This is a genomic window from Alteromonas halophila (assembly GCF_014651815.1).
Taxonomy (GTDB): Bacteria; Pseudomonadota; Gammaproteobacteria; order Enterobacterales; family Alteromonadaceae; genus Alteromonas; species Alteromonas halophila.
Genome location: NZ_BMXP01000003.1, coordinates 230,686 through 346,028 on the forward strand (window position 1 = coordinate 230,686; position 115,343 = coordinate 346,028).

Consider the following 115,343-nt stretch of genomic DNA (forward strand, 5'->3'; position numbering starts at 1 on the left):
CGGAGACAGCAGCGTGTCACTGACCACCATCGGCAATATGCTGGAGCATTATAAGTCAAAGGTCTCCGCTGACCTGCAAGACATTGCCGCTAACCTGAACGCGCCGGTTGCTTTTGAGAGGCAGGATGACCGCTGGGTAGTCACGCAGCCTGAAGGACAGCGCGAGGATAAGACTCTGTCTCGTATGCAGCAGTATCTGGATAAAGATACGCGTCTGACACAACGATTAAGTCAGATTAACCAGCTGGCAGAAATGCATGAGCTGGGGCAGGCCAGAGAGCACGCCAATACCCTAAAAGCGCAGGGTGTTGAGGATGACGCAATTGTGGATTTTCTTAGCAACGCCCGCCAGCAAATCTTCGCTGAGGACAGCCTGACGTTCACCGGTAACACACTAACAGCAAACGCCGAACAAACCGCACAAACCCTGTTTGATGCGATTAGTACGTCGTCCTGACAATGAGGCCCTCTATCTTCTCACGGCTTACGTTATGTGACCGCCACGACCCGCTCATCATATAGCATATAACACTGACGCTGACGTTCGGGGGCAAGGGCGAGCAACGCCTCATCATTGACATCGAGCCCCCCGGTGTACTGGCCGAAGGCGGGCATAATCAGCATATGCGGCGTCACCACAAAACACTTGCCACGGTAGCGGCGCCGCGAGACCACCTGCCGGCATTTCGGATGGTAATGGCCAATCACCTGATACGTGGCCGTGTCGTCGGGTTCGTGGGTGAATGTAACGGTCTTGTGGGTGACGGTTGTCACAGCCTCGCCTGGCAACTCAGTCGGAATATCGGGATCGTGGTTTCCTTCCACCCAATACCACTGACGCACGGTGGCCACCAGTGTCGCCAGCGCCTGCTGATCATCGGTCGTCATGCGGGGCAGGCTTTGCGCGTCATGAAAGCTGTCACCCAGGCTTATTACGGTCGCGGGCCGGTACGCATCAATTACTTCATCTAACCGTGACAGTGTTGCCCGGGTGTCCAGTGCAGGCAAAGGATTTCCCTTGCTATGCAGGTAGCTGCCTTTCTCAAAGTGCAGATCAGAGACCACCAGCGCGTCTTTTTCGGGCAGGTAGGCAACACCGCGGGCATCGAGCAGCCAGGCCATGCCGGCGAAGCGCACCAGTGTTCCCTGGCGGTTGCGTAATACGTTGGATATCCACTGTTCAGTCACCGCCACTTAAGTATGCCCTCACCTCATCCAGCATGGATTCTGCCTCTTCATAAAGGGTTGCCTGCTCAAGCAGAGCATGCGCCCCCGCCCCTTTTACCTGTTCACTGCGCACATCAAGTACAATGGGAATGGCCATCGGCGAGACTTTCTTCAGGCTGACAAGATGCGCCTTGTCGACAAAACGAATCAGCAGATCAGCCAGCCGCCGCAAATCCAGTAATTCGCGCTCGGCGTCAGCACGCGCCACTGCCAGTAGCACATGGTCCGGATCGTGCTCGCGCAGCGTATCGTAAATTAAGTCAGTGGAGAAGGTCACCTGCTTCATGGTTTTCTGACTGCTGTGATAGCGCTGTTCGGTCAGCCCGCTGACAACCGCGACCTGCCGAAAGGAGCGCTTTAGCATGGGCGCCTGCAGCATCCAGTCTTCCAGTTCATCACCAAGAATATCAGGCTGGAACAGCGCAGCCAGCTGGCTATCGTTAATGCTGTTCACGGCGCAAACCGACAAGCCGTAGTCGGTAACACTGAAACTGAGCGGTTTGATCCCCATTTTTTCCATGCGCCGGGTTAGCAGCATGCCCAAAGTCTGATTCGCCTTTCGCCCTTCAAACGTGTAATACAGGGTATGGTAGGCCTTGCGGTACGGAAACTGTTCCACCAGCACTTCGCCGGGCTGGGGGATACGTGAAAACGCTGCCTGCAAGTCCAGCCACTCCTGCACCTGCGCAGGCAAGGCCTGCCAGCGCTGGGGCGCGGCCAGCATATCGCGTACCCCATCGGCCAGAAAAGTAGACAGCGGCATCTGGCCGCCCACATAACTGGGGATTTTAGGCTCTTTGCCTTTGCCCGGACGGGCATGTAGCTGCATATCCCGGATGGCATCGAAAACGAGTACCTCTCCGGCAAACAGAAACGAGTCACCGGGGGTGAGCTGACTGGCAAAGTATTCTTCGACCTCGCCAATAATCTTGCCCTGATTGCCACGCCGGATCCGCTTTACCTTCAGCCTGCCGGCTTCCACGATGGTACCGATATTCTGACGATGACGCTGAATGACCCGGCGATCGGCCGGCTTAAAGGTGCCGTCCGGTTTTTTACTCAGTCGCTGATAACGATCATAGGCCGCCAGCGCATTACCACCGTTTGCGGTGAACGTCCACAGCTTGTTGAAATCAGCGCGGTCTGTGCCCTGATACGGCGCGGCATCCAGCACTTGCTGGTAAATCGCCTCCGGTGAGGCGGCGGCGCTGCACAGACAGTTAAGAATAAACTGAGGCAGAATATCCAGCGCGCCAGGCATTGGCTTGTCACCATCCAGTGAACCGGCCGCTATAGCATCGATAGCGGCCTGACATTCTAAGGCTTCGAATCGGTTTGCCGGTACCAGCAGCGCATCGCTGGGCTCGTCAAAGCGGTGATTGGCCCGGCCAATACGCTGTAACAGCCGACTCACGCCTTTAGGCGCACCTACCTGTATCACCTTGTCCACACTGCCCCAGTCAATACCAAGTTCCAGCGCTGACGTGCACACAATGGCCCGCAGCAGACCACTGGCCATCATGTCCTCAGTCTTGCGGCGCTGCTCTTTACTCAGTGAGCCGTGATACAGCGCGATGGGAAGCCCTTCGCGGTTTGCTTCCCACAGCATCTGAAACATCAGCTCAGACTGAGCCCGGGTGTTAACAAACACCAGCGTGGTTCTGGCCTGACAGATGACCTGATAGATCTCGTCGATAGCATAACGCGCCATAAAACCGCCAAACGGCATGCGATTGTCAGACTTCAGCATGGTTATCTGCGGTTTCACTGCCTCCGGCACATGGCAGATGTCAGCAGGCTGTCCGCTTCTGCCAAGCCAGGCAGCAACGCTGTCGGGGTGGGCTACCGTCGCCGATAAACCAATTCGCTGATGGGCCGGCGCTAAGTGCTTCAGTCTGGCCATTGCCAGGGTCAGGAAATCCCCGCGCTTGCTGGCAATCAGGCTGTGCGTTTCATCCACAATTACCCGTTTTACCCTGCCGAAAATTGCCGGGGCATCGGCATAACTTAGCATCAGCATCAGCGATTCCGGGGTGGTCAGCAGCAGGTTGGGCGGTTTTTTACGCTGTCGCTGACGTTTGTGTGAGGGCGTATCACCGGTGCGGGTTTCAGCCGTTATATCAAGCTGCATTTGCGCAATAGGCTCAAGCAGATTGCGGTGAATGTCCTGGGTCAACGCTTTTAGCGGGGAAATATACAGCGTATGCAGACCATCCTGCGGCGCCTCATGAAGATCCAGCAACGAGGGTAAGAAGCCCGACAGGGTTTTACCGGCCCCGGTCGGCGCAATCAGCAAAATATCCTTATCCTCTGCGGCTCGCGCCAGCATATCAAACTGATAATCGCGTACCTGCCAGCCTTTTTCTTCAAACCAGTTCGCGAACGTCGCTGGCAGTTTTACGTGAGAAGCCGTCGTCATACATTACAGATCGTTAATAAAGAAGTGCCGGGTAACGGCAACCATTCCTGATATTACCCCGTATACCCGCTACGAAGCATTACGAATGCTGCACTGTGGCGGTGTAGTTACAGAGTTAGTGATAAACATTGTCAAAGACAGGAGAGATTACGTTGCATCCCCGTCAGTGGATGACTGTCCACCAAAAAGGCCTTTATTGTGCACCTGCCGACTGCTACATCGACCCCATGGAAAAGGTCGATACGGCCATCATCACGCATGGTCATGCCGACCATGCGCGGCCGGGCCACAAGCGGGTTATCGCCAGCGCGCCAACGCTGGATATTATGCGCACCCGCTATGGCAATGATATGGCAAGGCAGACGATTGCGCTGGCCAGCGGCCATGTTAAGGCGCTGGGGGATGCTGGCGATCCGGTTTACCTTAGTCTGGTGCCTGCCGGCCATATATTAGGCTCCTGTCAGGCGGTGCTAAGTTATCGCGATCAGCGACTGGTGATTTCGGGCGACTACAAACGCCGTCCCGATCCAACCTGCCCGCCTTTTGAAGTGACGCCCTGCGACGTGTTTATCACCGAGGCCACCTTTGGCTTGCCGGTATTTAAGCACCCGCCAATTGAGCGCGAAATTGCCAAACTGCTTAACTCGCTTGCCGTGTTCCCCCATCGCTGCCATCTGGTGGGCACCTATGCATTGGGCAAGTGTCAGCGTGTGCTCCTGGCATTACGGGAAGCCGGTTATACCAAGCCTGTCTACCTGCACGGCGCCCTGCTGCGGTTATGCAGTCTGTATCAGCGGTATGGCATTGAGCTTGGCGAACTGGTAGCCGTCAGTGATGTAGACGATAAGTCGACACTGGCCGGGGAGATCGTGCTTGCCCCACCTTCCGCGCTGGCCGATCGCTGGTCACGCTCACTACCAGAGGTACGCACGGTGATGGCGTCGGGCTGGATGCAGATCCGGGCCCGGGCCCGGCAGCGCAAAGCGGAGCTACCGCTGATCATCTCTGATCACTGCGACTGGCCGGAACTGATCAGTACCTTGCGTGACGTGTCACCCCAGGAAGTCTGGGTGACCCACGGACGTGAAGACGCGCTGGTCTACCAGGCACGGACAATGGGATTTAAAGCACAGGCATTGTCGCTGATTGGCTATGAGAACGAAGATGAGAGCGGTTAATGAACGCATTCAGTGACCTGCTTGAACAACTGTATTTTACCGGCAGCACCAATACCAAGGCAGCCATCCTAAAGCATTACATCGCCACCACGCCCGACCCGGACCGCGGCTGGGCCATCGCCGCGATTGCCGGCACACTTCGCTTCGACTTTTTTAAGCGCAATACTGTGAAAAAGCTGATGCTGGAACGGGTCGACGAGGCCTTGTTCGCCATGAGTTATGACTACGTAGGAGAGATGAGTGAGACCGTCGCCCATCTTTGGCCTGAACCGGCAACAGCACAGTCTGCCGCTTTGCCAAGCCTGAGCGAGGTGGTGGAGACCTTTCGTAGTGCAAAACGCAACGAAGTAAGCGGTCACTTACAACGTTACCTCGATATGATGACGGCTGCCCAGCGCTGGGCGCTGATAAAGCTTGGCACACGGGGCCTTCGCATTGGTATGTCGGCGCGCTCGGTGAAACAGGTGCTGGCCGAGTACGGGGACAAAGACATCCAGGAAATTGAAGCATTATGGCACGCCATGATGCCGCCCTATACGACGTTGCTGGCCTACCTGGAGGGGCGGGCCGATAAGCCGGATATTTCAGACAGTGTCACCTTTCATCCGGTTATGCTGGCGCATCCCATTGACGACCGTGTGCTGGATAACTGGCAACCGGCCGACTGGCAGGTAGAGCACAAGTTTGACGGGATCCGTGTGCAACTGGTAGTCACCGCCAAAGGCAAGGCGCTGTTTTCGCGCACCGGCGATGATATCAGCCACGCCTTTCCTGATTTAACCGACAGCGTTGACCGTCACATGGTCGTAGACGGCGAATTGCTTGTCATTCACGGCGACAAACAGGGTATGCCGCAGGTGGATACCTTCAACGCATTGCAACAGCGCCTGAATAAGAAAAAACCGGCGCCATCGCTAATAAAGTCACTGCCGGCCGGCATGATCGTCTATGACGCCATGAGCCTGGATGGGCAGTCCCTCACTGAGCTGCCCTTAAGTCAGCGGCGCACCAGGCTCGAAAAGTGGTTTTCCAGCGTCGCACTTCCGCGCCTGTACTTATCCCGTACGTTACAGGCAGACAGCACGGCAGCGCTGCGTCAGTTACATGAGCATGCCTCACAGGATCTGGCGGTAGAAGGGTTGATGATAAAACGCAAAGCCGGGCAGTACATCCCTGGCAGACCTAAGGGCGAATGGTATAAGTGGAAACGCGACCCGTTGTATGTGGATGCGGTGGTAATGTATGCGCAGCGTGGTCACGGCAACCGCTCCAGTTATTATTCTGACTTTACCTTTGGTGCCTGGCAGGGCGATACACTGCTGCCCATTGGCAAGGCCTACTCCGGGTTTACAGATGAAGAACTGAAAAAGCTGGATAACTGGGTCCGGCGCCATGCTATTGGCCGCTTTGGGCCAGTACGGGAAGTCGAAAAAGCGCTGGTGGTGGAAGTCGCCTTTGATGCCGTGCACCCGTCAAAGCGCCATAAATCAGGCGTTGCGCTGCGCTTCCCGCGCATTCACAGGATCCGCTGGGATAAGCCAGCGGCCGAGGCCGATACCCTCGATATTGTGAAGTCACTGATTGAACGCGCTGAATAGCCTGTTTACGCCAGTGACGTGGATTGCGCACTGTGCGCATTACGGTAGGCGCCAGGCGAACACCCCTCAGCGGCTTTAAACGCGCGGTTAAAAGACGACAACGAGGAGAAGCCACTTTCCAGTCCAGTCACCAGGATTGACCAGTGCGCACTCTGCGTCGAGGTTAACAGACGTTTCGCATGTGCGATCCGATACTGATTCACCAGCTGACTAAAGTTATCCGCATCAAACGAATAGCGGATAGCGCGGCTCACCTTATATTCAGATACCCCCAGCGCGTTGGCAATATCAATCATTTTCAGGTTCGCTGTCAGGTAAAGCTGGCGGGCCTCAAACAGCATTTTCATGTCGCTGGCAAGTGCTGCTTCAGCCTCACCTGCTGTTTTATTGCCTGACGAAGCCTGTGGTTCGGTAAGCTTGTTTTGCTGAGACATGGCACGCCGCTTAAGTATAAGCAACGCCTGTGTGGTAAACAGGATAAGTAGCGCAGAAAAGGCCACAAAATAAGGGTAGGCGGCAGCGCGAACTGTCAGATCGCTGAACAGACTAATCACCACGCTGCACAGAACTACACCTGACATGAACGCGGAGGCAAACATATAGCGCTGCCAGGGTAGCAATATCGACTGTCGTGCTTGTGGTCTTATTGCTTCCCAGAAGGTCAGCAACAGTATGGTCGATGACAGCAACTGAGTGATTTCGCCCAGACCACTGCTAAAAAGCATTACGGCAGCCGATGGCAATAACCCGGTAGCCGAGGCAAAGTGCAGGCCCTGATTGAGCATGACCAGCAGAGCAATGACCACTGCAATGCCAATGTGCCGTGCCTGAATGGCATTCTTTTCTCTGAACAACGCACGGGCCACCAGCCAAATCACATTGCAGGTCGCACAGGTACCAAGCCCTATAAGATACTGGTACGGGCCAGCGAGGTCTGCGCTGAGCGCTTTGACCGATACCATCGCCAGTGAGCCACAGAAAATTGCGAAGACAATGTTCTCAGCGGTTTTCTGTTTAACCAGCAGCTGAGCAAGCATCAGAGCGATACTGCTGACAAGCAACACAATATACGCGGCGCTGACTTCCATAGATAATCCCGTCAATGATCTTACACAAGTTTACGATACTGTCCTGAACGCTGCCCGCATCAATTGTTAGCGAATGTGAACCACATGCACACTAAAGGTAGTCACATTCTGAATTTGCGCAGTATTTACGCCGCTGACGGTCCATTATCCGGCTATCTTTTGCACATACCGGGCACAACAATGACTACGTTTTTTTCTTTTTTACACCCTGTACAACTGACTGCAAGTCTGGCCTCAGCCTCGCTGACACGCGGCCTGCTCACAAGCTGGGTAACCGCCGTTCTGATAGGACAATGGCTGTTCGCGGCTTACATCACCGTGCAGTTTGCCGCCCCCTGGGCAACCGGCGCACTGTCTGAAAGCACCTTCTCCCATATGATAAAAGGCCATGTGGCGGGCGATAATATCGGCAACGCGGTTCTGTTGCTGCATATTTTGCCGGTCATGCTGATAAGTATGAGTGGGGTGTTACAACTGATCCCTTATCTGCGTCAGCACTTTCCCCGCTTTCATCGTCTCAATGGCCGTTTATTCCTGACACTGGGACTGTGCGGTGCACTGACAGGGCTCTGGCTTACCTGGGGCCGGGACACCCGGCTGAGTAATATAGGCGCAATAGGAATTACGCTGAACGGCCTGCTGATACCCATTGCCGTGGCCGCCGCCTGGTACTATGCGCGAAAGCGTGATTTTAAACAGCACAGCCGGTTTGCCATCCACGCGTTTATCCTTATCAATGGGGTCTGGTCATTCCGGCTTATGCTGATGGGCTGGTATATGGTTAATCAGGGGCCAAACGGCAACAACGCAACAATTGACGGTCCGGCCGATTTGTTTATGTCGTTCGCGTGTTACCTGCTGCCCATGGCCATTGCCGAAGTGTACTTCTGGTCTCAGCGTCACCCGCGCTGCGCCATTACCGTTATCAGTAACAGCGCATTACTGATCACAGCGGGTATGACCGCCGTGGGTGTTTTCGCAGCGGGCGTAATGATGTGGTGGCCACGCATCGCCGCCGGTGCATTGTAACCGCAGGGGCTCAGTGGTGCGCACCTTTTCACTTTTTCACCTTATCAGTCGCTGACATCGCGGGCTGACGGTAACGCGGTAAACGCTCCATACTGGCTGACCGTGTGCGCGCCGCAACGCGCAGCAAATGACACAGCAGCTTCAAGCGCTGCCGGGTTACTCACCCACTCATCAAAACCGCCGGCGTCCTTAAGCTGGCGGGTCACAGAGTACAACAGGCCACCGATGAACGAATCGCCGGCGGCCGTGGTGTCTTTCACGCTTGCGTCTGGCGGCGTAACGCTCACCTGCCCGTTGGCGGTATAGCAGCGCACTGCTTTACCGCCGTCAGTCAGTAAAATTAGCTTTACGCCACTGTCCAGCCAGTGCTTGATGCACTGCGTCGTTTTGTTCTGACCATACAGGGCATCCAGCTCTTCCTGGCTGGCCTTGATAATACTGACCTGGCTTGCCACGTTATCAATCATACCCGGCGCATCATCAAGTGAGGCCCAGAATGCAGGACGAAAGTTGATATCCAGGCTGGACAGCGCACCAGCTTTGCCTACTTTGTCTAATAACAGTGCAGTACCTTCACGTAGCCGCGGGGTTGCCAGAGAACCGGAACAGAAATGGACAATATCGTCATCCTGAATAACAACATCAGCGAAAGCCGCTTTGTCCAGCCAGGTATGGGCGGCATTTTCCAGGTAAAAGTCGAACGACCGCTCGCCGTCTTTATCCAGACTGACAAACGCCAGTGCTGTTTTTGCCACCTCAAGCTGCACTACCGCCTCCACGCCAACCTGATAATGACGTAGCATACTAATCAGATAATCGCCGAACACATCACTGCCGACCCTTGAGATCATACTGCTCTGGCCACCCAGCTTCGCTACCGCAACGGCCACATTGGCAGGCGCACCACCCGCATGAGGCTGAAACGGAGACATCATGGGCGGCGTACCTGCAATGCTGTCCCGCTGCGCTAACATATCAATCAATACTTCACCGACACTGATTACTTTCATTACGGTCCTTTTTGAGGTCGCTTTTATCACCCTGACAGTATTGTAGGAGCACAAGTCGAGGTCAACTTAATTGATTAAGATATGCTGACGTCACCCTGATTTTATGTTCTTCAGACGTTGTAACAACAATGCACAAATTGCCCCTTATGCAGGCAAACAGCACGCTATACAACCGCTTTAAAAGGTCCCGGCGATCATCGCCATACCCTTAATGCAATGTTCACACTAATTTACGAGCTTTAGACCAAATTCATATATGTATAGGTAGAGGTGAAATTACAAGACTAAGCTGTTAAGCGACAGATACGCAGCAGGTTCTTTAATAACAAGTGATAGTTAACTTGGTTGGTGAGGTTTTTGGGATGCGTCTGGTTGTACAACAACTAACGAGGATATAACAATGAACAAACTGACAAGAGGTATTGCTTTAACAACAGGATTGCTGTTTCTCGGCCTGTGGTCGGCAACGGTTGCCGCCGACCAGCATAAAGCAAAAGGTGCTCAGCAGGAAATGCTGGCAGAGATGTGGGTCATGGTGCCCAAAAAAGGCAAAATGAGTGAGCTTGAGCAGGCCATGCAAGAGCACCTTAAATTCCGTCGCTCAAAGCAGGATCCCCGTGAGTGGCGCTTTTACTCACCGGTACTGGGTAGCAAACTGGAGCGCATTGGTGTGCGCGCAGGAGGCTTTACCTGGAAAGACATGGACAGCTATCGTGACTGGAGCATGGAAAACGGTGTCAGCAAACACTTTCAGGAAACAGCCGGAGAGTACTTAGATCACTATCATCACTATCTGTCGGTGGAGGACTACGCCAATAGCCACTGGGAACCGGATGTGGAATACCGGTATGTGGGCGTTACCAGCTACACACCTAAAATGGGGCACCGTCAGGCCATCGAGAAAGATAAAAAGATGCTGGCTGATGCTGCGAAGGCACAGAAGTGGCCATATCACTGGGCATTCTCCAATGAGGTCGGAGGCCGCGGCGAAATGACGTTGGCGGTGCCATACAAAAACTGGGGAGCCATGGCGCCGCCTGAAGAGAAATTTCCTGCGTTACTCACCAAACATATGGGGAGCGAAGAAAAAGCGATGGAGTTAATGGAGCGCTGGTCCAGCCACTTTGAAGATATTCACTACAATATCTGGGCGCTAAGAGACGATCTGATGGAGTAACCATAATGTGCCCTTTTTGAAAAAGGGCACCGTTTCTGCCTAATCACCGCGTCACCACCGATTTCGCACCTTTCAGCAGCGCCTCTTTGTCTATTTTATTGGGTACTTCGACACCACGACGCGCCGCAGGTCTGGCTTCGATGCTGTTTTTCCAGCGCTGCAGATGTTCAAGACCATCCACGCTAACACCAGACCACTCGTAAGTGCGTACCCAGCACCAGTTTGCCATATCCGCAATACTGTAATCACCGGCAAGGTACTCGAAGTCGGTCAGGTGACTATCCAGCACAGTGAATAAGCGCCGTACCTCATTCTGATAACGATCAATCGCAGTGGGAATGCGCTCCTCCAGATAACGGTGAAACACATTGGCCTGCCCCATCATCGGCCCGACGCCGCCAATCTGAAACATCAGCCACTGTAGCACCTGGCTGCGTGCCGGACCGGATTCGGGCAGAAACTGCCCGGTTTTCTCGGCCAGATAAATCATGATGGCGCCGCTTTCAAACACAATCGTGCCGTTGGCGTCACCGTCAACAATGACCGGAATGCGGCCGTTAGGGTTGAGCGCCAGAAACTCCGGTTTTTTTTGCTCGCCCTGCATCAGGTTAATGCTGTGCACCGTATAGTCGAGCCCCATTTCTTCCAGGGCAACCGATGCTTTCCAGCCATTCGGCGTGGCGGCCGTGTATAAATCAATCATCAGGCTTTTGCACTCTCACGCTGACTGACTTTTTGATACCAGGCATTCAGATTCTTGTGCTTTTCGGTAAGCCGAATATCTACCACGCGCGCAAAATCGATAGCACACAGGGCTGTGATATCAGCAATGGAAAACCGCGGGCCGGCTATATAGTCATTCAGTTCCAGTCGCCGTTCGAGAATATTCAGATATTTGGAGGCATTCACACCGGCTTCTTTTCCATATTCCGGGACCGGAAGCATGCGGTCTTTAAAATAACCAGTGGTGTGCTGAAAGCACATACCGACCTGCAGCATCAGCGCCAGTTCAACCTGACGCTGCCACATGGCAATGGTGGCCTTTTCAAGTGGACTGGTCCCCATAAGCGAGGGCTGTGGCTGCAGGGCCTCAAAATACGTACAAATTGCATCGGTTTCCGCAATGCAGGTGCCGTCATCTAATTCCAGAACAGGCACTTTGCCCAGTGGGTTTTTAGCACGCATTTCTGCACTCAGGTTTTCACCTTTCTGTATATCGACCTGAACATACTCCATGTCGATGCCTTTTTCGGCCAGAAACATCCGCACCCGCCGTGGGTTCGGCGCCGATTTTGTTTCATATATTTTCATTGCTGTGTCCGTCGCTGGTTGTCCACAATAGACTAATCCGGCGTGTGCAACTTAGCAAATCAACGCATCGCAGCTGTGACTATCACAGTTATGAATACTTACCGCTGTTTACGACTGCTTAGCGTAACACTGCAGATAATTAACAGCCGTGCTATGGCAAGTGTGCCATTTGCCGGAAAACGGGTTAAGCCGCATGCCGGTTTCAAACTGTTTTACGAATTCCTTACCACTCCACTGCTGAAGTTCGCCGGGCGTCACAAACTTACGCCAGTCATGGGTTCCGACCGGCAGATACCGCATCACATATTCGGCGCCAACAATCGCCACAATAAAACTTTTCAGGGTGCGGTTTAGGGTTGCCAGAATCAGCATGCCACCGGGTTTTACCATGCCGGCGCACTCGTTAATCAGGGCGGGTTGATCAGGTACATGCTCGACGACTTCTGCGTTAATGACGCCATCGAACTGCATGCCCTCCCGGGCGATATCGGCAGACAGGCCGTGGCGGTAATGCACATCAATATTGCTTTGTCTGGCGTGTCGCCTGGCCACTTCGATGCTCACGGCCGAGGCATCAACGCCGGTCACGTCAGCCCCGTAACCCGCCAGTGTTTCACTGACCAGTCCGCCGCCACAGCCGACATCCAGAATACGTATGCCACGCAGACAGTCGGCGCCCTGCTCCCGGTCAAAATGCAGGCACAGCTGGCGAAGCATGACGTCCAGCCTGGCTTTATTAAACGCCAGTGCGGTTTTAAACTTACCGTCTGGGTCCCACCATTCCTGCGCCATGGCATCGAAGCGGGCGATTTCATCGGCTGACATATTGTCACTATCCATCGGTTTGGAGCGCTGACTTTTATCTAACATTTACCACTGGACCTTTACTGTGAAGTCGCTATCGTGACTCATTACGGACATCACACCTAACACGTTCACAGACCGGAGAGAACGAGATGGCAAATGAAAAGAATGTTTATGGCGACCCCTTGCAACTGTGCTGTGGCAATACAGGCTTTACACGCGAGGGTTTCTGCTATGTGCCGGCGTCTGATATCGGCAATCACAGCGTGTGCGCAGTGGTCGATGAGGCTTTTCTTAAATTTTCGTTAGACAGCGGTAATGATCTCATCACGCCACGTCCGGCACAGTCCTTTCCCGGACTAAAGCCCGGTGACCGCTGGTGTCTGTGTGCCGCGCGCTGGTTACAGGCGTATAATGCAGGCGTTGCGCCGTTGGTTAACCTGGCTGCTACTCATGAGAAGGCGCTGGACATTATTCCCTTGTCCGTGCTGGAAGATTACACGGTCGCGCAATAACAGATAAGGCGCTGCCTGAGCAGCGCCTTCGTTGTGCCGGTTAAGGGGTACGGATCACCATCAGACGGGTTTCGGTCATGTCCTCAATCGCGTAGCGGATCCCTTCGCGACCCAGTCCCGAATCTTTGACCCCGCCATAAGGCATGTTGTCGACCCGCCAGCTTGGCACATCGCCGATGATCACGCCCCCCACGTCCAGTACGTCCCAGGCGCGGTTGGCTTTGTACAGATCGCGGGTAAAGATACCCGCCTGCAGACCGTAACGGCTGTTATTAATTTCAGCCAGCGCTTCGTCATAGTCATTAAACGACTCAAGCACTGAAAGCGGGCCAAAGGCCTCCTCTGCACTGGCGTCACAGTCTTTCGGTACATTCTCCATAACGGTGGCCGAGAGCATCGCACCGTCCCGATCACCGCCACACAGCGTGGTGGCGCCGGCATCTTCAGCCGCCTTGATCCAGTTGTGAAGACGCTCAGCTTCTGATTCTGAAATCATTGGGCCAATAAAGGTGTCTTTGTCAGACGGATCGCCTGATATCAGGCCTTTCACTGCATCCACGAACCGGGTTTTAAACTCATCGTAGATGCTCTGGTGAACAAGAATACGCTGAACACTGATGCAGCTTTGCCCTGACTGGTAGTAAGCCCCCACAATCATACGGTCGATGGCATCGCCGATATCTGCATCTTCATCAACGACACAGGCCGCGTTGCCCCCTAACTCCAGTACTACTGGCTTCTTCCCGGCTTTGGCCTTAAGCGCCCAGCCTACGTCCGGCGAGCCGGTGAAACTGAGTAACTTCAGGCGCTCGTCTGTCGTAAACAAGTCCGCGCCATCGCGGCTGCACGGCAGAATCGAAAATGCGCCTTTGGGCAGTTCGGTTTCGGCCAGAACTTCACCGATGATCAATGCGCCGATCGGGGTTTTAGAAGCGGGTTTAAGAACAAACGTACAACCAGCCGCAATGGCAGGCGCCACTTTGTGCGCTGCCAGATTTAACGGAAAGTTAAACGGCGAAATAAATGAGCAGGGACCGATGGGGACTTTTTTGGTCATGCCCTGATAGCCTTTGGCGCGCGCCGATATTTCCAGATTAACGACTTCGCCATTGATACGTACTGATTCTTCAGCCGCAATTTTAAATGTCTCTATCAGACGTGTGACCTCACCTTTGGCATCTTTAATGGGCTTACCCGCTTCGATACATAGGGCATCAGCCAGCTCGTCAAAACGCTCTTCAAACCGTTTTACGCAGTGCTCAAGCACCGCCTGACGCTCGTAAGGACGCATAGCAGTCATCGCCGGCTGCGCCTCATGGGCCGCAGCAATGGCTTTATCAATTGCGTTCGCATCAGCTATAGCAACCCGCGTTGCCACCTCACTGGTATACTTATTGGTGACGTCCAGGTCGGTATTGGGACTACAGGCTTCATTGGCCAGATAGTAGGGATAACTGTCCTTCAACATGGTTACTCCTTAAATTTTGCGCTTAATTCGCGAATAGTGTGATGTAACGTCTCGTCGTTCATACTGTAATCTACCGGACAATCGACCACGTGCACGCCCGGCGTACTGAGACATTTCTCAATCATGGGTTCCAGAACATCGGCACTGTCGACTCGCCAGCCCTGTGCACCATAGCTTTTCGCATACTTCACGAAATCCGGGTTGCCATAATCCAGCCCGAAATTGTCGAACTGCATGTCGGACTGTTTCCACTTGATCATCCCGTACGCATCATCCCGCAGGATCACGACCACCAGATCAAGATTAAGTCTGACCGCAGTCTCAATTTCCTGACTGTTCATCATAAAGCCACCGTCGCCACATACGCTGAGCACCCGTTTGTCGGGATTGACCAGCTTAGCAGCAATCGCTGAGGGCAAGCCGGCACCCATTGACGCCAGCGCATTGTCCAGCAGCAGGGTGTTCGGATGGCAGGCAGGATAATTGCGCGCGAACCAGATTTTATAGACGCCGTTATCGAGCGTGACGATGCCATCTTCGGGCATGGTTTTGCGGATGTCGCGCACAAAGCGTTCCGGCAGAATAGGGAAGCGGTCATCACTCTCTGCCGCTTCACGGTGGGCCACATAGGCTTCGTGGATATCGCAGTAGAAATCCAGCTTCCAGCTTTGCTGTGGCTCAATCTGCTCTTTGATTTGCCAGATACTGTTGGCAATATCGCCAACCACTTCCAGTTGCGGGAAATAGACAGGGTCAACTGCTGCAGAATCAAAATTAATATGAATAACCTGCTGACCATCGTGGTGCATGAAAAACGGTGGCTTTTCTACCACGTCGTGCCCGACATTGATGATCAGATCTGCGCGGCGAATGGCACGGTGCACGAAGTCGTGATCTGACAGCGCAGTATTCCCGACAAACAGCTTGTCGCTTTCGTTCAGCACCCCTTTGCCCATTTGTGTCGTGATAAAGGGGATACCGGTTTTATCGACAAACTCGCGCAGCATTTTGGCGGTCAGCTTGCGATTGGCGCCAGCGCCTATCAGCAATACCGGTGAACGGGCCTGCTGAATCATATCTACTGCCGCATTAATGGCTTTATATTCGGCTATAGGCCGCCGCGACATGCTGGGTTTGAGTAACGGCATTTCCGTTTCTTCGCGGGCAATGTCTTCCGGTAATTCGATGTGTACCGCACCCGGACGCTCTTCATGGGCAATGCGGAACGACTCGCGGATCGCCGAAGGGATACGATCGCCACTGACCACCTGCGTCGTAAACTTGGTGATGGGTCTGAACATATCCACCGCATCAATAACCTGAAAGCGGCCTTGCTTACTGGTTTTAATGGGCTTCTGACCGGTAATCATCAACATTGGCATAGCACCAAGCTGCGCATAGGCCGCCGGGGTGACCAGGTTCGTGGCCCCCGGGCCCAGAGTAGACAGGCACACTGCCACTTTCCCGGTCAGGCGCCCGTAGGTGGCCGCCATAAATCCTGCGCCCTGCTCATGCCGGGTAAGCACCAGTTTAATGGATGAGTTTCGTAAGGATTCCAGAAGGTCGAGATTTTCTTCACCAGGGATGCCGAAGACAAACTCCACGCCCTCGGCTTCCAGCGCTTTGACGAATAAATCGGATGCTTTCATCTACCGCCGACTCCTTGTTGGGGCGTTGCCCGCACTGCAGAATAGTCCGTGTGGGCTGGCAGCATGACCATGCTGCACAAAACAACGCGTTCAGTTCAGGGATTGTTTTGCTTAAGTTGTACGCGAAGAAGCGCAATTCCGATTAAGAAAGCGAAGAATAAGTGCAGACGGGGGCAGGGTGCGATGCTGGTACGTGCATGAGGCCAGCGCCAATATGGGCTCAGCCGCCCCGTTATTGCTGAGCGGACTCCCAGTCCTGCAGTTTTTCTTCAGTGGCCTGGGATAAGCGTTTCTGATTTTCCGCCACCCACCATTTTTCCATGATACGCACATTTTTCTGGTTGGCTTTGAAGAAAATATCTGCAACGTCACCGATAACCGGAATAAAGCCCAGTCCAAAGTCCATGAGTGCATTGCGGATCATTCGGGTTGTCAGCGCAGAGGGCACCCCCATCCGTTTCGCCAGCCAGATAATGCGGGCCGAGGCAAGAAACATCAGCGCATCCCCGGCGCCGGGGATCAGCCCGACCAGCGAATCAAGCCCCACTTTAATGCCGACAATGGGCAGCCTGACCGCACTGTCCAGCACATTGGCAAGACGCTGCGCTTTTTTCAGTTCCTGCGGGGCTTTAACGTCCATAAGTGTCTCCAGAAAGGTGGTTACTGGCTCGCGCCAAGTGCACGTGCCAGCGCAGCGCGTTGTTCATCATTCTTATCCAGCGTCCAGCCGTGCATGTTTTGCCGGACCAGATCAAACATCATATCAATGTGCGACGCATCACTGTTCAGTGCTGCGATGTATTCGTAACGTTTGCCACCCGCATGCATAAAATACTCACGGTTTTCTTCACCTATTTCCTCAATAGTCTCAAGGCAGTCGGCAGAGAACCCCGGACAGCATACCTGCACTGACTGTACGCCTTGGTCAGGGAACGCTTTCAAGGTTTCGTCGGTATAAGGCTTTAACCACTCTTCCCGGCCAAAGCGAGACTGAAAGGTGGTCATATACTCATCGGGTTTCAGCGCCAGTTCTTCGGCAAGCAGTCGCGATGTTTTATAACACTCGCAATGATAGGGGTCGCCATTTGTCAGGTAGCGCCTGGGGATCCCATGGTAAGAAAACAACAGCTTATCTGCCCGCCCGTGTGTATCCCAGTGGGCGCGTATTTTATCTGCCAGTGCGCGAATAAAGGGCGGATGATCATGGTAGTGGTTCACAAAGCGCAACTCTGGCAGCCAGCGACGCTGCGTGAAGTCACTGGCGATGGCATCAAAGGTCGAGCCGGTGGTCGAGGCGCAGTACTGCGGGTACAGAGGCAGCACGATAAGCTTTTCCGCCCCACGCTCAAACAGACTGTCCAGTACATCGCGAATGGCAGGTTTGCCGTAACGCATGGCGTAGTCGACAATTACATCTTCCCCGTAAGCTTCTTTGCATTTATGCGATAGCGCTTCCGCCTGGGCTTTGGTAATAGCAAGCAACGGTGAGCCTTCGTCGGTCCATACGGTCTCGTACGCCTTGGCAGAGCGTCGAGGGCGGATTCGCAGGATAACCAGGTTAAGTATCAGCCACCACAACAAACGCGGGACCTCAATGACCCGAGGGTCTGACAAGAATTCTTTCAGATAAGACCGCAAGGCACGCGTAGTCGGCTGTTCCGGGGTCCCGAGGTTCGTTATCAGCACCCCAATCTTTTTGGACTGTGAGTGAGAAAAATGCTGCCTGCCTGTGTACTTCATACTGTGCTATTTACCCGACCGAGTTAACGTATTCCGGTATTATACAAAAGCAGGCGTGGAATTGATCGCAAGTTGTCGCCGAATTCGTGTGAAAATCAGCGATAGGGCTAATCGCTTCGCCCTATCACTGACGAATTCCACGCTAACAACTATGGCTGGTAATAGGTCGCCGCGCCCGGCCCTACCGGCATGCCAAGCACAAACACCCATACATAGAACAGCAACGTCCAGCCAACGATAAAGACCATAGAATAAGGAAGCATCATGGCGATGAGCGTGCCCATACCAAGATCTTTCTTATAGCGGGCAGCCATCGCCAGGATAAGACCGAAGTAACTCATCATAGGTGCGATTACATTGGTTACCGAGTCACCAATACGGTAAGCGGCCTGAATCACTTCCGGCGCGTAGCCAATCAGCATCAGCATTGGAACAAAAATCGGCGCCGTTACTGCCCATTGTGCAGACGCGCTGCCCAGTGACAGGTTTACTACGCCACACATCATGATAAACAACAGGAATACGGCGGGGCCGTCCAGACCGGCTGCCTGAAGCAATGCAGCACCTTTAACCGCAAGCACCGTACCCAGATTGGTCCATTTAAAGAACGCCACAAACTGCGCCGCAAAAAATACCAGCGTAATGTACAGACCCATTGCGCCCATACTTTTCGACATGGCATCAATCACGTCCTTGTCGTTTTTCATGGTGCCGGCCACCCGCCCGTACACAAAGCCCGGGATCGCAAACGTAATGAAGATAAAGGCGACAATACCGTCCAAAAACGGTGAGTCTGCCACCTCCCCGGTTTCCGGATTCCGCAGAATGCCACTTTCCGGGACGACGGTGAGGGCCAGCACGCCACACACCAGCGCGAAGGAAATGCCTGCCCACTTCATACCTGAACGCTCTTTATCGGTTGGCGCTTCCATCGACTGAGCTTCCAGTTCAACCGAGGCGTCTGACTCATCGAACTTGCCCAGCCGGGGCTCGACAACCTTTTCAGTCACCAGTGCGCCAAGACAGGCAATCACAAAGGTGGAGATGATCATGAAGTACCAGTTTACTTCAGGTCCCACTGTGTAATCAGGGTCGATCATGTGCGCCGCGGCTTCGGTAATTCCTGACAGCAGCGGATCAACCGTGCCCAGCAGAATGTTCGCACTATAGCCTGCTGAAACCCCAGCGAATGCAGCCGCAAGCCCGGCCAGTGGATGCCGGCCAAGCGAATGAAAGATCATGGCCGCTAACGGTATCAGTACCACATAGCCCAGTTCTGATGCAGTGTTTGACACAATTCCGGCAAATACTACGGCAAAGGTGACGACGCGGTTCGAGGCATTCATTACCAGGCCACGCATCAGCGCCGACAGTAATCCGGAATGCTCAGCTACAGAAACGCCCAGCAAGGCTACCAGAACCGTGCCTAGTGGGGCGAACCCGGTAAAGTTAGTCACCAGACCCGTAACAATGCGTTGCAGGCCTTCTTCGCTCATCAGTGAGATGACTTCTATCATGCCGTCAGCATCGCGGCCCTTCGCACCTTCCGGCCGCGGGTCGGCTACCGCCAGGTCGAAATAGCCCAGGATCCCACTTAAGATCACGATACCTACAGACAGCAGTGCAAACAGTGTGACTGGGTGCGGCAGCAGATTCCCCAGCCACTCTACAGTCGCCAGAAAGCGTGAAAACAGTCCGTTCTGAGACGGGCCGTTTTCCTCGGACGTGTGCGTCTTTGTGTTCTCAGAATTCAAAATTGTCCCTCTGTCGTGTTACTGCAGACGGCATGAATGAGGGTCTGCATTTATCATTATTGTTGGCCGGCTGGTACGTTTTTCGTAACGCCCTGCCAGAAGCGCGGCTTGCTACCGACATCTTCCAGTCTTAATCGAGCGCGCTAGTCTACCGGATTTGGCCCATTTTTGCACTTCACAGCGCCGGCGGCGTTGTTACTTGCTGTTTACACACACAAAAAAGCCAGCGACAGGCGCTGGCTTTCTCATCAGAAACAACAGGTGACGTTAGTCGTTCTTTCTGCCCTGACTGGCGTTCATATATTTAAAGAACTCACTGTCAGGTTCAACGACCAGTATATCCTGCTTGTTATCGAAGCTTGCTCTGTAGGCGTCCATGCTGCGCAGGAACGAATAGAACTCCGCGTTTTGCGAGTACGCGTCGGCATAAATCTGCGCCGCCATGGCGTCCCCTTCACCGCGTAACTGACGGGCATTCCGCTCGGCATCAGCAAGCATAACCGTTACCTTGGCATCAATGTCCGCGCGAATCACTTCCGCTTGCTCCTGACCTTCTGAACGGTGCTCACGGGCCACCGCAGCACGTTCTGCACGCATCCGCTGGAATATCGAGTTACTGACTTCGGTAGGCAGGTTGATCTGCTTAACCCGCACATCAACAATCTTAATCCCTAACTCGTCTGACGAGGTCGAGGCCTGTTGCATCGCCTGACTCATCAGTGCGGAACGTTCGCCAGAAACAATCTGTGAGATGGTTCGGGTACCAAACTCTGACCGCAGGCCATTGTTTACTTTCTGTTTAAGCAACGCCTCAGCCTGTAGTTTATTGCCGCCCGTGGACAGATAATAACGCGCAAAGTCGTTAATTCTCCATTTTACATAGGAATCGACAATCAGGTCCTTTTTCTCACTGGTTACAAACCGGTCTGGCGTGTCATCCAGGGTCTGGATGCGTGCATCTAAGTGCTTAACCGAGTCAATAAACGGCAGCTTGAAATGCAAACCCGGATCAAATACCCGCGTTTCGCCGCTTTGGTCATCACGCTGCACTTTACCAAACTGAATGACAATCGCGCGCTCGCCCTCTTTAACAACGAACAATGAACCCGACGCCAGCACTACCAGAAGCACTACAATCGCAATAATCAAATTCTTCATTGCTTATCTCCCTTCTCTGGTTGCGCCGCCACGCAGGCCGCTGTTGTTGTTTTGTGAACGGCTACGGCCTTCATCCGGTACCGGTACCTGCAAGCCTTCCAGTGTATTACGCGACTTGCTGGTGCGGTTTGTATTCTGACGTTCCATGATCTTATCAAGTGGTAAATACATCATGTTATTACCGTTTTTGCTGTCGACCAGAATTTTGCTGGTATTACCAAAGACGGTTTCCATGGTCTCCAGATAGATACGGTCACGGGTAACCTGTGGTGCACGCTCAAATTGTGGCAGCAACTCTGAGAAGCGGGCCACTTCACCCTGCGCCTCTAAGATCACCTGCTCTTTGTACGCCTGCGCTTCCTCGTTCATACGGTTTACCTGACCACGGGCACGCGGCTCCATTTCACGCGCGTAAGCTTCTGCTTCACGAATAAAGCGCTGCTCATCCTCCTGGGCGGCAATCGCGTCATCGAACGCATCTTTGACCTGCTCCGGTGGACGGGCATCACGGAAGTTCATATCAATAATTGATACCCCAATATCGTAGGGTTCAATAATCGACTGCAGCTCTTCCCATACACGCTGACGGGTCAGCTCACGGCCATCGGTAAGTACGTCATCCATAGTTGAATGACCAACCACATAGCGGATCGCACTGTCCAGCGATTGTGAAAGGCTTCGCTCCGGATTCTCTACCGAGAACGTGTAACGGTAGGGGTCAACCACCCGATACTGCATTTCCATTTCAACTCTGACCACGTTCTCATCTTCCGTCAGCATTGAGCCGGAGGAGGACTTGTCACGAATTGACTGCACGTCAACCGGTACAATGGTATCAACGAAGGTCGGCGCCCAACGCAGCCCGGGTTCTACCGATTCGTGATAGTCGCCAAAGCGCAGTACTACGCCACGCTCAGCTTCCTGAATGGTGTAAAAGCCGCTAATAAACCAGATAATCGCCAGCAGGCCAATAAGAATGCCTGCACCGATACCCCCGAGGTTTTTACCGGAGCCACCTTTACCGCCTCCCATTTTGCCAAATTTGCCAAACAGGTTCTTAAAAACATCATCCAGATCTGGTGGTCCCTGATCACGACCGCCTTTATTTTTCCAGGGGTCATTGTTATTGCCACCAGGCTCATTCCAAGCCATGCTGATACTCCATACTGATTAATCGTTATTCTCTACAGCGAACGGCACATCTTACGCGTTTTTAGTGCCGAACCACAAATTCTGACAGCCCTTTATCGAGCCGCTTTTCTAGCCGGTTCCAATCTGCAGAGGGCATGCGTACATCTACGACCCAGTCACCGTCGTTGTCATAGCTTTCACTGGCAATGCAGTTTAACTCGAATAGCACACCACGCAAGCGGCTTTGCGCCGGTGGAATACGCAAGGTGTAATTTACCATGCTTTTGGCCAGACATTCGGTCAGTGCCTGCGATAGTAATTCCACACCTTCACCTGACTGCGCAGACAACCACACTCTGACAGGCATGCCATTTTCGTCTCTGTCTATACGTGGCCCAATCTCATCCAGTTTATCTATCTTGTTACAGATAATTAACTGTTGGATCTCATCGGCGTCAATCTCTTCAAGAACCGCATTTACCTCGTCCATAGTCTCACGATGATTCGCTTCGGCAACATCCACCACATGCAGCAGTAAATCTGCTTCCTGGGTTTCCTGCAATGTCGCTTTAAAGGCAGCAACCAGGTCATGAGGGAGATGCCGTATAAAGCCTACCGTGTCAGCCAGAATAGCTTCACCCACATCGTTGAGCTCGATTCGGCGTAACGTCGGATCCAGTGTCGCAAACAGCTGGTCGGCCGCATACACATGGGATTCGGTAATGGTATTAAACAGCGTGGATTTACCCGCATTGGTATACCCCACTAAGGATACGGTGGGGATCTCCGCGCGCACCCTGGCACGCCGCCCTTGCTCGCGCTGTTTCTGCACTTTTTCCAGACGACGGATGATTGATTTTATACGTCCCCGCAACAAACGTCGGTCAGTTTCCAGCTGCGTTTCGCCAGGTCCACGCAAGCCTATACCGCCTTTCTGACGTTCAAGGTGAGTCCAGCCTCGGATCAGGCGGGTGGAAATATGTCGTAACTGCGCCAGTTCAACCTGCAGTTTCCCTTCGTGGGTTCGTGCACGCTGGGCAAAGATATCCAGAATTAACCCGGTACGGTCAAGTACCCGGCATTTGCAAATGGCTTCAAGGTTGCGCTCCTGAGAGGGCGACAATGAATGGTTGAAGATCACGACGTTTGCCTCACTGGCTTTGACCGCCGCGGCGATTTCTTCGGCTTTCCCGGAGCCGACGAAATATTTAGCGTGAGGCGCACTACGCGACGTGGTTAACACGTTTTTCGCCTCAACACCCGCAGAGCCCACCAGCAGCTCTAACTCTGCCAGATCCTCTTTACTGCTTTCGTCAGCAAAATTAACATGAACAAGTACAGCCTGTTCACCGGCTTCATAACGGTCAAACAAGCGCGATACCTTTTTGTTTATTCACTTTTAGTATTTTCACCTTCTCCTGTCATTGATGTCGGCATAGTAAATGCGCGTGCTGGCACCACCGTTGAGATCGCATGTTTATATACCATCTGACTCACGGTGTTCTTCAGCAGGATGACGAACTGGTCAAACGACTCTACCTGTCCCTGTAATTTTATCCCGTTAACCAGGTAAATAGATACGGGAATCCGCTCTTTTCTTAACGCGTTTAAAAATGGGTCTTGTAATGATTGCCCTTTAGCCATTTGATTTCCTTAGTTTTTATTATTTCGCGACGAGTATTATCGCTCGTCACAGCACCACAATTTTATACCACACTATCCTGCATCAAGTGTGACTTTTGCTGTAATTTTAGTCAAATTATCTTTCGCAAATGTATCCAGCCATGTCACGTCCTGCCAGCCTCGCAGCCAGGTCAGCTGCCGTTTGGCCAGTTGACGGGTGGCAATAATACCGCGTTCACGCATTTCGTCATATGTAATCTGGCCATCCAGATACTGCCACATTTGCCGGTAGCCCACAGAACGTATAGACGGCAGTGATTCGTGAAGATCACCTCGCTTATACAATCTGTCAACTTCCTCCTCAAACCCTGCCGCCAGCATCATGTCGAAGCGTTTGGCAATACGTTCATGCAACACAGCACGGTCGTTCGGCGCAATCGCAAACTGATGTAGTTTGTGCATACACCGCTTCGGCGTATTCTGCTGCCACTGTGTCAGTGACTTACCTGTTGACCGAAATACTTCTAATGCCCGTGTTAGCCGTTGCGGATCATTCGGATGAATTCGCCCGGCGCTTTGCGCATCACAACGACGCAATTCATCGTGCAGAGCCTGCCAGCCATGTTGTTTCGCTTCGTGCTCAATTTGCGCTCTTACTACTTCGTCAGACTTAGGTAGTGGCGAAATTCCGTTTATCAAGGCATTGAAATACATCATCGTACCACCGACCAGTATCGGGCGCCTGTTTCGGGCCTGTATGTCACCGATCAGTTGCGTCGCCTCATCGCAAAACTGCGACACCGAGTAGCTGTCCGCCGGGTCGATAATATCGATAAGGTGATGCGCAATCCCAGCCTGTTCATTTTTGTCAGGCTTGGCGGTACCAATATCCATATCGCGATACACCAGTGCCGAATCAACACTGATTATTTCGCTGTCACCCGCCAGAGCCAACGCTATCGCCAGTTGAGTTTTCCCTGACGCGGTCGGCCCCATAATCGCCACTGCAGTTAATGCAGGATCTACGCCAGCAACCATGAGCTATTTAAACAATCCAAGTAGAGCAGATAATTCCCGCACTTTACCAGAGTCGCTAATCCATTCCCATTGCTGGTCAGTTGACTGAGCGGCAAGGTACGCCCAGACGTTCTCGTATAGTGATTGTGGTAAGTGCCCTGCAAGACCTGAAACATTCAGTTCACTGCTGCTTTCTGCGCCCTCCAGCAGCAACGCAAACCAGGATGACCAGGGCAGATGCCGGGTCCCCGCAGGCACTTGCTGCAACCGCAGTTTGCCGGCCATTCGCTGCACCTGAAAATGCTGACTCTGTAAGGTTTGCAGTAGCGTATCGTCAGCACCGGTGTCTTCCAGTGCTACCGGCATCAGCAGTGGCTGAGAGGTACCAGCCTGACGAAACAGACTGTTCAGGTAATAGCTGGCCATAGCCTGAACGGACACAAGATACAGACTGTCGTCTTTTACATACAGCCTGTGCTGTTCATCGATAATCACATAGTCAGTTGCTGCCGACGCCTGAAAGTCCGTTTCGGGTGTAGCGGGTGTCATGAGCGTCTGATAATTGGCCGCAGATTGCGGATTCGCCCTGTTACCAGCACGTGCTGACGGTCCTGATGTGGCAGGACGGGACGGACTCACGGAAGCCTCCCCCCCTCGCGCAGACTCGGTCACATACGGGGCCGATGTCGGCGTATGTGACTGCAATGGCCTTATATAGTCGTGTCCTGGCTGGTCCTGTATCACCGGCCCGGCGCCCAGCTCTCCCTGCGTGTCGATGAGCGCATCGAGTACAGACTTGCAGATAAAGTCATGGACCAGCCGGCTTTGCTGGAAGCGCACTTCGTGTTTAGCCGGGTGCACATTCACATCAACATCGCGTGGGGACACACTCAGAAATACCACGAAGGCGGGTTGCTCGATGACCCCCCAGGCGCTTTCATACGCCTGTCGGATAGCGTGCAGGATCAGCTTGTCGCGCATACCGCGGCCATTCACAAAACTAAACTGACAATCACTACTGCTGCGCAGTACCTGCTCATTACCAAGCCATGCCTCCAGCGTTATCCCCTCGTAATCAACCTGCGTGTAGATGGCGTTATCAATGAACTTTTTACCCACAACCGCTGCAATACGACGACTTCGGTTATCCTGCGCGACAGCCGGGAAGCGTCGAACCGGCTTGTCATTATGTGTCAGGTTCAATGTGATAGATGGATGACTCAGGGCAATGCGTTTAAACACGTCTTCGATGTGCTGAAATTCGGTTTTTTCAGTACGCAGAAACTTACGCCGTGCCGGTGTGTTATAGAACAAATCAGCCACATCGATGGTAGTGCCATCGGGGTGTGCAGCAGGATTCAGCTTTACCTGCATTTCCCGTCCTTCGCAGTGTGCCTGCCAGGCCTCACTCTGCTCACGGGGTCTGGACGTGAGCGTCAGCCGGCTGACCGAGCTGATACTGGCCAGCGCTTCTCCCCGAAAGCCCAGTGACAAAATGCTTTCCAAATCATCCAGATTGCTTATTTTGCTGGTGGCATGACGACTCAGGGCCAGCTCCAGTTCGTCTTTCGCAATACCCTTACCATTATCCCGCAAACGAATACGCTTATGGCCGCCGCGCTCAATATCCACATCGATCCGGCTGGCACCGGCATCAATACTGTTTTCAATCAGTTCCTTTACCACCGACGCCGGTCGCTCCACGACCTCGCCGGCAGCAATTTGATTCGCAAGTTGCGGCGCTAACAGTTTTATAGACAAACGCGTACCTGATGGTTAAGGGTGGATTAGGTGCTCGGAATATTCAGCAGCTGACCAATCTGCACCACATCGGTGGTCATATTGTTGGCTTTCTTGATGCTGCTGACTTTGACATTATACCGCTGTGCCAGCAGCGACAGAGACTCACCACTGCGCACCCGGTGTGTTCGGTTCTCGTCACGCTCTGATGCCCACAACGTCCCGTCAGGGGGGATTTGTTTGAAGTAGCGTTTAACGGCAGAGAACATGGAGTCGGCCAGGCGCTGACGATGCTTCGCCCAGTTCAGGTTTTTCTCTTCCTGAGGATTAGAAATAAACCCGACTTCGACCAGAATAGAAGGAATGTCTGGCGACGTCAGTACCGCCAGACTGGCTGCCTGAGGCACCCGTTTATGCATTGAAGTCACCTGCTTCATTTCTTCAACAACCTTGTTCCCAAGGTCATAGCTGGTGGCCATGCTGTGATCCATAGAGAGACCTAAAATCGTCTCTGCCAGATAGCGTTCGCTGGCTTTGTCGGTGATCACTTCAGCCGCCCCGCCCAACAATTCAGAATGACGTTCAGTTTTCTCCATCCATCGTCCAAGTTCTGTATCAGCGCGACCGGTGGAAAGCACCCACACGGAACCACCACGAGGCTCAGGCTGTGAGAAAGCATCGGCATGGATAGAAACCAGTAAATCGGCTTTTTTCTGGCGTGCCAGTTCGGGGCGCCGGTTGGGTGAAATGTAGTAATCCCCTTTACGAGTCATAACCGCCCGCATGCCACGCTCTGCATTTACCCGAGCTTCAAGCTTTTTAGCGATGCTCAGAGTGATGTGCTTTTCGTAGGTTCCTGCGGGACCTATTGAGCCGGGGTCCTCGCCACCATGCCCCGCATCGATGGCAATAATGATATCCCGGTCCCGGTGATTGTTGCGCTCGTCAATAACCACCTGACTACGCTGGGGAGCATTGATATCGTTAAGGTCAATCACCAGACGATGTCCATAGGGCGCCGTGGGTGTCATGGCGAATAATGTAGGATCCGCCTTTCGGTTTAACTCGACAACCACACGGGACGCGCGGGTATTTTTCGGTGAGGAGTACCGCACCCGACTGATCAAGTCGCCGTCATTCTCGACGTTGCTTAAGTCAAGACTGTCGTCCGTATTCGCCAAATCCACGACCAGGCGGTGAGGATTTTCCAGTGTGAAATAGGTGAACTCAGGCGCCTGCTGCAAATCCAGCACCACTCGCGTCTTATCCGGTGATGGCCAGACCCGCACCCCATCAATTTTATTTTGCGCAGCCTGAGCCGGAAGGGAAACCCAGCATAACAGGAGTACCGAAACTATTACGCGCAACATACTTCGCCCTAGTGTCATCATTGCTGTAGTTAGCAGGCTTGTATCACTGCCGGAGCCTAAATGCGCTGACAGTGTTGCAGGATTTGTGTCCCCTGCTGACTGCGCGCATTAACATCAAACTGACGTCCTTCACCGGCTGATTTAATACTAATCTCTAAATCCGCAGATGCCAAGCATTCTGCCCCTTTCTCAGCCCATTCCACCAGGCTGATGCTGTTGTTTTCGAAATAATCCCGGATGCCCATAAACTCGAGCTCTTCCGGATCGGCAAGCCGGTACAAATCGAAATGAAACACTGAGACACCTTCCAGCTCGTAGGGTTCCACTAAGGTGTAGGTCGGACTCTTGACGCTGCCCTGATGGCCCAGCGCCTGAATAAAATAGCGACTGAACGTTGTTTTTCCCGCCCCTAAATCACCGGAAAGATAAATGACTGCCGGCTGTGGCAGGCATGTCTGTACGGCACGTGCCAGATCACGTGCCAGCTGGGCAGTGTCGTCAAGCGACGCCGCGTAAAAGCCTGAATGTGGGTATGCCATAATACGTCCTAGCGCTGATTTATCAGTGCGCGTACTGCCTCGAACAAATCGCTGGCAATCATACCACGCTGTCCATACAGTTCAGCAATGTCATCCCCCGCTTTCGCATGCAGCGTCACACCATACAGGGCGGCGTCAACAGGCGGCACACCCTGCGCCATTAACGCTCCGAGAATACCACTTAGCACATCACCGCTGCCTGCGGTTGCCATGCCGGGGTTACCATGCCGGCATACCCAGGTATTGCGCTCATCATCTATCAGCGTGCCTGCACCTTTAAGTACACAGGTGGCATGGTAGCGCTCTGCACACTGGCGTGCGTAATTAAAGCGCTCATTTTCAACATCATCCGCCGGAATTCCAAGTAGCCGCCCGGCCTCGCCAGCGTGCGGTGTGAGTACCATCGCTGTTGGCGTGTAGGCAGTAGACTGCTGACATAAAAGGTTCAGCGCATCAGCATCAACCACAACGGGTTTTTCGTGCGCCTGACAGTGTTTTAGCGTGGCTTCGAACGCTTCCTGTGCCCATGGATCCTGACCAAGGCCCGGCCCAATTACCACGCAGGATGCCCACGCCAGTGATGCGTCCAAATCATGGTTAGTGACCATCAGTTCCGGCCGGCCGGCACTGACCTGTATGGTCGAACTCTCATGCGTGTAGACCTTGACCATGCCCGCACCGCTGCGCAGCGCTGCTTCAGAACTTAACCGTATCGCGCCCGCGGTGCCGCGGTTGCCGCCTACACATAACAAACGGCCATAGGTGCCCTTGTGGCTATGCACATCACGCGGACCCAGCCCCCCGAACATATGCATGTCCAGAAACGTCGCTGTAGATTTTGCCAGTTGCTGGAATGCTTTACCGATCCCCAGATCTTCAAAAATCAGCTTACCGCAACTTTGTTTACCGGCTCCCGTGGTCAGTCCGGGTTTTATCCCAACAAACGTCACTGTCACATCGGCCTGTACACAGCGCCCCAGCGACTGACCTGAATTCGCATCAAGGCCAGAGGGTACGTCGACACTGACCACCGGCTTCTGCCCGCCATTGATAGCATCGATGATACTGGCAAACTCACTGCGGATGCTGCTGTTGATACCCGTTCCCAGTAATGCATCAATGACCAGGTCGGCCTGGTCCAGGTGGGCCACCGTAAACGAGTGAATATCGCCACCAGCGTCCCGCCAGGCACGCTGGGCATCGCCCGCATCGCCTTCCAGTTCGCGGTCAGGCTCCACGGCACAGACCACCACCTGTTTACCGGCCTTTCTGGCTTCCAGAGCAGCCACGTAGCCATCGCCCGCATTGTTCCCCTGACCAACCAGAATGAGAAACGTATCACTGTTGGGAATATGTAGCTGTGCCTGACGGAATACCGCCTTACCGGCCCGTTGCATAAGTTCACTGAGGTTACTGCCACTTTGCTGTGCGGCATTTTTTTCGTGCTCCCGCACCTGGTCGGCGCGGTACAGTTTGTATGGTAAACTCGAGGCGAGTTGAGTATCTAGCATGAGTGCATGTCCAGTTTAAATTCCATCGATCTCGGTCAATTGGCCAACAATATCAAGGCTTGGGGGAAGGCGCTAGGCTTTCAGCAGGTTGGTATCAGTGATATCGACCTTAGCCAGCACGAAGCCCACCTGTCTGACTGGCTGGCCAATAATTACCATGGTGACATGCACTATATGCAACGCCATGGAATGACCCGTGCCCGGCCTGCAGAGCTGGTGCCTGGCACCCTGAGGGTGATCAGTGTGCGCATGGACTACCTGCCGCCAGATGCCTCGTTTGCCCGCCATTTGAATGATCGCCGCATTGGCTACGTAAGTCGTTACGCTTTGGGTCGGGATTATCACAAAGTATTGCGTAAACGGCTTAAGCAGCTTGGCGAGAAAATCAGTGATGCACTATCCGATACCGCCTACCGACCGTTTGTGGACTCAGCACCGGTGCTTGAGCATGCCATTGCCGAAAAAGCCGGGCTGGGCTGGACCGGCAAGCACTCGCTGACATTGAGTCGCGATGCGGGCTCCTGGTTCTTCCTGGGGGAGTTATTTATTAACCTGCCCCTGCCTGTGGATGCGCCGGTTGAAGAAGGCTGTGGCAGTTGTACCGCCTGCATGACCATCTGTCCCACGCAGGCCATTGTCGCCCCTTATACGGTGGATGCGCGCAAATGTATTTCATACCTGACCATCGAATATGACGGGGTCATCCCCGAGCAATATCGCCGCGCAATGGGTAACCGTATTTACGGGTGTGATGACTGCCAGCTGATATGCCCGTGGAACCGGTATGCCAGTGTCACCGACGAGACAGACTTTCACCCGCGTCAGGCATTACATGGACAGTCATTGCTACAGCTATTCAGCTGGGACGAAGCCACCTTTCTGCGCAACACTGAAGGCTCGCCCATTCGCCGTATCGGCTATCAGAAATGGAGCCGCAATCTCGCCATAGCGCTGGGCAATGCCCCCTTTGACCGTGACATTGTGGACGCGCTGATGCAGCGGCTGTCAGACGCCGGTGAGATGGTCGCCGAACACATTCGCTGGGCGCTTAACGAACAACAGCAAAAGCAAGCCCGGCACATTGATGCCGATCGCAAAACCGCGCGCCTGACCCGCGCAGTGGAAAAAGGTCTGCCCAGAGACGCCTGAGATGAACCGGTATACAACTGGACGATACCGGCCCGGCTACTCCTTTAGACCTGTCTGCCGTATTACTCGACCGCAGCCCTGTCTGTTACTGGCGAAGATATACCCCGATGAGGAGGCGGTGAAGCTGGCGCGTCTTTGGCACAACGCAACGACACAGGCGGCAGTTCCAACTGCTGCCCTGCGGATATCACCGTAGTTGCCAGCGACTTGTCTGCCCGTCCTGGCTCGTGCATGCTCAGAGACAGCCGCCCTTGATAGTAACCAAACTGATAGGCCGCAATCGCAATAAACAGGGCAATGACGGCCAGCCAACGATTCAGCATCGTTTACTTGTCGGCCACATGATACGGCTTACTCAGCTCATGCACCGCATCGACGAATACCCCGGCGTTATCTGGCGGCACATCCAGGTGAATACCATGACCAAGGTTGAATACATGCCCGGTACCTGAACCATACCCCTTAAGGATTGTCGCGACCTCTTCACGAATTCGCTCGGGCGCTGCGTAAAGCATGCTGGGATCCATATTGCCCTGCAGCGCAACTTTATCGCCGATACGAGCGCGCGCTTCATCAATATTAATGGTCCAGTCCAGACCCACCGCATCGCAGCCTGTTGCAGCGATAGATTCCAGCCACATACCGCCATTTTTGGTAAACAGGGTAACCGGCACCCGCCGTCCTTCGTTCTCACGAATAAGGCCATCCACGATCTTTTCCATGTACTGCAGTGAGAATAACCTGTAATCGCGGGGAGACAGGACACCGCCCCAGGTGTCAAAAATCATGACAGACTGAGCGCCGGCTTTTATCTGTGCATTCAGGTAAGCCACGACCGCATCGCTGAGTTTGTCCAGCAGCAGGTGCAGGGCCTGCGGGTCCGCAAATGCCATTTTTTTGATTTTGGTGAAGGCTTTGCTGGTGCCGCCTTCTATCATGTAGGTAGCCAGCGTCCAGGGACTGCCAGAAAAACCAATCAGTGGAACTTCACCTTTCAGCTCCCGACGAATCGTGCGTACCGCATTCATAACGTACTGTAACTCGCCTTCCGGATCAGGCACACCGAGCCGTTCGACATCGGCTTTTGAAGTGAGTGGCCGTGCAAACTTAGGGCCTTCACCTGCTTCAAAATACAGACCAAGTCCCATCGCATCGGGGATGGTCAGAATGTCTGAAAACAGGATAGCGGCATCCAGAGCAAACCGGCGCAGTGGTTGCAGCGTCACCTCGCAGGCAAGATCGGCATTCTTACACAGACTCATAAAGTCACCGGCCTCGGCACGGGTCGCTTTATATTCTGGCAGATAACGTCCCGCCTGACGCATCATCCATACTGGTGTCATGTCTACAGGCTGCTTGGAAAGTGCCCGAAGATAACGATCATTTTTTAAGGCGGCAGGTGCGGAACCAGATACGGCGTGTGACATGACTTTCCTCTGTTATTGCAAAGCTCAGTGAGTGGCTGACCATCAATCGTAAACATCTTAACTTACATAGAGTTAGGTTCAGAATTGCCTACGTGTCTGGTGGCAGCGATGATAAACCCGCGCGAGTATATCAGCTAATCAACGGATTTAAGAGCATTTCGGATTTTAAGGAAGATGCGCACAAGTCTATTGCACCTTCCTAACAATTATTTAAAAATAAACTTGCGCGAAGAGTAAGTGTTTGCTACAACTTAACACAGCTAATATAAAGAAGCCTGTTCAACAGGACCGAACGCTAACCACTACAAACCCTGCCCTCGGCAGGGTTTTTTATTTTCCCTGTATTTTTTTTACCGTTGCGGCAATAAGCTGACCCGCAATAGACAGTGTTGGCGGTGTTTTCGGCAGCGCATCAGGCCAGAACCACTGCGCATCATCAATTTCACCTTCTTCAGGGACAATGTCGCCCCCCGCATAGCGGGCAATGTAACCAACCATTAATGAATGCGGAAACGGCCAGGGCTGACTGCCAAAGTATTCCAGGTCGGTCACGCTGACGCCGACCTCTTCAAAAATTTCGCGGTGTACCGCTTGCTCCAGACTCTCACCGCTTTCAACAAAACCGGCCAGCGTGGAGTACATATTCAGTTCACGATGGCGCACGCCCCTGGCCAGCAGCAACCGTTCACCGTCATGTACCGCCACAATGATGCAGGGCGAGACTCTCGGATAGCTACGATGCTGACAGCGCTGACACTGCACGGCCATCTCCCAGTCCACTCGTTGCGTGCGATCACCACATTGCCCGCAGTAGCGGTGTGTTCGAAAGAAGTGCACGTATTGCCAGGCCCGCCCAGCCACTGCAAATGCAGTATCAGGCGCCTGCATCAGCATATGTCGCAAAGAAGCAAGCTCCCAGTGTTCCCCTTCGGGCTCTTCTGCCCCCATATCGACGATGAATGTTGACTGAGGCAGGCTGTCGCCCTGTAAATCTTTCAGTTCATACACATCTGCATGATAGGCGCGTAAACAGTCAATATCGTCAAAGCCGCCCTGCGGCAACTGCCGCTGGTTTTGCCTGACCACCAGTTTGTCACGCGAAAAGATCAGCCACTGGCCACGGGCGGTGTCCAGTGACTGCTGAGAAACTGGCTTTAACATAGGCTGTCTCCTTGCGTGATAGGCGCATTTTGTGATTGATTACCATAACACAGTGAGTCAGGATGCGAGTAACCCGCGGGATAAACGGTAGAAGCTGCCGTCACCAGACAGCCGCCGTTGTCGCCAGTGCAACCTCGCCATAATGGCTGAGCCAGGTATAAAGGCAGTATTATTGCTGCATCCGGACGGCAACATTCGACGCCAATTAAGACCGTTTGTTAAGGTGAGGTCGGGTGTTATACTTATGGCACAGCAGATGCTCTCACATGACGAGCTAAGGGGCCGCACGCATGTTAAATCAGTTGCAAAATGTAAATCAGAACTGGAACGGCAATAGCGCTACGGTAGATAACTGGCTGAAGGCCAGACAGACACTGATGGTAAATTTTTGCGAGCTTGCCGGTATCGCGGTCGAGGGACCTTCGGCGATGAAAACGATGAACGGCACTGTCCAGCGTCCCAGCAATGCCTTGCCGGATGCCGATCAAATCGAGCGATTTTGTGAAGATTTAATGGACTATCTGTCAGCAGGTCACTTTGAAATATACGATATACTGAGTGCGCAATATGAGAACGGCCAGGAGCTGAAACAGCAACTTGCCCCCAAAATTGCGGTTACTACAGATATCGCTCTAAGGTTTAACGACAGTTATACCGAGATGCTTCGCCCTGAGCAGGCCACCAGTTTTGATGCTGACTTAGCACAACTGGGGGAAGCACTGGCAGAACGATTCGAACTTGAAGACCAGTTGTTCAACGCTGTGCATCAGGCAACCACAGAATGATGATGTGTCGTATGACGCCTCAACCAACCGAGCAGTAGATGACTGATGAATAATGCAACGCTAATTAGTAAAGCTCGCGCCTACTGTGAGCAACGAAATGCGCGTTTCACACCACTGCGTGAGAAAGTGTATCAAATTCTGTTAAGTAAACACGGGCCAATGGGTGCGTACGAATTACTCGACAGCCTAAAAGAAACCGAATCCAGTGCCAAACCCGCGACCGTTTACCGGGCCCTGGATTTCTTACTCGACTTTGGCTTTATCCACCGCCTTGAGTCTACAAACGCATTTGTCGCCTGTTACCATTTCGGCTGTCAGCATCCGGTACAGTTTCTTATTTGCGACAGTTGTGGCGATGTAGCTGAAATCCAGTCAGAAGGGCTCAAAGACACACTGGATAAGCAAGCCACACATCATGGTTTTAAAGTGTCGAAGCAGACTATCGAAGCACACGGGTTGTGTGCAGACTGCCAACAGACTGAAGACGTGCCGAGTGAGGAGCAAGTACATGAATGCTGATTTTGTAAACCCGTTTATTTCCGGTTTACTCAATGTCATGGAGACAATGGCACAAACCCAGCTAACGCCGGGTAAGCCCAAGCGCAAGCAGAGCGATATTTCTAAAGGAGATGTGTCTGGCCTTATCGGAATGGTTGGCCCGGATGTGCGAGGCTCCATGTCGATATCCTTCGACGAAAACCTCGCGCTAACTATCATGGAGCGCATGGTGGGTGAACGCCCCGATAAGCTCGATGCCGAGGTAGGCGATATGGTTGGCGAAATCACTAATATGATTTGCGGCAATGCAAAACGTGATCTCGGTGAGCGTGGCTATGAGTTTGGTATGGCTACGCCCATTGTTGTATCCGGTAAGCAACACACAATTAGTCACCAGGTCGATGGTGCAAAGATTATTTTGCCCTTCATGTGTGACGATGGACTGGCACATTTGGAAATCTGTTTTGACAAATAATTTCTGGCACAGCGAAAAAATTACACTCTCACCTTTCCGCCGTGGTTTTCATCTCATCACGGATGAGATAACCCGTGCCCTTCCTCAACTGAAGAGTACGCAAACGGGGTTATTACACTTATGGCTGCAACACACCAGTGCCAGCCTGACGGTCAATGAAAACGCCGATCCCACGGTGCGCGGTGATCTTGAAGCCTATTTCAATCATTCCGTTCCTGAAAATAGTCCTTATTTTCAACATACTTATGAAGGCCCTGATGATATGCCTGCGCATATCAAATCAAGCTTGCTTGGATGTCAGATTACCCTGCCGGTTGCCGCTGGCAGACTTCAGCTGGGTACCTGGCAGGGGATTGTGCTCGGCGAGCACAGAGACCGTGCATCGTCGCGTACAATTATTGCAACGTTACAGGGCGTCAGGTCGTAACATGGTGGTATAAAATCTGCATAACAAATTTTTTAAACCGTAACCGATCATTAATTTCATACTCAACTATTTGACAGGACGTGAACTATGAATAAGAAATTTACACTGGCGAGCCTAACCCTTGCTTTGCTTTCTGCGCCCGTTTTCGCGCAACAGGACGATGCTCCTGATTATGACAGCTGGATAGGCCTGTTCGGCACAAAGTACTCCACCGATGAAGATCGTGATGCGCCCGGTATTGTAGACGACGGAAAAGGTATGGGCCTGGAATACGGCTTTCGCTTCACGCAAAGCTGGGCAGCGCGTATTGAATATACCGCGCTTGAACTGGACTATGTTGATGGCACTGCTGCAGAGCGCAATGATTCGGGCCATATGATCGGTGCAGATGCCATGTACTTCCTTCCCGATGACGTTTTCTATTTCTTCGGCGGTATTAAGCATCAGAACATGGCCGATAGTTACACGCTGGGTAACATCGGTATTGGTAAGCACTGGAATGCCGGTGATCGTGTTAAATTCATCACCGAGGTTGCGGCGTACCACGACTTTGATGAGAATTTTAACGACTACAGTGTAAAGCTGGGCCTGGCCATTCCATTTGGTAGTGCAGGATCGTCGTCCGCCAGCAGTAGCATGCCAGCTGCACCGGCTGACAGCGACAATGATGGCGTTGTTAACAGCAATGACCGTTGCCCAAATACCCCTGCTGGCACCCGGGTTGATGCAAACGGGTGTGCCATGGAAGCGGATGATGACAACGATGGCGTGATGAACAGTGCCGATCAGTGTCCTAACACGCGCACCGGTGCAGAGGTTGATGCGAATGGCTGTGAGATCAAAGATTCAGACATGGACGGCGTTCGCGACCGTAACGATGAGTGTGCTGACACACCTCGGGGTGACAAGGTCGACGCAAACGGCTGTACTATCTTTGATGAAGAAGAAGTGTCGATTACGCTGCGCGTTCTGTTTGACCGTGAGAGCGCAGTAGTGGAACAGCCTAATGATCCTGAAATTCAGGCATTTGCAGACTTTATGAAACGTTACGGCAGCACCTCAGCCACCATCGAAGGGCATACGTCAGCACCGGGTACCGAAGCGTACAATATGGACCTGTCTAAACGCCGTGCTGCCTCGTTCAAAGACCTGATGGTAGACCAGTATGGAATTGCCGCCGACCGTCTTGACACAGTGGGCTATGGTGAAACACAGCTACTTGATACTGACAACGACGCAGAAGCGCACCGGGTTAACCGTCGTATTTCAGTGAGCGTGTCTGAAATGGTTAAAGTACCGGAAGAACGTTAAGAACAGCCGCCCGGCGTAGTCGGGCGCAGTGATTAAAAAACCGCTGTAGGCGTTGCCTGACAGCGGTTTTTTATTGGTTCAGTGCCAGCCACCCTGTAACGCTCTCAGATTAATACTCGTCGCTGACCGCCGGGCCCGCGTAATTATCAAACCGGGAGAACTGCCCCTGAAAGGTCAGACGACTGGTGCCGATTGGCCCGTTCCGCTGCTTACCGATAATAATTTCTGCAATCCCTTTGTCTTCACTGTTTTCGTGATACACCTCATCACGATAAATAAACATAATAAGGTCAGCATCCTGCTCGATGGAGCCGGACTCACGCAAGTCTGAGTTAACCGGCCGCTTGTCAGCCCGCTGTTCCAGACTCCGGTTTAGCTGCGACAGCGCGACCACAGGCACTTCCAGTTCTTTGGCCAGGGCTTTTAGTGAGCGGGAAATTTCAGCAATTTCCAGGGTGCGGTTTTCACTTAAGCTGGGCACCCGCATCAGTTGCAGATAATCGACCATGATCATGCTGATCCCGCCCCGTTCGCGCGCCAGCTTTCTGGCCCGAGAGCGCACATCCATAGGTGTCAGGCCAGACGAATCATCAACAAAAAGGTTATCTTTATCTTTCAGCATCGCCATGGTGTTGGAAATGCGTGCCCAGTCTTCATCATCCAGCTGGGCGGTACGGATTTTAGTCTGATCGACACGGCTTAGCGAGGCCAGCATCCGCATCATGATTTGCTCAGAAGGCATTTCCAGACTAAACACCAGCACCGGTTTTTCTTCCAGCATCATGGCGTTCTCAACCAGGTTCATGGCAAACGTTGTTTTACCCATAGAAGGCCGTGCCGCTACAATCACCAGATCGGAGGGCTGAAGGCCACTGGTTTTTTTATCCAGATCGGTAAAGCCAGTGGAAACACCCGTCACCTCTTTATTGGACTTTAACAGCAGCTCCAGCCGGTCAACCGTCTTGCCAAGTACAGAGTCTATGTCGCGCGGGCCTTCGTTCTCACCGGTACGGCGTTCAGCAATCTCAAACACCTTGCTCTCAGCCATATCAAGAATATCGGCGCTCTCACGGCCCTGTGGATTATAGCCAACCTCGGCGATCTCGTGTGCCACACCAATCAGTTCGCGGGTAATGGCCCGTTCGCTGATAATTTTTGCATAGGACACCACGTTAGCAGAGCTCGGCGTATTGCGCGCCAGCTCGCCCAGATAGGCGAAGCCGCCGGCGTCTTCCAGTTCATCGTGACGTTCCAGCTCTTCAGAAACGGTAATCAGATCAACCGGAGAACTGGCACTAAGCAGACGCACAATGGCGCGAAAAATAAACTGATGAGAGCGGTTATAAAAGTCGGTTTCACTGACCACTTCGGCCACTTTATCCCAGCTGTCGGGATCGATAAGCATACTACCCAGCACTGATTGCTCCGCTTCAATGCTGTGCGGCGGCACTTTCAGTTTTTCAATATTCTTATCGTCTTTCGAGGAAGAAACGACTTTCACGCAGACCCGCTCCGTTGCTAGTGTAAGGTGCCCATTATGCGACAATTCTACCGTCAACAACAGCCATCATTGCATTCGCGCTAATTGCGGTCAGCGGTAAAACCACACTACCACCGTTTCAATACTGCACGGCCTTCACTGAACCGCAACGAAATGCCATACTTTGGCCAGTAATTGTAGAAGTCGGACCAGCAATTATCCTTTTTTTGTCATTTGCGTTCGGGCATCATGCCGAATTTAGCAATAAAATATTATGGTGCAGATAGCATCAGCACGTTAAACAAGTGTCTTCATCAAGACTACTGCGCCAATAGCTGCTGAGTTTATTGTGTTTTACAGTTAAACGCACTGGCCATCTGGGCAAGTCACCTTACGTTATACAGCCGATGATTCAGTGTCATAGCCATTGAGTAGTTATGTTTTTCAGAAGTTTAATAGTCCTTATTGTCACGCTCTGTGCAATGCCGGATGCGTACAGCAGTGAGCAGCTGACCTACGAACAGGAGCGCACCCGGGTCTTATCGATGGATGCAGAGTTACGGCTGCAGGCAGTGAATGAGGGCCTGTCATTCAACACACAAACGGTACTGGGAAAGCACTTTTACAATACCGTTGTAATGCAAACCCCGGGTGAATTATCGCATTTTACAATACCTCAGGGGGCACTACGTACGTTACGCGACACCTATCCGAAGTACTTTCTTGAGCATCAGATTCTTAGCAATGGCTTATCGCAACGCTCTGTTGTCTCACGCATGCAGCAACTTGATGAACTGGCAGACCAGGCGAACACACAGCAATGGCCGCGCCTGGTGCGTCTGGCAACCAAACGCCATGTCGCGCTGCTTCTGTCGCAAGGGCTGTATTACAGAGCCATTGGCCGTATCCGGGATGTGATTCCAGCCGGCGGTGAGCATACGCTTTCCAATCCGTACGACTATTCGCTGGATGCCATCTATCACGACCTTGCCATGGCTTATCGCAATGGCGGCAATCTCACACAATCGCTTTATTACTGTAACCAGCTCTCTCAGACTCTGAGCTTCAAAGCGCAAAGTACAGCGTTGGGCGATGTGTGTCGCAGCCGCACTCTGACTGCTCAGGGTAATTATACAGCCGCCCTTAAAACAGCCAGCGAAGTTCTTGAATTTGGCCGTGAACAGCAATCGGGCATGCTGATGGCCGTAGCCAATCACGCTATTGCAGAAGCGTATTTCGCCATGAATAACACTGCGCTGGCTGAGCAGTTTGCCCTGTCGGGATTAGCCGGTGCTGAACGATATCCGACGCTGACAGAGGTACCAGGCGCGCAGTTGCAACTGTTGCTGCTGCAAATCGCGGTTGCCAAAGCGGATACTGACAGCGCGCAGCGCTATCTGACGCAGTTGCGTACATCGAATAAGACACCCTATGCGGGTATCAATGCGGCCATGCTCCTGCAACTCGAAGCCGACATTGCATTGCTGAACAATGACACAGATCAGGCTCTGACAGTCTATCAGCAACTTCAAAGCCAGCAGCGTGTGGTGCAGGACCAGCAACTTCAGGATACCCGGGTAGCTGGCATCGACCAGCCGCTACAGCAGCAACAGAATACGCTGGCCAGGATCAAGCAGCGAAACGATACATCGCGTTCACGTAATCTGACTATCCTGGCCATGTTTACTACCACTATCAGTATTGTCTGTGGCATTGCTGTGTACCGCCTTTACCGGCATAAAACCACCATTGAGAGCTTTGCCCGGCTAGACCAGCTTACCAGTGTGGAAAACCGCTGGTTTGCTATGAAGGCCATTAGCCACAGACTGTCCCACATGGATCGCGCGAACGACAAAGCCTGCGTCGCGCTATTGGATATTGACCGCTTTAAACATATTAATGATCGCTTTGGCTATGAAACAGGCGACATGTTACTGGCGAAAATCGCCAAGGTCCTGAAATACCAGTTACGCCGTGAAGATGTCATTGGCCGCTACGGCGGCGGCGAATTTATCCTTATGTTGACAGGCACCGCGTTACAGGATGGACTTAGAAAAGTCGATGAGCTTCGCAAGGCCATTGAACAACAGCCTATGACCGACAAAGACGAGGATATCGCGCTGCGCTTTTCCTGTGGACTGGTAGAGGTTAGCAACAGTGCCCGCTTCGATGACGTGATTGGCGTATGTGATAGGTTGCTAACTGATGCCAAAAAGCGTGGTCGTAATCTGACCAGCTATAGTGAGCTGGGCCCTTCTCACACGGCTGACTGCGCCTGATACGACGTCCCTGTATCTCAGGACATAACGTCAGTTTGCGATGCCGCCTTCTCCAGCCTGAAGAAAACACCGTCAATGACGGTGTAGGCCGCCCCGTCGGGCTGAAGCAACAACGTCTGACCCAGTTTTGGTCCCGCCTCATCACAGCTAACCTGGATTTCTCTGACCTTGTCGTTATTACCAAATAAGGCGTCTGGGGCGACCCGGTAGTGTTGCATGACCTCTCCGGCGGGTAATGTTCGACTGGCATAGTGTGGCGATGAACAATGATGCTGGCCAAGCTGCGCCTGATCATCTAAATACGTAATCGATGCCCCCAGCTGTTGGCCCGCCTGATTAGGGCTCATCGCCGCAATACCCGGCTGCAAGGTCTCTGTGACTATCCAGGTGCCTTCGTAGTCTTCCTTTTGCATGGCACAGCCTGACGCAAGCAGGTTTACTGCCAGCGCTAACGCAAGGCCAGATGGCCAGACACCAAAGGAATAACGGCGTTTTTTGTTTTGCACTTACTTCTCTCCTCACACTGACACCATCGCTGCACCTGCGGGCGCAAGTCAGCTGGTATCACTGTACTGATATGGGGTGTTTAGCGGTATGTTTCCATGAGCCTGAACGACGCAAGGACGTCATTCATCCCAAGCCGGTACATTTCTTGAAACCTGACATGTTTATGCCGCAAACATCTATAAAAAGTGGTCCAGCTCACTAATGCGTGAGCAATTTGAAACAATAAGGGGGACACAATGGCAAAATTCACTACTCAGCGATGTTTACTTACGTTTGCCTTTGTCATGCAGATTTGGTCATTCACTACTTACGCCAATAATTCGCTGGAAGATCAGATTCTTGCAGCTGACGCCCGGCTATTTGGCGCGTTTAATCAGTGTGATATCAGCACGTTTTCATCGATGCTGGATGGCAATCCAGGGAAGATGCGGATAAGTCTATCGCCGCTTAGGCTTACTCGTACCTTCCTTTAGCTACGGTCATTGACGGTACAGGAAAGGCGTCCCTCGACTGTACACGTCACTTCAGTTTTAATTATCCAGTGTAATACGGCCACTGACGGTAGAGACATCCACCCGCGCCTGACCACCATTGTGAATGAATTCCAGCCACCGGCGTGGACCATACTTGGCTTTCTGCATCTCATCTTCAGAGATTTTGTTAATGATGCGACCGCCGGCATGGGCTTCAATATCGAACTGTGCAGAGACGTCCGGCTGAAAGTTCAGGGTAATACTGCCCCCTACCGACGACGCACGGACATCGCCATTGCGATTAAGACTAAGTTCAGCTTCAACCCGACCGTTCACGGTCTCGATATTCAGATCATCCACGGCCTGCATCGCCAGCTTAATATTCCCGTTGACGGATTCAACCCACAGCTCGGGACTACTTGAGCGGATATTAATATTCCCGTTAACCGACGAAAAGCGGGCATCTTTGTCGCTTTGATGATCACCAAAGATATCGCCGTTGACCGTTTCTATCGTCACATCACCTGAAATTTCACCCACATCGATATCCCCGTTCACGGCCTCCAGCTCCACGCGTCCCTGAATATTACGGGATTCTATGTCGCCGTTGACCACTTCGACGCTGACACTGTTTTTAAGGTTCCGCAGCGCCACATTGGCATTAATGGAAGAATAGTGCACGCGGCTGCCATGGGGGACATGAATGGTCAGATCATCGCCTTCATTGCTGCGCCAGTTTCGCCAGTCTCTGCCGCTTCGCGCAACCTCTATTTTAAGTTCAACCTCGTTACCGCTTTTTTCAAAGCTCACCTCGTCGGTATTCTCCCCGACTTCACCGACAACTTTTACGCTATTTTTGTCCCAGCCAATGATTTCTGCTTTACCGTTCATATGCTCAATATCAACGTAAGGCGCGTCTGAGGTATCGATAGACCGATCAATACGCTCACCCGACAGCGCGACCTGGCTGAGTAAAGTCATGCTGACGCCTGCCAGCCAGGCGAGACCAGCGCCCTTTCTGAATGCGAATACTGTTTTCATAACTGCTTACCTTGTCGTTAAATTCGTTGCCATTTCGGCGCATGAACGCGCTCGATCAATGTAATTTGTTGCTGATACACATTTTGCAGCATTCTTAGCAGCGCCGGATTATCCGGATCCTCTGCCAGTGCGGCTTTTATCGCCGCTGCCGCATCATCCAGCTCGTCGAGCTGCTGTTGCCAGTTATCTGCCAGTGCCGGTGTATCGGTATACTCCACCAGCAAGGCTTGCTTTTGCTGTTCATGCTGCTGACTCAGTGCCTGTACCAGGGCTTCGCCGGTAATGGCCGACGGCTCCGTTGGACCGGACGGTTGTTGCAGGCTGTACCAGCTAACCATTGCGATGAGTGCGACGCTGGCTGCCATGGCTGCCCAGCCACTTCGCCACCCCGGTTTTGCGGTGCTCGTGTCAGCCTCATTTTCCAGTGCCAGCGCCACGCCACGCCATAAGTCCCGCTCCGGGTGTTTCTCTTCGGGCAATGTATCGAGCTGTTGCTTCAGCGCATCATCAAAATTAGTCTTCGTCATAACCCATCCACGCTTTTAAAAGTTGTCTGGCGCGATGAAACTGCGCCTTACTCGAGCCCACTGCCATGCCCAGCATACTGGCGATATCCTCATGTCGATAACCTTCAATGGCATGCAGTACAAATACCATCCTTGCCCGTTCCGGCAGCCGCACAATCAGTGCTTCCAAGTCTATGCTATGCGCGTCTGCCGGTGCGGCGTGATACTGCGCCTCGGACTCATCAATACTGAACATTCGCTGAAACCAGCCGCGCTGCTTGCGCATATAACTCACTGTTACATTAGCGGCGACACTGTGTAACCAGGTTGAAAACCGGCTCTGACCAGTAAAGTTACTTATTTTACGCCACAGCTGAATAAAGACTTCCTGCGTCGCATCTTCGGCGAGCGCTTTATCACCGGTCAGGCGATAGCACAATGCATACACCCGCTTGACGTGCGCGTCATAAAGTTCGTGATACGCAAGCGTATCACCGCCCTTCACCGACTCGATCAGTGTCTGCTCTCGTGCCCGGGAAAATGTCTCTTGCGCATCCACCACCGTGCAGGACGACTGCTCCATAGTTATAGGTTCCGCTGGTTGTGCATCATGGGGAAAATTTAACCTTTTCCGCGTGATGCATCTTCTTGTTTGTTATATGGTTAGTCGTAGCCTATGTCACAAAGGTTTAAAGCGCCAAAAAATCTTTTGTGCCGCACGGTAAGTGACATAACAAGGCTAACCACAAGGAGTGACGGTATGAATATTCACAGCCTGTTTGCGGGAAAGCCCGCTCCATTCGGACCGCGCGGCGCGCCAAGCAGCATCATTAAGCACCCTGTCAGCAGTATCCGGGTTCATAAAACCCATACTGATGAAGATGAGCAGGGCAATAAAAAGCTGCATGGCGGACCGGAGAAAGTACTGCATCAGTACAGCCTGCAAGGCTACGAATTACTGAACGATCACTTTCCTCACGGTGCATTCGCGCCGGGCAGTATCGGCGAAAACCTGCTGGTTGCTGAAATGACCGACAACAATGTTTATATCGGTGATATTTATCAGATCGGTAAGGTTCAGGTACAGGTTTGTGCACCGCGTGCGCCGTGCAACAAAATATCTCAGCGCTATGATATTCGTAATCTGGACCGGTTCGTAGCAGAGCATGGCATCACTGGCTGGTATTACCGGGTTATTCAGACCGGCACCTTGTTTGAAATGGATGAGGTCATCCGGATATCGCGTCCGGATACTACGCTGAGTGTCGCCACCCTTACCAAAGGACTGAAACTCAAAGACGCAGATATTGCCCGGCAGGGTGAAGCGCTGGCAGAACTGGATCCGGAATGGCGGCAGAAATGTGCACGCGTGATCGCCGCGGCATCCTGAGTTAGAAAGAAGGGATTACGGATACAAAAAAGCCGCAGATGACTGCGGCTTTTTTACGATAACCAGAATCTGGCGACTGCTTATGCTTCTTTGATGATAATCACTTTAATAGAAGTGGTTACGTCAGAGTGCAGTTGCAGGTCGATATCGAACTCACCAGTTTCACGCAGTGTGCCGGCTGGCAGGCGAACTTCTGATTTCTGTACTTCAACACCGGCCGCAGTGATTGCGTCTGCGATGTCACGAGTACCGATTGAACCAAACAGTTTGCCTTCTTCACCCGCTGGTGCAGCAATAGTGACTTCACCCAGCTCGTTAATTTTCTCGGCACGCGCTTCGGCAGCAGACAGCTCTTCAGCGATTTTCGCTTCCAGCTCGGCACGACGTGCTTCGAATTTTTCAACGTTATCTTTAGTTGCAGGAACTGCTTTGCCCTGAGGGAAAAGGAAGTTACGTGCAAAACCAGATTTTACTGAGACTTGGTCGCCCAGACCGCCAAGATTGGCGATTTTATCTAACAGGATGATTTCCATCGATGTTACCCCTTAATCTTCGCCAATTACTTGTGTGAATCAGTGTACGGAAGCAGCGCAAGGAAACGCGCACGCTTGATTGCTGAAGACAGCTGACGCTGATACTTCGCACTGGTACCGGTAATACGGCTAGGGACAATCTTACCGCTCTCTGTAACGTAGTTTTTCAGAGTAGCGATATCTTTGTAATCAATTTCTGTTACGCCTTCTGCAGTGAAACGGCAGAACTTACGACGTCTGAAAAATCGAGCCATGATAGTTCTCCTTATGCGTTATCTTCAGTGGATTCAGTTTTCTTCTCTGCAGCAGGCTTTGATGCAGAGTCGTCACGACGCTCACGACGAGGCTCTTCCTTCATCATAGGAGAAGCTTCAGTCACAGCAGACTTCGTGCGCATAACCATGTTACGCAGGACGACATCGTTGAAGCGGAACGCATTTTCCAGCTCTTCGATCGCTTCGGCAGTTGATTCCGCGTTGATCAGAACGTAGTGGGCTTTGTGCAGCTTCTCGATTGGGTATGCCAGTTGACGGCGGCCCCAGTCTTCCATGCGGTGAATCTGTCCACCGTCTTGCTTAAGGATTGTGGTATAACGCTCGATCATACCAGGTACTTGTTCACTCTGGTCAGGGTGAACCATAAATACGATTTCGTAATGACGCATTATTGCTCCTTACGGTTGTCGCCTCGACAGTACAGCCAGACTGTATAGAGACAAGGAACGAAATTAGGGTGGCTGTAAGGGCGCGCATTATACGCACAGAATGTACGCTGCACAAGCATTAATCACAGCGCCTTGCAGACAGCGCATTAATCGCCGCCAGCGAGTACCCCCGCCGTGTTAAGCATCACATGCATGAGCAGTGTGGCAAAAAATCCTGTGGTATTTGAATAACGTTGATATTTCAAAAATAATCGCGCCATCAGGAAGAACAGCATCATCGTTGTTATGCCCCAAAATGGCGTAATGATAGCGTGCAGTGTTCCTGCAAGCGCCCCGCATATTCCTGTAATTATTGCGTCCGGTATCGCGTGCTTCTGTAACCCGACAATTAACATCACGAGCAATGCGTTTTCAATGAGGGGAGTTAAAACAGCAATGCCAAAAACCTCTGCCGGCGTTGGCGACGCGGGGGTTTGAAAATTCTGCACTTCACCGGTAAAGCCGGACAGGTCGGCCAGCCACACGATAAGCAGGATGTATATTGCGAAAACAGCGGAATACCCTGCTATATCCGCGATAAAGCGCGGTACCATTTTCCATTTGAGCTGATAGTACCGCACTGCCAACCCTATTTATACATGCTGGACCGGCGCGCCTGATTCATCTGCCCGCCCGTGGACGAACGGGGTGTAATTGCCCCAAAACCACCTGACAATGCCTCCCATGCCAGACTGCCAGTAAACCAGCTCACTACCGTGCGGTAAACGAGATTACCACTTCTGACCCGATTAACTTCCCTGTCATTAAGCTTTCTCATTATCTTTCCCTGCCTGCGCTGCCAAATTGCAGCACAACCAGTATCTAAAATAATGACAGCCGGTAACACTGATCGTTGGATAGGTTTTAGAGATTACGGGGAGATATCAGGGACGATGCAAACACGATTTAACGTAGCAGCAGGCGCTCATCAATAGCCACAAACTCACTGGCGGCATTAATAAGCGATACGGCGGTCAGAGCTTCCACGCCGTACACCTCTACCCGCTTGCCTTTTTGTCTTAAGCGTTCTGCCAGTAACGCAAAGTCGCCATCGCCGGACACCAGCACGATCACGTCCACGGCATCAGCCCAGTCCATGGCATCAATGGTGATCCCTACGTCCCAGTCGCCTTTGGCCGAGCCATCGGCGCGCTGGATATAAGGCTTTAAGCGCACGTCGAAACCGATCGCGCGAAGGATATTCTGAAACTGCCGCTGCTTCTCATCGCTGCGATCAATGGCATAGGCTATCGCTTTGCGCACCTGCCGGTTGTGCACTGCCTTTGCCCAGAACCGGTTGTAGTCAAAATTTTTGCCAAAGGCGTCACGGGTGGTGTAGTACACATTTTGCACATCGACGAAGATGGCGACGTCCTGCATTTACCTGTTCCTTATATGAAGACCAGAGTTCATTAACTGCACTCAGCCAAACAGGCCACATAACACCTGTTTAAAACAAAAGTCATCGAAATGATTCGGAAAAAAGACACCGGTGCTTTTGCCACCCGCATGAAACTCCAGTGACAAGGTATGCTCATCGATGACATTGCCCTGCACGTTATTTTTACTGTGAGTGTAATGATCAATGATAATAAATTTGGCGTTTCTGTTGAGTCCAGTCAACGTTTCCACCAGATGGCTGACTGTGCCTGGACTTTGCCTTTCAGGCATAGCAAACGCATGTGTGAAGCCTTCTGCCCAGCCAGGCCGTTTATGAGGCTCGTTGATAAGCGTAATGAGGTAGCAGATATTCTGGTTAGATTCTGCACAGGATAAGAATCGCTGACAGCAGCGCGACAGGTACGCATAGTCTTCCGCACTATCAAGCGGGTTTTTATGGTTAAACAGGTTTGCATGATAACGGGCATGTCCAGCCGATTTCCCATCTGCACTGGCATAGATTTGTGTTTTGTCCAGGAAGGCGGCAAACCTGTCAGCTAAACAATCAAGAATAATTTCCGGTGAGCTGAACACCCAGTCGAAGGGAAAAGACGCCTTTTTAAGACCAAGCTGCTTTAGATACCAGGCCGTGCTGCAATTTTCGCCCAAGGAGATAAACGTAGTCTTGTCTGACTTTGTACCTACAAAGCTAGCCAGAAGTCGCTGCACCTGTGTCGCCTGCCGCAGAGCGTCTGTTCTTTCAGTACCGGGGCAAGACTTGCTGAAGTCGAGTTGGGTACGTGTGAGATTAGGTGCTGCTGACTGCATGCGTCCTCCAGCAGATCTATCGGAATGTTGGCGCTGTGTGCACACTGACACCCAGTTTGTCTGCCACGCCACCCATGACTTGCGCCTGACCAATAATTCGCCCCTTACCTGAAGCATTCCACTGACAGTCCAGGGTACTTGTGCCTTTGCGCAGCTTCCCCTTCCAGTCCGGCAGACTAGCATCGAAAGCGCGGTACGTATTTGTCAGCTCCCAGCCGTCTTCCCGGTAATTGCGAAGAACCACAGCAAACTGCTCAGCAGAGAGATTTTCAATAATCCGCCAGTTGTTTCGCCTGTATTTTAACTCTACATATTTCCGCGCTAACGCTTTAAACACATAATCACCAGTTGTTTTTCAAAGATTGAGCTTAACAAACGTTAACGTGGTGCAATACAGGCCCGTGACATGTTTATTCGCCGCTGTTTACACTAAAACTCATCCGGGTATTGTCGCCGGCCCGGTCCGGACGCGATAAACGCCGTATGCGGTCTCGAAAACGATACGAGTAAACCGCGCTTGCGTCAAATATAGCCGGACGAAGCGCCTTTGATGCCATCGCGTCATACGGATATGCGATCATTACCTGTACAGCCACCGATGGCATTACTCAATACTGCCGTTTCCAGTCGATACCAGCACAGCTACCCCTGCCAGTGCAGCCAGAGACCAGATAAGCGTACGCCAGCTTGCCCTTTCTCCCATGACCCAGGCCACCCCGAGGCTCATAATGGCGCTGGTTGCGATAAGGGTTTGTACCACCGCCGCTTTGGCATGGGCAAAGGCCAGCATTTGCAGGAAGATAGCCGCCGTGGTGCCCAGCAGTGTAGCGATAAAAAAGGTACTCCACAGCCGGCCATGTGATTGCCCGCGCATCACTGACGGTTTGGGTAATACCGGCGTACGGGTTGCCCCTATTAATATGGCCACCAGCGCCAGTCCGCCAATCAGACGGTACATGGCGGCACTGGCCGCATCAACATCGCCACCTGCCAGAATATCGCGGCTGATTACCGCGCCAATGGCCTGACAGACCGCCGCCCCCACGCCGAACAGGTAGCCTTTTGATGCCACAATATGCGTGGCCGTACGCTTATTGCTTTTGATTACCATGTCGACTGAGAACAGAATAATGCCCACACCCAGCCATTGCTGCCAGGTGATCCACTCGGCTATCCAGCCCATAGCCAGCAGCGCGGTAAAAATCGGGGCCAGTGTTTCGGCCACCAGCACTGCCTGACTATCACCAATGGTGGTGAGTGCTTTGAAGAAAAACGTATCGCCGATGCCAATACCAATTACCCCGCTGAGTAACAGCCAGAACAAAGCCTCATTATCGATGGTTTGCGACGGCGTTAACCAGAGTGTAATCACGAGCAGCAGCACGACTGAGATTGTGCCTTTCCAGAAATTCATGGCAAGCGGCGTGAACACCTGTCCCGTTCCCCGAAACAACCGCGCGGCGATTGCCCAGCATAACGCTGTACCTAGTGCTGCCAGTATACCCATTGATTGATTCACACCTGTCTGCTAGCTGAAAGTGTCCGACAGACCCATACACCTGTCGGCAAAGCGCGCTAGTGTAGCCAGCCCGCCGCATTATATGCAAGCGCAGGCTGGTTACCCGGTGTCAGAATGGATTGAGGATATAGTCCGGTTGCTGCAGCTGGGCGTGTGCAGTCGTAGCGCCACGGGGACCCGGTAAGCGCAAGCAAAACCCTGCGCGTACGCTACGCCGTCACCTACAGTTCTCTGACCCAGATATTTCTGAAGCTCACCGGGTTGGAATGGTCCTGCAACTGCAGCGGTGCACAGCCGTGCGCCTCATATGAGGGCGCGCCAATCCACTCGGTTTTTCCCTGTACCTCAACGTGATGCTGGATCACTACGCCATTGTGCAACACCGTGATATAGGCCGGACTGGTGAGCTCACCATCGCTGAACTCAGGTGCGGTATACAGGATATCGTAGGTTTGCCACTCCCCAGGAGCACGCATAGCATTGACCAGCGGAATATGCTGCTTATACACAGCCCCGGCCTGGCCGTTGGGGTAGGTTTTGTTGTCATAGGAATCCAGGATCTGCACTTCGTAGCGTTGCTGGAAAAACACGCCACTGTTATTGCGCTGCTGCCCCTCAAGCCCTTCAACGTCACTTGGTGTGCGCCATTCCATATGCAGCTGAATATCACAGAAGGCCTGCCTGGTTTTTATATCGCCGGTGCCGGGTTTAACCGTCATCACACCATCTTTGACCTGCCATTCGGCAGCCCCCTGCTTTACTGACTCCCAGGCAGACAGGTCTTCACCATTAAACAGCACAATGGCATCTGACGGCGGCTGATTGGGCGGGGCACTGACCACCTCGGGTACCGGCTCCCACACTTCGGTCTTTGCCGCCTGCTGTTCACGGGTTAACTGATCATTGCTGGCCAGGGCGCTACCTGTCAGGCCGGCCACAATGGTCCCAAGGACTACACGTCGTAACGTTGGTTGCATAACTTCACTCCTTTATAGGCTTACGTGGCCCAGGCTTTATCGCCTTCTTTATAGTCTAAATCGCCGTCATAGTAGCCAGGAACCGGCACATACCGCAGCGTCTTGGTGGCCCCAGTTTCTGAGGTAAAAAAGCTAAACAGGGTCAGTTGTTTTAGCAGCGTAAAATAGTGCGGCGGGGTAAACGTAGTGCCGGCTTCCCAGCGACTGGGCTTACTGCTTTCAATGCCATATATGCCCCGCGCCGTGTTGTAGGCTGTTGCCTCAGAATCCAGCTTATTGAAGAGCGTCAGACGCTGCTCCTTGCTCAGCGAAATAAACGCTTCGCCAAACTGCTTCTGACTGGCTGTGTTGATCGCTGTCAGGCCTTCACGAAAGGTTTTCTGCAGCGCAGGCGGATAACAATCTGTCACGATCACGGCAATAGTGGCGCCGACGTTGGCCGCTTTGGCTCCCGGCGTATCCGTGGCAGGCACAATGACTTCGCTTGCCTCATTGATAAACGCCACGTCCGTTTTATTAAACAGGGTTTCGCTTAAGGGCACCGGATCGCGTAATGTGTACGCCAGTGCGTCCCCCCCGACCATTGCGACACCTGTCGCACTGGCAATCAGCTTTAATAATTCCCGGCGATGCATTATAAGTTCCCCTTTTTCAGTTCACTGACCGCAAAATCAGCAGCTCTTGCCGTCAGTGCCATATAGGTCAGCGATGGATTGACGCAGGAGCCGGAGGTCATACAGGCGCCATCGGTAACAAACACATTAGGCGCATCCCACACCTGATTATGGGCGTTGAGCACAGAAGATTTAGGATCGCGTCCCATGCGTGCGGTGCCCATTTCATGGATCCCCATGCCAGGTGCGTAGTCAGATTCAAAGCCACGCACATTGGTCATGCCTGCCGCTTCAAACATCTCCACTGCATCCTGCTGCATATCCTTGCGCATTTTGATTTCATTCTCGCCAATGGCCACATCCATGGCCAGGACAGGCAGCCCCCATTTATCCGTGACATTCTTATCCAGATAAATACGGTTTTCATGATAGGGCAGCATTTCGCCAAACGCAGTCATGCCAATTTGCCACGGCCCCGGCGAACTGAGCGCGTCTTTTAAATCAGCACCAACCCCCAGTTCGGCGACACCACGACGCCACCCCTGCCGGCTGGCACTGCCCTGATAACCAAAGCCGCGCACATAATCGCGTTTGTCCGTGCCCCAGTTCCTGAACCGCGGGACATAAAAGCCCGTGGGCCTGCGCCCATAGTGGTATTTATCGTCGTAACCTTCTGCATCGGCATACGCACCCACCCGGAAGTGGTGGTCCATCACGTTGTGGCCCAGCTCGCCGGAACTGCTGCCTAGTCCGCCTTCCCACACATCGGTGGCCGAATTCATCAGCAGCCAGGCGGAATTAAATGCCGACGCATTTACAAACACCAGACGGCTTTTAAATACATAAGTTTCGTTGGTCTCAGCATCAATCACCTCAACCCCCACGGCGCGCTTCTTGTCTTTATCGTAGAGGATCTCCTTTACAATAGAGAAAGGCCGCAGAGTCAGATTGCCGGTCTTCATGGCCGCGGGCAGCGTCGATGACTGAGTACTGAAGTACGCGCCAAACGGACAGCCAAGCCAGCATTTAGCCCGGTACTGACAATTTACCCGGCCTTCATCCGGCTTGGCTTCGGTCATGTTCGAGGTACGCCCGGGAATAATGTGACGCGCGCCTTTAAACGCTTTTTTGACCCGCGCCGCCACATCTTTCTCAACAATATTAAGCGGCATTGGCGGCTGAAACTGGCCGTCCGGCAGCACATCAAGACCATCGCGACTACCGCTGATACCGGCAAATTTTTCGACATAGTCGTACCAGGGTGCTACGTCTTCGTAACGAATCGGCCAGTCCACGGCAATGCCTTCTTTGGAATTGGCCTCGAAGTCGGCTTTATTTAACCGGTAACTCTGACGTCCCCATAGTAAAGACCGCCCGCCTACATGGTAACCGCGATACCAGTCGAAGCGCTTCTTCTCTACGTAGGGGTTATCTTTTTCATTCGCCCACATGCCAAACGTGGATTCGTTTAGCGGATAATCACGTTTCAGCACAGGATAATTGTCTTTCATCTCCTGCGTGGGTAAATCCCGGTGCGGATAATCCCAGGCTTCTTTGTGGGCGTTTTTGTAGTCCTTAATATGCTCGATATTCTGTCCGCGTTCCAGCATCAGCACTTTCAGCCCTTTTTCGGTCAGCTCTTTGGCCGCCCAGCCGCCGCTAATGCCGCTACCAACAACGATTGCATCGTAGTCATTTGTTGCCATTTTGTGTCCCCTTAGCGCCTGCAACGCGCCAGCTAAAATAAATATCAGACATCACAAATCGCTATTGCCTGCTCAAGCGAGGCAAGCTTGCCTGCATCTGAATTAGGTGTCGGTATAAATTCCTGTGCCAGATACCCCGTGAAACCCGTGTCCACAATGGCGCGCGCGATGGCGGGATAATTCAGTTCCTGCGTATCACCAATCTCATGACGTCCGGGCACGCCGGCAGTATGAAAGTGACCAAAATAGTCGCTGTTTTCCCGTATGGTGCGGATAATGTCACCTTCACTAATTTGCATGTGGTAGATGTCATACAACAGCGAGAAATGCCGACTCCCCAGTTTGTCGCAAAGCGCAATCCCCCAGGCCGAGTTGTCGGCCATGTAGTCGGGATGATCGACTTTGGAATTAAACAGCTCCATGAAAATCGTCACATTGCGTTTTTCGGCATGCGGCAGGATACGCTTCAGCCCCTGCGCCATGTTCTCAAGTCCTGTCTGCGGATCCATGCCCCGCGCATTACCACTGAAACAAATCAGGTTTTGATAACCCGCGTCGGCGACCAGATCAATATGTTTGAGGTATCGCTCTGTCAGCGCATCGTGAAACGCAGGGTCTATCCAGCCATCTTCCAGGCTGAGTTCTGCGCCGTTGCACATGGATGAGTCGATACCATGACGTTTCAGCACCGGCCAGTCATCCGGACCAACCAGATCGATAGCACTGAACCCAAGACGCTTCACTTCCTGACACAGTGTCTCAATGTCCAGATGCCCGTATGTCCAGCGACTGACGGAATGATTCACGTTACCTTTCAGGGAGGCCTTTGCTGTGGTCATCGCAGTCTCCTTTGCCGCTTTAGCCGACATCGCTGGCATGGCAGACAATGAGGCCAGCCCTACCCCCGCCATGCCAACCTGCTTAAGTAGTGAACGACGATTTGCATCACACATCAGTAGATACCTTTTCAGCTTTGAACAGCAATAGAAACGCCACCAGTACCGCAAAGGCGAAGGCAGCCGGGAACAGCCAGATAGCCTGCCAGTTGTGACCGGTGTTAAGGACATACTCATCGGTGATCTGGCCGGCCACCCAAAAACCTATCAGCATACCCACCCCGTAGGTCGCCAGTGTGATAAGGCCCTGAGCCGAGCTTTTAATCCGTTCATTGGCCTTGGCGTTGGTGTAAATTTGCCCGGACACGAAGAAAAAGTCATAACAGATGCCGTGCAGCGCAATACCAATAATCAGCATAAATAATGTGTCGTCTGGCCCGCCGTAGGCGAACAGAATATAGCGCACTACCCATGCGGCCATGCCAATCAGCAGCGTGAGGCGGATACCGAATCGATTAAGAAATACCGGCAAAAGAAGCATAAACAGTACTTCTGATACCTGGCCCAGTGTCATCTTACCGGTGGCATTTTCCACGCCAATCTCGGTCAGGAACGGGTTGGCGTTCTGGTAATAAAATGCCAGCGGAATACAAATCATCACCGACGACAGGAAGAACACCAGAAAATTACGGTCTTTAAGCAATGCCAGTGCATCCAGCCCCAGCAGATCGCCAACCCGGGTCTTTTCACCGGCGGCTTTAGGTGGAGTGGCGGGCAATGTGAAACTGAACAGTCCGAGGATCAGTGAGGCTATGGCACACAGCAGAAAGGTATTGCGCAACATGCCATCAGCGATAGCCTGTTTGGCATCCCAGGAAAACACATAACTGATCATCAGCCCGGCGACGATCCAGCCGATGGTGCCCCACACCCGGATTTTTCCGAATTCTTTCGACGGATCGGCCATCTGCCCGAATGACACCGAATTTACCAGTGCCAGCGTCGGCATATAGGCAATCATGTAGCCCAGCACATAGGGATAAAAGCCAGTGAACGTATCTGCCTGATACAGCATGACCATCAGTGCCGCCCCTATCAGATGTAACACGCCCAGTATGCGCTCAGCGTTGAAGTACTTGTCAGCAATCAGACCGACGATCAGCGGCGCGATAATTGCGCCCCAGGACTGGGTGGAAAACGCCATACCTATCTGACCGCCACTGGCATTCAGCGTATTAGCCAGAAACGTCCCCAATGTGACAAACCAGCCCCCCCAGATGAAAAACTGCAGAAACATCATAATGCTCAGTCGCGTGGTTATCATGCTCGCTGATCCTTGTTTTAGTTGTCGTTATTCAGGCCAAGAATGCGCTGATTGAGCGCTTCACTGACCTCGCCGCCGGCAAAATCATCAAAGGCATAACGCGGCGGCGTAATCAAGTGGCGTTCAATAAAAGGCGCGCCCTCTGCGGCGCCCTGCGCGCTGTCTTTCAGGCAACATTCCCATTCCAGCACTGCCCAGCCATCAAACCCGTATTGGGTAAGCTTGGAGAAGATCCCCTTAAAGTCGACCTGACCATCGCCCAGCGAGCGGAAACGTCCGGCACGCTCAGTCCAGTCCTGATAACCGCCATACACGCCAGTTCGGCCGTCGGGTAGAAACTCAGCATCTTTGACATGAAACATCTTGATGCGTTCGTGGTAACGATCGATGAAGTCCAGATAATCCAGTTGTTGCAGTACGAAATGACTGGGATCATAGAGAATATTGGCCCGTGGATGATGGTCAACTTCCTTTAAGAAACGCTCAAACGTGGCACCATCATGCAGATCTTCACCGGGGTGAATTTCATAGCACACATCTACACCAGCCTCATCGAACGCATCCAGAATTGGCCGCCAGCGGCGGGCCAGCTCTTTAAAGCCCTGATCGACCAGCCCCGCCGGACGCTGAGGCCAGGGATACGCCAGATGCCACATCAGCGCCCCGGAAAACGTGGCATGGGCATTGAGCCCAAGTCGTTGACTGGCTTTCGCCGCACGTTTTAGCTGATCAACCGCCCATTCGGTACGTGCCTGAGGCTTACCATGCAGCGCAGCGGGGGCAAAGGCATCAAAGAGTTCATCGTACGCCGGGTGCACGGCAACCAGCTGGCCCTGCAAGTGCGTGGATAACTCGGTAATTTCCACGCCCGCCTCCCGGCACATACCCGCCATATCGTCACAGTAATCCTGACTGTCGGCGGCAATATCCAGATCAAACAAATCCGGACCGGTAGGCACCTGAATACCTTTATAACCGAGTGATGCGGACCATTTAGCCATATTTTCAAGCGTATCGAAGGGCGCGTCTTCACCCGCAAACTGGGCGAGAAATATTGCCGGGCCTTTTATTGCAGACATGAACTGCCTCCTATTTTTTTACTGTGCCGACAGCCTCAACAGACTGCCACTTTTGGTCACTGTCGGTGCTTTTCAGCATCGCGTCGATAAATGCCATGCCTCGCACACCCTCAGCGATACCGGGAACGCCCGGGGCCGTGCCGGTCAGCTTGCCACGGATGGCAGCCGCAAAATCGGTATACAGGTTTGCCATGGCTTCAAGGTAGCCTTCAGGATGTCCGCCCGGTACGCGGCACCGGCGTACGGCTTCATCACACAGGCCGGCTTGGCCCAGCCCGGCACGTAACACCTGATAAGGCTCACCTGCAGGCCGGTATATCAGCGAGTTGGGTTCCATCTGCCGCCATTCCAGACCGCCTTTTTCACCGTAGACCCGAATGGACAGCGGGTTCTCTTCACCCGCACATACCTGACTGGCAATCAGCACGCCGGTGGTACCGCGCTGGGTCTTTAACAGTGCCGCGCCGTCGTCATCCAGCCGTCGTCCCTCAACATGGGTATGCAATACGCCACAAAGCTCAGTGACCACATCATCCAGTACGAACTCAGCCAGGCCAAACGCATGGGTACCGATATCGCCCATACAGCCACTGTCGCCGGACTGTGAAGGATCGGTTCGCCACGAAGCCTGTTTGTTGTCAGTTTCTTCCTTGGCAGACAGCCAGCCCTGCGGATATTCCACAAACACTTTACGAATGCGGCCAAGCTGTCCGTCTGCCACCATTTGTCTGGCCTGCCAGATCATAGGGTAGCCCAGATAGGTGTGCGCCAGTCCATACAAAGACGGCTGGCCCTGAATAGCGCTTGCCAGTGATTTCGCTTCGTCCAGCGAAAGTGCCGCTGGCTTTTCACAGAACACATGGAAGCCTGCTTTCATCGCTGCCACAGATATGGGCACGTGCAGATGGTTAGGGGTCACTATCACCACCACCTGCATGCGTTCATCTTCGGGTAGCGCCGCTTCGCGCTCCAGCATCGTTTGCCAGTCGTTGTAGAGTCGATCATCATGGATATCGAGCGAATCTGCCGTGCGTTGATTATTGTCTTCATTACGACTAAACGCGCCACACACCAACTGATAGTGACCATCAAGCCCTGCTGCATGACGGTGTGCCGCGCCAATAAACGCGCCTTCTCCACCACCGATCATACCTGTTCGAATTCGCGTTGTTTTTGCCATCGTCGTCTTCCCCGGGCCTGCGTCTCGCCCTGTTGTATAAAAAATGTTACCAGTAGGCATAATGTAACGGATTACATTTTTAGTCGTCAACGAAATTCGTCTATAATTTCGCTCAGGCAACCAATTTGGTTAACTTTATGTTACCAGAATCGAGTTTAACGACTTAAATATCGACACTTTTACTGGTATTTTTTACATTTCGCGATATGCTTGAGCGAATAAATGTTAACGGTTACATCAAAATATAAGGGAGTTGTTTCGCAACATGGCAAACATTCGTGACGTTGCGCAGCGGGCCAGTGTATCCGTCGCCACCGTGTCCAGAACGTTACAGCACCCTGACCGGGTAGCCGCCAAGTCACGGGAAAAAGTGATGAACGCTATCGCCGAGCTTGGCTATAAGCCTAACCTTATGGCGGTGAAATTCCGGTCAGGAAAAACACAGAATCTGGTGGTGCTGGTACCGGCAGTCTCAAACGTTTTTTTTGCACGGGTAATTAGTGGCATGCAGGAAGCGGCTGCTGAGCACGGTTATGCAATCTTACTGGCCAACACGACCGGCAACGAAGATATTGAGCAGCAATACGCAAAAATGGTTTCAACGTCACAGGCCGACGGCCTTATCCAGTTGCGGGCCAACAACCCGCTGGATAAAAGTCTTAGCAATGAGTTTGGCCTGTTGCCGATGGTGAATGCCTGCGAAGTCATGCAGGATACCGCGTTTCCGGTGGTCACCCTGGATAACCGCGCCGCCGCCAACGCTATGACCACTCACTTGCTTGAGCTGGGGCACCGACATATCGCCATGATCAAAGGGCCACAATCCAGTCCCTTAACACTGGAGCGGCTGGCCGGATATCGTGATGCACTGCATCAGGCCGGTCTGAGCGTGGATGAATCGTTGCTGTTTCCCGGTGACTTTACGCTGTCGTCTGGTTTTGATGCCGCACAGCATATTTTGTCCTGTTCACCCCGCCCTACCGCTGTGTTCTGTGAAAACGACGAAACAGCAATGGGTGCCATGCATGCATTTAAGGTGAATGGACTGCGTGTGCCTGACGATATATCGGTCGCCGGCTTCGACGATATTGCCTTTGCGCAATACTGCGACCCTCCGCTCACTACCATATCTCAGCCCGCGGAAGAATTTGGCCGTACGGCGGTCACTCTGCTGCTGGATGTACTCGCAGGCCGTATTCGCAAAGCACCGCGCGTGATCATGCCGTTTGAACTGATTGCCCGGGCCAGTACCGGGCCCGCACCGCAATGACTTAGCAACCAACAGGATCCATTATGACTACTACCAAGCCCGTTTCTTCGTCTGTTATGACATCCAGCCGCCGTCATTTTCTAAAGCTGTCCGGTGCGCTTGCCGCCGCCAGTGCGCTGCCTTTCTCAGTGCAGGCGCATGACCATTCACCGTCGATTGGGCTGCAGTTGTATACGCTGCGCGATATGATGGCCATCAGTGTGCCGGCCACCCTTGAACTGGTCGCCGCTGCGGGTTACAACGAAGTGGAATTTGCCGGTTACTACAACCACACACCCAAACAGATCCGGCGTCTGTTGAGCGATAACGGACTTAGCGCTCCCGCTACCCATATTATGCTGGATGACTTTAATGATGGACCGCAAAAGGTCATTGACCACGCCCTGGAAGTTGGCCATCAGTATGTGGTTGTGCCTTACCTGACAGAAGCGCAGCGAGGCACCACACTTAAAGCCTACCTTGAACTTGCTGAGCAACTCGATCGCTGGGGAAGTACCCTCAGGCAGGCGGGCTTAACCCTCGGTTATCATAACCACGACTTTGAATTTGAGCGTCGTGACGGCCAGTTGCCCTACGATGTCCTGCTCAACAATACTGACAGCAATAACCTGACCATGGAAATGGATTTATACTGGATGGAGAAAGCCGGACAGGATCCGCTGGCGTACTTCAAACAGCATCCCGGGCGGTTTGCGCTGTGGCACGTGAAAGATATGGATGAAGCCGGAGAATTTGCTGATGTCGGCACCGGCACCATCGACTTTGCGCGCATTTTTGCCCATGCCGGACAGGCCGGGGTTAAGCACCGTTTTGTTGAACGCGACCATACCGATGATCGCCTGCGCACAATCACGCAGGGCGCGAAAGCGCTACGGGCGCTTAGTCAGTAATCCGGCGCTTTTGCCTTTGCCGGTTTCCCGGTATGATGCCCGCCATGGTGTCAGAATCAGGTTGTTTTCATCATGGCAGGACTTGCCGCAGAAATTTCCCGCATGCTCGCCCCCTACTATTCGGAGATGAGCCTTATGCTGATGGCGACCATTCTGGTCGTCTATGGCGATATCATCAATAAGTACATCAAAGGCGTGCTGTCGCCCTGTCATTTTATTGTTCGCGCCGCGCTGTTTGTTGTCGTGTGCGCCTTTGGCTATGGCTTTTTAACCCTGTATGGCGCACCGTTTCTACACCATGTTATTGCCTATCTGCCCTGGCAGTATCAGGGCATCGGATTTATTGGTGCCTTTTTGCTGGTGGGCATTCTTGCCGAACAGCGACGCTATATCTGACACAAAAAAGGCACGGTGAAAAGTAACCCGTGCCTTTCTGGTTCCATCAAGCCTGTTTACGAGGCTTTTTTCAGGTACTCGCGGATCACGTAATGCAGAATACCGCCGTGTTCAAAGTACGTGAACTCGTTGGCCGTATCGATACGAATATCCACGGTCACTGACTTTGTCGACCCGTCGTCACTGGTAATGGTGACATCCACTTCTTTCTGACCTTTCTCAATCTTCGCAATCGAGAAGCTTTCATCGCCACGGATATCCAGTGACTCCGCACTGTCGCCCGCTTTGAATTGCAGTGGCAGCACACCCATACCAATCAGGTTGGAACGGTGAATACGCTCGTAGCTTTCTGCCATGACAGCGCGAACGCCCATTAATGCCGGTCCTTTGGCCGCCCAGTCACGGCTGGAGCCGGTTCCATATTCCTTGCCGCCGACAACGACTGCTGGCACGCCTTCTTCCTTGTAACGCATGGCCGCATGATAAATCGACATGGAATCACCACTGGGGTAATGCGTGGTTGCACTGCCCTTGGTGCCCGGTGCTAACTGATTCTGCAGCCGAACGTTAGCAAAGGTACCGCGCATCATGACTTCATGGTTACCCCGGCGCGAGCCATACGAGTTAAAGTCGTTGGGATCAACGCCCTGTTCCTGCAGGTATTCGCCTGCCGGACTTTCCGGTGCAATCGCGCCAGCAGGTGAGATATGGTCAGTGGTGATTGAATCGCCCACTTTCACCAAACACCGCGCATTATCAATCGAGGCGACCGGGTCGGGCGATTTGCCCATATCCTGGAAGAACGGCGGATGCTTAATGTAGGTTGAATCTGGCCAGTCGTACACCGACGTCGCACTGACATCCAGATGATTCCAGATATCGTTGCCTTTAAATACGTCTGCGTATTTTTCTTTAAACAGATCACCTGAGACGAATTCTTTAACCAGTGACTGAATTTCTTCATTGGTCGGCCAGATATCTTTTAAGTAGACCGGCTTACCATCTTTACTCTTACCGATCGGATCTTTGGTGATATCGATGTTCATGTTGCCGGCCAGCGCATACGCGACCACCAGCGGCGGAGACGCCAGGTAGTTGGCTGCAACATCAGGGTGAATACGCCCTTCGAAGTTACGGTTACCCGAGAGCACTGACGACACGGTAAGCTTGGCTTTGCGAATTGCATCGCTGATTTCATCCGGCAGCGGGCCAGAGTTACCAATACAGGTAGTACAGCCATACCCCACCAGATTAAAGCCCAGTTCCTCAAGCGGATCCATCAGCCCGGCATCTTCCAGATACTGGGTCACTACCTGTGAACCGGGTGCCAGTGATGTTTTCACCCAGGGTTTGCTGGCAAGCCCAAGTTCCACCGCCTTTTTGGCGACCAGTCCGGCCCCCACCAGCACTGACGGGTTCGAGGTATTGGTACAACTGGTAATCGCGGCAATGACAATCGCGCCATCTTCCAGGTTGAATCTCTCACCACGGAAATTTACAAACGATTCGTGATCTTCATCAACGTCGGCTGTCGCGCCGCCTTCCGCTACAAAGTCTGACGTTTCATCCAGCACTTCCACATCAATTTGCGAACGGTGCCACTCTTTGAACGCCTCAGCAGCTTTATCCAGAGCAATGCGATCCTGCGGACGTTTAGGCCCGGCCAGTGACGGCACCACTTCGCCTAAATCCAGCTCCAGCGTTTCGTGGTATTCGGCGTCTTTGCTGTTGTCATCGTGCCACAGGCCGGCGTCTTTGGCATAGGCCTCGACCAGCGCAATTTGTTCATCGCTACGGCCGGTGAGTTTAAGGTAATCCAGTGCAACATCGTCAACCGGGAAAATACCACAGGTCGCACCGTATTCCGGTGCCATATTGGCGATGGTCGCACGGTCAGCCGTGGTCAGGTGCTTGAGCCCTGGCCCATAAAATTCGACGAATTTACCCACTACACCATGATTACGCAGTTGCTCGGTGATCGTCAGGACCATATCGGTGGCAGTAACGCCCGGGCTCAGTTTGCCGGATAAACGGAAACCGACCACTTTCGGCAGCAGCATGGTAACTGGCTGTCCCAGCATTGCGGCTTCGGCCTCGATGCCACCCACACCCCAGCCAAGGATACCCAGGCCATTGATCATGGTGGTATGAGAGTCTGTGCCTACCAGGGTGTCCGGGTACACATACGTGCCGTCATCATCTTCACGGGTGAAGGCACAGCGCGCCAGGTATTCCAGATTAACCTGATGCACAATACCGCGACCTGGCGGGACAACCTTGAAATTATCAAAGCTGGACTGACCCCACTTCAGAAACTGATAACGCTCTTTATTGCGTTCAATTTCCACATCGGTATTTTTCTCAAGCGAGTCTTCCTCGCCAAAGTAGTCGACCATGACTGAGTGGTCGATGACCAGCTCAACCGGATTCAGCGGATTGATCGACTGGGCATCGCCCCCCAGAGAATTCACGGCATCGCGCATTGCCGCAAGATCGACAATAGCGGGCACACCGGTAAAGTCCTGCAGGATAACCCGCGCAGGAACGAATGAAATTTCGTGCTGACCGCTGTCGCTGGTATCCCAACGCGCGATATGTTCGATATCCTCGCTGCTGACAAACTCTTCGTGCTCATGACGAATAAGGTTTTCCAACAGGATTTTGATACAGAAAGGTAGTCGGTCAAGCGCAAACTGATTGCTCACACTATCAAAACTGATGGCTTTATACGCCTTATCTCCTACCTTGAGTTCCGAAAATGATTGATATTTCACGCGTCACCTATTTTTTGCTGTTAATGGTTTGCCCCTGAGCGCGGGCCGTTATGCATGATGCTTTAACACGTTATACGGCACACCTGTCCAAAATAGTTCACCTTGTCCTGCCTCCAGATTTTTAACAAAATGATTACAAAGTAGGCAGATACCCTCTACTATTAACACGTTGAGGCGCAGACGATAACCCCCCTGCTGATATCCGCACGACGCCTAACACAAGGATAGTTTTGATTAGCGCTATTACCAGTCAGCTTAATGATAAGAAGGAAGGCGTATGGCCTGGAAATCTCCTCACCCACTTATTGATACGCTTAACCTGACGCCGCACCCCGAGGGCGGCTTTTACCGGGAAATCTATCAGTCACCACAACAGGTGACCTCACCGGCTCACGGGCAGGTAAGACAGGCTGTCACACATATCTATTATTTGCTGCTCGCAGGACAAATTAGTCGTTTTCACCGCTGCATCCATGATGAAATATGGAACCACTACGCCGGGGCGCCATTGCGTTTGTATGATCTGCATCAGCAACAGCTCACTGAAACCCACATTGGCAGCACAACCGGTGCCTTTGCCCATGTGGTCCCCGGTGGTCACTTTCAGGCAGCCGAGAGCACCGGGGACTATTCACTGGTCGGATGCACGGTCGCTCCTGGGTTTGACTTCGCCGATTTCAGTTTTATCGATGAACCGTGCCTGGCCGAGTGGATCAAGGTGGCTCACCCGGATATGGCCCGGTTTCTGTAGGTACTATTCTGCGGTAATGATCACAGCTGCCGCGCTGGATTTTTAGTGTGGAATCAAGGATGATAGTTGTACAGGGAAGATGTGCATGTGTCGGCCGAGCGGGCGTATGCGCATCTTCCTTCATTCTTTCGCGCGCTTGTATCGTATTCGCGCATTCTCAATCACCAACGCCTACAGGTAATTTACTATGTATAAACTTGTACTTATTCGCCATGGGGAAAGCCAGTGGAATCTGGAAAACCGTTTCACCGGCTGGCATGACGTCGATCTCACTGACACAGGCGCCGCCCAGGCGACCATGGCCGGTAAGCTGCTTAAAGAGGCAGGCTTCTCCTTTGATCTGGCGTATACCTCAGTATTATTACGCGCCATTAAGACCCTCAATATCGCGTTGGAAGAAATGGGCCAGCACTATGTGCCGGTAGAACGTCACTGGCGTCTTAACGAACGTCACTATGGTGCACTTACCGGCCTGAATAAAGCCGAAACTGCAGAAAAGCATGGCGATGAGCAGGTCAAAATCTGGCGTCGTAGCTTTGATGTACCACCGCCGTTTGTCGAGGACGATTCTGAACACTTCCCTGGACACGACCCTCGCTACAACAATGTTGATCCGGCAATCCTGCCGCGTGGAGAAAGCCTCAAACTGACGATTGAGCGGGTACTGCCTTACTGGCACGATGCAATCCGCCCAGCGATTCAGGATGGCAAGCGCATCATTATTGCAGCCCACGGCAACAGCCTGCGGGCACTGGTGAAGTACTTAGACGACATGTCTGAAGACGATGTACTGGGACTGAATATCCCCACCGGGGTGCCACTGGTGTATGAGCTGGACGAAAACCTGCGTCCAATTTCGAAAGAATATCTGGGCGACCCGGAAGAAATTAAGGCAATGACCAATGCGGTCGCCAATCAGGGTAAATCGAATTAATCGGAACAAGGGCCGTCAGGCCCTTTTTTGTTAGCAGTGCACAGGTAACCCGCGTAGTGTGATTGTGGTCAGAGACGATCCGCCTGCCACTTCCCGGCCAGACACTCGCGAAATGCCGCATAGACGCCATTGGTCCAGCCAAAACCAAGCTGCACTTCATATTCGCCACCGGTGGCTTTCACGGTCATATCGCAGACATTGTATTTCTCGAGCATGACGCCGTGCCGGGCAAAATACGCATCCAGCAAACCATTCCAGCGCTGCATAATATCGGTTGCCAGCGTCGCGTAACCATAGCGCTCCAGCGCACTGACAGCGAACCATTGCAGTGGCGCCCAGCCATTCGGTGAGTCCCACTGCTGCGCGGTATTATTCAGCGTCGTTACCAGACCGCCTGGCTTTACAAAGGAGGTTTGCAGGTGCCCGGCCACGCTTGCGGCCCGCGTATCATTAGCAAGCCCGGCATATAAAGGCAGGCAGCCGGCCAGTGACCAGATATCAGTCTGATACCCGTGCGAGAAATCAAAATCGAAATAAAACCCTTTCTCTTCGTTCCACAAATAGCAATTGATAGCCTGCTTGCGCCGCGCGGCCGCGCGACCATAGCCTTCATCAGCCGGACATAACCCCGCCAGCGTTTCTTCAAGCCGGTACAACAGGACATTCAGGTCTACCGGCACTATGTGCGTGGTACGGATGCTGGTCAGCGCACTACTGTCGCTCAGCCAGCGCGAACTGAAGTCCCAGCCTGACTCACAGGCCGCCCGCAAATTACGGTAAAACGCGCGCGCATGCGCATCGGACATCCCCGCTGCTTCTTCACTATCTTCACGATAGGACTCCGGGCGTGGCAGATCGGTATCATCGTAATACCGGTTTAACAGACTGCCATCGTCCAGCCTGACGACTCTGCGATGTGTTTTCTGAGAGTCTGACAAGGTGTCAGCGCCGGCCATCCAGAATGCGTACTCGGTTTTCATGCCCGCAATCGCACGCTGCTTTTGCGTTTCACTTAATTCAGGCGCCACCAGCTGGTACAACAGCGCCAGTATCGGCGGCTGGCTGCGGGTGTGATAGTAAATGCGGTTGCCGTTCGGAATACAGCCTGCCTGGGCCTGAATATCCAGAAAGTTCTCCAGCATTGTGATGACCAGGTCACTGCGTCCGTCGGCCATTAATCCCAAAGATGAGAAGTAACTGTCCCAGTAGTAAATTTCGCGAAACCGTCCGCCGGGCACCAGATAGGCATGCTGTAGCGGAATAAGGCTGTCTTCACAAGGGGTATCCGGCTTGCGGGTAAGGATATCCCACATGCCGGCAATATAGTCACTCACGGTAGTCTGCGGGGTAGCCGGAACAGGCGCGTCATCGGCTGGCAGCGTGAAATTGTCATGAACAAACGCGAGCAAATCAAAACCTTCACGTGTGCACTGCGATTCATACCGCGCCAGGATCTCTTTCAGGGGCAAGGCAGGTTTGGCATCAGCAAATGTTTTGCTGTCAGTAAACAGGCGCTGATTCTGAACGGCCTTAAACAGCGCGCTGTCGAAAAAGGCCAGGCGGTGTTGCCAGGTGGAGTCGGGAGTCTGCATTATGCGGTCGCCTCCGTGCCTGTCAGTTGCCCTGATACCCGTTTAAATAAATACAGGGTAAGCATAATAAGCCCAATGGGGATCAGCGACAGATAAAACGCCCGCTGACCACCCATTGCCTCAAAAACATAGCCGGTGATGATGGAGCCGGTGGTCCCGCCCAGTGCCGAGAATACCACGATCAGCCCGGTCATCGGGGCGTGCTGTACTTTTGGCAGTGCGCTTAACATCACCGAGTTGATCACCGGATAGATGGGTGCCATGGTCAGGCCTATCAGCGGGATCAGAAATGCGGCGACTGGTGCCTGCAGCCAGGATGTTGCACCTGCTCCAGCGCCGTCTTCTGCCAGCGGCAGACTTAGTACCATGATAGCGGCCATCATGATCAGACACACGGTTAAAAAGGGGAACCAGTTGACCCGCGCCAGAATAACGCCCGCCAGTAGTCGTCCGACTGCCAGCGATACCGCAAAAATACTGGTAATCTGAATGCTGACATTGACCGGCAGCCCCAGTACTTCGCGGTTAAAGGTGGGCAGCCAGGAGCCAATCCCCTGTTCGATCAACACGTAAAGAAAAATCGACAAAATAAAAATGAGGACCAGTGGCTGGTAAGTCAGCTTCAGCATGGCCAGAAACTCGGCCCCAGAACCTGTATCATTACTTTTTTCAGGCTTATCAATGGGTGCCAGGCAAACCAGCAGGAAGGTTACCGCGACAATAGCCGCCAGCAGATAATACACGTTAAGCCAGCTCAGCGACGCCGCATTTACCTCATCAATAAACGCTGAGAATACCCAGTAGCCTGAGAGCACACCCAGCATAAAAATACCCTCGATGGTATTCATCAGCGACGAGTGAGACCGGGTGTCAGGAGATAGCTGACCGATAATGGCGTAGACAGACACTTTAACCAGCGCAAACGCAGTACCGACCCCGGCAAACAGCACTTTGATCATCCAGAATTCGGCAATACCGGGCAGCAGCGCGCATAGCACGCCAACCATCGCCAGCCCTACCAGCATGGCCACTTTGTATCCAACCCGGGGAATAAACGAGGCGACCAGAAAAGAGACCAGCGCGATGGAAAGATCTTTGAAGCCCTCCAGGGTACTGGCATCCGGCTTAGAAACCTCAAAGCTGGTAATGGATTGCAGAATCACCGTGCCGACACTGTTCAGCAATATCGCGAACACGTAGTAACTGGCGGCAATAGCCGCAATAATAAGTATCCGGGGCATAGCTAACACTCTGTTAACGAAATTAGCTGGAGTCTAGCGCCTAACTCTGCCTTTTGCAATCGTTTGCATTTCTAATCCGGATCGTGTGGCGTTGAGCGCCGCGTGATAAGCGTTGTCTCTATAACATGCGGATTTGCGGGTTTACCCTCAAACTGATTTATCAGTTCCGCCACCATCGCTTCTGCGGCTTGCTGGGTATTCTGACGTATGGTTGTCAGTGAAGGATGCATCAGTTCTGCCAGCGAAATATCATCATAGCCAATAATACTGACATCTCCCGGAATACTTACGTACCGTTCCTTCAGCGCTTTCAGGGCACCGAGGGCCACCATATCACTGATACAGACAATTCCATCGAAACTCAGACCGTGCTCACGGATCCAGTCACTGATGTAGTCATAGGCGGTTTTGGAGGTAATGTCGATCGCCGCAGTCAGCGCCGGATTGCGTTCAAGCTGATGATCCCTGTGGGCCTGACAGTAGCCATTATACCGCTCACGCATCTCTGCGTGCTCAGGATCACCCAGAAACATAATACGCCTGGCCCCGTGCCTGATCAGGCAGTCTGTGGCCTGATAGCCACCTGCGTAATTATCGCCTCCAACGATGGGATATGGCGCCTGAGTTTTTGGCTCGCCCCATACCACCAGCGGTACACCGGCCGATGCCGCGTTATCGATTTTTTCAGTACTCTTGCCCTGTCCGATCACTATCATACCGTCTGCCCGCTGGCTGCTGATAAAATAGTTGGCCCAGTCATCGGTGGCCATGAACGAATTAGACAGCAACAATTCGTAGCCCCGCGCATTCAGCGCCTTGTTCAGGTCGCCCACAATTTTCAGCAGAAAGGGATCGGTAATACTTTGCTCGGTGTGCTCAATCAGGTTCAGGATCACCGCCACAACGTGCGTTTTTCTGGTTCGCAAACGACTTGCCGCGGCATTCACACTGTAGTTGTGCTCCCGCGCCAGCGCCTGCACCTTTTCCCGGGTCTGTTGCTTAATCAGCGGGTTATTTGCAAGCGCACGTGATGCCGTTGACGTAGAGACACCAGCCAGTTGCGCCAGTTGTGCCAGAGTGAGTCTGGGTTCCGATTTGCTCATTACATTTACTTCGGCTTTTTCTTGTCACTATATCTGCTAATCCCCTCTGTGCCTACCATCGTTGGCGCGTGTCTGTACAGATTTCTGGAGCAGGTGTGGGAATTGTAAAAGCTGTTAATACGCTGAAATGAAAAAATTGCAATCGTTTGCAATTTGTTCTTGCAATCGATTGCATCCCGATCTATTTTTATCAGCACTCCCTGGATAAGTGACAACAAATTAACCAGAGTCACTCATCCTGTTAACAAACCAAGCACGTTTTCAGGAGCGCACCATGACGCGATTATTTAATAAAGCTCTGCTCGCCACCGCCATAGCGACAGCTCTGACCGGCGCCGTTGTCGCGCAGGAAAATACAGATGAGAAAAAAGCAGCCGCTGATAATACTGAAGTGATCATTGTCAGTGGCACACCTGGCGGTGCCGGGATCCGTAAAATTGATGCCAGCTTTGCGGTGACCAACATTGATGCCAGTGATATCGACAAACTGGCGCCTAAGTCTACGGCCGACCTTTTCAAGGCAATTCCGGGTGTGTGGGTAGAGAGTTCCGGGGGTGAATCCGGTGCTAACGTCTTTGTGCGCGGCTTCCCCGGTGGCGGCGATGCGCCTTTCCTGACCATCGCGCTGGAAGGCTCACCGATTTACCCGGCACCGACGCTGTCCTTCCTTGAAAACTCCCAGATGTTCCGCATAGACGAGACTATCGAAATGGTAGAAGGCTTACGCGGTGGCCCCAATCCGGTCGTCAGTAACGGGCAACCCGGCCTGACCACCAATTTCCGGCTTAAACGCGGCGGTGAGTCCAACGAAGCCCTGGCCAAGTACACGATTTCCGATTACGGGCTGAATCGGGTGGATGTGATGGCAAGCGGCTCACTGGCCGATGATCTTTACTACATGGTCGGCGGCTACATCAAAAGCTCTGATGGCATTCGTGACGCCGGTTTCCGCTCGGAAGAAGGCAATCAGTTTACGATAAACATCACCAAGGAATTTGATCGCGGTGAAGTCAATTTATACACCCGCCAGACAGATGATCACGGTACCTGGTATCTACCAACGCCACTGAATGTAGAAGGTGTAGATGCCGAATATACGCAAATCGGCCCTAACAACCGTCAGGCAACCATTTACTACGGACCCGAAAACAGTACTGCTAAAAGCGTTGATATGGGTGACGGGCGTGGCTGGGACGGCCATGTCAGCGGCGGCAGTATAAAGCTGGACCTGGGTAACGGCTGGCGTCTGGTGGATCGCTTCAACCTGACCAAGGGTGATGCCAATACCTACGGCCTGGTGCCGGAAGGTGCTGCCACTACCTTAGGGGCCGTAGCAGAGGATATCAATGCAGTGAGTGGCAGCGTGACTGGGAATGCGTATGCGCCAGACACCCCCGTACAGCAAATTGGCCGCTGGGTGGTGCTAAAACAGGTTGAGTCTTTTACTAACGACCTGGCTGTGTCACGCCAGTTCGACGCAGTGGATACATCGTTTGGTATTTACACGGCAACGACCAAGGCCGAAGACTGGTGGAGCATTGGAAACCAGGCTTTTCATGTGCTAGAGCCGGGAGGCGAAAAACTCAGCGGCATTGAATGTAATGACAGCCAGGAAAGTTGTAGCTGGAATTATGATATCAGCTCAGTCGGTGATGCTTCGACCACTGCGCTGTATGCCACTGCTCAGTGGTTTGCCAGTGCTGATTTAACCATTGATGCCGGTATACGCAGTGAGAACCATGAAGTCAGCTACACAGTGGATGAAGGATTAGATGGCACCATTACCAAGGCTGTAGACTATGATGAGACCAAGACCTCCTGGACGTTTGGTGCCAACTACGCGCTGACCGACTTCAGCGGCATTTTTGCGCGCATGAACCGCGGGTATAAAATGCCCTACTTCGATGATTTCAGAGACAACTTTGGTGCCTACACCGGTGGCAACCGGTTAATCAAAGAGGTCACGCAGGGCGAGTTCGGGTATAAGTTTATGAATGACAATATCCGGTTCTTTGCCACCGCGTTTGCCAACGAAGTGAAAGGCGACACCTTTGTGCGTCGCCCTGGTGCACCGGCTGAAATCCTGACTAACGAAGCCTACGGTGTTGAACTGGATGGCCGGTATGAGCATGATTCAGGCCTGTCGCTGTCATTGAACGCCACATTACAGGAAACGGAAATCACCGAAAGCCCGGCCAATCAGGGTAACGAGGCACAGCGTCAGCCAGGCTGGCAGGTACGGATGACACCAAGCTATGCCTTTGAGTTTGGCGAGGGCGTTTATTCCACGGTCTATGCCACACTCACCGCGGTGGATGACCGTTACGGCAACAACGAAAACACCGTGGTACTGGAAGGCTACGAGAAGATAGATGTGGGCATGACCTTCGAACCCACTGACTCACTGCAATTACAACTGTCGGTAGATAACCTGACGGACGAACAGGGGATCACAGAGGGTGACCCGCGTAATCCTGCTGCGCCCAACGGCCGCTATATTATGCCGCGCAGCATGAAGCTGAGTGTGTCTTACCTTTTCTACTAACACACGTCTGAACACTATGCGCCCGGCTATGCCGGGCTTTTTTTGTGCTAGGGTTAGTAATAGCATTGCCCTACACAGCGTTCACTGACAATGTCTTTAAACTTTGATCACCTTAACAACAGCGACACCGCAATACTTGTAGGTGAATACGATGAGCACGACCCCAATCATCGGGTAGCGTTTGTCAATCACCGTTTCACAGACTTGTTTGGCTATACGCGTGCCGATATCCCAGATAAGAACAGCTGGTGGCGAAAAGCGTACCCTGACGCCGACTACCGGCAGGTTGTTCAGCGACAATGGGAATTACTGACTGATCAGTGCCTGGCAACGAACGGAAAAACGATTGAAATGGAGATTAATATTACCACCAAAGATGGCAGGGAGTGTCGTGTGGTAGTGCAGGCAGAGCTTCCCGGTGCGACCGTTGCTGGCCATTATTTGGTTTCCTTCACGCTTCTTTGAGTTTTTCAGTGAATACGTCTTCCTTGTTCGCTAAAGTAGCACTACCACTTTACTCAATATTTATCCGTAATGATAAAACACCGTCGTGTCGCTTTTGCCAACCTTATCCTAATGGTCACGCTTGCGCTCACTGCACGTAGCGCAACCGCCAGTGATAGCGGCGCGCTCAGGCCCTCCCCTTACCAGCCCAGCGATACGGTGCAGCAAGACATAACAACAATGCTGGCAACGGCGAAACAAAATAATCAACAGGCAATGATTGTACTGGGCGCCAGCTGGTGCCATGACAGTATGGGACTGGCCGAGCGATTTTCGACACCGCAGATGCAGCGCATACTGAATGCGCATTATCAGACACTGTTTGTTGATGTCGGCTTTCTGCAGGACCGGCGCAGTGTTACCCGTCGCGTTGGCTACCCGACGTACTTTGCCACGCCTACGGTTCTGATCGTCGATCCTGTAACAGAAACGCTGGTGAACCGTCACTCGATTGCGAAATGGGGCAATGCCGCCAGCGTGTCGCAGTCTGACTATGAACGCTATTTTACACACCATGCGAATAAAGAGGGCGAACCGCTTACCGATGCGCAACGCTCTAAATTAGGGCCACTTTTCGAATTTTCTGACGCACAGGTAGCCCGGCTGCACGCCGGTTATGCGCACCTTCGCCCGTTGTTAGCAGCCTACGAAAACGGTAACGGCGACGGACCGTTTATCGACGTTTGGAAAGAGGTAAAAGGCTTTCGTACCCAGCTACAGAGCGATATTCGTCGCTTGCGAACCCGTCTCCTGGCAGGTGAAGACGTCAGCTTTCCTGACTATGGCCCGTTTTCATGGGAATAATACAGTCAGCACTTTCCCGCACGGTAGTCGGGCCTGATGGTGATCCCGGCGCAATGTAAGCGGTAATAAGAACCATACCAACCCACAAGTGAGTCTCTTATGCGCTTAGTACCGCGTGTCTTGTTCTTCGATGTGAATGAAACTTTGCTGGATCTGAATCATGTAAAGCACGCTGTGGCGGATACGCTTGCCGGTAAAGAAGAGAAAGTGGATCTGTGGTTCTCCACACTGCTACATCATTCACTGGTAGAAATGACCACCGGCCAGTTTCATGACTTTACCGACATTGGCGTAGCAGCACTGCAGATGGTTGCGCATTCGATGGATATTTCGCTGAGTGAAGAACAAGCGAGACAGACGATCGCCACACCGATGACGCAGCTTCCCGCGCATCCCGACGTGCCCGATGCACTGACCCGGCTTAAAGCAGCCGGCTACACCCTGGTAGCATTCTCCAATTCATCAGAAAAAGGCTTACGTGCCCAGTTAGCCTATGCCGGGATTCGTGATCATTTTGATGGCGTGTTGAGTGTACAGCAGGTAAAAACCTATAAACCGCTAAAAACGGCCTATGAATGGGCCTGTGCACAGACCGATGTTCAGGCTGCTGAAAGCCTGATGATTGCCGCTCATGGCTGGGATTTGTGCGGAGCAGCGAATGCCGGAATGCAAACCGCGTTTATTGCCAGGCCGGGAAAAATGCCGTATCCGCTTGGCCCAATGCCGGATATAAAAGAGAACAACCTGACCGCACTGGCAGACAGGCTGTCCAGGGACAACTAATTGGTGGAAAAGCCTTTGGTTTCGCAGCTGGACTTTTTGCTGTTCAACGCCTGCAACTGTTTATCGAGCCACTCCCCCTGGATCCGCGACGAGGTTGCCGCCTTCTCTCTGGTCACCCGCTTTATTTCTTTAGCCACGCCCTTGCAACCTGCCTCGCTTGGCGAAAAACCATCGTAGGCACTGACAGAGCCAGTCATAAGGGCAACAAAAACAGCGAGAAACTTTGGTTTCATTTCGATACTCCGGGCACAGACATTTAACATTTCTGAACTTTCAATACTGACAGCTTAACAACAAGTTTGCACCAGTGCGTTGTTACAATTTATACCCATGAATAAAAACGCGCTATCATCAGTCCTTCAAAGACCGAGTTACGTCGTAACAATACAGGGGATCACATATGCCGGTTATTCGTGTTGTACTTATTGCATTGCTGCTAAGCGCCTGTTCCTCGCTGCCTTCCGACCAGGAAGTGGATGAAGCCAATTACGGCAGCGCGCCCAGCGAATATGAGCTGATTGTTAAAGCCTATTATCAGATGACGGTAAATGAGCCCGGCACCACAAAATATAACGCCATTCACAAACCAGTGCGCTACTGGTTAGCGAATAAAATGGGCGATACCTATTATGGCTACCTGGTGTGTGCCACGGTCAATACCAAAAACCTGCTCGGTAAATACAGCGGCTTTCGCCACGATGCCCTGCTCATCCACAATGATCATGTGGTGAAGTATGTTAAAGGCGGTGACTGGTGGGGCGAACAGCTGTGCCCGAATCCATCGTCGAATGCGCAATAGCGTTTCACACCAAGGGCTCCTTCAGAACCACACTGTGCGTTTAGGAGAAGGCTTACTGCCCTCACTCGATAGCATTGAGAAGTACAAGGAAATATAGATGTCGACGGTTTTATCCATCAGCAACAAGTTACTGAGCATCAGAGGACGTATGTCCATTGGTGATGAAAACGGACATACGGTCTATGACGCAAGCGGGCAGATTGCTTTTAACCCCACCTGGACATTAAACAAGGGCAATGAACAGCTTGCAACAGTGAAAAGAAAACTATTGGCCTGGGTGCCCACATGGAATATTTATTCCCGCATCGGCGACTTTTCTATTAAGAGAAAGGTGTTTTCGTGGACACGCACATATCATGTTATCGGCGGTCAGTATGATGGAGCTAAAATAAAAGGAAACTTCTGGGATCTTAAGTTCCAAATCACTCACAGAAACCAATGTATCGCTTCTGCTCAGGGAGAAATTCTATCACTGCGCGATACCCATAGCATTCAGGTGCACAGCAATAATTCTGAGGATGAACTCTTCACCTCGATAGTCATGGTTGTTCTGCATAGGGACAGAGAAGAAGACAGACGCAGCGCTTCAGACTGATGTGTGCCACTGACCTTTTTCTCAAGGACCGTCACTTCGCTGAATTAGGCAGCAGGATTCACTGAAGGCAAGCTATGCCTCTTCCATTAGCAGATTTTGCTGATAAGCATAGCGTCGTATCAATAGGCTAGTGCACTACCGGATAGCGTGAGCGATTGTCGTCAGGGCGTGAGCGTATCAGCCTGACGAGGCGGGCAAGAGAAGGACTAACAGTTGATGTTTACATAATAGGTCATGAGCTGAACTCCTGATACCTCTTCGTCCTGTTGCAATAGTCCGCTATCGCAAGGAAGTGTCTAGCCGGGTAGTTAGGCACCAACATAATATCGGCCGCCCCACCACCCTGTAGCGGCTTAAATGAACTTAAGGTGTTTGTAGGTGAATTGGCGCATCAAGATTGTTGCCAGTATTTGTACTACGCTAGTGGCGACCAGATAATAAACCTGAAAATCGCTGGACATAATTTTACTTGGCAGTGCAAAAATATACGTCATCGGAAAGAAGCTAAATACATGATAAAAAGGACTGGCGACATAATCTGAGATGGAATAGATGACACCAAACGCGGCCATAGGAAATAAGATGGCAGCGTTTTTTATCGATGTGGAAGATTTATCAATGAGCACACTAACAAATGCATACAAGTAACACCAGAACACGAAACCCAGCGTAAAGGATACGAATAGGGGAAACGCTTTTTCGCGTGCAAAAACCAACAACTCCTGATTACTGAAACTAGTAAAGCCGAAGACATCCAGTGCTATGGCGGTGAAGAAAAAATACAATACCAACCCTTTCACTGCAATACCAAGTGCCGCTATCACTTTACCGTCCACCCACTCCTGAACTTTCATACTCGACATGTACATCTCAGTGATTTTTTCTTCCTTCTCGCTGGTAATTCCTTGCAGCAATAAAGAAAAAGCGCTGAGTACACTGATGCAGACCAGAAACATAAAAACGGTAGTTAAAATTCTACTGTTGGACAAATCCTGCTCACCATTATTGATGTACTTGATTTCAAACCCTGACTGGATTTGCTTATAGACTTCTGGGTCCAATGAAAACTGTAGCGGAATCAAGGCGTCTGACAGCAATTTTGCCAGGAGCATAACATGATTTTTTGCATCAACTTCATCAATAGATACCACATTCAACGTTAACGTTTCACAATCAGAACATTGAACGATATATGCATCTAATTCCTCTTTTTCGAGCATCGATTGTAATTGCGCCTCACTATTACCCTGAACGAGGGTTTTAAGTTGCTCCTCCGATGACAGACGCAAATTTTCAGCTTGTAGCTGATCTTGTAAAAGGATACCAACATTGATAGGGGTTTTGTCCTGAATAACCTCGACAGTCCAGACCCGCAAAAATAGAACGATAGCAATGATACTGAAGCTTATTGCATCACCTTTTATATTAAAGTTGGACATGAATTCAAACTTCGCAAGTGCAAGTGCTCTATCCATGACTGCGCTCCTTTATCACCGTGGCGTGAATGTAGTGTTCACGCAGATTCATAAATTTACCGTAGTAAACCTGTATGTCCTGTCGACACCAAGCGTCGAAAAGTGAAGCCTTCTGCTCTGCAGTAACCTCGTTCTCAGGAACGCTAAAAACATTGTTATCACTTTCAAAATGTTTCAAAAAGTCGAGTTCTGGTGAAGTGGTATGTAACCGAACTGACATGAGTTTCCCAGGATTAGAATGCGCCACATCGAACTGTTCCAAGCGCCCGTCATCCATCAAAAATGTCTGGTCACACATACGCTCCACCAATTCCAGCTGATGTGCACTTAAGACAATCAATGCGCCCTTTTGCTTTCGCTCTTGCAGTAAATTGATGACTAACTCCTGATTGCCAGGGTCCAAACCGGAAAACGGCTCATCAAATACGATGAAAATTGGCTCGTGCATCAAGCAACAAGCAAGTTGAAGCTTTTGTTTATTACCTTTGGACAAAGACTTAAGCTTTGTATTTCGGTATTGCTCCAATTCTGCTTTTACGAGCCACTTTTCTATCAATACCTTACATTCTTCGCCTTTCTTTCCTCGAAGTTCCAACCAGAGTTTTAAGATATCAACGACTTTACCTGAGGACGGTAAGCTCCTTTCTTCGGGCAAAAAGCCAACATCAAATTTGGAATTAATGTCTTGGCCATTCACATGCAACGTAAACTGACCGTCGTAATCACCATCGATTTGAGCCAAAATGCGCAGGAGGGTTGACTTCCCAGCCCCATTTATACCAACAATGCCAACCAAACTGCCTTCTGAACTGTGTACGTCCAATGACAAGTCTTTGAGCACATGCTTGTCTCCGTACTTTTTATTGAGACCTGAGATTTTTAGCATATTTCCAGTCATGCGAGCGATTCCAATTTTAGCAGACGTGTTTTAATGTTTTTCTGTACAAACACAGAACGGTCCCGCGCATAACGTTCGTAATGCCCGATGATATCTTCCAGCGTATCTTGCTTTTTACTCATCGCGTCAATTGCATTGAGCCGGACGCGCTCAATAAGATGATTGTTGGCAATATGGTCAACAACATCATAACTCGAATCGTCGCCAGCAATGACAGCCACATCGAACAAAGCTTTTGTCCCATTGTTGTTGATAATGGATTTGATTTTGCGGTTTTCGGTATCAAACGAGTACTGATCAAGCATTGGGTTTGAAATGGAGTTCTCCATAATATTCAAAGAAATCGAGTACTCATCAGCAGGAAGTTGGTCATGCACATCTAAATGTGCCCTGTAAAGCATGACCTTACCTTCTTGAAGGTTGCTCCTTTCAACGAACTTAAGATTTACCGATTCACCTGGGTAACCAATAACCTTGTCATAGTCGTACTCATAATAGTCACTCCAATAGCCCGAACCGATGTAGCCTACGGTCAGAAAATTGAAATTGTGATCATGCGGCTTATGGTAAAAGAAAGCATCCTCACCATTGATCAGCGTCAGATAGTCCTTTTTGGATGGCCACACGTTTGCTCTGACGAAGAACTTACTACCTTCTGAAGGGGCATGAAGCAATATCACTTGAGAAGAGTAGGTATTGTCCTTCTGAAATTCAGAGTAATTCTTAATTTCATTGGCAATATATTGTCCAAGGAAATGTTTATTATTTGACAATGCCTTCAAGTCCGGGGCTGCAGCTAACAATGACTCTTGGTCAGATGGATCAACTTTGTTCTCATATAGTCGATCTACAAATTCTTGCAGCTCGATGATTTCATGTGTCTTGCAATCAACTGTTAACGGCATACTTCTCTCCATAGAACTCATTCAGGCACCGAATTGAAGCTTCGCGTATCTGTGCACTAGTATCATTTGTGAGTTGCTCGAAAACCGTTTTGGCTTTCTCTGCGTCGTTTAAAAAAATTTCCCGGGCAACTTGCCATCGCACATACAGATTTTCACTTTCCAACAATGGCTTGAGTAGATCACAGGTGCCTTTCACATTTAACATCCGCAGCATGACAGAAGCCATTTGTATCCGTGAGGACAATCCGTCGGCATGAACGGAGCCAACCAGCCGGGATGTTGCAATATCGTATTGAGGCTTGACCAACATTGTATGCTTCGTCTCAGTGATAGAGATAAAGACAGACGGTAAGTCGCATGTCGCAAAAGTAATTCCATCCTGGCCTTTTCTTACAGACATAATAGTGCCCGATGAGTACGTCCGAGTATCAATGACCCCACTAAACTGCTCAGGCGCCCCATGCTCATCACTGAATTTTTCGTGCAGTGTATATTTCGACACTGAACCGCTGCCACTAAGACATTGAATAACCAAGTCATTTGCCTGAATCGTGATACCCTTTTTGGTTCGCCGCTGTTTATGGGCTTTGAGGTTGAATTTGTCCAACACAAACAGCATGACCTCGATGTTCTTGCCTTTGTATAAGTAAATACCAGACGTCGCGCTCTCATCCGTCGTAAACACTGGAGGCTGATATATCGTCATATCATCAACGGCTTCGACTTCCTGGTGTATTCTGGATGTCATTGCTGCTACATCCTGCAGTGTAATGTTATCCAGTGCGGTGCTACATATGCTCTCAAACGAGCCTATGCTCCTCTGACTGATTGATAGATCCAGATCAACGAAAGCAGCCATGAATTCACGATTTTTCACTTCGTCAGTCAAGCTTATATTGTTTTCATACAATTCCCGCAAAGCGCGTTGCGATGCCGGGTCATTGATTATCGCCTTATAGCCTTGTAAATTCTTCACAATGCTGAACTCCATTCAAATCATGGCCATAAAACAACCATGGCCATGTCCAAAATTTACGAAATGCTCTTACCAATGAACACACCGGAGACTATGGCCTTTTTACCTTAATGCGTCCTCTGCATTCCCTTGGTTTCGAGCTATGTAAATTACCGGGGAAAATATCTTAATTAAGTTATTAAGATACGCCCGGTTACAGCTTATTAAGATAGGTCCCGATGACAACACCTACGGCGAAGCACGGCGGCCCACCAACTTCGCAATAGCCTGCACGGTGTGACAAGCTGACTTCGTTGGCTAGCATTGGAATATAAGACATATTGCTCTCCTTATTTAATTTCTGGGCCAAAAGCCACAACGATTGCAACTACTACAGTTACCGGCTCCAGAACACTATCAATTTGCGATGCATTGGTTGGTTCATTGCGTAACATTAATGCATTTGATTTCATGATTTTCTCCTTATCACTAATTTTATATTTTTATCGACATCGTCAAAATGAAATAACCAATTCAACATGAACGCAATCATCGGCGCTCAAAATATCGACAATAATAGATAAAACACAGCTCATTGAAACCGTCAATAAGTTTAATAAATTTTTTTTAAACAAACCTCAAAACAAAAGATTAAAACTTTAATTATCAACAAGTTGAAAAAAAACAAAAAGATCAATCATACATAAAATTATAATTTTTAACGCTAAACACCTCTTTAAAACCACTCATCACCAAATTCAACCAATCATCACTTTTTTAAACATCTTTCGAGCTGATCTCTACATATAATAATTGAACTGTATAAAAGGAATTATTATTGAGACGTGCCAGAAACATTTTTTCACCTTACTAAAAAGCACGCTGATTGAAGTATTATGTAATAATAAATCCCCAGACTTTGGAGAACCGTGATGGCACTATCGATTGGGAATTCTTTGCTGAACATTTATGTGGCACCGACCACATTGTTTGACACTTTGAAAAGCGAGCGTGGACGTTCTCTACTCCCTCTGTTTCTTATCATCGCCATCAGCTTTGCCAGCATCCTGTACTTCTATTCAGGAATGAGCACGGAGTGGCTAGTTGAACAACAAATGTTGCAAGCTCAAGATACATCTCCTGCCGAGATGGAGCAGATGCGCGTTTTTATAGAAGAGAGTGCCTCAGGACTTGGTTGGATGGGGGCTGTTTTCAACGTCATTTATACCCTCATTATGATCTCGGCCTTGTCCGGTTACTTTAAGCTACTCAGTTACAAGCAGCCCCAGTATCGATACGTCGACTGGTTCAGGTTTACCGTTTGGACGCAAATGCCGACTGTTATCTACATGCTAGGGTTCATGGCGTTAATCGCTACGTCTAACACTGCTGACCTACCACTGAACTTGCTCAACTATGCTTCTTTGAACCAGGTAGCGCTGCATCTCCCCTTCGGACATGGTTTGTTTACCTGGGCAGAAACACTCAACCTGTTTTTTATTTGGAGTATAGCGCTGTCAGCACTTGGCCTTCATAGCTGGTTGCAATTGTCGCTATTACGCAGTGCAGTCCTGGCGGCCTTCCCCTATATTGCTACATTTACCGTGTGGGCGCTCTTAGCTTAATCACGTTTCGGTAACGTAAGACCAACAAGCCCATCCAACTCAACCAGCGGAGAAGTTTTTATGAAAAAGGCACTGATAATGACATGCATCATCATGTCAATGGCGAGCTTGGTAGGTTGGATTAATGTGCGAAATGGCCATGATGAGGTGATGGTCAACGTTGAAACCGCTTCAACAGGAGTGTTATCGGACACCGTTCTGTCTTCGGGGAATTTTGTTTTTAATAACCAAATTAAGATACGCCCAGAAGTCTCAGGTCGAGTTAAGCAAATACTGGTTGAAGAAGGTGAATTTATAAGAGAAGGTCAGCTACTTTTGCGATTGGATACAGCAGCATACGCTGCAGAGGTTGAGCGAGCTTCTGCACAAGCTGCACAAAATAGAATTGAGATTGCCCGACAAGAGGAGCGTTTAGCCAATCTGGAAAGGCAGTTGCAACGCAATGTTCAGCTCCTGAATGAAGGCTTCGTGCAAGTTGAAAAGGTTGACGGATTAAAGAGTGCTGTCGCTGTGGCACGCATTGATGTAGACGCCGCTCAGACCGGTTTAGAGCAAGCGAAGGCATCACTGAGCTTAGCTAGGGACAAACTGGCGAAAACCAGCTTTACAGCACCAATGGATGGGCTGGTATCGTCACTAGACATCAAAGCAGGGGAAACTGTCATCGCAGGAACCACAAATATCGTAGGTTCAGATTTAATGACCATTGCTGACCCTAGCGCTATTTTGGCGGAACTTCGTGTTGATGAAGCAGATATTGCCAACGTAAATCTAGACCAACCTGTTGAAGTTTATGCTGCAGCTTACCCAAAGCAAGCATTATCCGGCAACGTTGTAAAAATAGGCACATCGGCTAAAAGATTAAGTAATGGACCGGGGTTAGCATTCGAAGTCAAGGTGCTGATGAACGAAAGTCATGTTAGCCTTTTCCCTGGGATGAGCTGCCGAGCAGAAATCATTACTGCAACAGGAAATTCCACGACTAACGTGCCGATCGCTGCAGTCCAGTATCACGACAACAAAGGCTACGTTTGGCAAGTAGAAAATGGCCGCAGTCGCAAAGTGCCGGTGACGCTAGGTATGGCCACAGATACAGAACAAGCTATCCTATCTGGCCTTAATGTTGGCGACGACGTCATTGTTGGTCCTGCTCGCACCCTGAGCCGCCTGAAAAATGATACGCCTGTGAATGCAGGTAGTTCAAGCTGATGGCCTCCTCACACTCCGATACCGCAAACATCATCGACATGCAAGGCATTTGCAAACATTATCAAATGACCGAAAAGACATTCTGTGCATTGAACGATATTAATCTTTCCATCAACGCCAATGACTATGTCGCAATCACCGGGCCTTCAGGTGCTGGAAAATCCACATTAATGAACATCCTTGGCTGTTTAGACACACCTAGTTCAGGCCAATACCATCTGGCCGGAGTACCGGTCACTCAAATGTCAGAAACTCAGCTTGCCCATATACGTAATCATTCCGTCGGCTTCATTTTCCAGAGCTTTAATTTGTTACCACGCGCCACTGCACTAGAGAATGTCATGCAGCCTCTGGTGTTTCGGTTTATCGCCATGAAAGCCCGGAAAGCGCGCGCTGCCGAAGCACTTCGGCGAGTGGGCCTTAGCGACAAAATGCACCATTTCCCCAGCCAGTTATCCGGGGGACAACGACAACGTGTAGCGATTGCCCGAGCCTTAGTTACTAATCCAGAAGTCCTTCTGGGAGACGAACCTACCGGAAATCTAGACAGTCATACTACCCGTGAAATCATGCAGTTATTTGATGAAATCCATGACAGCGGGCAGACTATTATTCTGATAACCCATGAGACAGAGATTGCGAATCATTGCTATCGCGTCATTAATATTAACGATGGTCAAATCGTCTCCAACACTAACCATATGCGCACAGAAAAATGTCCAATTGCGATGGAGCAAGTCGCTCATGTATAGCAGTCTGCTTGCAACCATTGAGGGTTTTCGCGCGGCTTTACATTCCATACGCGCCCATGGCATGCGCAGCATGCTGACTATGCTAGGGGTTATCATCGGTGTTGCGGCAGTCATAACCGTGGTTGCGATAACGCAAGGCCTGAGCTATTCCATCAAACAGCAGCTAGATGATCTGGGCAGTGATATGGTCACGATACGCGCCTATACAACGTCAGAACAAGAACTCCTCGGGTTTGAGAACACCCTCAGTTATGACGATTTCCTCGCTCTCAAAGGTAAAGTCAGCGGGTTGGAAGACATGACTGCCATGATGCAACCATTCAGCTTCGGCAGTAGTGTCCGCTTTGGACGAAATTCAACCCATACACAAATTATAGGTAGCGATAGCAGTTACCAAAATGTGGTTCGCACCTACCCCCAAATGGGACGCTTTCTGTCTGAAAGTGATGACCTGCGCCGTCGACGTGTGGCCTTTTTAGGTTCGAGCCTGATTGAAAAACTAAAAATGCCTGACTCTCCTGTGGGTGAATTCGTTAGTCTGAATGGCGAATGGTTTAGGGTAATTGGCGTCGCTGAGACGGTGGGCAGTTTTTTTGGATTTGATCAGGACAATTATATCATTGCACCATTTAGTACTATGCGATCACTTGCGGGTAAGGAGGTTACACGTAATATAGACATAATGTTTCGCCCTTCAAAAGGAGCGTCATTACCAGAAATCCAACGGCAAATCACACAAATTTTGCGCAAGCGGCACGGTCTACAAAAAGATGATCCTGATGATTTTGAGTTCCGCAGTGCTGAAAAGACTAAGAAGCAATTTAACTCTGTAACCCAAACGGTCACATTGGTGGCAGGCGGGGTAGTAGGTGTCAGTTTATTGGTCGGTGGTATAGGCATAATGAATATTATGCTGGTTTCTGTCACCGAGAGAACCCGAGAAATTGGGACTGTCAAAGCGCTGGGGGCGCCCCCCTCGTTTATTATGATCCAATTTCTAATCGAAGCATTGATTCTATCGTTGCTTGGCGGCCTACTGGGTATTTTGTTGGGCTATGGCTTTGCGGCATTCATTACATTACTATTGCCAAACCTAACCGAAGTACTGGTTCCGTTTTGGGCAATTTTACTAGCATTAAGCTTCACGACTGCAATTGGGGTTATCTTTGGTCTCGCTCCAGCCTCAAAGGCAGCAAGGTTAAACCCCATTGACGCCCTAAAATACGAATAAGAACGTAACAATAATGTTAAAACAGTTTTTTACGACGTATTTGCAAATCACAACTTCTCTGAGTAACCGCTATTTAAAAGCTCAATCTCTTACCCTCCTGATTTACTTCACTTATGGAGTGTCAAACCTTTTGGTACTCGACGTGAGTGCAATGCCCGGTTCACCCCAAGAATACGCTTTGCGCAGCCTCATTGACAGCGTTGTTTTTGTATTGCTGAGCCATTTCCTTTTAAGAAGCCATCTTAAACTGTTTGTCCTCAACAAGGGCATCACATTAATACGGTCTTTTTACACTTTCGTCGTACTGCTACTTGCCTGCTACCTGTATGTACTAACCGTCACCCTGGTACGTAAACTGCCTGTTTTCGCGGCCAGCCAAACAGAATCCATTACGTTTGAAATGAATGGCAAAAATGTGCATCTTACAATGGAGGATCCGACACTCTGGTTTCTAATGATCACCAACGTTGGCATCTTCTACCTAGGCTGGATACTGCTCTACACATTCTGGCATTCGTCCAAATCAAAAAAAAAGCTACAGAGACAAATGCAAGAAGCGCGTATTCAACAACTGACCAACCAATTAAGTCCCCACTTTCTGTTTAATACCATGAATAGCATCCGCGCACTCATTTTTGAAGATCGGGAGAAGGCAGCCAACCTTGTGACACAGCTGTCAGAAATATTCCGAACTCACCTCCAGGCACACCTTCAGTCAAAAGCCTCGCTGGAACAGGAGTGGAATGTAGCCGAGCGTTATCTTATTATTGAGCAAGCCCGACTCGAAGAGCGCTTGCAGATAACTTGCTCAATAGACGATGAATTGTGGCAACAACCACTCCCTACTCTCTCATTACTTACATTGGTAGAAAACGCGATCAAACATGGCATTGCCCCAAACCCGGATAGTGGCTCGCTGAACATATATTCCGAAGTAATAGGCAAGAGTCGCTGGCGGTTAACCGTGCGCAACAGCGTTTCAAACCACCTTGTAGATGAAGGTACAAAGACCGGACTAAAAAATACTCATGACCGTTTGCAGTTGATGTTTGGTGAAAACATGACCTATAGCGCCAAACGAGAAAGTCATGAATTTATTGTAACTATTGAAATGCCCTATGCTAAATACACTCATAGTTGATGATGAACGTCTGGCACGTGCTGAACTGAAGAGGCTGCTTAGGCAGTACCCACAAGTCAATATCGTCGCTGAAGCCGAAAACGCAGACACGGCGATTAGAATGCTGCGCGAGAATGAGATTTCACTCATCTTTCTGGATATCCAGATGCCACGCATGACCGGGCTGGAGATGGCAGAGGAAATAGATAAAAATATCCAATGTGTTTTTTGTACGGCATATGACCAATATGCCGCTGATGCATTTACTCTGAATGCCACTGATTATTTGGTGAAGCCCATAGAACCGGAGCGACTGGCTGCGTGTGTCACAAAAGTAGAAAATGTCGCAAAAAGGGCCTCTCAGGAACCGGTACCAGAGACGAACAGTTATTTAACAGACTCGCACGGCGTCCTACTGAAGTTTGGCGAAATCAACAAGGTGGTGCGGTTGTACGATATTGAGCGATTTGAAAGCATTGGTAATCATACTGCTGTCTATAGTTCTCATGGTAAAGCCTACGTGCACAGCTCGTTGTCTAAAATCGAGGCAAAACTAAACCCACAGTACTTTTTCAAAGCGAACAGGGGAGATGTTCTCCGTATTGACTGCATTGATCGCATTGAGCCAGGGGTTAAAGCCGGTAGCTCACTAGCATTTTTGCGCTCAGGACACGAAATTGAGATCAGCCGACGACAGGTACAGCATTTAAAACAATTATTTACTCGGTTCTGATCGAATTAGCGGTATTCGCATTAATGCCCCGGATCGAGTGAGCTGTTTGGCCGGACTGTATGCATCGCAACTGCCTGCGTGTACATCTCACCTTAACGAGCAAAACTGGTTGCCCGTTTCCACTCGTGATAAGTCGCAATCGAAACCACAAATCCCAGTGCAATATATGGTTTGTCTACTTTTAGTGCACTGTCCGTTCGAGGACTGCGTTTATACGAGCTTCTATTGCGCTTGGCTTATAGTCGACTCCAGTGGATCGAGCTAGTTTTTGGGTCCCCCCTCCGTAAATGCGAGGCTTTTAATAATGATGCCCAGAGGCGGAGTCGCAACGCGCTGTGCCAGCAGCGCCGGCACGGTCGGTGCGTATTCATCCCCGGAAACTAAAAAGCCCCGCAAATGCGAGGCTTTTCAATAATGGTGCCCAGAGGCGGAATCGAACCACCGACACGAGGATTTTCAATCCACTGCTCTACCAACTGAGCTATCTGGGCGAATTTGGTAGCGTTTCTGACGTTACCGCCTGTCTCGCTGTGGGTGCGTATTAAACGGATTTCGCACCGCCAAGTCAACTCTTTTTCCAGGATTTTTTATCAAATGCGCAGTCTTTGTGCAATCCGGCCGATTATTTACTCACTTGGGGGCACATACCCTTCAATTGTCGGTTGTTTACCTTCAAACAGAAACGCTTCCATTTTTTCTTCCAGAAACTTTCTGGATTCCGGTTCCATCATATTCAGCTTGTTTTCGTTGATCAGCATGGTTTGCTTTTTCTGCCATTCTGCCCAGGCTTCTTTTGAAATATTGTCGTAAATACGCTTACCCAGTTCGCCCGGGTACATTTGAAAGTCCAGCCCTTCTGCTTCTTTATCGAGGTGCTGACAGTAAACGGTTCTGCTCATGCTTGCTCCTTATTCATTCACCGGCATCTTACAAAAGATGGCGGACTTGTTGGATAATTTTTTTAGTGGGCGCGGCCATGCCTACTTCAATGTCGCTGTCGATATTAAACCAGCCTGCGCCGGACTCACTTACCTGACTTTTGGGTTCGCCATCCAGCATAGCCAGCACCGGTTGTATGTCGAGGTGAAAGTGACTGAACGTATGCCGAAAGCCAGGCAGGGGTTGCCACTGCGCCGCCGCGCCCAGTTGCCGGCGTCTGATTACCTGCATAGCCTCATCTTCGGACTGCGCCTCTATAAACCCGTACAGACCGCCCCATAGTCCGGCACTGGGACGCTGTTCCAGATACACCGAGCGCTGGAAAAATGGGATCACCAGTTGGGTGCTGCGCACTGGCAACGTCTTTTTAGGCTTTTTGCCAGGATATTCCTGCTGCGTTCCCTGCGCATAAGCCAGGCAGTCACGCTGTACCGGGCAGTGATCGCAGTCGGGCTTGCTGCGGGTACACACCATGGCCCCTAAGTCCATCATCGCCTGAGTGTACTGTGCGCAGCGCGTTTCCGGAGTACGTGCTTCTGCCAGTGCCCATAACGCATTTTCCACTTTCTTTTGCCCCGGCCAGCCGCCGATAGCCTGATGCCGGGCAAGTACCCGCTTCACATTGCCATCTAAAATGGCGTGCCGCTGCTGTTGTGCCAGTGACAAAATGGCCCCGGCGGTAGATCTGCCAATGCCCGGTAGTGCCATCACCTCATCCAGCGTAGAGGGAAACTCGCCGTTATGCTGTTCTTCGATTAGTCTGGCGGCTTTGTGCAGGTTGCGGGCACGCGCATAATAACCCAGCCCGGTCCAGTGATGCAGTACCTCGTCCTGACTGGCCGCCGCCAGCGCAGAAACGCTCGGGAATGAGGTCATAAACCGCTCAAAATACGGAATAACCGTACTGACCTGGGTCTGCTGCAACATAATTTCAGACACCCACACCTTGTAGGACGTGACCGCCTGCTGCCAGGGCAAGTGCTTGCGACCATGCGCATCAAACCATTCCAATACCCGTGTGGCAAAACTCTTCGACATACAATACTGACCTGTCACCTACAATTACTGCCTCTATGGTATCATGCGCCAGGACATTCAATGATTGAAAAACGGGGAAAGCTTTGAGCCTGACATCACCAGTACTATTCCTGCCCGGCACACTGTGCGACGAGCGGGTTTGGCTGCCGGTATGGCGCCAGTTACACCTGACTCAGCGCCGCTATGTACCGCTTCAGTGGGCGGCCTCACTGGAAGAGATGCTGGCCCTCACCGCGGACCGGGTTCTGGATAATGAGCGCGTGCACCTGGTGGGGTATTCCATGGGCGGATATATCGCGGCCCACTATGCCCTGTCGCACCCACAGCACGTCGCGTCACTGACGCTGATAGGCTATGACCCAGATGGCTTATCAAAAGATGAGCTGGCGCGCCGCAAACAACTGGTCGCGGCACTGAAGAAAGGACAGTTCAATCCGGCAGCTAAGCCGTTCGTTCAGCGCTTTGTTCATCCCCGGCACCAGCAGTCGCCCGAAGTGGCTGGTGTGGTGACAGATATGGCCAGGGATCTGGGTAAAAACACCCTGCTGGCCCATACACAGTCTACTACGCCGCGCCAAAATCTGACTGCTAAACTTAAAATCGCACCGTTTTCCATTAATATTCTGGGGGCCAAAGACGATGCGGTGGCACCGTATGGCGATCTTAAGCGTGCGTCACGCGCGCTTGACGCGGCGCAAACTGAATTTCTGGATGACACCGCGCATATGATGCTACTGGAGCAGCCCGATGTCGTTGCCCGTCTTATTCAGGCATGGCTGGACATTTCCGGGCCGTAATTCTGGTTAAATTTCCATGCAAATGATTGCATATACGCGTGGAGACTGGATAATGCCGCACCAGCGAACGACGCGCATGTGAGGGGAGTTATGGGGCAGTTTAAAAATCAGGCCGAGGCTGAAGCCGCCGGCGTTTATATCAGCAAAGTAAAAAGCTATGTAAAACGCGAGGGACGACTCACCCGTGCCCAGGCGCGTGCGTTGGAAGAGCACTGGCCTACCATGGGCATTGAGTATGCCGAACGCCGTCTGGACCTGACTGAAGAGTTTGGCCGCAGCGCGCCGGTCGTGCTGGAAATTGGCTTTGGCATGGGCAAATCGCTGGTTGAAATGGCGGCCGCCGCACCGGATAAAGATTTTATCGGCATTGAAGTGCACCGTCCGGGTGTTGGTGCCTGCCTTGCTGAAGCAGGTGAGTTAGGTCTTACCAACCTGCGGGTGATGGAGCATGATGCGGTTGAAGTATTCCAGCATATGCTGCCCGATGCAGCGCTTACCCGTTTGCAACTTTTCTTCCCTGACCCCTGGCATAAGAAACGTCATCACAAACGCCGTATCGTCCAGCCAGAATTTGTACAGCGCGTGCGCGAGAAGCTTACCATTGGCGGTCACTTCCATATGGCCACAGACTGGGAAAACTACGCAGAGCATATGGCTGAGGTAATGGACAACGCCGACGGGTATACCAATACCGCCTCTGAAGGCCACTATGTTCCGCGCCCTGATTACCGCCCGGTTACCAAATTTGAAACCCGCGGGCAAAAGCTTGGGCATGGCGTGTGGGATCTGATTTACGAGCGGGTCAGCTGATGCTTAGTCCGCAATGTCAGCTTCTTGAACGTAACCTCGGCATCTTTGATGAAGGTGAATGGGTCTTTATCAATCCCACAGACGCTTATTTTACTGATGCTTTGAAACACAGGCCACTGACGGTCCTGCACCAGTACTTTGACATGTTCAGTGAAAGTGTACGCGTGGTCCCCTCCTATACTCTGGACTCCCGGGACGTGGAATCAGGCGGACTACGCTGTGAACAGAAGGTGGGCCATCATCAGCACGTGTTCACGCCCTTTGAAACGCGTCACCAGTGCGCGACCGATGTGCTGGTGTTTCTGCCAAAGGCCAAGGCCCATTTCTCAATGAACCTGCGTATGGCGGCCGGTATGCTAAAGCCCGGTGGCCGTATTCATGTGGTAGGGGAGAATAAAGGCGGCATTAAAAGTGCAGCCAAACTGATGCAACAATACGGTGCCACGCAAAAAGTAGATTCAGCCCGCCATTGCAGCCTGATCACCACACAGGTGGAAGATACGCATGCCGCTTTCGAACCGTCTGCCTGGCTGGAAACCCATACGTTTGAGGCGGACACAACCGAATGGGATGTCGTGACGATGCCCGGTGTCTTTAGTCACGGCGAACTCGATCCAGGCAGCCGTCTGCTACTTGAAAAACACTACGACGGGATGCGCGGCAGCGTGCTGGATTTTGCCTGCGGCGCAGGCGTGATTGGCAGTTACCTGATGAAGCGCTATCCGCACCTCACGTTAGAAATGCTGGATGTCAGTGCTATTGCTCTGTATTGCTGTGCACTGACGCTGGCTGAGAATCAACAGGTGGCGCGCCTTATTGCTGCTAACGGTTTGTATGGTGTTGACACCAGGGTTGACCATATTATTACTAATCCCCCCTTTCACAGCGGGATTAAAACTGACTACACCATTACCAAACGCTTTATTGCCGATGCTAAACGGGTACTGAATACGGGCGGCCGCCTGCAAATGGTGGCGAATCGGTTTTTGCCCTACCCAGGCTTGCTGTCTGAGCATTTTACACGGGTACACACGGTCGCGCAGACGTCTCAGTTTTCTGTCTATATGACCGCGTAATATAGCAGTTAGCCACCAGGCTGTGCTAATTTAACAACAGGATGCGCTCCTGCGGATTAAAATGAGGACAGCAATGTGAATATTGTGTTTGCCATCTCTGAAGTAGAGGAACTGGTAAAAACAGGCGGCCTGGCAGACGTTGGCAAAGCGCTGCCACTGGCACTACAAAAAATGGGGCATGATGTCACAATTGTGATGCCCTGTTACCAGGAGCTAAGCGCGACACAAAAGCTACAAACGGTTGGTACCGAACAAACACTCTTTGCAGAAGGCCAGGTGTATCACTACACAATCCGGCAACTGACCTGGCGCGGCATCAACGTGTATCTGGTCGATTACCCTGACTATTTTGACCGTGACGGTTTGTATTCGTCAGCCTATAACGCGTTTGAAGATAATGGCGAGCGGTTCAGCTTTTTCTCTGGCGCAGTGTTGCAGGTTTTACAGGCTGTCGAGCTGCACCCTGATATCATCCATTGTCATGACTGGCATGCGGCCATGCTGCCATTTTTACTGCGTCATGAGCGAAGTGGTTACTTCAGCCAGACACGCACCGTGTTTACCATTCATAACGCCGCATTTCAGGGCGTTCACCGACTGGACAGTATTCCTTTTCTGCGCCATCACCCTGCAATTCTGTCGCAGGTTCATGGTGGCTATATCAATATGCTGCAAAGCGGTATTACGTTTGCCGACAAAATTACCACCGTGTCGCCTAATTACGCACTGGAGCTGCTCACTGATCTTGGCAGCCACGGCCTGCACGAACGGCTTGTCACCCGTCAGCAGGATCTGATTGGCATTCTCAACGGCTGCGACTACAGCCAGTGGAACCCGGCAACCGACACGCAGCTTACGGTCAACTATGACACGGACACACTACACAAGAAGACTGACTGTAAGGCGCACCTGCAAACGTCCAATGGGCTCACTGAGGACAGCAAAACGCCGGTAATTGGTATGGTGTGCCGCCTCACCGAGCAAAAAGGGTTTGGTTACCTGGTACCGATTCTTGATGCCCTGATGCAGCACAATCTGCAAATGGTTATTGTGGGGACAGGCGATCCGAAAGTGTGCATGGATTTAGGCGAGTATGCCCAGCAACATCCCCGTCAGTTCGCGTTTATTAATGGCTTTAGCAACAGCCACGCGCACCAGGTCGAAGCAGGTGCCGACTTCTTTTTAATGCCATCGCAGTTCGAGCCATGCGGACTCAATCAAATGTACAGCCTGGCGTATGGCACCGTGCCTATTGTACGTGGGGTGGGCGGACTCAAAGATACGGTTATTGATTATCAGCACCAGGATCGGGCCACCGGATTTGTTTTCGATGATCCTACACCTGAGGCATTGCTTAACTGTATTCGGCGCGCGCTGTTGTTTTATCACGAACACCCACAGCAGTTTAAAGCGATGCAACTGCGTGGTATGCATACCCGGTTTACCTGGAAAGATGCAGCAACGCATTACGGCGCTTTATATAGCGCGTTGATAGCGCAGGAAAGCTTTAATCAGGACAACGTAACATCAGCCTGATCGCTAAGCTTTCCTTTTGCTCAAAGTTAGGCCACTATTGAAGCAAACGCGTAGAAATCTATCTAACTAATAATAATGACAGACACGATAGTAAGACTCTCAATAAAGAGCTTATTTCTTTGGGTGGTTATGGCAATCGCGACCATCACCCTGGTTATATCGTCGAGCCTGTCTATTTACACGCAAATAAAAACCTACCGCGAGGAACTGGAAGAAAATGTCGTTATGCTCGCCAGGCTGGTTGCATCCAATGCCGATACGCACCTTACATCTGGCGATTCGGATAACTCAGAAGCGCGACTGACCAGTCTGGATGTGGCAGACATGGTTCTGAATGTTCACATTTATCGCACCATCGATGTGAATGCCCGACCGCCACTGGCCCTGGAACGGTTTGCCGACTACAACCGTAAAGGCCAGACTACGCTACCCAATCAGGCAAAACAGCTTCTTACGCTGGAAGGAAAGCCGCGTATATCAGCAAACGGCAACTTTATCGAAGTCGCCAGCCGGATTAAAACCGTCGATAACAGTATGCAACTGGGCTGGGTATATCTGCGTGCGTCTGCTGAAAGTTATAACAAGCTGGTTGGCCAGTCTATCCTGCTGAATATGAGCGTGATGTTTGTCATGATGCTTATCAGTTTCCTGCTGGCGCTGCGGCTTCAGCGCATCATTACCGGCCCCATCGAGCAACTGGCTAATTTTCTGCAGCGTACTTCCCGGCAACGTGATTATTCAGCCCGTGCCGACGATTCTAATATTCGCGAGTTGTGTGTGTTATCTGATGCGGTGAATGTGATGCTGGCCCGCATTCAGGAATACATGCAAAAACAGCGTCAGGCCGAAGAGCAACATCGAAAACTGAATGCGTCGCTCGAAGACATGGTTAGTCAGCGCACGCTGGCACTGAAAGATGCTAACCAGGAACTGATCCATACGCTGGAGAAGCTGCACCAGTTTCAGCGGCAGATTGTGCAGAATGAAAAAATGGCATCGCTGGGAGATATGGTGGCCGGGGTCGCCCATGAAGTTAACACGCCGATTGGCCTTGGGGTGACTGCCTCGACCATGATGCTGGACCGCCTGACGGTGATTGAACGCGAATTTGAGAACAAGACGCTGAAAGCCAGTACCATGAGGAAATTTCTGACCGAAAGTCAGGAAAACCTTAACATTATTTACCGCAATCTAAACCGCGCCGCAGAATTAATTTCAAGTTTCAAACAGGTCGCGGTCGATCAATCCTCGGAAAACAGTCGATCTTTTTGCTTTGCACAACTGGTTAATGAGATACTACTGTCGTTGCGGCCTCGTCTTAAAAAATTCCAGCATAATGTCAACATCGAGTGCGACCCGACCCTCACTGTTGAGACGAAAGCTGGCCCCATTAATCAGGTACTGATAAACCTGATCATGAACTCTATTATTCATGGGTTTGAAGGGATTAACGATGGCCAAATCGATATATGTGCCGAGTTGGTAACGAATAATAAATTAAAAGTTGTATACCGTGACAACGGCAAAGGGATCCCGAAAGATATTCGTAAGCGCATTTTTGATCCCTTCGTTACCACAAAACGTGGTCAGGGTGGATCCGGTCTGGGTATGCACCTTGTATATAACCTGGTAACCCAGGCGCTAAACGGGTCTATTTCACTGACCAGTGAAGAAGGTGAGGGCGTAGAGTTTGTCATTGTGTTTCCGGTTACCAATGCCAAAACCGGCAAATAAGTGTAAGTTTATAAACGATTTGCTTGAAAAACGTTCGGTAACCCCAATACCTTGACTTTCAAAATACAATATGAACTTGCAAACAAAGTCGCGAATATTAAACTTTAGCAGTTATCTAGATAAAGAGTGTGAATTAGCATGCAGACGCCAAACGTATTAATCGTAGAAGATGAAGTGGTCACACGGACCACACTAAAAAGCTTATTTGAGGCGGAAGGGTACAATGTATTTGAAGCGGAAAATGGCGAGCAAATGCATGACTTCTTCGAAAACCACTCCATCAACCTGGTTATCATGGATATTAACCTGCCGGGTAAAAATGGGCTTATTCTGGCCCGTGAAGTCCGTGACAGAAAGAATGTTGGTCTTATCTTCCTGACCGGCAGAGACAATGATGTTGACCGTATTCTGGGCCTGGAAATTGGTGCGGATGATTACCTCACCAAGCCATTCAACCCCCGCGAGCTCACTATCCGCGCGCGTAATTTGTTATCACGCACTACCAATGCCAGCGAAGATGATGACCTGCCAAGCCGCGTCAGCTTTAATGGCTGGACACTCGACGGTGACAGCCGCTCGCTTATCGCGCCATCGGGTAAAGAGTTCCGTTTACCCCGCAGTGAGTTCCGCGCCCTGCATCTGTTTTTGAGCAATCCGGGTAAGATCCTGACCCGTGAACAGCTCATCATGGAAATGACAGGCCGTGAACTGCGCCCCAACGATCGCACGGTGGACGTCACCATTCGCCGTATTCGTAAGCATTTTGAATCAGAGCCGAATGATGAAGAGCTGATCGTAACCATCCACGGCGAAGGCTATCGCTTCTGCGGTGCTGTCGACGGTTAACGGTGAGTTCCTGCAGCACCTCGTGCTGACTATATAAAAAACTCCGCCTGATGCACATCGGCGGAGTTTTTTATGGACTACATTAAGCTGATAGCGGGGAATTAATTACCCGCCACCCGCATATTATCAATCAGGACCGAACCGGTATGTACGCTGCCACGCACATCCTGCTGTGCGCCAATTGCACGGATCCCGGAGAACATATCTTTTAGGTTCCCGGCAATCGTCACTTCATGCACCGGGTATTGGATCACGCCGTTTTCTACCCAGTAGCCCGCAGCGCCGCGCGAGTAGTCGCCGGTGACAATATTGACGCCCTGTCCCATCAGCTCGGTGACTAACAGCCCCGTACCCATCTCGCTCAGCAAGTCAGTATCACTGTGACCGGTGTTGCCGATGATCCAGTTGTGAATACCACCGGCATGGCCGTTGGTTCTGGTCTGCAGTTTGCGGGCCGAGTAAGTGGTATACAGATAGGTAGCCAGTCTTCCCTCATCGACTATCGTCATGTCTGAAGTCGCCACACCCTCGTTATCGAAGCTGGAGCTGGCCAGTGCGGCTTTCATGTGCGGCTTTTCTTCAATGCTCAGCCATTCAGGAAAGACCTGCGCGCCCAGTTTATCCAGCAAAAATGACGATCGGCGATAGAGGTTTCCGCCACTGATCGCGGCCACGTAATGACCAAAAAAGCTGCCCGCCAGATCGCGATGCATAATAATAGGGACATTGGCTGTATCGATTTTTCGGGCACCCAAACGTGAAACCGTATTTTCTGCTGCTTCCTGCCCGACAGCCTGCGGGCTGCTCAGTAAGCCAGGCTGACGGTCAACAGAGTAGGCATAATCGCGCTGCATATCGTCGTTATCGCTGCCAATCACCATACAGCTTAAGCTGTAGCGGCTGCTGGGGTATCCGGCATTAATACCATGCGTGTTGCCATAAACACGCATGCCAAAGTTGGCGTTGTATGAGGCACCATCAGAATTGGTGATGCGCGGATCAAAATCCAGCGCCGCTGCTTCGGTTTCAATGGCCATGGCAATGGCCTTTTCTGTGTCCAGCTCGGTAGGATGATACAGATCCAGATCGGGGAACTCGGTGGCCATTAATTCGGCATCAGCCAGTCCGCTGCATGGATCTTCACTGGTATAACGGGCGATATCAACGGCCTTTTCCACTGTTTTCGCCAGCGCCGATTTACTTAAGTCCGCTGTAGACGCACTGCCCTTGCGCTTACCCACATACACGCTGATCCCCAGCCCGCCATCGTTGGTAAACTCGACATTTTCAACTTCTCTCAAGCGCGATGACACGGCAATGCCTTCAATTTTCGACATGCTCGCTTCAGCCTGGGTCGCACCTTTGTCGCGCGCCATTTTCAGGACGTCATCAACGATGGTCTGGATGTCTGCTATTTGCTGGTCTATCTGCATAGTAAGTTTCGCTGCCTCAGTCTGTCTGTCATAATTAGCATTTAGCCAAGTGTAACACTTATGAGTTTGAAATGAGCGATAACAAGCGGTATTCCGAAGACCCGTCCCTGTTTGCTGATGTTGAGGGTGAGCAGGAAGAATGGGTAAGTAAGTCAGAACTGAAGCGCCAGGCCAATGAGCGTCAGAAGCTGGGCCAGACACTGGTCGATCTGACTCGGGCCAACCTTGACACCATCCCCATGGATGACGACGTTGCCGAGGCGGTGTCGCAGGCGCGTACGATTAACCGCAAGAAAGACGGCTTCCGCCGGCAGTTGCAGTTTATTGGTAAGCTTCTGCGAGGCCGCGATGTCAGTGATATCGAAGATGCGCTGGCACGGCTGAATAACAGCCATCAGGCTAGCAATGCAGCATTCCACGCCATTGAGCAAGCCCGTGATGAGGTGGTACAGCAGGGCGATGGCGCCATTCAGTCACTGCTTGAAGCGTACCCGACGCTGGAGCGGCAGAAGCTTCGCCAGTACCACCGGCAGGTGAAAAAGGAACGGGAAAAGAATGGCCCGCCGAAGGCTTACCGGGAGCTGTTCCAGTACCTGAAAGAGCACATGCCTAACGGCTAAACCACACGGGTCCTTGCACATACAACAAGGCCGCCAGTCAGGCGGCCTTATCCGTCACGGTATTTCTGCTAGGCGGTGCCGCCTACCGTTAACCGGTCTACTTTCAGGGTTGGCTGACCAACGCCAACGGGCACGCTTTGCCCGTCTTTACCACACACGCCTACGCCTTTATCAAGCGCCACATCGTTACCAATCATGGAGACCTGCTGCATTACCTCAGGGCCATTGCCAATCAGCGTGGCACCTTTTACCGGCGCGGTAATCTTGCCGTTTTCGATGAGGTACGCTTCGGCACTGGAAAACACAAACTTACCGGAGGTGATATCAACCTGGCCACCGGCAAAGTTGGGTGCGTAGATACCTTTATCGATGGAGGCGATAATTTCTTTCGGATCGTACTGACCTGCCAGCATAAAGGTATTGGTCATACGCGGCATTGGCAGGTGCGCGAAAGACTCACGACGGCCATTACCAGTGGGCGGCACACCCATTAGCCGGGCGTTATGCTTGTCTTGCATGTAGCCTTTTAAAATCCCGTCTTCAATTAGCACATTACGCTGCGTTGGCGTGCCTTCATCATCCACCGACAACGAGCCACGTCGATCGCTTAAGGTACCGTCATCCACCACAGTAACGCCCTTCGCTGCGACCCGCTGACCCATTTTACCACTGAAGGTCGACGCCCCTTTGCGGTTAAAGTCGCCTTCCAGACCATGACCTACCGCTTCGTGCAACAGCACGCCAGGCCAGCCATTCCCCAGCACCACAGGCATGGTTCCGGCAGGAGACGCCACCGATTCCATATTCACCCGTGCCATATGCAGGGCATCGTCAGCCAGCTGCTGATAATAAGGGCGGTCATTTTCGTCACGGGTGAAAAACGAATAGGCATAACGGCCACCGGCGCCAGCACTCCCCCGCTCGCGACGCTCGCCGTTTTCCAGCAACACCATGCAGTTCAGGCGCACCAGCGGACGGATATCTGTGGCCAGCGTACCGTCACTGGCGGCGACCAGTACTTCCTCGTACACACCACTTAAGCTTACGACAACCTGATTGACGCCCGGCTCCTGCTGACGGATATACGCATCAACCGCACGCAGTAAACTGATCTTTTCGGCATCCTGCATCGCCACAATCGGATTGTCGGTCTGATAGCGAAGCGGATAGTGCGCCGCCCCCAGACCCTCGACTTTATGTTGACCACCGCTTGACGCAATTGTGCGCGCGGCCTTACAGGCCTTATCTAACGCCTCTGGGCTGATTTCATCGGAATAGGCAAACCCTGTTTTTTCGCCACTAATAGCCCGCACACCCACACCACGCTCGATGTTATAGCTGCCTTCCTTGATGATCCCGTCTTCCAGCACCCAGCTTTCATGCTGGCTGGACTGAAAATACAAATCGGCAAAGTCATTGTCGAAATGGTGAATAGTGGCCAGTGCCTTTTCCAGCGACTGTGCATCCAGCCCTGAATCAGACAATAAGTGACGTTCAACAGTATTAGACAAAATCGCTCCTGAATCGGTTATGTTGCATGACAGGCATTTTGGCTTTTAATGCCTGTCTGTCATTTAAATCGCAGCTGGCCTGAATGCTGCCGGTCTCGGTCGGCAACTCTGCCAGCGTATCGCCCCAGGGTGAGATAATTAGGCTATGCCCATAGGTTCGGCGCCCATTTGCATGTTCACCGGTCTGATTCGCCGCCACCACAAAACATTGTTTCTCAATGGCCCGTGCTTTCACCAGCGAGTGCCAGTGTGCCTGACCGGTGTGCTGGGTGAAGGCTGAGGGCAGCACCAGAATGTCAATGTCGCCCATGGCGTTAAATAACCCTGAGAAGCGCACATCATAACACACTGCCAGACCGATGTTGCCAATGGGCGTCTGGACGGTGACGACCTCTGTGCCTGCCTGTGTGTATTTCGATTCTTTGTACGAGCCGGTGTTGTCGTCTATGGCCACATCAAACAGATGAATTTTCTTATAGTCAGCCAGACATTCACCGTCTGGCCCGTATAGCTGACAGGTGGCGGTAAACTTATCGTCGGTATTGGCTTTTACAGGGTAAGTGCCGGAGATCAGGTAGCACTGATATCTTTTAGCCATTTCTGCCAGGCGACGCTGGATCAGCCCGTCGCCGGAAGACTCGGCAACATCCAGCAATTCGCGATCGCGGGTACCAAAACAGGCAAAGCACTCTGGCAAGACGACCAGTGGCGGCGTATCACTCTTCAGCCGGGCAAGTTCTGCCTCGACCATACTGAGGTTTTCCTCAACATCCGGGGTAGAGGTCATTTGTACTGCAACCAGATTAACCATCAATTACCTCCATATTCAGTCGTTGTAAATCGTCCTCCATCAAAGGGCGATCGGCTCCCTCTTCGGGAATACTGGGCCGGGTCTGAGCGGGTAAACTGATATCCTTGCTGTCACGTCCCACCTCTTCAAAGACAGGATCATTCAGGGTCCCGGACACCTTATAATTCACATTGGAGATCACTTTGGCAGACGTCAACACCTGGTCAATGGCCAATGCCGCGAGCGCCGTGGGCGGAGTAGCCAGAAAATACACCAGTACCGGCAGATTGCCGGTGACATTCGGCGTAAACGACACATCGTAATTAAGTGTCGCCGCTTTTAAATCGGTATAGCCACGGATCTCAATGTCGCCGGCACCGCCGTCAATTTCCGTGTCATCGGTAAATGCCTTGCCATCAGCAATACGCAGACTGCCGCCCATTTCATCGTAGAAGAAGCCTTTGGCAAACACATCACGGAAATCCAGGCTAAGTTTGCGGACCAGTGAATTAAGACTAAACAGGGTAAAAATTCGCGAGCCCTGATCTGAAAGCTCAGTCAGATAGCCGTCTGTCAGGCCCCAGTCTACTTCACCACTGATCTTTTCTAGTGTGAAGTCCATGGGCGAGTCAGGCCAGCTCAGCACAAATGAAATGTCCGCTTCTGAATCTTTTATACCGGTCTGCACACCATAGGATTCCAGCATATCGCCCACATCATTACTGTCCAGCGTACCGGTCATACGTGTCACACTGTGCGAATCAGCAAAGTTCCACTGACCAGTAGCGACTAGTTTGCCGTGTTTACTGTTGGCACTCGCCTGTTTGATCAGCATGCCTTTATCATTGCGTTCGACATCCAGAATCACTTCACCGAGTTCTATATCGTTAATGGTGCACTGCTGACAATGCAGGTAGATAGGTGGCAGGGTGTCAGCGCGCCAGCTTCTGGCCATGATATCCTCGCCGTCTGACGCGGAACTCACTGTCTGCAGTTGCATAAAGTCTGCATCCACCTCAATTCCGCGATTTAGCCACTGATCATAAATATTCACCGTGGCCCTTGCCTGCGCGGCGTTAATATCAAGTTGCCAGTCCTTATTGCGTTGTTTGGCTGTCACGTCCACATCTTTCAGTGTTTGCCCACCCACCTGCAATGTTCCGGCTTTGACGAAAATACGTTCAGGCACGGCGAAAAGCTGATTCTGCGTCGCTTCCCCGGCCTCGCCGCCCTCAGACTGACTGCTGACGATAAGGTCGACCGTGTCGTACCAGCGCCCGATATCCACTTGTGGTAAATCCGCTGAAATACTAAAGCCCATACCAAGTCCGGTGAAGTCGCTATTCCCCAACGCCAGGTGCGCACGGGAAAACTGCAGTTCAGCATGGGGCAGCAAGCCATCGAACCGAATGCTGTCGCCTACATCGGCACTGATCGTTGACGCTGTTTCATCGCCCTCGCTGCTGATGCGTAACACCCGGTTGTCTGTCGGCCGGTTGTTAAACGGTGCTGGCAGGTCTGAAGCTACACCGGCCAGTTGTGCCGCAATACTGGCCGTGTAACGGTAGGATTGTGCACCGAGCAACAGCGCAACCTCTGCCTGCCAGTCTGAGACGCCCGCTACGTATTGCTGAAAGTCTGGATTGAGGCGCGCCAGCAGCGTGGCGGTATCCCACTGCCCGGCAGCAGCAAGTGTCAGGTTGTAATTGTCCTGTTGCTGTTGTCCCTCGAGAGTGAGGGTAAGCGGCTGTTCCAGCAAACGGGCAGACAGCGCGGTTGCGCTGATATGATCATTGTTAAAGCTGACGTCGCCGCTGACATCATTAAACTGCATGTTCGTTGCAGTGATATAGACCGGATTGCTGGTCAGTGTAGCCGTACCAGTGGCCGTCACCCTGTCGCCGTTTAACGGTATATGTAACGCCAGTTGCGAGCTAACCGGCCCGGTGATCTGCACCTGTTTATCCAGTACCTTGCCCAGTGAATCAGCGATGCCTGACTGTGTCATCAGTGATGTCAGTGATTCGCCAGTTCCTGCACCCGTGGCATAAATGGATAAGGTGGATGCGCCGCTTAGCCCTGGAATCGCCGCCGACATATCCCGGATCTCAACACCGTCCAGCATCGCGCGTTCGCTTTCCATGACCAGTGAATCGTTGACAAAGTAAAGGTTCAGGTCCAGCTCTGACAGTGCCGGCCAGTCGGGTGAGAACATGAAGTCACTGTCGGTAAGCGACACATAAGCCTGAAAAATACCGCTGTTGTCCGGATACGGGAAGGCCTGCGGCTTGCCACTGAATAATATTCGGGCATTCTCAACCTGACCCTGTCCTGCGAAGGCCCGGCTCAGGTATCCCGCCGTTTTCTCTCCCATAATGTCTGGAAACAGCTGATCAACACCGGCCAGAGGCAGGCTGTCTATGTCAGCATACACATCCAGGTGACCGGTACTGAGGTTATAACGTGCAGCGGGGCTCAGGCTGATTTTATCCGTGTTCAGCTCAGCAACTGGCATCAGCAGCTCCCACTGCCTGGCTTTGCCGGTGGAAAGCGGATAGACATAAAGCTCTGCACGCAGCGCATCCAGCATAAAATCACCGGGCATTGATTTATCGGCGGCGATGGGTTCATCATTGGCAGACAGCAACACCGCCCCCTGTTGTTTGTCCCAGAACAGCTCTGCTTCCAGCCCCGACATGCCCGGTATCTGGCTGGTCTGGTTCCAGGACACATCCAGCAGTTTGGCCGCCACTGAAAGTCCCTGAGACTGCCTGCGAATTTGCAACGTCGCCAGCTGCCCCTGGGGGTTGAGCGCCTGCAGCTCTTCTTCACTGGCCTCGCTCATCAGCAATGGAGTTAGCATCAGAAACGGACTGATTGGCACAGGTTTTACGGTGTTTAGCAGCCACTCGCCCTGAGGCGTAACCTTGCCTATCAGATCCGTCACCATAGTCTGATTCACCGAATCAAGGATCAGCTGGTCAACCCGCAGGTTCCAGCCACCATCGTGCGGCAGGGCCTGAATACTTCCGGCTCTGAGTCCCGTATACAGTGGCGATACCGCTTCCCCTCCCCATTGTAGCAAACTTCGCTCGATTTCCATCTGCACTGCCGCAACATCGCTGTCGACAATATCCGCCCAGATTTCAAAATTTGCCCGGCTCTCTGTCAACGGGCGTTTGGTGTCCAGCAAGTCGCTGACGTAGGGTGAGATGTCCAGTTCCTCGGCTTTCGCGTAGAAGGTCCCTTTCAGTGCCTCATGATTGCCATGCAGGTCGATAATAAACGAGGCGGAATTAGCCGATATGTCTCTGACCTGAATGGTACCGCGCCCCTGATGTCGGGCATCCCGGTTGAGCCAGGACAACTGTTCTATATCGAACACATGCTGCTTACCTGCCTGTGTCAGACTGACTTCACCGGTGCGCAGGGAAAATTGCTGTAGTTGTTCGAGGAATAAGCGTTTCAGGGCCTCGACAACCGGGAAATCGCTGTCGCTGCTGCCATCGAGCCGGTCGGTGTTAATATCCAGATCAAGCCCCACCAGCTCAAAGCGGTTGGATGAGACCAGTTGCTGAGTCAGTGATTGCCAAAAGTCCACTTCTACGTAAACTTTATCGACCTGCAGCGCGACCGGAGACCTGGCATCCTGTGCCAGTGCCACGTTCTCCAGCACTATGCTGGGTCCGGACCGCTGCCATACGGCATGCACGCTGTCGATAGACAGGTTCACCCCGTACTGCTGATTGACATAGTCCTCCAGCAAGTGCTTTTTGTGCTCAATATGAGGCAGTGCATACCGCATCACACTCAGTAATACAGCGAACAGCACCAACACCACTGCCAACAGCAACCACACCTTTTTGACCAGGTAGGCAGCCGCCGAAGAAAATTTTGTCACACTACGCCTTTACCCGTTACATCTTCGCTAGAACAGTCATCTGCACTACATCATCACGACGTCGTACTTGTCCTGATTATACAAGGGCTCTGTCTGCACTTTAATCTGCTTTGAGACGAAGACTTCCAGTTCTGCGAGCATGTGAGATTCCTCGCCCATCAGTGCCTCGGAGACACTCGGGGATGCATACACTACAAATTTATCGGCGTCGTACGCACGGTTTACCCGTACGATCTCACGCATAATTTCAAAGCAAATTGTCTCAACTGTTTTAATCGAGCCACGTCCTTTACACACCGGGCACTCGCCGCAGAGCGTATGCTCCAGACTTTCACGGGTGCGCTTGCGGGTCATTTCAATTAAACCTAACGCAGTGAAGCCGTGAATATTGATCTTTGCACGATCTTTATTTGTGGCTGCTTCCAGACTATGTAGGACACGCCGTTTATGGTCAGGTTCCGTCATATCGATAAAATCAATCAGGATCATGCCTCCCAGATTGCGTAATCTAAGCTGGCGGGCAATCGCCTGTGTGGCTTCGATATTGGTATTGAAAATGGTTTCTTCGAGGTTACGATGACCGACAAAGGCACCGGTGTTGATGTCGATGGTCGTCATTGCCTCGGTCTGATCGATAATAAGGTAGCCGCCGGATTTCAGGTCTACCCGCCGTTCCAGCGCACGCTGCGCCTCGTTCTCAACATCGTATAAATCGAAAATAGGCCGCTCGCCGGTGTAGTATTCCAGCCGACCGTTCATTTCCGGCACATATTCTTTGGTGAACTGAAAAAGCTCCTGGTAGCTCAGCTTTGAGTCAATACGGATCCGATCCAGCTCGGTGCCTACAAAGTCGCGCAATACGCGGCGTGCCAGTGGCAGATCCTCGTACAACACATTGGACTTGCGCTTTTTCATGCGCGATTGAATTTTGTCCCATAAGCGCCGCAGAAAGGCTGCATCCTGGGTTAGTTCGGTTTTACCTACGCCTTCTGCAGCCGTACGCAGAATAAAGCCACCGCTCTCATCACAAAACTCCTGTACCAGTGACTTCAGCCTTTCGCGTTCAGATTCCTCTTCTATTCGCTGCGAGACCCCCACATGGCGGACACTGGGCATAAACACCAGATACCGCGACGGGATTGTAATATCGGTTGTCAGACGTGCGCCCTTGGTGCCAATGGGGTCTTTAACCACCTGCACCACAATAAACTGCCCGTCACGCACCAGCTCGCGAATATCCTGTTTTTCAATATGGCTGGCCGAGACTTCTTCGACAACTTCGTTATGAATAACGATATCTGAGGCGTGCAAAAACGCGGCTTTATCCAGCCCGATATCAACAAAAGCGGCCTGCATGCCCGGCAATACACGGCTGACCTTACCCCGATAGATATTCCCTACCAGCCCCCGTTTAGTATGCCGCTCGACATGGATTTCCTGCAGGATCCCGTTTTCAATCAGGGCCACCCGCGATTCTGACGGCGTTACATTTATCAGCAATTCACCACTCATTTTTCCACCCCGAACTCGTTAAGCAGTTGAATTGTTTCATACAATGGCAGACCGATGACGGCGCTGGCACTGCCTTCTATTGCTTTCACAAACTGACCACCAATTCCCTGTATGGCATAACTGCCGGCTTTATCCAGCGGCTCGCCTGTGGTCCAGTATTTTTCTATTTGCTGCTCCGTCAGCTCAGCAAAATGAACCTTAGTCCGAATACATTCATTGCGCTGGCGGTCAGCATTCTTCACTGATATGGCAGTCAGCACATCATGGGTACGGCCTGACAGCTGCAGCAAAATACGCTTACTGTCTGATAAATCGGCCGGTTTACCTATACTTTCTCCGTCCAGTGCTATCAGCGTATCAGACGCCAGAATGACACTGTTTTGTTTCTCTTCGCCAAGCCGCGTAAATGCCGTGCTGGCCTTTTCTGAGGCCAGACGCAACACCTGATCCCAGGGGCGTTCATCGCATTGGGGCGACTCATCGATATCGACGGGCATCACTCGGTGCGCAATACCTACCTGCGTTAGCAATGCCGTGCGGCGCGGTGATGCTGAAGCCAGAATAAGTGGAGATGTCATAGCCTGTCCTGCTAACTGATTCGCATTTGTCGGCGCGCTTTGCGCAACATCCAGAACACCCAGGGCCACAGTACCATTGACGTGATAACCGGCCACAGGTAGGCAAACTGAAAATAGATATCGGTCAGCAGATGCTCAAGCCAGTACACCACCAGGTGATACAAAGCGCTGAGTAAACCAATAATAATCGCCTGCTGCCAGACCGAATAATTACGCAATCGCTGGTAGTTGGCCGCCAGCACATACACTGACAGACTCAGAGCCAGACTGTGAATGCCCAGCGTGGCGCCCATCAGAATATCCAGCGCCACCCCGGTAATAAAAGCAACCCCCACGTTCACGCGGTTGGGCAGCGCCATACACCAGTAGGCAAGCACAATCAGCACCCAGTCAGGGCGATACATATCGACCTGAATAGGCAGCGGCATGATTTGCAGCACCAGTGAAATAAGAATACTGATTGGAATGGCATAATGTCGGGCGCTGAGCACTAGTTAGCCTCCTCAGTGTCTGTCCGGGGGTCGTCAGCTTGCGGTTCAGCAGGTTGTGTCTCGTCTTCCGGCGTTGTCTGCGGCCACAGTAGCAACAGGTATTTGAGCCTGTTTAGGCGTGCCAGTGGCTGGGCTATAATCTGGCTGAATGGACGGCTCTCATCCCGCACAACACTGGTGACTTTGGCGACGGGATAACCCTGTGGGTACACGGAGCCAAGCCCTGATGACATTAGCATCTCCCCTTCACGAATATCGACACTATGGGGAACGTGCTCTAAATAGAGTTCGTTAAGTGTGCCACTGCCACTGGCAATAAAGCGAATATTGGTACGCACCGAACGCACAGGAATAGCATGAGTCACATCCGCGATCAGCAAGACCCGGCTGTTGGTGGTGCCCACTTCCATCACCTGGCCCACAATTCCCTGATCATCCAGTACTGGCTGTGATAAATACACACCGTCAATCGCGCCTTTATTGATCATCACCTGCTGACTATAGGGGTTATTATCCACCGCCATCAGCTCGGCGGCCATTTTCCGCATGCCCTGCTTGGTGGGTGCTTCGAGCAACTGCCGTAATTCGCGGTTTTCCTGCTGCAAAATGGTAAAACGTTGTAAGCGCTCACTCATCATTAACACCTGACTAGTAAGCTTTTCATTCTCAGTCAGCAGTTGTTGTTGGGAGGTCAGCTGCTGAGCGCTTTCACTCAGCATCAGGCCCGGCAGGTTGGCCAGATATTGCAGTGGGCTCATCAGCGAATTCATATAGACACGCGCCGACTTAAAGCCATCCAGACGATGGTCAGCAAACATCAGCACCAGCGACAATATCAGCGCCAGCGCGAGGCGATTGTTCAGGGACGGGCCGCGGGTGAATATAGTATCCATGCTAAAAAGAAGGCAACCTGTGCGGTTGCCTTGCCTGCTTATTCGTAACTAAACAGGTCGCCGCCATGCAGGTCGATCATATCAAATGCCTTACCTCCACCACGGGCGACGCATGTCAGAGGATCATCAGCAATAACCACCGGTATGCCGGTTTCTTCCATCAGCAGGCGGTCAAGATCTTTGAGCAGTGCACCACCACCAGTGAGTACCATACCCCGCTCTGAGATATCGGATGCCAGCTCAGGTGGTGATTGCTCCAGCGCGACCATGACTGCAGAAACGATGCCGGTCAGCGGCTCCTGCAGCGCTTCCAGAATTTCGTTTGAGTTAAGCGTAAAGCCACGTGGTACACCCTCTGCCAGGTTGCGACCGCGCACTTCAATTTCACGCACCTCTTCGCCGGGATAAGCGGCGCCGATTTCGTGTTTAATCCGCTCGGCGGTGGCTTCACCAATCAGTGAGCCAAAGTTACGACGAATATAGTTAATGATCGCTTCATCAAACTTGTCGCCACCAATGCGTACGGACGAAGAATACACCACACCGTTTAACGAGATGATAGCCACTTCGGTGGTACCGCCACCAATATCGACGACCATCGAACCGGTCGCTTCAGATACCGGCAGCCCGGCACCAATAGCAGCGGCCATAGGTTCGTCAATCAGGTACACTTCGCGGGCGCCGGCACCCAGTGCAGATTCCTTGATTGCGCGGCGTTCGACCTGAGTAGAGCCACAAGGCACACACACCAGCACGCGCGGGCTCGGGCGCAGGAAGTTATTGTCATGCACCTGCTTGATGAAGTGCTGCAGCATTTTTTCGGTAACGTAAAAGTCGGCAATAACACCGTCTTTCATTGGCCGTATTGCGCGAATATTGCCTGGCGTTCTGCCTAGCATCCGTTTCGCTTCAGCGCCAACCGCTGCCACACTTTTTGGGCCAGATGCCCGCTCTTGCCTGATCGCGACTACCGACGGCTCGTTAAGAACAATGCCTTGATCTTTAACGTAAATGAGCGTGTTGGCGGTTCCGAGGTCGATGGACAGGTCATTAGAGAACATGCCTCGAAGCTTTTTAAACATGAAGAGTGTATTCCCATTACTGTGCTGGCGCGCTATGAGGGTCTGAACTACATTTGCCAGCGTGAAGCCAATTACTGTCGTGACAGCTTATCAATGGGGGCATTTTTCAGCAAGTAGCCATTCACTTAAGGCAATAAAATTCCGTTGTTTTTAGGCCATTCTGCGTATTGAATCAGATAAGCATGGCGAATCATTGCGACTGCGCCTGTCTGAGCGCGTGCAAACACGCCGTCAAATGGGGGGTTAATCCGATTACTGCTCGTGCTCAACCGCGCCGTTGTAAATAAAGTAGTCAAAGTGCGTGCCGCGACTCAGCCTGAAACGGCAGCGGGCGTTAACCGGATCATTATCGAGAAGTGTTCCCCGGTAGTATTCAGCGCGCACCAGAAAACCGTCTATTCGCATTGGACTGCTTAGTAATGACGACCATAATTTCTGACAGCCTTCGCTGCCTGGCTTTACGGCAGGCATCCCGTTCATCGTAAAACGGACCGGGGAGCGACCAACTTCAGCACCCTCGTCGTTGTAGTGCACCAGCATGATGGTCTCTGGCCGTCCCTGCGCCTGCCACTGCCAGTGCGCCCGTACTACTTCAGATTCGAGCTTGTCACCCAACGACCGCAGCAGCCTGTCCTGAACGTTTGGTTCGCTTTGGTAGAAGTAACTGATAAAGCCCACCATTACACTGGCAAAAATCACCACGATCGCGAGATTTACAATGAGCCTGCGCGACTGCGTTGATGCTTCTCCACCTTTCTTTGCCATGTGTATTTTTGCCTTTTTACTGCTCTGTCGTAATGATATCGGCATAGTTGCGCGCAGCGCCACTATAAATGTCATTATTCTGCAATCTGCCACCGGTCTGCCGCTGAGTTTTGCGCTCGTTTTTCCTGCCGCTGTGTATGGCGCTAGAGTAATCACAGCGCACCGGCATGGCACTAATGGTTGTTACCTGGCCCCATTGCGCTATATATTGCCAGTACTTTTATATTCAGGGAGTTGCGACGTTGTCAGACTATATTCTTGCTATCGACCAGGGAACCACCAGCTCACGGGCCGTCATCTTCTCGTCGTCTGGTGATATTAAAGCCATGGCGCAACAGGAGTTCAGCCAGCACTACCCGCACGGCGGCTGGGTGGAACACGACCCCGATGATATCTGGCGCAGCGTCACTGACTCTATCGCAGCCGTATTCGCGCAATGTGAACTCAGTATTGATGATGTTGCCACGCTGGGCATCACTAATCAGCGCGAAACAACCCTTATCTGGGACAAACATACCGGTGAAGCCATTTACCCTGCCATTGTCTGGCAGGATCGGCGAACAGCCGATATATGTCGTGAACTTTCTCAGGATACGTCACTGACCGAGCACGTCACCAATACCACCGGTCTGCTGCTTGATCCGTATTTCTCTGCAACCAAAATTCACTGGCTGCTGGAAAATGTAGAAGGGGCCAGGGCGCGCGCAGAGGCTGGCGATCTGCTTTTTGGGACCATGGATACCTACCTTATATGGCGACTGACGAATGGGCAGTCACACAAAACTGACGCCACCAATGCCTCGCGCACCATGCTGTTTGATATCAACAATCAGTGCTGGGATAAACACTTGCTTGATACCTTTAATATTCCTGCCAGTTTGCTGCCGGAGGTCTGCGATTGCGCCGCTGAGTTTGGTGAAGCCAGTGAAGCAATACTGGGTAAAGCCGTGCCCATTCAGGGTGTGGCAGGGGATCAGCAGGCAGCACTGATTGGCCAGGCCTGTTTTGATAAAGGCATGGCGAAAAGTACCTATGGCACCGGCTGCTTTATGATTTTAAATACCGGCGATACGCCGCTACACTCTGCCAACCGCCTGCTGACAACAGTGGGCTACCGGCTTGGCGGAGAGGTCACTTATGCGCTTGAAGGCAGTATTTTCATGGCAGGGGCAACCATACAATGGTTACGCGATGGCCTGCACTTAATCAAAAATGCCGCAGAATCGGAAGAACTGGCTAAGCGTGCCAGGGAGAATAATGGCGTGTTTATGGTGCCCGCTTTCACGGGGCTAGGTGCACCTTACTGGGACCCGGATGCACGAGGCGCCATATTAGGTCTCACCCGTGATACCGGCATCAGTGAAATCGTCGCGGCCGGTTTGCAGTCCGTATGTTATCAGACCAAAGACCTTCAGAAGGCGATGGAGTCGGATGGTGCAAGACCCACGACATTACGGGTTGATGGCGGCATGGCCAATAATGACTGGGTGATGGGCTTTTTGGCCGACATTCTTGGCGCTGAAGTACAACGGCCCGAAGTCACTGAGTCCACTGCGCTGGGCGCTGCGTTTCTGGCTGGTCTTCAGGCCGGAATCTACGAAAATATAGAAGATATTCGTCATAACTGGCGTGAAGAGCAGGTATTTACACCTCGCCTTACCAAGGCGCAGCGTGACGAAGCTTATAGCGGCTGGCAGGAGTCGGTAGCACGTATACGCTGTAAAGACTACCAGGACACCTGATAACGGCCTCATGTGGGATGGCCCGTGATAGCCTGTTGTTCCGCTAATGCACCATAGCGTGGCAACTGTCAAAAATCTTTACAGTTTTACTGGCCGCTACGTGTCTCCTGCCCATATTAAGATACAACATACTGTTCTGTATAGAATTTATTTATCGGTACATATAATGCATATATTTTGTTTATTCATGGGCACAGTGATGTGCTGCAGACCAGGTAGTAAACAGGAAATACAAATGCATATTAAATCGTCAGTTAAATCATTCATGGTATTGTTGTTCCTAAGCGTCTCGTTAGGTGCCAATGCCAGCTTAATTACCAATGGCACCTTTGATAGCGACCTTAGCGGTTGGACAATCAATGGCAGTGCAAACGGAAATATTGATACTGTGTGGAATGCAGGCACGGCACATTTGGGGCGCCCTGGTCAGGAAGGTTTCTCAGAGTTTTATCAGTTATTCACAGTGGACGCCAATGCAATGAGTGCCGATATCTGGTTCGACTACCAGTGGCAGGTGACGGCGCCTTCAACGCCTGATGAGTTTGACGTGTATTTCCAGTATCTGGATGCGAACACATCGCAGTTCGTTGTTGTTAACCTGTTCAGTATGCTGAGCAGTAACGCCACGTTCGGTCAAACGGCTCAGTTTAATGGTATGCTGGATTTAACAGGCTACAACCTGGCAGGTACGACTAACAATGCAGGTCTCTTTTTCAAGCTGACCGAAACGCCTAATACACCTGCCTCGCCGGGCACGCGCATTCAGCTGGACAACGTACAGTTTGAAACGAGTGCAGCGGGTAATTCTTTCGCGGTGCCAGCACCAGGCACATTGTTACTGCTTAGTTTAAGCCTGCTCGGTATAGGCTGGTCGAGCCGCAAAAAGTAAAAGTAATATCGTCAGGTTTATAAAGCCCTCTTCGGAGGGTTTTTTATTGCCTTATTTTGAATGCCGTAAAAATACAGCTTTTATTCTCACGCCCAATAAGCCGCATCTGTTGCAGTTTCCATTTTATTTTATACAAAAAAACCTCTGAGTTTCACCTCAACAGCCTGCAGACCATCAAGATAAAAGCTCAGAGGCTTTTCAGTAGTTTATTATTCTACTTAATAAGTTTTACTGGGAATCAGAACGGGATATCGTCATCAAAGTCAAAATCCGGCTCAGCCATTGGCGGCTGGTTTGACTGTGGCTGATTTTGCGGACGTCCGCCGCCCTGATTGCCCTGACCACCCTGATTAGGGTTTTGCTGGTAGCCACCCTGCTGGTTGTTGTAGCCGCCCTGATTAGACTGTGGACGCTGCTGGTAGCCACCACCGCCACCGCCGCTGTCGCCACGGCTGCCAAGCATTTGCATCTGGTCAACAATGACTTCGGTGGTGTAACGGTCCTGACCCGACTGATCCTGCCATTTACGAGTCTGAAGTTTACCTTCAACGTAAATTTGCGAGCCTTTTTTCAGATACTCGCCGGCCACTTCTGCCAGTCGGCGGTACATGGTCAGACGGTGCCATTCCGTTCTTTCCTGTACCTGCCCCTGCTGATCCTTCCAGCTTTCACTGGTTGCCAGGCTCAGGTTGGCAACAGCATTACCGTTAGGCATGTATCGTACCTCAGGATCATTACCCAGATTACCCACGAGAATGACCTTGTTCACGCCTCTGCTTGCCATTGATCTCTCCTGTTAATTCAAAACGCTGGCTGCCGTAAGGCTACCGCAGCCTGATATTAATGGGTGTGCAGGCTATCACCTGACACAAACTTCACTGCCGGCAGTATACCCTACTTCACCGTCGGGTCAGACAACTTTTCACTTTTTCACTTTTCAACTTTCTGACCCTGCCGAGCTTAAGTCTATCACAATGTGAAACGGTGACGCCCGGCAGCAAGGTCAGATTTTGTTCAGTTGATTACCACCAGATGGTGTAAAACGCGATGAGGATCATCACCACCGCCACGGACGCAACATTGAAGCCATTAGTGGTGGCGAAGTTCACATCACCCAGCTCCACCGCTTTTTCATGGTGACCACGGTTTTCCAGCATGGAGATAATCACGGCCAGCGCAACACATAACAGGAATACCAGTCCCACCCGGTCGATAAACGGCAGGCCCGGCCAGGCGTACCAGAAGATCAGACTGAGCAGGAACGACCCCAGTGCAGCGCCCAGACCACCGTTTGGCGTGGTTTTCTTCCAGAACATACCCAGCAGGAACAGCGCACAAATACCCGGCGTGAAGAAGCCGGTGAATTCCTGAATATACTGGAAGGCCTGGTCAAACTGTCCCAGCAGCGGCTGCGCGGCGATCATCGCAATGATCAGCGCCGACACACTGACAATTCGTCCAACCGCCACGTAGTGATGCTGAGACTTATCGGGGAAGCGATCTTTGTAAATATCCATGGTGAAGATGGTCGACACACTATTGGTCATTGATGCCAGCGACGATACGATTGCTGCCACCAGTGCCGCGAATATAATACCCTTCAGGCCGACCGGCATCAGCGTCATTAGTGACGGATAGGCCTGATCGGGTTTGGCCAGGTCCGGAACAATCAATACGGCAGCAATGCCGGGCATCACCACAATCAGTGGCATCAGCAGTTTCAGGAATGCGGCAAAGGCAATTCCCTTTTGCGCTTCATGCACGTCTTTGGCGGCCAGAGCACGCTGAATAATGTACTGGTTAAAGCCCCAGTAAGACAGGTTCATGATCCACATGCCGCCAATCAGCACCGAAATGCCAGGCAGATCCATATAATGCGGATTGTCCTCCGACAGGATCATGTCGAATTTTTCAGGTAACTGCGTTGTTAGTGTGGCGAATCCCTGCACCGGTCCCTGACCGTCACCAATGAGGTTCAGCGCCGTGTAAGATAAGAACAGCCCGCCAGCGACCAGCAGCACCACCTGAATGATATCGGTCAGTGCAACGGCTTTCAGTCCGCCGTACAGCGAGTAGGCCAGTGAAAACAGCCCTAAGAAAATCATGCCATAGATGAGATCGACCCCGGCGATGGTATTAATGGCCAGCGCACCTAACCAGAGTACCGCAGTCAGATTGACAAACACATACACACCAAGCCAGAACACCGCCATCACCTTACGAACCCGGTGATCATAGCGCTGCTCCAGAAACTGCGGCATGGTGTAAATTTTGTTTTTCAGGAAGATCGGCAAAAAGAACTTACCGACAATAATGAGCGTGATCGCTGCCATCCATTCATACGAAGCGATAGCCAGACCAATCTGGTAGCCCGAGCCCGACATGCCAATAATCTGTTCAGCAGAAATATTTGCTGCGATCAGTGACGCACCAATCGCCCACCACGGCAGGCTGGACCCCGCCAAAAAGTAGTCGTTCGTATCTTTTTCGTGCCCTTGTTTCTCGCGTGACACCCACCAGGCAATACCGATAAGTGCAAGAACGTAAGTGACAAATAACGCAATATCCAGCGTTTCAAGTTGCATAGATTTTTCCCAACGTAGCGGTTTAAGATATAGCCGTAGGGTTCGGGAAGAGACGAACACGTCTTCCTTCATGTGACAGTTTTGCTGTGCGGTTTTTTTATTCTGTATGTGCACGCATGTCGGCGCCGCGTAAGGTGATCACGGCTGTAACATTCTTATCACAATCACATAATGCAATTATCTTTACCAGTATGTAAATAACTTCCTGCAAAAGAACCGGGATTAGTTGGGAGGAAGAAGGACGCATGCCTTGTGTTCGCCTGATAGGCAAACCAGCCCTAATTATTGTGGCAGTGCTAAATAACACATTTTTGCATATTACCCTTCAAAGTATCGCCTGGCTTTTCATACACAGAGCATGATACTCAAACCATTGTCTTGCCCCCTCACCCGTCGATTTCAGAAAAGGAATATTTGTTGGGGTTATCCCCAGCGCAGTCGTGTGCTACATGATCCCAGGTAACAGCGCGCTGATCTGCGTCTGATCTGTAAATGTGCCCGCCATACAAAGTAGCAGAGGTACTCACCATAGCCAGCAGCAACTCAGATAGAAAAGCTCCCCAGGTAGTGACTAATCCCATTTGGCTGCTACCCGTTGCTCTGCGCTACGGTTACTAAATAATCATGTGATAGTGGTAATCGCTACTCCTTTTCGGCAAAACCGCCGAACATTGCTTTTACTCTTCTAAACTCTTTTTCTTTAAGGGCTTGCGCGACATCTAAACCAGAGTGTATCCCTTTATCGACATCACCTGATTGTACTCATCTCAACGTTTTACTGGGTACATGTTTCCTTTTCAGTATTAACTAAAGCCTGTAATTTTCTGGACATTAAACAGATATATGATGAGGCAGGAGTCAAGCTCCTTCTGCTGGCTATTCTGTTTGGTTATCGTCAGAGAACCTGAATTTTGTTTGAAAGCCAGCTTTTCCGATCAGCTTGGATCCGTTGGATCTGTCAGTCTTTCGGTAAAGATATAAACAGATTAACTCACAGGTTATCCACATAATGACAAAGCAAGTATTGTGCGCTAAAGAGGGATACATACGACCCAGCCGTAAAATGCCGGCTGGAAGGAAAACTGAAATTGACAAGGACAGGCAGCAAACTTCCGCTTGTTGACTGCCTGGGGAAGGCCTTCTTACCAGGGGATTAGCCATTGCTTGCGAAACCTGCCTTGCGACTACGCACTTCAGGACTCGCTGAGTGATGATAGACTTATTCGCATCTGCCCTGGTAGTTACAACAGTTTCAGAAACTCACGATACTGCTCAATAGTTTCATTGTTTTTCATAGTGGAGGCATGCGTGGCCTTCGGCACAATAAACAGGAACTTTTTGTCGCTGGGCGAGACCTGAAACAGGCGCTGCGTAAAGGATAAGGGTGTGGTCTTGTCTTTCTCACCGACAATCATCAACAGCGGGCCTGTGTACTGCTCAATAAAAACACTGTTATCCACCCGCGCCATTTCCGGACTCAGGTCGATTTTGGTGAACGGTTTAGACCAGAACGGTACCATATTGTCCACCAGCTCCGGCACACCATTGATTGCTCCTTCCAGTACCATACCGTCAACGTCACGCTTGGTCGCCACATAGGGTGCCAGCAGGCTACCCATGGATAACCCGTGTACCAGAGTCGGCAGGTTTGTCGGAAATACGTCACTGGCGTAATCAAAAACCTGAAGTGCATCTTTTTTAAAATTATCGAGCGTGACTTTTTCAGCACGCTCACTGGCGCCCATGCCCTGATAATCAATCCATAATATGTTGGCCGGCAACATGCCAAGCCGATGCAAATAGGCATTCGATTTACTGATGGTCATGCCATTGCCACCGAAAAACACAATATTGGCAATGGGATCAGGGTAGGTCACTGCCAACCCCTTAAGGACCAGGCCTTGTGCATTAGTCAGTTCAACCGATGTGATGCCAATGGTCACCTCATCTTTTTCAGCGGCCGCATGCAAACCGGTAGTGTCCATTGGCGTTTTTTCACTGGCTTGCTGAACAAAACTACGCGGGCTTACATCAATGGCGCAGCCCGAAGCGAATATAGCGATTAGAAAAGCAAACATAAAAAAGCGGGTATTGGACATTAATGCATCTCTATTATTTATTACAAACAGGATTACACTATGATGCCTGTCAGCATTAGTCACGGGAATTCTGACTACATTAAGATTTTGAAAAAGTGTGTGGCCCCTATTTCCGGTGGGTACTATACCCGATATCTTCCTGTGACCT

General features: G+C 51.6%; 113 protein-coding genes and 1 tRNA gene (2 of these 114 only partly in view). 41 read left to right on the top strand and 73 right to left on the bottom strand.

Annotation, left to right across the window (positions count from 1 at the left end; all coding sequences use genetic code 11):
- On the top strand, nt 1-457 hold the 3' portion of the coding sequence (locus IE054_RS08160) for a hypothetical protein (protein ID WP_189405189.1). 179 nt of this gene lie to the left of the window's left edge; 457 of the gene's 636 nt are visible here — the last part of the coding sequence; its start codon lies off the left edge, out of view; it ends in the stop codon at nt 455-457.
- 32 nt (nt 458-489) lie between these two features.
- Here the strand turns inward: IE054_RS08160 and pdeM are convergent, their stop codons facing one another.
- Both pdeM and IE054_RS08170 read right to left on the bottom strand, forming a co-directional pair.
- Nucleotides 490-1,194: a ligase-associated DNA damage response endonuclease PdeM gene (gene pdeM / locus IE054_RS08165; protein WP_189405191.1), complete on the bottom strand. Its 705-nt coding sequence runs from the start codon at nt 1,192-1,194 to the stop codon at nt 490-492.
- Nucleotides 1,181-3,646: a ligase-associated DNA damage response DEXH box helicase gene (locus IE054_RS08170; protein ID WP_189405193.1), complete on the bottom strand. Its 2,466-nt coding sequence runs from the start codon at nt 3,644-3,646 to the stop codon at nt 1,181-1,183. Before IE054_RS08170 ends, pdeM begins: the two co-directional genes overlap by 14 nt.
- A 170-nt stretch (nt 3,647-3,816) precedes the next feature.
- On the opposite strand from IE054_RS08170, the gene IE054_RS08175 reads away from it, so the two are divergent.
- Both IE054_RS08175 and IE054_RS08180 read left to right on the top strand, forming a co-directional pair.
- The gene (locus IE054_RS08175) at nt 3,817-4,824 is read left to right on the top strand and encodes a ligase-associated DNA damage response exonuclease (protein WP_189405775.1); all 1,008 of its coding nucleotides are present in this window, start codon (nt 3,817-3,819) and stop codon (nt 4,822-4,824) included.
- Nucleotides 4,824-6,422 (top strand): cisplatin damage response ATP-dependent DNA ligase, encoded by a 1,599-nt coding sequence (locus IE054_RS08180; RefSeq protein WP_189405195.1) that lies wholly within the window; start codon nt 4,824-4,826, stop codon nt 6,420-6,422. Before IE054_RS08175 ends, IE054_RS08180 begins: the two co-directional genes overlap by 1 nt.
- A gap of 5 nt (nt 6,423-6,427) precedes the next feature.
- Here IE054_RS08180 and IE054_RS08185 read toward each other — a convergent pair whose 3' ends face one another.
- A complete protein-coding gene (locus IE054_RS08185; protein ID WP_189405197.1) occupies nt 6,428-7,510 on the bottom strand; it encodes a helix-turn-helix domain-containing protein in 1,083 nt (360 codons plus the stop codon).
- A gap of 84 nt (nt 7,511-7,594) precedes the next feature.
- Between IE054_RS08185 and IE054_RS08190 the strand changes: the two genes are divergently transcribed.
- On the top strand, nt 7,595-8,539 hold the full coding sequence (locus IE054_RS08190) for a DUF2306 domain-containing protein (RefSeq protein ID WP_229805042.1): 945 nt from the start codon (nt 7,595-7,597) through the stop codon (nt 8,537-8,539).
- A gap of 44 nt (nt 8,540-8,583) precedes the next feature.
- On the opposite strand, the gene IE054_RS08195 is transcribed toward IE054_RS08190, so the two are convergent.
- On the bottom strand, nt 8,584-9,549 hold the full coding sequence (locus tag IE054_RS08195; RefSeq protein WP_189405199.1) for a carbohydrate kinase family protein: 966 nt from the start codon (nt 9,547-9,549) through the stop codon (nt 8,584-8,586).
- 400 nt (nt 9,550-9,949) lie between these two features.
- Between IE054_RS08195 and IE054_RS08200 the strand changes: the two genes are divergently transcribed.
- Nucleotides 9,950-10,726 carry a hypothetical protein gene (locus IE054_RS08200; RefSeq protein ID WP_189405201.1) on the top strand — a complete coding sequence of 259 codons (777 nt, stop codon included), beginning with the start codon at nt 9,950-9,952 and terminating at the stop codon, nt 10,724-10,726.
- Between the two features lie 43 nt (nt 10,727-10,769).
- Here IE054_RS08200 and IE054_RS08205 read toward each other — a convergent pair whose 3' ends face one another.
- The 3 genes from IE054_RS08205 to ubiG all read right to left on the bottom strand — a co-directional run bounded on the left by IE054_RS08205 (nt 10,770) and on the right by ubiG (nt 12,907).
- Nucleotides 10,770-11,429 carry a glutathione S-transferase family protein gene (locus IE054_RS08205; protein ID WP_189405203.1) on the bottom strand — a complete coding sequence of 220 codons (660 nt, stop codon included), beginning with the start codon at nt 11,427-11,429 and terminating at the stop codon, nt 10,770-10,772.
- Nucleotides 11,429-12,037 carry a glutathione S-transferase family protein gene (locus IE054_RS08210; RefSeq protein WP_189405205.1) on the bottom strand — a complete coding sequence of 203 codons (609 nt, stop codon included), beginning with the start codon at nt 12,035-12,037 and terminating at the stop codon, nt 11,429-11,431. Before IE054_RS08210 ends, IE054_RS08205 begins: the two co-directional genes overlap by 1 nt.
- A gap of 108 nt (nt 12,038-12,145) precedes the next feature.
- Nucleotides 12,146-12,907 (bottom strand): bifunctional 2-polyprenyl-6-hydroxyphenol methylase/3-demethylubiquinol 3-O-methyltransferase UbiG, encoded by a 762-nt coding sequence (gene ubiG / locus IE054_RS08215; protein WP_189405206.1) that lies wholly within the window; start codon nt 12,905-12,907, stop codon nt 12,146-12,148.
- An 86-nt stretch (nt 12,908-12,993) separates the two neighbouring features.
- Between ubiG and IE054_RS08220 the strand changes: the two genes are divergently transcribed.
- Entirely contained in the window at nt 12,994-13,356 is a 363-nt protein-coding gene (locus IE054_RS08220) for a DUF2237 family protein (RefSeq protein WP_189405208.1), read from the top strand.
- A 40-nt stretch (nt 13,357-13,396) separates the two neighbouring features.
- On the opposite strand, the gene IE054_RS08225 is transcribed toward IE054_RS08220, so the two are convergent.
- The 14 genes from IE054_RS08225 to IE054_RS08290 form a co-directional block, all read right to left on the bottom strand.
- Nucleotides 13,397-14,824 carry an aldehyde dehydrogenase family protein gene (locus IE054_RS08225; protein ID WP_189405211.1) on the bottom strand — a complete coding sequence of 476 codons (1,428 nt, stop codon included), beginning with the start codon at nt 14,822-14,824 and terminating at the stop codon, nt 13,397-13,399.
- A gap of 2 nt (nt 14,825-14,826) precedes the next feature.
- On the bottom strand, nt 14,827-16,473 hold the full coding sequence (locus IE054_RS08230) for an acetolactate synthase large subunit (RefSeq protein ID WP_189405213.1): 1,647 nt from the start codon (nt 16,471-16,473) through the stop codon (nt 14,827-14,829).
- A 232-nt stretch (nt 16,474-16,705) separates the two neighbouring features.
- On the bottom strand, nt 16,706-17,113 hold the full coding sequence (locus IE054_RS08235; protein ID WP_189405215.1) for a DUF4112 domain-containing protein: 408 nt from the start codon (nt 17,111-17,113) through the stop codon (nt 16,706-16,708).
- A 20-nt stretch (nt 17,114-17,133) separates the two neighbouring features.
- Nucleotides 17,134-18,213, bottom strand: a complete 1,080-nt coding sequence (hemH, locus tag IE054_RS08240; RefSeq protein WP_189405217.1) for a ferrochelatase — start codon at nt 18,211-18,213, stop codon at nt 17,134-17,136.
- 149 nt (nt 18,214-18,362) lie between these two features.
- Nucleotides 18,363-19,967: an AbgT family transporter gene (locus IE054_RS08245; RefSeq protein WP_373293856.1), complete on the bottom strand. Its 1,605-nt coding sequence runs from the start codon at nt 19,965-19,967 to the stop codon at nt 18,363-18,365.
- 267 nt (nt 19,968-20,234) lie between these two features.
- Nucleotides 20,235-21,125, bottom strand: a complete 891-nt coding sequence (gene hflC, locus IE054_RS08250; RefSeq protein WP_189405219.1) for a protease modulator HflC — start codon at nt 21,123-21,125, stop codon at nt 20,235-20,237.
- A 3-nt stretch (nt 21,126-21,128) separates the two neighbouring features.
- On the bottom strand, nt 21,129-22,277 hold the full coding sequence (gene hflK, locus IE054_RS08255; RefSeq protein WP_189405225.1) for an FtsH protease activity modulator HflK: 1,149 nt from the start codon (nt 22,275-22,277) through the stop codon (nt 21,129-21,131).
- 61 nt (nt 22,278-22,338) lie between these two features.
- The gene (hflX, locus tag IE054_RS08260; protein ID WP_189405234.1) at nt 22,339-23,628 is read right to left on the bottom strand and encodes a ribosome rescue GTPase HflX; all 1,290 of its coding nucleotides are present in this window, start codon (nt 23,626-23,628) and stop codon (nt 22,339-22,341) included.
- A gap of 17 nt (nt 23,629-23,645) precedes the next feature.
- On the bottom strand, nt 23,646-23,900 hold the full coding sequence (hfq, locus tag IE054_RS08265) for an RNA chaperone Hfq (RefSeq protein ID WP_189405236.1): 255 nt from the start codon (nt 23,898-23,900) through the stop codon (nt 23,646-23,648).
- Between the two features lie 72 nt (nt 23,901-23,972).
- Complete coding sequence (gene miaA, locus IE054_RS08270) at nt 23,973-24,917, bottom strand: tRNA (adenosine(37)-N6)-dimethylallyltransferase MiaA (RefSeq protein WP_189405241.1); 945 nt, start codon at nt 24,915-24,917, stop codon at nt 23,973-23,975.
- A gap of 3 nt (nt 24,918-24,920) precedes the next feature.
- A complete protein-coding gene (gene mutL, locus IE054_RS08275; RefSeq protein ID WP_189405243.1) occupies nt 24,921-26,657 on the bottom strand; it encodes a DNA mismatch repair endonuclease MutL in 1,737 nt (578 codons plus the stop codon).
- A 26-nt stretch (nt 26,658-26,683) separates the two neighbouring features.
- Nucleotides 26,684-28,006, bottom strand: coding sequence for an N-acetylmuramoyl-L-alanine amidase (locus IE054_RS08280; protein ID WP_189405244.1), 1,323 nt, complete (start codon nt 28,004-28,006; stop codon nt 26,684-26,686).
- A 56-nt stretch (nt 28,007-28,062) separates the two neighbouring features.
- The gene (gene tsaE / locus IE054_RS08285) at nt 28,063-28,545 is read right to left on the bottom strand and encodes a tRNA (adenosine(37)-N6)-threonylcarbamoyltransferase complex ATPase subunit type 1 TsaE (RefSeq protein ID WP_189405245.1); all 483 of its coding nucleotides are present in this window, start codon (nt 28,543-28,545) and stop codon (nt 28,063-28,065) included.
- An 8-nt stretch (nt 28,546-28,553) separates the two neighbouring features.
- Entirely contained in the window at nt 28,554-30,056 is a 1,503-nt protein-coding gene (locus IE054_RS08290; RefSeq protein WP_189405248.1) for an NAD(P)H-hydrate dehydratase, read from the bottom strand.
- A gap of 6 nt (nt 30,057-30,062) precedes the next feature.
- On the opposite strand from IE054_RS08290, the gene queG reads away from it, so the two are divergent.
- On the top strand, nt 30,063-31,205 hold the full coding sequence (queG, locus tag IE054_RS08295; RefSeq protein WP_189405250.1) for a tRNA epoxyqueuosine(34) reductase QueG: 1,143 nt from the start codon (nt 30,063-30,065) through the stop codon (nt 31,203-31,205).
- A gap of 62 nt (nt 31,206-31,267) precedes the next feature.
- On the opposite strand, the gene IE054_RS08300 is transcribed toward queG, so the two are convergent.
- From IE054_RS08300 to nudC, 3 genes are all read right to left on the bottom strand, one after another.
- Nucleotides 31,268-31,528: a hypothetical protein gene (locus tag IE054_RS08300; RefSeq protein WP_189405251.1), complete on the bottom strand. Its 261-nt coding sequence runs from the start codon at nt 31,526-31,528 to the stop codon at nt 31,268-31,270.
- A gap of 3 nt (nt 31,529-31,531) precedes the next feature.
- Nucleotides 31,532-32,632 (bottom strand): uroporphyrinogen decarboxylase, encoded by a 1,101-nt coding sequence (gene hemE, locus IE054_RS08305; protein WP_189405253.1) that lies wholly within the window; start codon nt 32,630-32,632, stop codon nt 31,532-31,534.
- Between the two features lie 330 nt (nt 32,633-32,962).
- On the bottom strand, nt 32,963-33,793 hold the full coding sequence (gene nudC / locus IE054_RS08310) for an NAD(+) diphosphatase (protein ID WP_189405255.1): 831 nt from the start codon (nt 33,791-33,793) through the stop codon (nt 32,963-32,965).
- A gap of 290 nt (nt 33,794-34,083) precedes the next feature.
- Between nudC and rsd the strand changes: the two genes are divergently transcribed.
- The 5 genes from rsd to IE054_RS08335 all read left to right on the top strand — a co-directional run bounded on the left by rsd (nt 34,084) and on the right by IE054_RS08335 (nt 37,289).
- Nucleotides 34,084-34,578 (top strand): sigma D regulator, encoded by a 495-nt coding sequence (rsd, locus tag IE054_RS08315; RefSeq protein ID WP_189405256.1) that lies wholly within the window; start codon nt 34,084-34,086, stop codon nt 34,576-34,578.
- A 45-nt stretch (nt 34,579-34,623) separates the two neighbouring features.
- Nucleotides 34,624-35,097, top strand: coding sequence for a transcriptional repressor (locus IE054_RS08320; protein ID WP_189405258.1), 474 nt, complete (start codon nt 34,624-34,626; stop codon nt 35,095-35,097).
- A complete protein-coding gene (locus IE054_RS08325) occupies nt 35,087-35,551 on the top strand; it encodes a chemotaxis protein CheX (RefSeq protein WP_189405259.1) in 465 nt (154 codons plus the stop codon). Before IE054_RS08320 ends, IE054_RS08325 begins: the two co-directional genes overlap by 11 nt.
- Complete coding sequence (locus tag IE054_RS08330; RefSeq protein WP_229805043.1) at nt 35,541-35,978, top strand: secondary thiamine-phosphate synthase enzyme YjbQ; 438 nt, start codon at nt 35,541-35,543, stop codon at nt 35,976-35,978. The genes IE054_RS08325 and IE054_RS08330 overlap by 11 nt, the downstream gene beginning before the upstream one ends.
- An 87-nt stretch (nt 35,979-36,065) precedes the next feature.
- Nucleotides 36,066-37,289, top strand: a complete 1,224-nt coding sequence (locus IE054_RS08335; protein WP_189405261.1) for an OmpA family protein — start codon at nt 36,066-36,068, stop codon at nt 37,287-37,289.
- Nucleotides 37,290-37,398: 109 nt separating this feature from the next.
- On the opposite strand, the gene dnaB is transcribed toward IE054_RS08335, so the two are convergent.
- Entirely contained in the window at nt 37,399-38,790 is a 1,392-nt protein-coding gene (dnaB, locus tag IE054_RS08340; RefSeq protein WP_189405263.1) for a replicative DNA helicase, read from the bottom strand.
- Between the two features lie 416 nt (nt 38,791-39,206).
- Between dnaB and IE054_RS08345 the strand changes: the two genes are divergently transcribed.
- Nucleotides 39,207-41,048: a sensor domain-containing diguanylate cyclase gene (locus tag IE054_RS08345; RefSeq protein ID WP_189405265.1), complete on the top strand. Its 1,842-nt coding sequence runs from the start codon at nt 39,207-39,209 to the stop codon at nt 41,046-41,048.
- 17 nt (nt 41,049-41,065) lie between these two features.
- Here IE054_RS08345 and IE054_RS08350 read toward each other — a convergent pair whose 3' ends face one another.
- Nucleotides 41,066-41,554: a hypothetical protein gene (locus IE054_RS08350; RefSeq protein WP_189405268.1), complete on the bottom strand. Its 489-nt coding sequence runs from the start codon at nt 41,552-41,554 to the stop codon at nt 41,066-41,068.
- A 237-nt stretch (nt 41,555-41,791) separates the two neighbouring features.
- Here IE054_RS08350 and IE054_RS08355 point away from each other — a divergent pair, with 237 nt between their 5' ends.
- The gene (locus IE054_RS08355; protein ID WP_189405269.1) at nt 41,792-42,028 is read left to right on the top strand and encodes a hypothetical protein; all 237 of its coding nucleotides are present in this window, start codon (nt 41,792-41,794) and stop codon (nt 42,026-42,028) included.
- Nucleotides 42,029-42,085: 57 nt separating this feature from the next.
- Here IE054_RS08355 and IE054_RS08360 read toward each other — a convergent pair whose 3' ends face one another.
- Genes IE054_RS08360 through IE054_RS08370 form a run of 3 tightly spaced genes read right to left on the bottom strand, consistent with a single transcriptional unit; the run spans nt 42,086 to nt 44,158 of the window.
- Nucleotides 42,086-43,069, bottom strand: coding sequence for a DUF4097 family beta strand repeat-containing protein (locus tag IE054_RS08360; RefSeq protein ID WP_229805044.1), 984 nt, complete (start codon nt 43,067-43,069; stop codon nt 42,086-42,088).
- A gap of 17 nt (nt 43,070-43,086) precedes the next feature.
- Nucleotides 43,087-43,596 (bottom strand): hypothetical protein, encoded by a 510-nt coding sequence (locus IE054_RS08365; RefSeq protein WP_189405270.1) that lies wholly within the window; start codon nt 43,594-43,596, stop codon nt 43,087-43,089.
- Entirely contained in the window at nt 43,583-44,158 is a 576-nt protein-coding gene (locus tag IE054_RS08370) for an RNA polymerase sigma factor (protein ID WP_189405274.1), read from the bottom strand. Before IE054_RS08370 ends, IE054_RS08365 begins: the two co-directional genes overlap by 14 nt.
- A gap of 177 nt (nt 44,159-44,335) precedes the next feature.
- Here IE054_RS08370 and IE054_RS08375 point away from each other — a divergent pair, with 177 nt between their 5' ends.
- The gene (locus tag IE054_RS08375) at nt 44,336-44,965 is read left to right on the top strand and encodes an MOSC domain-containing protein (RefSeq protein WP_189405276.1); all 630 of its coding nucleotides are present in this window, start codon (nt 44,336-44,338) and stop codon (nt 44,963-44,965) included.
- Between the two features lie 80 nt (nt 44,966-45,045).
- On the opposite strand, the gene rplI is transcribed toward IE054_RS08375, so the two are convergent.
- The 16 genes from rplI to IE054_RS08455 all read right to left on the bottom strand — a co-directional run bounded on the left by rplI (nt 45,046) and on the right by IE054_RS08455 (nt 57,644).
- A complete protein-coding gene (gene rplI, locus IE054_RS08380) occupies nt 45,046-45,498 on the bottom strand; it encodes a 50S ribosomal protein L9 (protein WP_189405277.1) in 453 nt (150 codons plus the stop codon).
- Nucleotides 45,499-45,524: 26 nt separating this feature from the next.
- Nucleotides 45,525-45,752, bottom strand: coding sequence for a 30S ribosomal protein S18 (rpsR, locus tag IE054_RS08385; RefSeq protein WP_189405279.1), 228 nt, complete (start codon nt 45,750-45,752; stop codon nt 45,525-45,527).
- An 11-nt stretch (nt 45,753-45,763) separates the two neighbouring features.
- Nucleotides 45,764-46,162, bottom strand: a complete 399-nt coding sequence (rpsF, locus tag IE054_RS08390) for a 30S ribosomal protein S6 (protein ID WP_189405281.1) — start codon at nt 46,160-46,162, stop codon at nt 45,764-45,766.
- A 146-nt stretch (nt 46,163-46,308) separates the two neighbouring features.
- A complete protein-coding gene (locus IE054_RS08395; protein ID WP_189405283.1) occupies nt 46,309-46,782 on the bottom strand; it encodes a hypothetical protein in 474 nt (157 codons plus the stop codon).
- 8 nt (nt 46,783-46,790) lie between these two features.
- Nucleotides 46,791-46,979, bottom strand: a complete 189-nt coding sequence (locus tag IE054_RS08400) for a hypothetical protein (protein ID WP_189405284.1) — start codon at nt 46,977-46,979, stop codon at nt 46,791-46,793.
- 128 nt (nt 46,980-47,107) lie between these two features.
- On the bottom strand, nt 47,108-47,581 hold the full coding sequence (locus IE054_RS08405) for an NYN domain-containing protein (RefSeq protein WP_189405286.1): 474 nt from the start codon (nt 47,579-47,581) through the stop codon (nt 47,108-47,110).
- Between the two features lie 42 nt (nt 47,582-47,623).
- Nucleotides 47,624-48,409 carry a DUF1796 family putative cysteine peptidase gene (locus tag IE054_RS08410; RefSeq protein WP_189405288.1) on the bottom strand — a complete coding sequence of 262 codons (786 nt, stop codon included), beginning with the start codon at nt 48,407-48,409 and terminating at the stop codon, nt 47,624-47,626.
- A 16-nt stretch (nt 48,410-48,425) separates the two neighbouring features.
- Nucleotides 48,426-48,746: a hypothetical protein gene (locus IE054_RS08415; RefSeq protein WP_189405290.1), complete on the bottom strand. Its 321-nt coding sequence runs from the start codon at nt 48,744-48,746 to the stop codon at nt 48,426-48,428.
- Nucleotides 48,747-49,013: 267 nt separating this feature from the next.
- A complete protein-coding gene (locus IE054_RS08420) occupies nt 49,014-49,916 on the bottom strand; it encodes a DMT family transporter (RefSeq protein WP_189405292.1) in 903 nt (300 codons plus the stop codon).
- Nucleotides 49,917-50,149: 233 nt separating this feature from the next.
- Nucleotides 50,150-50,905 (bottom strand): 3-keto-disaccharide hydrolase, encoded by a 756-nt coding sequence (locus tag IE054_RS08425; protein WP_189405293.1) that lies wholly within the window; start codon nt 50,903-50,905, stop codon nt 50,150-50,152.
- Nucleotides 50,906-50,925: 20 nt separating this feature from the next.
- Nucleotides 50,926-51,540: a gluconate 2-dehydrogenase subunit 3 family protein gene (locus IE054_RS08430; protein ID WP_189405295.1), complete on the bottom strand. Its 615-nt coding sequence runs from the start codon at nt 51,538-51,540 to the stop codon at nt 50,926-50,928.
- Nucleotides 51,540-53,225: a GMC oxidoreductase gene (locus IE054_RS08435; protein WP_189405296.1), complete on the bottom strand. Its 1,686-nt coding sequence runs from the start codon at nt 53,223-53,225 to the stop codon at nt 51,540-51,542. Before IE054_RS08435 ends, IE054_RS08430 begins: the two co-directional genes overlap by 1 nt.
- Before the next feature lie 44 nt (nt 53,226-53,269).
- The gene (locus IE054_RS08440) at nt 53,270-54,178 is read right to left on the bottom strand and encodes a hydroxypyruvate isomerase family protein (RefSeq protein ID WP_189405298.1); all 909 of its coding nucleotides are present in this window, start codon (nt 54,176-54,178) and stop codon (nt 53,270-53,272) included.
- Nucleotides 54,171-55,385 (bottom strand): nucleoside permease, encoded by a 1,215-nt coding sequence (locus IE054_RS08445; RefSeq protein WP_189405301.1) that lies wholly within the window; start codon nt 55,383-55,385, stop codon nt 54,171-54,173. The genes IE054_RS08440 and IE054_RS08445 overlap by 8 nt, the downstream gene beginning before the upstream one ends.
- 17 nt (nt 55,386-55,402) lie before the next feature.
- Nucleotides 55,403-56,464 (bottom strand): sugar phosphate isomerase/epimerase family protein, encoded by a 1,062-nt coding sequence (locus IE054_RS08450; protein WP_189405304.1) that lies wholly within the window; start codon nt 56,462-56,464, stop codon nt 55,403-55,405.
- Between the two features lie 10 nt (nt 56,465-56,474).
- Nucleotides 56,475-57,644: a Gfo/Idh/MocA family protein gene (locus IE054_RS08455; protein ID WP_189405306.1), complete on the bottom strand. Its 1,170-nt coding sequence runs from the start codon at nt 57,642-57,644 to the stop codon at nt 56,475-56,477.
- Nucleotides 57,645-57,909: 265 nt separating this feature from the next.
- On the opposite strand from IE054_RS08455, the gene IE054_RS08460 reads away from it, so the two are divergent.
- From IE054_RS08460 to IE054_RS08470, 3 genes are all read left to right on the top strand, one after another.
- On the top strand, nt 57,910-58,914 hold the full coding sequence (locus tag IE054_RS08460; RefSeq protein ID WP_189405307.1) for a LacI family DNA-binding transcriptional regulator: 1,005 nt from the start codon (nt 57,910-57,912) through the stop codon (nt 58,912-58,914).
- A 23-nt stretch (nt 58,915-58,937) separates the two neighbouring features.
- Complete coding sequence (locus IE054_RS08465; protein ID WP_189405308.1) at nt 58,938-59,804, top strand: sugar phosphate isomerase/epimerase family protein; 867 nt, start codon at nt 58,938-58,940, stop codon at nt 59,802-59,804.
- A 72-nt stretch (nt 59,805-59,876) separates the two neighbouring features.
- Nucleotides 59,877-60,200 (top strand): DUF3392 family protein, encoded by a 324-nt coding sequence (locus IE054_RS08470; RefSeq protein ID WP_189405309.1) that lies wholly within the window; start codon nt 59,877-59,879, stop codon nt 60,198-60,200.
- Between the two features lie 56 nt (nt 60,201-60,256).
- Here the strand turns inward: IE054_RS08470 and acnA are convergent, their stop codons facing one another.
- Nucleotides 60,257-62,974 (bottom strand): aconitate hydratase AcnA, encoded by a 2,718-nt coding sequence (gene acnA / locus IE054_RS08475; protein WP_189405311.1) that lies wholly within the window; start codon nt 62,972-62,974, stop codon nt 60,257-60,259.
- 277 nt (nt 62,975-63,251) lie between these two features.
- Between acnA and IE054_RS08480 the strand changes: the two genes are divergently transcribed.
- The gene (locus tag IE054_RS08480) at nt 63,252-63,725 is read left to right on the top strand and encodes a cupin domain-containing protein (RefSeq protein ID WP_189405313.1); all 474 of its coding nucleotides are present in this window, start codon (nt 63,252-63,254) and stop codon (nt 63,723-63,725) included.
- A 187-nt stretch (nt 63,726-63,912) separates the two neighbouring features.
- Entirely contained in the window at nt 63,913-64,659 is a 747-nt protein-coding gene (gpmA, locus tag IE054_RS08485) for a 2,3-diphosphoglycerate-dependent phosphoglycerate mutase (protein WP_189405315.1), read from the top strand.
- 68 nt (nt 64,660-64,727) lie between these two features.
- Here the strand turns inward: gpmA and IE054_RS08490 are convergent, their stop codons facing one another.
- The 3 genes from IE054_RS08490 to IE054_RS08500 all read right to left on the bottom strand — a co-directional run bounded on the left by IE054_RS08490 (nt 64,728) and on the right by IE054_RS08500 (nt 68,595).
- The gene (locus IE054_RS08490) at nt 64,728-66,251 is read right to left on the bottom strand and encodes a trehalase family glycosidase (RefSeq protein ID WP_189405317.1); all 1,524 of its coding nucleotides are present in this window, start codon (nt 66,249-66,251) and stop codon (nt 64,728-64,730) included.
- The gene (locus tag IE054_RS08495) at nt 66,251-67,492 is read right to left on the bottom strand and encodes an MFS transporter (protein WP_189405318.1); all 1,242 of its coding nucleotides are present in this window, start codon (nt 67,490-67,492) and stop codon (nt 66,251-66,253) included. Before IE054_RS08495 ends, IE054_RS08490 begins: the two co-directional genes overlap by 1 nt.
- 71 nt (nt 67,493-67,563) lie before the next feature.
- The gene (locus IE054_RS08500) at nt 67,564-68,595 is read right to left on the bottom strand and encodes a LacI family DNA-binding transcriptional regulator (RefSeq protein ID WP_189405320.1); all 1,032 of its coding nucleotides are present in this window, start codon (nt 68,593-68,595) and stop codon (nt 67,564-67,566) included.
- A gap of 274 nt (nt 68,596-68,869) precedes the next feature.
- Here IE054_RS08500 and IE054_RS08505 point away from each other — a divergent pair, with 274 nt between their 5' ends.
- The 4 genes from IE054_RS08505 (at nt 68,870) to IE054_RS08520 (ending at nt 73,231) form a co-directional block, all read left to right on the top strand.
- Nucleotides 68,870-71,140, top strand: coding sequence for a TonB-dependent receptor (locus IE054_RS08505; RefSeq protein ID WP_189405322.1), 2,271 nt, complete (start codon nt 68,870-68,872; stop codon nt 71,138-71,140).
- Nucleotides 71,141-71,230: 90 nt separating this feature from the next.
- Nucleotides 71,231-71,605 carry a PAS domain-containing protein gene (locus IE054_RS08510; protein ID WP_189405324.1) on the top strand — a complete coding sequence of 125 codons (375 nt, stop codon included), beginning with the start codon at nt 71,231-71,233 and terminating at the stop codon, nt 71,603-71,605.
- A 69-nt stretch (nt 71,606-71,674) separates the two neighbouring features.
- Nucleotides 71,675-72,448, top strand: a complete 774-nt coding sequence (locus IE054_RS08515) for a thioredoxin family protein (RefSeq protein WP_189405326.1) — start codon at nt 71,675-71,677, stop codon at nt 72,446-72,448.
- A gap of 99 nt (nt 72,449-72,547) precedes the next feature.
- Nucleotides 72,548-73,231 carry a haloacid dehalogenase type II gene (locus IE054_RS08520; protein WP_189405329.1) on the top strand — a complete coding sequence of 228 codons (684 nt, stop codon included), beginning with the start codon at nt 72,548-72,550 and terminating at the stop codon, nt 73,229-73,231.
- Here the strand turns inward: IE054_RS08520 and IE054_RS08525 are convergent.
- Nucleotides 73,228-73,464 (bottom strand): hypothetical protein, encoded by a 237-nt coding sequence (locus IE054_RS08525; protein WP_189405331.1) that lies wholly within the window; start codon nt 73,462-73,464, stop codon nt 73,228-73,230. The two genes, IE054_RS08520 and IE054_RS08525, sit on opposite strands and share 4 nt — an antisense overlap.
- A gap of 167 nt (nt 73,465-73,631) precedes the next feature.
- Here IE054_RS08525 and IE054_RS08530 point away from each other — a divergent pair, with 167 nt between their 5' ends.
- Together IE054_RS08530 and IE054_RS08535 are read left to right on the top strand one after the other, a co-directional pair.
- Nucleotides 73,632-74,030, top strand: a complete 399-nt coding sequence (locus IE054_RS08530; RefSeq protein WP_189405333.1) for a hypothetical protein — start codon at nt 73,632-73,634, stop codon at nt 74,028-74,030.
- Nucleotides 74,031-74,127: 97 nt separating this feature from the next.
- Nucleotides 74,128-74,625, top strand: coding sequence for an LURP-one-related family protein (locus IE054_RS08535; protein WP_189405335.1), 498 nt, complete (start codon nt 74,128-74,130; stop codon nt 74,623-74,625).
- Between the two features lie 353 nt (nt 74,626-74,978).
- Here IE054_RS08535 and IE054_RS08540 read toward each other — a convergent pair whose 3' ends face one another.
- The 6 genes from IE054_RS08540 to IE054_RS17905 form a co-directional block, all read right to left on the bottom strand.
- The gene (locus tag IE054_RS08540; protein ID WP_189405338.1) at nt 74,979-76,100 is read right to left on the bottom strand and encodes an ABC transporter permease; all 1,122 of its coding nucleotides are present in this window, start codon (nt 76,098-76,100) and stop codon (nt 74,979-74,981) included.
- Nucleotides 76,093-76,998, bottom strand: a complete 906-nt coding sequence (locus IE054_RS08545) for an ABC transporter ATP-binding protein (protein ID WP_189405340.1) — start codon at nt 76,996-76,998, stop codon at nt 76,093-76,095. The genes IE054_RS08540 and IE054_RS08545 overlap by 8 nt, the downstream gene beginning before the upstream one ends.
- Complete coding sequence (locus IE054_RS08550; protein ID WP_189405342.1) at nt 76,995-77,903, bottom strand: transposase; 909 nt, start codon at nt 77,901-77,903, stop codon at nt 76,995-76,997. The genes IE054_RS08545 and IE054_RS08550 overlap by 4 nt, the downstream gene beginning before the upstream one ends.
- A complete protein-coding gene (locus IE054_RS08555; protein ID WP_189405344.1) occupies nt 77,887-78,879 on the bottom strand; it encodes a HEAT repeat domain-containing protein in 993 nt (330 codons plus the stop codon). The genes IE054_RS08550 and IE054_RS08555 overlap by 17 nt, the downstream gene beginning before the upstream one ends.
- A gap of 193 nt (nt 78,880-79,072) precedes the next feature.
- Complete coding sequence (locus IE054_RS17900; RefSeq protein ID WP_268245061.1) at nt 79,073-79,198, bottom strand: hypothetical protein; 126 nt, start codon at nt 79,196-79,198, stop codon at nt 79,073-79,075.
- 10 nt (nt 79,199-79,208) lie between these two features.
- Nucleotides 79,209-79,331, bottom strand: a complete 123-nt coding sequence (locus tag IE054_RS17905) for a hypothetical protein (protein ID WP_268245062.1) — start codon at nt 79,329-79,331, stop codon at nt 79,209-79,211.
- A 459-nt stretch (nt 79,332-79,790) separates the two neighbouring features.
- On the opposite strand from IE054_RS17905, the gene IE054_RS08560 reads away from it, so the two are divergent.
- From IE054_RS08560 to IE054_RS08585, 6 genes are read left to right on the top strand one after another with little or no spacing between them, the layout of a single operon-like run.
- The gene (locus tag IE054_RS08560) at nt 79,791-80,483 is read left to right on the top strand and encodes a YIP1 family protein (protein WP_189405347.1); all 693 of its coding nucleotides are present in this window, start codon (nt 79,791-79,793) and stop codon (nt 80,481-80,483) included.
- A gap of 60 nt (nt 80,484-80,543) precedes the next feature.
- Entirely contained in the window at nt 80,544-81,692 is a 1,149-nt protein-coding gene (locus IE054_RS08565; RefSeq protein WP_189405349.1) for an efflux RND transporter periplasmic adaptor subunit, read from the top strand.
- Nucleotides 81,692-82,444: an ABC transporter ATP-binding protein gene (locus IE054_RS08570; RefSeq protein WP_189405351.1), complete on the top strand. Its 753-nt coding sequence runs from the start codon at nt 81,692-81,694 to the stop codon at nt 82,442-82,444. The genes IE054_RS08565 and IE054_RS08570 overlap by 1 nt, the downstream gene beginning before the upstream one ends.
- Nucleotides 82,437-83,675: an ABC transporter permease gene (locus IE054_RS08575; protein WP_189405353.1), complete on the top strand. Its 1,239-nt coding sequence runs from the start codon at nt 82,437-82,439 to the stop codon at nt 83,673-83,675. The genes IE054_RS08570 and IE054_RS08575 overlap by 8 nt, the downstream gene beginning before the upstream one ends.
- A 13-nt stretch (nt 83,676-83,688) precedes the next feature.
- Nucleotides 83,689-84,816: a sensor histidine kinase gene (locus tag IE054_RS08580; protein WP_189405355.1), complete on the top strand. Its 1,128-nt coding sequence runs from the start codon at nt 83,689-83,691 to the stop codon at nt 84,814-84,816.
- Complete coding sequence (locus IE054_RS08585; RefSeq protein ID WP_189405357.1) at nt 84,794-85,528, top strand: LytR/AlgR family response regulator transcription factor; 735 nt, start codon at nt 84,794-84,796, stop codon at nt 85,526-85,528. The genes IE054_RS08580 and IE054_RS08585 overlap by 23 nt, the downstream gene beginning before the upstream one ends.
- 415 nt (nt 85,529-85,943) lie before the next feature.
- On the opposite strand, the gene IE054_RS08590 is transcribed toward IE054_RS08585, so the two are convergent.
- The 3 genes from IE054_RS08590 to mutY form a co-directional block, all read right to left on the bottom strand.
- Nucleotides 85,944-86,019 (bottom strand) — tRNA-Phe (locus IE054_RS08590).
- 135 nt (nt 86,020-86,154) lie between these two features.
- A complete protein-coding gene (locus IE054_RS08595; protein ID WP_189405360.1) occupies nt 86,155-86,427 on the bottom strand; it encodes an oxidative damage protection protein in 273 nt (90 codons plus the stop codon).
- A 28-nt stretch (nt 86,428-86,455) separates the two neighbouring features.
- Entirely contained in the window at nt 86,456-87,505 is a 1,050-nt protein-coding gene (mutY, locus tag IE054_RS08600) for an A/G-specific adenine glycosylase (RefSeq protein ID WP_189405362.1), read from the bottom strand.
- Nucleotides 87,506-87,588: 83 nt separating this feature from the next.
- On the opposite strand from mutY, the gene IE054_RS08605 reads away from it, so the two are divergent.
- The 6 genes from IE054_RS08605 to arcA all read left to right on the top strand — a co-directional run bounded on the left by IE054_RS08605 (nt 87,589) and on the right by arcA (nt 94,304).
- Nucleotides 87,589-88,302 (top strand): alpha/beta fold hydrolase, encoded by a 714-nt coding sequence (locus IE054_RS08605; protein ID WP_189405364.1) that lies wholly within the window; start codon nt 87,589-87,591, stop codon nt 88,300-88,302.
- Nucleotides 88,303-88,392: 90 nt separating this feature from the next.
- Complete coding sequence (trmB, locus tag IE054_RS08610) at nt 88,393-89,112, top strand: tRNA (guanosine(46)-N7)-methyltransferase TrmB (protein ID WP_189405366.1); 720 nt, start codon at nt 88,393-88,395, stop codon at nt 89,110-89,112.
- Nucleotides 89,112-90,188: a methyltransferase gene (locus IE054_RS08615; RefSeq protein ID WP_229805045.1), complete on the top strand. Its 1,077-nt coding sequence runs from the start codon at nt 89,112-89,114 to the stop codon at nt 90,186-90,188. The genes trmB and IE054_RS08615 overlap by 1 nt, the downstream gene beginning before the upstream one ends.
- Before the next feature lie 75 nt (nt 90,189-90,263).
- Entirely contained in the window at nt 90,264-91,724 is a 1,461-nt protein-coding gene (gene glgA / locus IE054_RS08620; RefSeq protein WP_189405368.1) for a glycogen synthase GlgA, read from the top strand.
- 75 nt (nt 91,725-91,799) lie between these two features.
- Entirely contained in the window at nt 91,800-93,458 is a 1,659-nt protein-coding gene (locus tag IE054_RS08625; protein ID WP_189405370.1) for a sensor histidine kinase, read from the top strand.
- Nucleotides 93,459-93,596: 138 nt separating this feature from the next.
- A complete protein-coding gene (arcA, locus tag IE054_RS08630) occupies nt 93,597-94,304 on the top strand; it encodes a two-component system response regulator ArcA (RefSeq protein WP_189405372.1) in 708 nt (235 codons plus the stop codon).
- Nucleotides 94,305-94,405: 101 nt separating this feature from the next.
- Here the strand turns inward: arcA and pmbA are convergent, their stop codons facing one another.
- Nucleotides 94,406-95,737, bottom strand: a complete 1,332-nt coding sequence (gene pmbA, locus IE054_RS08635; RefSeq protein ID WP_189405374.1) for a metalloprotease PmbA — start codon at nt 95,735-95,737, stop codon at nt 94,406-94,408.
- Nucleotides 95,738-95,808: 71 nt separating this feature from the next.
- Here pmbA and yjgA point away from each other — a divergent pair, with 71 nt between their 5' ends.
- The gene (gene yjgA / locus IE054_RS08640; RefSeq protein ID WP_189405377.1) at nt 95,809-96,357 is read left to right on the top strand and encodes a ribosome biogenesis factor YjgA; all 549 of its coding nucleotides are present in this window, start codon (nt 95,809-95,811) and stop codon (nt 96,355-96,357) included.
- Between the two features lie 68 nt (nt 96,358-96,425).
- Here yjgA and tldD read toward each other — a convergent pair whose 3' ends face one another.
- The 9 genes from tldD to IE054_RS08685 all read right to left on the bottom strand — a co-directional run bounded on the left by tldD (nt 96,426) and on the right by IE054_RS08685 (nt 107,880).
- Entirely contained in the window at nt 96,426-97,868 is a 1,443-nt protein-coding gene (gene tldD, locus IE054_RS08645) for a metalloprotease TldD (RefSeq protein WP_189405379.1), read from the bottom strand.
- Nucleotides 97,861-98,679: a carbon-nitrogen hydrolase family protein gene (locus IE054_RS08650; protein WP_189405381.1), complete on the bottom strand. Its 819-nt coding sequence runs from the start codon at nt 98,677-98,679 to the stop codon at nt 97,861-97,863. Before IE054_RS08650 ends, tldD begins: the two co-directional genes overlap by 8 nt.
- Nucleotides 98,672-102,559 carry a YhdP family protein gene (locus IE054_RS08655; RefSeq protein ID WP_189405383.1) on the bottom strand — a complete coding sequence of 1,296 codons (3,888 nt, stop codon included), beginning with the start codon at nt 102,557-102,559 and terminating at the stop codon, nt 98,672-98,674. The genes IE054_RS08650 and IE054_RS08655 overlap by 8 nt, the downstream gene beginning before the upstream one ends.
- Nucleotides 102,560-102,604: 45 nt before the next feature.
- Nucleotides 102,605-104,071, bottom strand: coding sequence for a ribonuclease G (gene rng, locus IE054_RS08660; RefSeq protein WP_189405385.1), 1,467 nt, complete (start codon nt 104,069-104,071; stop codon nt 102,605-102,607).
- Complete coding sequence (locus IE054_RS08665) at nt 104,068-104,649, bottom strand: Maf family protein (protein WP_189405387.1); 582 nt, start codon at nt 104,647-104,649, stop codon at nt 104,068-104,070. The genes rng and IE054_RS08665 overlap by 4 nt, the downstream gene beginning before the upstream one ends.
- Before the next feature lie 11 nt (nt 104,650-104,660).
- Nucleotides 104,661-105,140, bottom strand: a complete 480-nt coding sequence (gene mreD / locus IE054_RS08670) for a rod shape-determining protein MreD (protein WP_189405389.1) — start codon at nt 105,138-105,140, stop codon at nt 104,661-104,663.
- A complete protein-coding gene (gene mreC, locus IE054_RS08675; protein ID WP_189405391.1) occupies nt 105,140-106,033 on the bottom strand; it encodes a rod shape-determining protein MreC in 894 nt (297 codons plus the stop codon). Before mreC ends, mreD begins: the two co-directional genes overlap by 1 nt.
- Nucleotides 106,034-106,071: 38 nt before the next feature.
- Entirely contained in the window at nt 106,072-107,115 is a 1,044-nt protein-coding gene (locus tag IE054_RS08680) for a rod shape-determining protein (RefSeq protein WP_189405393.1), read from the bottom strand.
- A 252-nt stretch (nt 107,116-107,367) separates the two neighbouring features.
- Entirely contained in the window at nt 107,368-107,880 is a 513-nt protein-coding gene (locus IE054_RS08685; RefSeq protein ID WP_189405395.1) for a hypothetical protein, read from the bottom strand.
- Nucleotides 107,881-108,122: 242 nt separating this feature from the next.
- On the opposite strand from IE054_RS08685, the gene glpK reads away from it, so the two are divergent.
- Together glpK and IE054_RS08695 are read left to right on the top strand one after the other, a co-directional pair.
- Nucleotides 108,123-109,622 (top strand): glycerol kinase GlpK, encoded by a 1,500-nt coding sequence (glpK, locus tag IE054_RS08690; RefSeq protein WP_189405397.1) that lies wholly within the window; start codon nt 108,123-108,125, stop codon nt 109,620-109,622.
- Between the two features lie 235 nt (nt 109,623-109,857).
- The gene (locus tag IE054_RS08695) at nt 109,858-110,511 is read left to right on the top strand and encodes a PEP-CTERM sorting domain-containing protein (RefSeq protein ID WP_189405399.1); all 654 of its coding nucleotides are present in this window, start codon (nt 109,858-109,860) and stop codon (nt 110,509-110,511) included.
- Nucleotides 110,512-110,749: 238 nt separating this feature from the next.
- Here IE054_RS08695 and ssb read toward each other — a convergent pair whose 3' ends face one another.
- The 4 genes from ssb to IE054_RS08715 form a co-directional block, all read right to left on the bottom strand.
- Nucleotides 110,750-111,295, bottom strand: a complete 546-nt coding sequence (gene ssb, locus IE054_RS08700) for a single-stranded DNA-binding protein (protein ID WP_189405403.1) — start codon at nt 111,293-111,295, stop codon at nt 110,750-110,752.
- Between the two features lie 238 nt (nt 111,296-111,533).
- Nucleotides 111,534-113,096, bottom strand: a complete 1,563-nt coding sequence (locus tag IE054_RS08705; protein ID WP_189405405.1) for a sodium/sugar symporter — start codon at nt 113,094-113,096, stop codon at nt 111,534-111,536.
- 1,241 nt (nt 113,097-114,337) lie between these two features.
- On the bottom strand, nt 114,338-115,195 hold the full coding sequence (locus IE054_RS08710; RefSeq protein ID WP_189405407.1) for an alpha/beta hydrolase: 858 nt from the start codon (nt 115,193-115,195) through the stop codon (nt 114,338-114,340).
- A gap of 106 nt (nt 115,196-115,301) precedes the next feature.
- Nucleotides 115,302-115,343 carry the 3' end of an RDD family protein gene (locus tag IE054_RS08715; RefSeq protein WP_189405786.1) on the bottom strand. Its footprint extends 312 nt past the window's final position, so the window shows 42 of its 354 coding nt (coding positions 313-354); the start codon falls outside the window, past its right edge; the stop codon is at nt 115,302-115,304.

Excerpts from the sequence above, each read along its gene's own strand:
- queG (WP_189405250.1), top strand. The coding sequence starts at position 30,063 with ATGTCCAGTTTAAATTCCATCGATCTCGGTCAATTGGCCAACAATATC.
- IE054_RS08535 (WP_189405335.1), top strand. The coding sequence starts at position 74,128 with ATGTCGACGGTTTTATCCATCAGCAACAAGTTACTGAGCATCAGAGGA.
- IE054_RS08495 (WP_189405318.1), bottom strand. The coding sequence starts at position 67,492 with ATGCCCCGGATACTTATTATTGCGGCTATTGCCGCCAGTTACTACGTG.
- IE054_RS08370 (WP_189405274.1), bottom strand. The coding sequence starts at position 44,158 with ATGGAGCAGTCGTCCTGCACGGTGGTGGATGCGCAAGAGACATTTTCC.
- IE054_RS08695 (WP_189405399.1), top strand. The coding sequence starts at position 109,858 with ATGCATATTAAATCGTCAGTTAAATCATTCATGGTATTGTTGTTCCTA.
- IE054_RS08705 (WP_189405405.1), bottom strand. The coding sequence starts at position 113,096 with ATGCAACTTGAAACGCTGGATATTGCGTTATTTGTCACTTACGTTCTT.
- IE054_RS08195 (WP_189405199.1), bottom strand. The coding sequence starts at position 9,549 with ATGAAAGTAATCAGTGTCGGTGAAGTATTGATTGATATGTTAGCGCAG.
- IE054_RS08400 (WP_189405284.1), bottom strand. The coding sequence starts at position 46,979 with ATGAGAAAGCTTAATGACAGGGAAGTTAATCGGGTCAGAAGTGGTAAT.
- IE054_RS08505 (WP_189405322.1), top strand. The coding sequence starts at position 68,870 with ATGACGCGATTATTTAATAAAGCTCTGCTCGCCACCGCCATAGCGACA.
- IE054_RS08595 (WP_189405360.1), bottom strand. The coding sequence starts at position 86,427 with ATGAGCAGAACCGTTTACTGTCAGCACCTCGATAAAGAAGCAGAAGGG.
- IE054_RS08425 (WP_189405293.1), bottom strand. The coding sequence starts at position 50,905 with ATGCAACCAACGTTACGACGTGTAGTCCTTGGGACCATTGTGGCCGGC.
- IE054_RS08185 (WP_189405197.1), bottom strand. The coding sequence starts at position 7,510 with ATGGAAGTCAGCGCCGCGTATATTGTGTTGCTTGTCAGCAGTATCGCT.
- IE054_RS08190 (WP_229805042.1), top strand. The coding sequence starts at position 7,595 with ATGCACACTAAAGGTAGTCACATTCTGAATTTGCGCAGTATTTACGCC.
- IE054_RS08685 (WP_189405395.1), bottom strand. The coding sequence starts at position 107,880 with ATGGCAAAGAAAGGTGGAGAAGCATCAACGCAGTCGCGCAGGCTCATT.
- gpmA (WP_189405315.1), top strand. The coding sequence starts at position 63,913 with ATGTATAAACTTGTACTTATTCGCCATGGGGAAAGCCAGTGGAATCTG.
- IE054_RS08520 (WP_189405329.1), top strand. The coding sequence starts at position 72,548 with ATGCGCTTAGTACCGCGTGTCTTGTTCTTCGATGTGAATGAAACTTTG.
- IE054_RS08500 (WP_189405320.1), bottom strand. The coding sequence starts at position 68,595 with ATGAGCAAATCGGAACCCAGACTCACTCTGGCACAACTGGCGCAACTG.
- IE054_RS08225 (WP_189405211.1), bottom strand. The coding sequence starts at position 14,824 with ATGTTGAAGGACAGTTATCCCTACTATCTGGCCAATGAAGCCTGTAGT.
- IE054_RS08540 (WP_189405338.1), bottom strand. The coding sequence starts at position 76,100 with ATGGATAGAGCACTTGCACTTGCGAAGTTTGAATTCATGTCCAACTTT.
- IE054_RS08470 (WP_189405309.1), top strand. The coding sequence starts at position 59,877 with ATGGCAGGACTTGCCGCAGAAATTTCCCGCATGCTCGCCCCCTACTAT.
- IE054_RS08290 (WP_189405248.1), bottom strand. The coding sequence starts at position 30,056 with ATGCTAGATACTCAACTCGCCTCGAGTTTACCATACAAACTGTACCGC.
- IE054_RS08230 (WP_189405213.1), bottom strand. The coding sequence starts at position 16,473 with ATGAAAGCATCCGATTTATTCGTCAAAGCGCTGGAAGCCGAGGGCGTG.
- pmbA (WP_189405374.1), bottom strand. The coding sequence starts at position 95,737 with ATGCAGATAGACCAGCAAATAGCAGACATCCAGACCATCGTTGATGAC.
- IE054_RS08320 (WP_189405258.1), top strand. The coding sequence starts at position 34,624 with ATGAATAATGCAACGCTAATTAGTAAAGCTCGCGCCTACTGTGAGCAA.
- IE054_RS08405 (WP_189405286.1), bottom strand. The coding sequence starts at position 47,581 with ATGCAGGACGTCGCCATCTTCGTCGATGTGCAAAATGTGTACTACACC.
- IE054_RS08300 (WP_189405251.1), bottom strand. The coding sequence starts at position 31,528 with ATGCTGAATCGTTGGCTGGCCGTCATTGCCCTGTTTATTGCGATTGCG.
- IE054_RS08570 (WP_189405351.1), top strand. The coding sequence starts at position 81,692 with ATGGCCTCCTCACACTCCGATACCGCAAACATCATCGACATGCAAGGC.
- IE054_RS08200 (WP_189405201.1), top strand. The coding sequence starts at position 9,950 with ATGAACAAACTGACAAGAGGTATTGCTTTAACAACAGGATTGCTGTTT.
- ssb (WP_189405403.1), bottom strand. The coding sequence starts at position 111,295 with ATGGCAAGCAGAGGCGTGAACAAGGTCATTCTCGTGGGTAATCTGGGT.
- IE054_RS08435 (WP_189405296.1), bottom strand. The coding sequence starts at position 53,225 with ATGGCAACAAATGACTACGATGCAATCGTTGTTGGTAGCGGCATTAGC.
- rsd (WP_189405256.1), top strand. The coding sequence starts at position 34,084 with ATGTTAAATCAGTTGCAAAATGTAAATCAGAACTGGAACGGCAATAGC.
- IE054_RS08450 (WP_189405304.1), bottom strand. The coding sequence starts at position 56,464 with ATGTCTGCAATAAAAGGCCCGGCAATATTTCTCGCCCAGTTTGCGGGT.
- IE054_RS08375 (WP_189405276.1), top strand. The coding sequence starts at position 44,336 with ATGAATATTCACAGCCTGTTTGCGGGAAAGCCCGCTCCATTCGGACCG.
- IE054_RS08325 (WP_189405259.1), top strand. The coding sequence starts at position 35,087 with ATGAATGCTGATTTTGTAAACCCGTTTATTTCCGGTTTACTCAATGTC.
- IE054_RS08280 (WP_189405244.1), bottom strand. The coding sequence starts at position 28,006 with ATGTTGCGCGTAATAGTTTCGGTACTCCTGTTATGCTGGGTTTCCCTT.
- IE054_RS08445 (WP_189405301.1), bottom strand. The coding sequence starts at position 55,385 with ATGATAACCACGCGACTGAGCATTATGATGTTTCTGCAGTTTTTCATC.
- IE054_RS08170 (WP_189405193.1), bottom strand. The coding sequence starts at position 3,646 with ATGACGACGGCTTCTCACGTAAAACTGCCAGCGACGTTCGCGAACTGG.
- IE054_RS08360 (WP_229805044.1), bottom strand. The coding sequence starts at position 43,069 with ATGAAAACAGTATTCGCATTCAGAAAGGGCGCTGGTCTCGCCTGGCTG.
- rpsF (WP_189405281.1), bottom strand. The coding sequence starts at position 46,162 with ATGCGTCATTACGAAATCGTATTTATGGTTCACCCTGACCAGAGTGAA.
- IE054_RS08210 (WP_189405205.1), bottom strand. The coding sequence starts at position 12,037 with ATGAAAATATATGAAACAAAATCGGCGCCGAACCCACGGCGGGTGCGG.
- IE054_RS08175 (WP_189405775.1), top strand. The coding sequence starts at position 3,817 with ATGACTGTCCACCAAAAAGGCCTTTATTGTGCACCTGCCGACTGCTAC.
- rng (WP_189405385.1), bottom strand. The coding sequence starts at position 104,071 with ATGAGTGGTGAATTGCTGATAAATGTAACGCCGTCAGAATCGCGGGTG.
- hemE (WP_189405253.1), bottom strand. The coding sequence starts at position 32,632 with ATGTCACACGCCGTATCTGGTTCCGCACCTGCCGCCTTAAAAAATGAT.
- mutY (WP_189405362.1), bottom strand. The coding sequence starts at position 87,505 with ATGTCGAAGAGTTTTGCCACACGGGTATTGGAATGGTTTGATGCGCAT.
- yjgA (WP_189405377.1), top strand. The coding sequence starts at position 95,809 with ATGAGCGATAACAAGCGGTATTCCGAAGACCCGTCCCTGTTTGCTGAT.
- IE054_RS08355 (WP_189405269.1), top strand. The coding sequence starts at position 41,792 with ATGGCAAAATTCACTACTCAGCGATGTTTACTTACGTTTGCCTTTGTC.
- IE054_RS08490 (WP_189405317.1), bottom strand. The coding sequence starts at position 66,251 with ATGCAGACTCCCGACTCCACCTGGCAACACCGCCTGGCCTTTTTCGAC.
- IE054_RS08545 (WP_189405340.1), bottom strand. The coding sequence starts at position 76,998 with ATGACTGGAAATATGCTAAAAATCTCAGGTCTCAATAAAAAGTACGGA.
- IE054_RS08335 (WP_189405261.1), top strand. The coding sequence starts at position 36,066 with ATGAATAAGAAATTTACACTGGCGAGCCTAACCCTTGCTTTGCTTTCT.
- IE054_RS17905 (WP_268245062.1), bottom strand. The coding sequence starts at position 79,331 with ATGAAATCAAATGCATTAATGTTACGCAATGAACCAACCAATGCATCG.
- IE054_RS08510 (WP_189405324.1), top strand. The coding sequence starts at position 71,231 with ATGTCTTTAAACTTTGATCACCTTAACAACAGCGACACCGCAATACTT.
- mreC (WP_189405391.1), bottom strand. The coding sequence starts at position 106,033 with ATGGATACTATATTCACCCGCGGCCCGTCCCTGAACAATCGCCTCGCG.
- IE054_RS08220 (WP_189405208.1), top strand. The coding sequence starts at position 12,994 with ATGGCAAATGAAAAGAATGTTTATGGCGACCCCTTGCAACTGTGCTGT.
- IE054_RS08515 (WP_189405326.1), top strand. The coding sequence starts at position 71,675 with ATGATAAAACACCGTCGTGTCGCTTTTGCCAACCTTATCCTAATGGTC.
- IE054_RS08420 (WP_189405292.1), bottom strand. The coding sequence starts at position 49,916 with ATGGGTATACTGGCAGCACTAGGTACAGCGTTATGCTGGGCAATCGCC.
- ubiG (WP_189405206.1), bottom strand. The coding sequence starts at position 12,907 with ATGTTAGATAAAAGTCAGCGCTCCAAACCGATGGATAGTGACAATATG.
- rpsR (WP_189405279.1), bottom strand. The coding sequence starts at position 45,752 with ATGGCTCGATTTTTCAGACGTCGTAAGTTCTGCCGTTTCACTGCAGAA.
- IE054_RS08345 (WP_189405265.1), top strand. The coding sequence starts at position 39,207 with ATGTTTTTCAGAAGTTTAATAGTCCTTATTGTCACGCTCTGTGCAATG.
- IE054_RS08480 (WP_189405313.1), top strand. The coding sequence starts at position 63,252 with ATGGCCTGGAAATCTCCTCACCCACTTATTGATACGCTTAACCTGACG.
- IE054_RS08580 (WP_189405355.1), top strand. The coding sequence starts at position 83,689 with ATGTTAAAACAGTTTTTTACGACGTATTTGCAAATCACAACTTCTCTG.
- nudC (WP_189405255.1), bottom strand. The coding sequence starts at position 33,793 with ATGTTAAAGCCAGTTTCTCAGCAGTCACTGGACACCGCCCGTGGCCAG.
- IE054_RS08565 (WP_189405349.1), top strand. The coding sequence starts at position 80,544 with ATGAAAAAGGCACTGATAATGACATGCATCATCATGTCAATGGCGAGC.
- IE054_RS08205 (WP_189405203.1), bottom strand. The coding sequence starts at position 11,429 with ATGATTGATTTATACACGGCCGCCACGCCGAATGGCTGGAAAGCATCG.
- IE054_RS08680 (WP_189405393.1), bottom strand. The coding sequence starts at position 107,115 with ATGTTTAAAAAGCTTCGAGGCATGTTCTCTAATGACCTGTCCATCGAC.
- hfq (WP_189405236.1), bottom strand. The coding sequence starts at position 23,900 with ATGGCTAAAGGGCAATCATTACAAGACCCATTTTTAAACGCGTTAAGA.
- IE054_RS08650 (WP_189405381.1), bottom strand. The coding sequence starts at position 98,679 with ATGGTTAATCTGGTTGCAGTACAAATGACCTCTACCCCGGATGTTGAG.
- IE054_RS08560 (WP_189405347.1), top strand. The coding sequence starts at position 79,791 with ATGGCACTATCGATTGGGAATTCTTTGCTGAACATTTATGTGGCACCG.
- rplI (WP_189405277.1), bottom strand. The coding sequence starts at position 45,498 with ATGGAAATCATCCTGTTAGATAAAATCGCCAATCTTGGCGGTCTGGGC.
- IE054_RS08455 (WP_189405306.1), bottom strand. The coding sequence starts at position 57,644 with ATGGCAAAAACAACGCGAATTCGAACAGGTATGATCGGTGGTGGAGAA.
- IE054_RS08460 (WP_189405307.1), top strand. The coding sequence starts at position 57,910 with ATGGCAAACATTCGTGACGTTGCGCAGCGGGCCAGTGTATCCGTCGCC.
- IE054_RS08550 (WP_189405342.1), bottom strand. The coding sequence starts at position 77,903 with ATGCCGTTAACAGTTGATTGCAAGACACATGAAATCATCGAGCTGCAA.
- IE054_RS08625 (WP_189405370.1), top strand. The coding sequence starts at position 91,800 with ATGACAGACACGATAGTAAGACTCTCAATAAAGAGCTTATTTCTTTGG.
- IE054_RS08615 (WP_229805045.1), top strand. The coding sequence starts at position 89,112 with ATGCTTAGTCCGCAATGTCAGCTTCTTGAACGTAACCTCGGCATCTTT.
- arcA (WP_189405372.1), top strand. The coding sequence starts at position 93,597 with ATGCAGACGCCAAACGTATTAATCGTAGAAGATGAAGTGGTCACACGG.
- IE054_RS08575 (WP_189405353.1), top strand. The coding sequence starts at position 82,437 with ATGTATAGCAGTCTGCTTGCAACCATTGAGGGTTTTCGCGCGGCTTTA.
- IE054_RS08180 (WP_189405195.1), top strand. The coding sequence starts at position 4,824 with ATGAACGCATTCAGTGACCTGCTTGAACAACTGTATTTTACCGGCAGC.
- IE054_RS08525 (WP_189405331.1), bottom strand. The coding sequence starts at position 73,464 with ATGAAACCAAAGTTTCTCGCTGTTTTTGTTGCCCTTATGACTGGCTCT.
- IE054_RS08585 (WP_189405357.1), top strand. The coding sequence starts at position 84,794 with ATGCTAAATACACTCATAGTTGATGATGAACGTCTGGCACGTGCTGAA.
- IE054_RS08235 (WP_189405215.1), bottom strand. The coding sequence starts at position 17,113 with ATGGACGTTAAAGCCCCGCAGGAACTGAAAAAAGCGCAGCGTCTTGCC.
- IE054_RS08430 (WP_189405295.1), bottom strand. The coding sequence starts at position 51,540 with ATGCATCGCCGGGAATTATTAAAGCTGATTGCCAGTGCGACAGGTGTC.
- hemH (WP_189405217.1), bottom strand. The coding sequence starts at position 18,213 with ATGAAGTACACAGGCAGGCAGCATTTTTCTCACTCACAGTCCAAAAAG.
- IE054_RS08665 (WP_189405387.1), bottom strand. The coding sequence starts at position 104,649 with ATGACATCTCCACTTATTCTGGCTTCAGCATCACCGCGCCGCACGGCA.
- miaA (WP_189405241.1), bottom strand. The coding sequence starts at position 24,917 with ATGGTTGCTGGCGTAGATCCTGCATTAACTGCAGTGGCGATTATGGGG.
- IE054_RS08465 (WP_189405308.1), top strand. The coding sequence starts at position 58,938 with ATGACTACTACCAAGCCCGTTTCTTCGTCTGTTATGACATCCAGCCGC.
- IE054_RS08710 (WP_189405407.1), bottom strand. The coding sequence starts at position 115,195 with ATGTCCAATACCCGCTTTTTTATGTTTGCTTTTCTAATCGCTATATTC.
- hflC (WP_189405219.1), bottom strand. The coding sequence starts at position 21,125 with ATGAAGAATTTGATTATTGCGATTGTAGTGCTTCTGGTAGTGCTGGCG.
- IE054_RS08410 (WP_189405288.1), bottom strand. The coding sequence starts at position 48,409 with ATGCAGTCAGCAGCACCTAATCTCACACGTACCCAACTCGACTTCAGC.
- trmB (WP_189405366.1), top strand. The coding sequence starts at position 88,393 with ATGGGGCAGTTTAAAAATCAGGCCGAGGCTGAAGCCGCCGGCGTTTAT.
- IE054_RS08365 (WP_189405270.1), bottom strand. The coding sequence starts at position 43,596 with ATGACGAAGACTAATTTTGATGATGCGCTGAAGCAACAGCTCGATACA.
- IE054_RS08530 (WP_189405333.1), top strand. The coding sequence starts at position 73,632 with ATGCCGGTTATTCGTGTTGTACTTATTGCATTGCTGCTAAGCGCCTGT.
- hflK (WP_189405225.1), bottom strand. The coding sequence starts at position 22,277 with ATGGCTTGGAATGAGCCTGGTGGCAATAACAATGACCCCTGGAAAAAT.
- IE054_RS17900 (WP_268245061.1), bottom strand. The coding sequence starts at position 79,198 with ATGTCTTATATTCCAATGCTAGCCAACGAAGTCAGCTTGTCACACCGT.
- tsaE (WP_189405245.1), bottom strand. The coding sequence starts at position 28,545 with ATGGCATACCCACATTCAGGCTTTTACGCGGCGTCGCTTGACGACACT.
- IE054_RS08440 (WP_189405298.1), bottom strand. The coding sequence starts at position 54,178 with ATGTGTGATGCAAATCGTCGTTCACTACTTAAGCAGGTTGGCATGGCG.